This is a genomic window from Fodinicola acaciae (assembly GCF_010993745.1).
GTDB classification, from domain to species: domain Bacteria; phylum Actinomycetota; class Actinomycetes; order Mycobacteriales; family HKI-0501; genus Fodinicola; species Fodinicola acaciae.
On record NZ_WOTN01000004.1, the window covers coordinates 451,367 to 565,629 of the forward strand.

Below are 114,263 nucleotides of genomic sequence, written 5' to 3' on the forward strand. Positions count from 1 at the left end.
CAGCTATGGGACTGAGGTTGGGTCTTCGCGACACGGACCGAGGTCCGTTCAACCCGCTCACGAGTGGTCGGCCCTCCTGACGAAGGCCAAGAAGCGCCAGAACGACGAACGCCGGCCAGCCTGTGTGGAGGCTGACCGGCGGGCGTGGCGGAGGATACGAGATTCGAACTCGTGAGGGGTTGCCCCCAACACGCTTTCCAAGTCCGCATCCATGCGTTCAGCAGGGGTCGCCACCATCCGTGACCTGCGCAAACTCCTTCGGCCGCACCTCCGAGAACGGCCCTGAACGCTCACGAATGAGACCAAAACTGAGACTACGAAGACTAAAGCAAGGACCCACACCGCACGTCCACACGGCAGGGGTCCGTGGGCCGATGGTCATCAATCGAGTGTCGTCACAGGTGACGAGATGTGACCAATCAGTTGACGGCGAGAGTCATACGTGACGCTGCTCACTCGCCTACGCTCGGTGTTCGATCTGGGCAAGAGTGTGATCGCTTCGTAGGAGGATGTATGACTGCTGAGATTGCGATCATGAACCGGTCGGCGATCGCGCTGGCTGCAGACAGCGCCGTAACTGTCACGCAGGTTGGCGAAGATAAAGACGGTAATCGGATCTATCGGCAGAAAATATACTCTAATGCAAATAAGCTATTCGAGTTAGTTAAGGGCCGACCCATCGGCATAATGATCTATAATAATGCCGAATTGTTGGATGTTCCATGGGAGACGCTTATAAAGCTATTCCGCGAGGAGAACCGAGATTGCGTCGCCGACTCGGTAGATGCTTACTTTGAGCGGTTCATCAGTTTTCTCTCTAAGAACACCGACCGCTTCTTTCCCGTTGAAGCGCAGGTGGAGTACTTCGAAGCATTCATGCGGGCGTTTGTGGACCAATTTCTCAACACATTCTCTGGGCACTTACAGCACATGGCGACTGAGAGAAGCATCCGACTAACGAAAGGGATCAAGCGACAGACAATCGAAAGTTTGCTCGACAGACTCCTTGTCGGGTGGCAAAAAGTGAAGCGAGCTCCCTGGTCTCGGGATTTGCCAGCGGCCGAATTGAATGAGATACGACGAGCCATCCTTGAGTTGATGCCAGATGAAGCCGAAGGATTCCTTCTCCTGGCGAAACACAAGAGACAGCTGCGTGACGCGGCAACCCTTGCCCTTCTTTGTGCGACTGATCCGCCGTCGTGGACCGGTCTGGTGGTGGCCGGATTCGGCCAAGGTGAGCCGTATCCCAGCCTCTGTCACATGAAAATTAGTGGGGTCGTCGGCAATCGCTTGATGATCCTCGGTCAACTCAAACGAAGTGTTGATTCAGAGTCTGGCGCAATGATTATGCCGTTCGCGCAAAGCGCTGAAGCTCAATTATTCCTAACCGGCGTTGACCCCGAGGTTGCGGACGCAATTGGCAGCTTCTGGAGTGAGGTAACAACCAAATTGCCGCATGCAATCTCCAAGATCGTAAGTGACACTGGAGCCTCGTTGACGGACGCTCAGGAGGAGGCTGTGAACGAGGCGTTGGAAACGTTCGGTGGCGCTATCTGGGACAGCTTTGCTGAGTACATGAACCGCTTCCACGAGGATACGAGAATTTCTCCAATATCAGCCGGCGCTCGTTTCATGGCGAAGAGCGATCTTGCTGAGCTGTCCGAAGCACTAGTCAATCTCGCTACGCTCCGTGCTCGCGTCTCGATCGATAGGTCTGAGACGGTCGGCGGCGCTACCGACGTTGCCGTCATATCTCCAGGTGACGGCTTCGTGTGGATCAAACGCAAGCACTACTTTGATCTGTCGTTAAATCCCTTTTGGGCTGTTCGACACGGCGTGGAACATGTACCATGCCCGCAGGACTCTCGGGGAGGTTACTAACGATGGGAACGTTCACGTCATCGCTTCCCTTGCCTGGAGGTAGCAGGCAGGGCGCAACCTCCAACGAAGCAGGCAGAGCGCGCAAAGCCGCAGCTGATGCTGTAAAGCAGGCGTTGGCGAAGGTTGCGAACTCGCAGGCGCGTCGTGAGAAGGCCTCCAGCTCGAAATAGGCGGCATGGGTCTTAATCAGCCACAGCGCTGGTTGGTCTTCCCGTCGGCAGGCGTAGCCCTAGCGGGCCGGGTCGTCAGGGTCAATCGTGGGGTGTCGGTTGACCCTGACGACCCGGCCCGCTTGCCTGTGGTGCCGGCGGGAAGACCAACCAGTGCCACGTACCGCAGGATGCGTCGAGGGCTTCTCGGAGGCGCCAGGGGGTTCGGGGGCCGGCGAGGACCCCCGAGTACGTACGGCGCGGCTGGACGGTCGGCAGCTCGGCCTGGTGCTCGTCGTGCTGAGTGCTTCTGGTGCGGAGCGGGCGTGGCTCCGGTCGTCCGGCACGGCCGCCGTCCGAGGACGGCGCCCCAGCGCCGCCCGCAGCGGCGGTGCGGCGGGCCGGGCGCGCCGGAGGCGCGCCTTGATCCAATAAAGAGCAATTCAGCAGCGGCAGCAGTCGAGGCTTGGCATCTGAGTGCATCGTCCTGTCGGACTGCATCGCTAACATCGGGTAGAGATAACGGTGCACCAGGCTATGAAAGTCAGGCGACAATGATCCAGCGAAGCCAGAGGTGGCGCTGCGCGTTCTGCGGTCAAGCGGGGAAGGCGAGCAGAGAGCACGTACTTGCCCAATGGCTACATGAACACATTGGCCCGCTTCCGGGGCCACGAGCAACGGAAGTCCTAGGAATCGACTTTGACGAGCAAGAGGGCGCTTATGTGGAGAGGCGTCGGCAACGATACGACTCGCAAAGCACGCTGCTCCATCAGGTTACGCGGAAGGTCTGCTCGACGTGCAACAACGGGTGGATGAGCAGCTTGGAAGCAGCATCTCGCCCGGTCATGCTGGCGCTTATGGACTCGACGCGGGCCGCCACCCCGGTTGCGATCACAGCGGATGACGCTGCGACATTAGCGCGCTGGACGACAAAGACGGCCATGACCAGCGAACTGGCAAGCCTACGCGACGAGAAGAACGAGGAGCCGTGGATCTCCGCTGATCTTCGTGAGGCGCTGATGACTGCATCGTCACCACTCGCGAATTCCCGGGTTTGGTTGGCGACCTACGCTCCGGGTGAGGTTTGCAAGCTAATGCAATCTGTAGTCACGTACGATCCGATTCAAGGCGGCGGTCAGCGTCAAGCATTTGCCAGCTGCCTGATGCTTAATGGCGTGGCTTTTCTTACCTACATTTTTCGCCCTGGCGATCGATTCAATCCGCTTCCACCTCTACAGCGCTTCCACGGACTGTTGCTATGGCCGACACTAACACCAGTTGAGTACCCTCCGTTACCTTGCAAGGAAAGTGAGTTGTTTAATGCGATCACCAACTGGTCACCTTGGTTGAGCATATATAATAAGCAGCAGCTTGCACCGCCCACTAATACTTCAACTGGCGAAATGAAGCGGCAGGGTCATTCGACATAACCTTGAATGTCGACCGTTACACCCGAGGTGTCGACAATTAAACGACGAACATGCAATCTTCCAGCATCGGGATATCGGAGAGTCATTCCGCGTGAGGCAATGTGATAGCCGTTGGGAGTCGTTCGCCAACGCATGAGTCCCAGCTCGCCATGACGGTCGGCAACCATCCAATGTTTGTCACTAAATTTAACCAACAATTGGTCGCCGACATCGATTGTGGCTATTCGTGGAGATCGGGTACCTCTCGCAGCAAATCCGTGCATCGGCAATCTGCCTGAAGCGTAGAGTTCGTCGACATAAGGGCCCGCAAGACCAACGACGAGGTAGCCGTTGGCCCGACGGGTGAGGACTGGGTGTCGCGTTGCGGGCCCTTCGTTCATCACACCTTCCCAACGTCCAGCGGGAGTCGGATATCTAGTCAAGCTGATGAAGCGCGCGGCTCCACGGGAATGAATCTAGGCGCGCTGCTCCGACTCCAGGTTCGTGTGGCTCCCATTCACCAGGGCCGAAAAGGACTCGGACGCCTTCGGCGCGGAGTTCCTCGATGGCGTGGCGGAAGGGGCGGCGGTTGGCCAAAGCTGAGTTGACGAATGGGAGTATGACGGTTGGTGTGCCTCGGCCGATGTTTTCTGAGAGTAGGTCGAGTGCGTAGGTGTCGGCGGTGCCGTGGGCGAGTTTGTTGATGGTGTTGTATGAGGCTGGCGCGACGATGATGGCGTCGGGAACTGGCCTCCCGGAACTGCGGCGTTCGGCGGCTGGGCGGTGGCCGGTGCGGACGGGGTTGCCGGTCTGCTTTTCAAGAGCTTCGACGTCGATGAAGCCGGCGCCGGCTGGTGTGGCGATGATGTGCACGTCCCAGCCATCGTCTTGTGCGAGTGTGACGAGGGTGCCGACTCGGTTGGCGGGGCCGGCGCCGCAGACGAAGATCCAGAGCACGCGGGATGGGTTGGTCACTACGCGGCTCCGATTCGGGTAGCCAGCTGGTGTACGTGGGGACGCAGGCTGAGTGGTGCGGATGACTCGATCCGTTGCACCAGGGCATGCACGGACGGACGGCCGCGTAGTTCCTCGGGTGCGATGGCCTCGGCGTGCTGTACGGCCTGGAAGGCGGGCTCGTGCTTGCCCCACTGGTTGAATCCGGCGGCCACGTCGAGGTAGAACGTGGCTCTGCGCTCGACCTGGGCTATCGCGGTGTCGTCTACCTGGCGGGCGGTAGAGATCGCGGTGCCGGCGTCTCCGAGTTCGACGGCGAGGTTCACCCGGTGCAGCAGGACGTTTGTGGGGCCGAAGGCGGTCCATGCGTGGTTGCCGTCGTGGCCGAGCAGCGTTGCCGCGCGGTCTGCTTCGCCGACTAGCTCTAGCGCTGTGTCTCGGTCGTTTGCGCGCGCTGCGGCGACTGCGCCGCGCAAGAGCAATGATCCGTACACGGACAACGACGAGTCGTTGCCGATGTCCAAGTGGTCTTGGAAGCTCTCCCCGAATCGGTTGACAAAGGCGCTGGCTTCACGACGGTTGCCGCCACCCATGAGCGCGTGCGCGAAAATCCGCGCGCTAGCGCCGAGCGTGACGGGGTTCTCGCTTGCTTTTGCGGCGCTCATGCTGCGGTCAGCGGCGACCGCGGCGAGGCCGTCGTTGCCGACTTTCAGGAGTATGCCGGCGATGACGTGGTATGCGTCGGAGATCGCGGCGTGAAGGCGTGACTTCAGCAGTCCATCGGATGCGGTGGCGGCGATCTGGAGGGCAGGGACTAGGCCGGAGAGAGCTGCTGCGGCGTCATTGTAGCGGCTTGCCTGGTAGAGCTGGCGGACTTTTCCGCTGGTACGCAGCAAAGCAGCTGGGTCGAGGTTGTCTCCGGTCGGGGCGGATAGAGGGAAGGGCAGCAGAAGGTCGGTGAGGGATCTTGAGGCGGTGCTTGCGGCCGCGGCGAGGGTCGACGCTCCTGCCAGGCTGAGGAAGTCTCGCCTGCGCATGGGATCGTCCGCTCCCTTGTCGGCCGCATCGAGAACCTGATCCCACGAAGGTAGTCCGCGGTCGAGGTCGGAGCTATCGCCTTGGGACGTGGCGCTGACCGCTGCTGGCGTACGCGGGGCAAGGCCCATCTGTTGCCGCGCGGCATCGGGCATACCGAGGCCATCAGCGACGCGCTCCAGCACGAGGATGCTTTCGACCTTGTGTTGGCCGCGCATGAACTCGCTGACGCGGCCCTGTTTGAAGTCGACGGCGGTGCCGATCTGCGTCTGCGTGATCTGGTGGTACTGGCGCAGCAGCCGGAACAGGTGGCCGAGATCGCGGGCGCGGAGAGCGGCGCAGACCTGCGGTCGGTCCCAGAACGTCGCGGGAAGCTTGATCAGGTCGTGTGCCGGCACGTGCCTACAAACCTCCCCGCTGACCGTCTGAGCTGCGGAAACCGTCTCCGCGATGATTCTAGGCCAGCGATCGATCACTGTCGGCGTTCGGCGTATCTCAGCAACGGATATCTCATCGTGGGGTGCCCGCTGACCTGATTGGTCGACAAGCTCTGTTGCATGGCCGGAACAGGGGAAACGCAGACCTGCCAGTCCTGCGAGGGGCGCGGCTGGCTGGTGGTGGCGAGTCGGCGTAATTGGGACGGCGGCGAGTACGGCCGGCGGCTTCACCGTCGCGCTTGCCTGGACTGCGGCGGGAACGGCACCGCCGCCGTACGAGGCGTCCTCTACGTGTGGGACCGCGCCGGATAGGTCTGCGGCCGCTGAGCTGGCACCGGGACGGTCCGTGCCGAGATTCCTAACGATCCCCATCGTCCTCGGTTCCCCGTCCCGGTGCCTTTCACGTTTTCGCGCTTTTGGCGGCAGAGGGAGCCGTGTTGATGAAACTCTGGGCGGCTCGGAAGCTGCCGAAACTCAACGAGGAAGCCATCGCAGAGTCCTTGGACGTCTGCCCTGTTGACGTCCAGGACGAGCTGATGTAGGAGCTGGCCGCGCGCATTTGCGACGACCACCGCCGCATCTCTGATTACTGCCTGATCTGTGAGCAGGACTGGCCGTGTTCTGCCTTCATTCTCGGAGTCGAAGGGCTGGAAGGCTCGTTCGAGCACGGCGGGTGGCGGCTGAGGCTGCGGAACTGGCGCCGCCGCGTCTTCTGGCCAAGCCGGCCGTGGAGGCAGGGAGCATGAGCGGCAAGCGCCGATGGTTCGGCCGGTCCACCGAGAAACCCACCCTGGTGCCGACCACGGTACCGGCAACCGTGGACATCTCCGGCCGACCGGACGTGTTCGCGATCATCCGCGAAGCCGACCCTTCCGGCGTGTCCGGACTGGGCATCGTCGGCTGGGGTGTGATGTTCCCTGACGCCAAGGCCGTACTGCGATGGACCGGCCAGACGACCGGCGTGCAGCAGGTTTCGGTCTATGACTCGATCTTCGACATCGAAACCGTCCACGGTCACGATGGAGCCACTAAGATCGTCTTCTTTCCCCAGCCGCCGTCCGCACTCGGCGGCGACGCCGGCCCGACCGTGACGGGTGACGCTGCGACCGCAAAAATTTGCGATCACCGCACCTCAACGGCTAACCTCTCGACAAGTCGAGTAGATGTCTCCTCGTAGGTGGGTGGGTAGGGTGCCTCTGGATGTGGCTCCGCCTCGGTATGTCGTGATCGTGAACACGATCCAGCAGCGCGTCGAGGACGGCACCTACCCGCCCGGCTCCATGCTTCCCAGTGAAGCCCAGCTCAGCGACGAGTTCTCCGTCTCCCGCGTGACCGTGGTACGCGCGCTGTCCATCCTGGCTCAGGACGGCTGGGTCGAGGCGCAGCATGGACGCGGACGGATCGTACGCGGTCGCCCCCGACCGAAAGTCGAGGCGCTGCCCGGCTACGTCTCGGACGCGCTTGACGGCAACGAGTCCGGCACCACCGCCGGCATTGCCGTGTTGGAAACCCGCCGCGTGCAGTGCCCTCAACGGATCGCGTCCGCGCTCCAAGTCCCAGCCGGTACGCCGACCGTGGCCCGGCGACGGCTCGTGACGGTCGCCGAAGTCGGAGCCGTTGAGCTGTCCACGGTGTACATCACTGTGGAAAACGCCGGGCGTACCGACCTGGAATCCTCCGCGCCGCTCTCCGGCGGAGTCCTCGATCATTTGCGGCAGCGCAAAGAAATCTCGTTCGGGCAAGCCACTGAGATCGTGTCTGCACGGGCGGCTACGGCCGACGAGGCACGCACTCTGGAGATCGAGCGCCGTTCACCCGTACTGACCGCGCTCGTGATCGCCTACGACCGCTCCAACGCGCCCGTGGTCGCCATCGACAGCGTCTACGCGCCGACGCGCCAGGAACTCGAAAGCACATATCTGCTGCCCTGACTGGCGGAATGTACCGCTTGCGCTTCTCGATCCCTCCATGCACTTGACAAGTCGAGTTGTTCACATGCTAAAGTCAACTCGACAACACAAGTTGTCGTCCAGACGTACGACCTGGAGGAATCATGGCGGTTCAGAACAGGCACCGGTTCAGCGAGGCTCAGGCCGTGGTGTTTGAGCGGGGGCTTCTGCTCTGCGGGGAGGTCGAGGCGGACACCGAGTTTCAGTCGCGGGATGAGCGGGCGGCGGGTCGTCCGGTGCGGCAGCGGGTGGACGAGGTGACTGGCAAGCGGCAGTGGAAGGGCATCTTCATCGACCAGTCCGCCGGCAAGGCCAAGAATCACTCGATCGAGATCACCTTCCTGGCGGACGTGCAGCCGGTCCCGGCCAGCAACGGGGAAACGGTGCTGGGGATGCGGCCGGTGGAGCTGGAGGGCTTGCAGGTCTCGCCCCGGCTGGTCGGTCAGGGTGAGTACAAGGGCATTGGCTGGGCATACTTCGCGACCGGGTTCAAGCAGCCGGCGACCAGTGCGGCCAAGACGGCCGGCAAGGCGTCCGCCGACACGGCTGGAGCGCGGTCGTGACTGGCGGGAGTGTCGACCTAGTCGAGGTGAACCGGGCCGCCATGGTTGATGCGGTGGTCGATGTGGTGACGACCACCTGTGACCTGACCGTGGTGAGCGCGCGGGTGGTGCACGGCTCGGACGTGGCGGATATGGCGCGGTCCAAGGAGGCTTGTGAGCTGCTTGTGCGGGCTACACACAGGCTCGCGATGCTGCTCTATCCCGGTTCTTTCGGCATTCCGACAGACGATGGAAACGCCTTCTGGGAGCGGTTGCGTAACGCCGCCCTGGATAGGGGCTCGTTCCTCTCGGAAAAGCAGCCAGTGGGAGTGCGTACGTCGACGGCGGCGGCGTCATGACCAACGGCCGCAGAAAAAACGACCTCGATCACACCGTCGTGGCGATGGCCGTGGTGGAGATGGTGGCCTGCACGCGGGCGGTGGGCCAGGCGTGGCGGGTCAACGTGCACGGCATGTCCAGTGACGCTCGCGGCCGGCTGCTGCACAACGCCGCCAACATCGAGGCAAAGCAGGCGCACGCGTTGGCAGAGCTGCTGTTTCCGGGACTGCGGGAGTACGAAACCAAAGCCGCGCTCCGGACCGCGCTGCTGACCCGCGTACGGACGCCGGTCGAGCAGGACATCCCGTCCGTCCACCCAGTGATGAGTCACCAGCCCGGTTGATGGCTGGTGCGCGAGGACGGGGCCGGGTCAGTTTGACGGCCGGTCCGGTCCCGGTCCTCGCACACGGTGCAACCACACAACATCGCCTCCGCACGAGGTGAGAAAGCGAGTGTCTGGCATGGGTAAGGGTAAACGGGGACCGGCACGGGGTAGCCGGTGCGGTCGCTGCGGCGCGATGGTGACTGGCCTGGACAAAGGGGCGGCGTGCCAGTCCTGCGCCGATCAGCTGACCTTTGAGGCGTTGGGCCGTACCCGGGGAAAGTTCGTCTCGGTCGGCTGGCCGACTGCCCGCACTCACGGCGGTGCCCTGTGATTGGGCCGCGCGGGGCCAAGCAGACGACCGGCTTGGTGGTCGTTCCCGAAGACCAAGTACGCGGCAAGTGGGCTGTCCCGCTGGCCATCCTGCGGGCTCTGGGCCGACTGGTGCGGTGGGTGGTCATGCATCCGGTGGACGTGGCCGCGCTGCTCGGGTTGGGGTGGTTGTGGGTCCAGCACAGCTGGCAGGCCCCGGTGATCGCGGTCGGCCTCGTCGGCCTGGCGCTCACCGGGTGGGCGGTCTGGAAACCAGCTTTGTTTCACCGGTTCGCGTTGTGGCCGGTGATCTCGCGGTTTCGGCACATGTGGAAATACCAGATCCGCTGGCGGCCCGCGATGACCCTGTGCAAGCTGGACGCGACCTACGACCGGCAGCAATACCTGCCAAAGCTGGTGTGGGTAGCCGCGAATCGGTGGGTCGACAAGGTCACCGTTCGCATGTTGATGGGCCAAAAACCCGGCCACTACACGTACAAGGCTGAAGAACTGGCACGGACGTTCGGTGTCCGTGAGTGCCGGATCTCCTCGGCCCCGCCGATCGCGCCGGACCGTACCGGGCGGTTCGCGTGGCTGCTGCGGCTGCTCGACCGGGTCCGGTACCGGGATCATCCTGACCGCGTCGTGCTGACGTTGATCAAGCGGGACCGGCTGGCCAGAACCGTTATGCCGCTGCACATTCCACGCGTGCCGAACCTGCGGGCACTGCCGGTCGCGGTACGTGAGGACGGCGCGCTTTACACGCTTCGGCTGGCCGGGTCGCACGTGCTGGTCGCCGGCGCCACCGGATCAGGCAAAGGCTCAGTGATCTGGTCAGTCATCCGCTCCCTGGCCGGCGCGGTGCATGACGGGTGGGTTCAGCTGTGGGTCATCGACCCCAAAGGCGGCATGGAACTGGCCTTTGGCCGGTCGCTGTTTCACCGGTTCTGCTACGGCGAGGACGACACGGCCGACCCTGACCGTAAACGCTCGTATGAGATCGCCTACGCCGAGTTTCTGGAAGATCTCGTGGTCGAGATGCAAGGCAGGCAAGCGAAACTACGCGGGGTCGCGCGGGATCACACGCCGAGCAAGGACAGCCCGGCGATTGTCGTGATCATCGATGAGCTGGCCTCGCTGACCGCGTACGTCATCGATCGCGAGGCCAAGAAACGCATCGCGGCCGCATTGGCGCTGCTGGCATCCCAAGGCCGCGCGGTCGGCATCGACCTGCTGGCCGCGTTGCAGGACCCGCGCAAAGAGGTGCTGCCGTTCCGGGACCTGTTCCCGACCCGCATCGCGCTGCGACTGGTCGAAGACGGCCAGGTCGACCTGGTGCTCGGCGACGGCGCCAGGGACCGCGGCGCGTACGCCGACCTCATCGACGCCACCGGACAAGAAGGCGTCGCCTACGTCGTGCTGGACGGCATGCCCGAACCAGTACGGCTGCGGTTCGGGTGGATCACCGATGACGAGATTCACCGCGTCGCGGCCTGGTACGCACCCGGCCGGCGCAACACGTACGCGGAGCTGGCAGCGATGGACGGCGACCACGCGGGACCTGGCGTCATCGACTCCACCACGGTCGAGTTCCCTCGGCCGGAGTTCGGGGACGCTGGCGAATGACAGAGGACTCGGGGAATCCTTCTATGACAACGAAGTCTGACCCTCATGACCGGAACCTGTCCCGCATAGAACGGGCCAGAATGCCGCTAGCCAAAGAAGTGTTGGAATCCGTCGCGCTGCAATTCGGCGTGTGCGTACGACCGATGGCCATGCGGCGCATAGACACCACCACCGGCACCACAGAAATTATCCCGGTGCCGTGTGGCGCCCGGCTGGCCAGCAAATGCGAGCCGTGCGCCAAACGGGCTAAGGCTCTGCGGCTGGCACAGTGCCGCGAGGGTTGGCACCTAGCCGACGAACCGCCGCTGGAGTCCGACGACCCGACCGAATTGCAGCAGCAGCTGGCGACGGCCCGTGCTGACGCGCAGAGCCATCGTGACGAGTTGGCCGGGCAGCTTGGGGCCGATCACCCCGAGGTCGCGGAGCTGGACGTCCAGCTGGCCGAGGTCGACGAGCAACTGCGGCAGGCTGGCGTACGCGGCACCCTGACCGACAAACCGGCACGCCGGACTCGCTCGACCAAACGGCGCCAGGATGCCGCCGAGCTGCCTCGGCTGCCCGTCGACAAACGCACGGTTGGCCGGACCTACACGGCGAACGACGGCACGGTCTGGCGTCCGTCGATGTTCATCACGCTGACCTGTGACTCGTACGGCCGGGTCGGTCCGGATGGTGCGCCGGTTGATCCGTCCAGCTACGACTACCGGCGTGCCGCTCGGGATGCCATCCATTTCCCGAAGCTGGTTGACCGGTTCTGGCAGAACCTTCGCCGCGCGGTCGGCTGGGACGTGCAGTACTTCGCCTCTCTGGAACCACAACGCCGGCTGGCGCCGCACCTGCACGCGGCAATTCGCGGGACCATTCCGCGGACTGCCATCAAGCAAGTTGCAGCTGCCACGTATCACCAGGTGTGGTGGCCGGCCTGCGACGAACCGCGTTACCTGCCGGGGCATCTCCCGGTTTGGGACGGCGAGCTGGCCGCGTACGTCGACCCCGACAACGGCGACCAGCTCACGACCTGGGATCAGGCGCTCGATGACATCGGTGAGGATGACGAGCCGGCGCACGTCGTACGGTTCGGCGCGCAGGTCGACGCCAAAGGAGTCGAGGCCGGCACCGAACGGGCCAACCTGCTCATCGGCTACCTGGGCAAATACCTGACAAAGCAGCTGGACGAGTGCCACGAAGCGATCACCGACCGACAGAAAGCGCACCTCGACCGGTACGCGGACGCGCTCCGCTTCGAGCCGTGCTCGCCGACCTGCGCCAACTGGCTCATGTACGGCGTACAACCGAAAAACAGCCGGCCCGGGCTGGCTCCCGGACACTGCAAAGGCCGCGCACACAAAAGGGCCACGCTCGGGTTCGGTGGCCGGCGCGTACTGCTCTCGCGCAAGTGGTCCGGCAAGACACTCACTGACACCCGCAACGACCGGCGCCGCTGGGTGCTCGGCATGATCCAGAAACTCCAACAGCACGGCGGCGACCAGGCGCACGTCGAGGTTTCGGCAACCGAGAACCCCGACCGGTACGCCTGGGAACGACTGTCCACATCGGACACCGATGCCATCGGCCGTAGGCAGCTGCTCATGCACGCCATCGCCGACCGGCAACGATGGCGCCGCGAGCTCGACCAGGCGCAGGCACTCGCGGCCGGACAGCCGGAGGTGGCGGCATGACCACCGACAAGCTTTCGGCAGTAGATGGCGGCTCGACGCCTGGACTGCTGCTGACCGTGGAAGAAGCGGCGAAGCGGCTGCGGATTGGCCGGACGCTGATGTACGCGCTCATCCGGTCGGGAGAGGTGGAGTCCATCCCGGTTGGTCGGCTGCGCCGGATTCCGGCTGAGTGCCTGGACGAGTACGTCAAGCGCGCTCGCGCGGCCAACCGCTCGAAGAATTCTGCGGCATAGGGGGAGCCCATGAAGCGGAACGCAAACGGTGAATCGACCGTATATGAAGGAAAAGACGGCCGGTGGCACGGACGAGTGACTGTCGGTGTGAGGGATGACGGAAGCGCCGACCGGCGTCATGTCAGTCGGAAGACGGAAAAGGCGGTCCGTGCTGCCGTCCGCAAGTTGGAGAGCGATCGCGATTCCGGCAAGGTCAAGAAGGCCGGCAGGACTCCGACCGTGGAGAAATGGCTGCTGCACTGGCTGGAGAACATCGCTGCGCTGTCGGTCAAGTCGTCCAGCTACGAGGCGTATCGCGTCGCTGTGCATGTCCACCTGGTCCCCGGCATCGGTAAGCACCGGTTGGACAAGTTGGAGCCGGATCACCTGGAGCGCTTCTACGCGAAGATGATCAGGTCAGGTAGCAAACCGGGTACGGCTCATCAGGCTCACCGCACTATCCGGACAGCGCTCGGCCAAGCTGTCCGGCGCGGCTACATCACGAGCAACCCTGCGGCAATCGCCACGCCGCCCCGGCTGACTGAAGAAGAGGTGGACCCGTACTCGGTCGCTGAGGTGCAGCGCATTCTCGCTGCGGCGGCCAACCATCGGAACAGTGCACGGTGGGCTGTCGCTCTGGCGCTGGGGCTCCGGCAGGGCGAGGTGCTGGGGCTGAAGTGGACGGATGTAGATCTCGGCAACGGCACGATGGTCATCCGGCGGTCTCGCGTACGACCGAAGTACGAGCACGGTTGCGGCGGTGACTGCGGCCGGAAGCCTGGCTACTGCAAGCAGAAGCGACAGATCCGACCGGACACTGACGACACGAAGTCACGGGCTGGTCGACGTACGGTCGGTCTGCCTGGCGAGCTGGTGACGCTGCTCCAGAAGCATCGGGACGAGCAGGACCAGGAGCGCGAGAACTCTCGGCAGTTGTGGACTGACGGCGGCTGGGTCTTCGCGACGCGGACCGGCGGGCCGCTCAACCCGAACACCGACTATCGCGAGTGGAAGCACCTCATCCACGAGGCCGGCGTACGGGATGCGCGGCTGCATGACGCTCGCCACACGGCGGCTACAGCGTTGCTGATCCTCGGCGTGCCGGAGCGGGCTGTCATGGATCTGATGGGCTGGTCCAGTACGTCCATGGCCAAGCGCTACCAGCATGTCACCGGACAGATCCGCCAGGACATCGCGGCGCAGCTCAACGGTCTGATCTGGCAGACGAAGAAGGCGAAGAAGAAGGCCGGCAAGAAGAAGGCCAAGAAGCGCAAGGCCGACGACAAATGAGACCAAAACTGAGACCAGAACGACGAACGCCGGTCAGCCCGTACGAAGGCTGGCCGGCGTTTGGCCTGGTGAGGCGTGGCGGAGGATACGAGATTCGAACTCGTGAGGGGTTGCCCCCAACACGCTTTCCAAGCGTGCGCCCTAGGCCTCTAGGCGAATCCTCCGTCGGACATCCTACCGACCGTGGTGAGCGGCGGCCGAGGCGGGCAGTGTCGGAGGCGCGAGGTAAGCTGATGACCAGCCCCTCGTGCGGCGTGCATCCTGTGAACTCCCCCAGGGCCGGAAGGCAGCAAGGGTAAGCGGGCTCTGGCGGGTGCGCGGGGGGCCCTTACGTTCAGCCGACCCGACAGGCAAGAGGGAGGCGGCGTTCAGTGGCGAACCTCGCGCTCTACCGGAAGTATCGTCCGCGCACCTTCGCCGAGGTGGTCGGACAGGAGCACGTCACCGGACCGCTCATCCAGGCGCTGACCAACAACCGGCTCAACCACGCATACCTGTTCAGCGGCCCCCGCGGCTGCGGCAAGACCTCCTCCGCGCGCATCCTGGCTCGCTCGCTCAACTGCGCGAAGGGGCCGACGCCGACCCCGTGCGGCGAGTGCGAGTCGTGTGTGGCGCTGGCGCCAAACGGGCCCGGCAGCCTCGATGTGATCGAGATCGACGCGGCCAGCCACAACGGTGTCGAAGACGCCCGTGACCTGCGCGAGCGCGCGTTCTTCGCGCCGGTGTCCAGCCGCTTCAAGGTGTACGTGATCGACGAGGCGCACATGGTCACCACGGCGGCGTTCAACGCGCTGCTGAAGCTGGTGGAGGAGCCGCCGGAGTTCGTGAAGTTCGTCTTCGCGACCACCGAGCCGGACAAGGTGCTGCCGACGATCCGCTCGCGTACGCACCACTATCCGTTCCGCCTCATCCCGCCGCAGCAGCTGCGCGACCTGCTGGAGGAGATCTGCAACAACGAAGGCGTCAAGATCGAGCCGACGGTGTTGCCGCTGGTCGTACGGGCAGGCGGCGGCTCGGCGCGTGACTCGTTGTCGGTGCTCGACCAGCTGCTGGCCGGTGCCGGCGAGGACGGTGTCACGTACGCGCGCGCCATCTCGCTGCTCGGAGTCACCGACGCCGCGCTGCTCGACGACGTGTGCGACGCGCTGGCCGCGGCCGACGGCGCCGGTGTGTTCAACGCGATCAACAAGGTCGTCGAGGCCGGTCACGACCCTCGCCGGTTTGCCTCTGACCTGCTCGAACGCCTCCGTGACCTGGTCGTGCTGGAGCGCGTGCCGGACGCCGGCGCCAGTGGTCTCATCGACGTGCCGGCCGACCAGTTGGAGCGGATGACCGGCCAGGCCAAGCGGCTCGGACCGGCCTCGCTGTCCCGGATGGCCGACATCGTGCACGACGGTCTGGTGCAGATGCGGGGTACGACCTCGCCGCGGCTGGTGCTTGAGCTGCTGTGCGCGCGCATGCTGCTGCCAGCCGCCGAGGAGAGCCACAGCGCGCTGATGCAGCGCCTCGAGCGGATGGAGCGGCGGTTCGAGATCGGCGGCATGCCGGCTCCGTCTTCGGTGGCCCCGTCTTCGGTGGCTCCGGCGCCGGCACCAGCGCCTCAACCGGTCGCGCAGCCAGCACCGGCTCCAGCTCCAACACCAGCTCCAACACCGGCGCCGCAGCCAGCAACAGCTCCGCAAGCGCCCCCGCCCCCGGCTCAGCCGGCCGCTCCGACGCCGGCACCGAGTGGCGGCGGCATGGACACCACGGCCGTACGGCAGATCTGGCCGCAGGTGATGGAGCGAGTGAAAGGCGTACGCCGCGCGCACTGGTCGGCGCTGATGGACTCGACGCCGACCGCGATCGAAGGCAACACGCTCGTCGTCACAGTCAAAAACCAGGGCAACGCCGCCTGGCTGAGCAAGGACGAGGCGGTCCAGGCGGTCGCCGGCATCCTCAACGACCTGCTCGGCGTGCGCTGGACGCTGAAATACGTCACGGGTCGCCCGCCGGGCGGTGGCGGCGCGGGTCCGGCACGCGGTTCGCAGCCACCGCCACCTCCTCCACCGCCGGCACCGACGCCAGCACCGGTGGAAGCCGCTAAGGACGAGTGGCCGGACGTACGCGCGGTCCCTGGCGCCGACGCGCCGCCCCCGCCGCCGGCACCGGAAAAACCGAAGATCGTCGACATGGAGCCGCCACCGGATCCGTACGACGAGCCCTATCCCGACGAGTACGACTCGGTCGACGTGCCTGGCGAGCGCGTCGACGTGATGAGCAGCGCGATCCAGGCGATCCAGGCGCTCGGCGCGACCGAAATCAAAGAAGGCTAGGCTGACGCAAAAGTCAGCAGCGAGGAGAATGCCGTGAGGCCCGGTGGCCAGCCCAACATGCAGCAGATGCTCAAGCAGGCGCAGAAGATGCAGCGCCAGCTGGAGGAGGCGCAGGCCGAGCTCGCGGCCGCCGAGGTGACCGGCTCGGCCGGCGGCGGCATGGTGACCGCCACGGTGACCGGCTCCGGTGAGCTGACCGCGCTGGCCATCGACCCCAAGGTCGTCGACCCCGACGACGTCGAGACCCTCGCCGACCTGGTGATCGCCGCCGTACGCTCCGCGTCCGACGAGGCGAAGAAGCTGGCCGAGCAGAAGATGGGACCGGTCACCGGTGGCCTCGGTGGGCTCGCCGGCGGCCTGGGTCTCTAGCCGACCGTGTACGAGGGTACTCTCGCCGACCTGATCGACGAGCTCGGCCGGTTGCCTGGCATCGGGCCGAAAAGCGCGCAGCGCATCGCCTTTCACATCCTGTCCGCCGACCCGGCCGACGTGACCCGGCTGGCGCAGGTGCTCACCAAGGTCAAGGAGCTCGTGCGCTTCTGCACGATCTGCTTCAACGTCGCCGAGCAGGAGCAGTGCAAGATCTGCCGCGACGCGCGTCGCTCCGACGAGGTGCTGTGTGTCGTCGAGGAGCCAAAAGACGTGATCGCGATCGAGCGTACGCGCGAGTTCCGCGGCAAATACCACGTGCTCGGCGGCGCGATCAACCCGCTGGAAGGCGTCGGCCCTGACGACCTGCGGATCCGCGAGCTGATGCAGCGGCTCGGGTCGGGACTGATCCGCGAGATCATCCTCGCCACCGACCCCAACACCGAAGGCGAAGCGACCGCGACCTACCTCGCGCTGATGATCAAACCGATGGGCCTGACGGTCACCAGGTTGGCCAGCGGGTTGCCGGTCGGTGGCGATCTGGAATACGCCGACGAGGTGACGCTCGGCCGCGCGTTCGAAGGCCGCCGCGCGCTCGACGTGTAGGAATTCCGTACGCCAGAACGTAAATGTCACCGCCATCACAAACATGGGACGTTTGTTAACGCGTTGCGGGGGTAGTGGCGAGACTTAGGTGTGCGCGCTTCCGCAGACCCCTCCTTAGCCAGCCCGGCCAAGCCGGGACGTCCCACTCTCACTCTCGCCTGGCCGATGTGGCTGCTCGGCGTCAGCGTCTACGCCGTGGCGGTTTTCCAACGCGGCAGCCTCGGCGTCGCCGGTCTGGCGGCCGCGTCGCATTTCCACGCCGGACCCGCGGCGTTGTCGATGTTCACGATCGTGCAGCTGCTCGTCTACGCGATGATGCAGGTGCCGGTCGGGCTGCTCGCCGACCGCGTCGGGCCGCGCCGAATGCTCGCCACCGGGCTGGTGCTGATGGCGATCGGCCAGCTCGGCGTGGCGCTCACCGACAGCCTGCCGACCGCCGTCGCGGCGCGCGTACTCGTCGGCGCCGGCGACGCGATGAGCTTCGTGTCGATCCTGCGGCTGATCGCGGCCTGGTTTCCGCCGCATCGCTGCGCCTTGCTGACGCAGCTCACGTCTTTGGCAGGCCTGGTGGGAAATCTGGCGTCTGTGTTGCCGATGGCCGCGCTGCTCCAGGCATCCGGTTGGACCACGACTTTTGTTGTGAACGCTGGCGTCGCGCTCGTGCTGTTGGTGCCGGTCGGCTTCCTGTTGCGCGATCGTCCGGGCGGTGGTCGCACCGCGAAGCCGATCCACACCGCGTCCGTACGCCGCCAACTCGCCGAGGCCTGGGCTCAGCCGGGGACCCGGCTGGGGACCTGGACGCACACCTGCACGATGTTCTCGTCATGCGTTTTCGGTCTGCTGTGGGGATTTCCGTATCTGGTCAAAGGCGTCGGCCTGCCCACCGCCACCGCCGGCATCCTGCTGACCGAACTGGTCGTCACCGGCGCGGTTTTCGCGCAGGTCTTCGGAATCGTCGCGTCGCGCTGGCCGGCGATCCGGCATCGGCTCGCACTGACCGTCGTCGTCGCGATCATGGTGTCGTGGACCGTCGTACTGGCGTGGCCGCACCCGCCGGTCTGGCTGCTGGCCGCGCACATCCTGGTCATCAGCGCCGGCGGCCCGGCGTCGATGCTCGGCTTCGAGCACGCGCGCGAAGCGAATCCGCCACAGCGAGCGGGCACGGCGTCCGGCCTGGTGAACATCGGTGGCTTCACCGCGTCGGTGATCGGCATGCTGCTGATCGGTGTCACGCTGCAGGTCTTCGCCGGCCTCGGCGCTGCCGCGTACGCCCTGGCGTTTTCCTTGCAGTTCGTGCTGTTCGCGGTCGGGTTGGCGCAGATGGTCCGCTACGGCCGGATGGTCGCGCGGCGAGAGCGCATCCCACTCAGAACCCGCCGCGGCTGAGTACACGCCGGCGAGAATCCCGCTCGCTCTTGAAGTGCAGACGCCGCTGCCCTGGCTTGCCTCGGCCATGTGGCCGGGCTGCGGCCACGCCATGCCCGGAGGCGGACATGGCGGAAGTGTGCAATGTCGTATATGCGCCAGTGAGCGGCATTGCCGCCAGGTATCGGGTGCTTCAGAGTGAGCAGCGGCAATCGGTGCCGACTCCGGAGGTCAGGTTGAGCGATCCGAGAAAACGTTTTCACGGTAGACCGGTCACACGTCGTACGGTCTTGAGAGCCGGCGTGGCGCTTGGAGCGGCAGCGGGCGCCGGCATCCCGGCGGCGGCTGGTGCGCAGCAGAACGGTACGCCGCTGTGCGACAACGTCGACGACTCGGCGTGGCGGCAGAGCCTGGGCTCCAGCGACCTGTGCATCCCATATCACCGCGAGCACGACAACAGCTGGGGATACATCTGGGGTGACTCGTTTCGCGACCTGCAGCAGTTTGGCGACTACATCGGCTCGCCGGTGATGCTGTGCCAGGACACCTTCGACGCCTCCGGCGGATCACCGATCTCGTTCACCTGGGCCATGCCGAGCGGCGGCCGCTGCGAGCAGCTTTTCAACTACACGCACAATGCCGACAACGGACACGGCTTCGAGGTGAGCCGGATCCCCAATGACTGCATCGAATTCGGCGGTCGTACGTATCTGCAATACACCTCGGTCGCGGTGTGGCAGCCGCCGGCCGGCTATGACGGATCGCTGATGAGCGGTGTCGCCTATTCCGACGACTACGGCGTGACCTGGCAGGACTATCCCTACCACTGGGCCGGCGACACGCAGGGCACCAACCAGTCGATGTATGGCATGTGGTCGTTCGCCGGCATCGACCCGGACGGCTGGCTCTACATCTTTTCCAAGCGGTGGAACGGATCGCACAACAACACCGCGGACGGCGGCGCGATCCAGCTGTTCCGCATCCAGCCGGACGAGTTCCGCGCCGGCAACTTCGGAGCGCAGCAAAACTGGGCGTACGTCGGCGGATCCTGGCAGTGGACCACGTCCGCGCCGCCGTCGCCGATCCTGCAGGGCAACAACATCGGCGAGTTTTCGGTGAAGCGCATCGGAAACACCTATTGCATGTCGTATTTCGACGTCAACGAGTATGCGATCTGCACGCGTACGGCGCCGCGGCCGGACCGCGAGTGGACGGCACCGAAAATCCAGATCGTCGGCGACAACACCGTCCCCGGCCACTGGGGCAAACCGCAGCGGCGTTTCCTTTACGGCGGCTACATCCACCCCGGCAGCGCGAGCGCCAGCTCGCTCACCATCATCGTGTCGCAGTGGGGCGACCGGGTCGGCCCCGGCGTGGACATCCACGACCCGCCCTACTGGGCCGTGCAGTATGACGGCATCGTGCCGTAGCTATGACTTTCGTTGCTGTGGCAGGTCTCCGTCCGGAAACGCGACCGGCTTGGGGTCGACCGGCTCCAGCGACGCACCGGTCGTACGCGGCGGTTTCTGGTCAGCGGGCGGCGCCGGCTCCGGCGCCGCCCTTTCCAGAAAACGCAGCAGTTCCACCGGAAACGGCAACACCAGAGTGGAGTTTTTCTCGGCGGCAACCTCGACGACCGTCTCCAGCAACCGCAGCTGCAGCGCGGCCGGCGTCTCGGACATCACCTTCGCGGCGTCGGAAAGCTTGGCGGAGGCCTGATATTCGCCGTCCGCGGTGATGATCCGCGCCCGCCGTTCGCGTTCGGCCTCGGCCTGCCGCGACATCGACCGCTTCATCGACTCCGGCAGCGCCACGTCCTTGATCTCGACCCGATCGATGTTGACACCCCAGGCCAGCGCCGGGTTGTCGATCATCAGCTGCAGGCCCTCGTTGAGTTTTTCCCGGTTGGACAGCAGATCGTCCAGCTCGCTCTTGCCGATGATCGACCGCAGCGAGGTCTGCGCGACCTGCAGCACCGCGAACCTGTAGTCCTGCACGTTGATCGCGGCACGCACCGGATCGACGACGTTGAAATAGACGACCGCGTCCACGCGTACGGTCACGTTGTCGCGCGTGATGCCTTCCTGCGCCGGCACCGGCATGGTGATGATCTGCATGTTGACCTTCTGCATGCGATCGACCACCGGCACGATCAACGCGAGCCCCGGACCGCGGATGTGTTGTCGCACCTTGCCAAACCGGTAGATCAGGCCGCGTTCGTACTGCTTGACGATCCGCGCGCCGGACGCGGCGCCGAGCACGACCACCGCGCCGATCCCGATCAGTGCCTCGATGATCATCTTCGCCTCCTAGCGAAGCGACTCAGCCTGATCGTACGCCGGAAATCACCTCCACCACGACCTGCGACGAGCGCCCGGCTCCGGCCCACGCACCAGCGGATGACCAGCCGCCTCCCAGGCTTTCGTGCCACCGTCCAGCGACAACGCACTCCGGCCGGCCAGGTCCAGCAGCCGCGCGGCACGCCAGGAGCGGTTACCCATCGAGCAGACGGTGATCAGCTGGCCGGCCGGCAACTCCCTGGCGCGTACGGCCAACTCGTCGATCGGCACGTAGAGCGCGCCAGGAATGTGGCCGTGCGCGTATTCGTCCGGCGTACGCACGTCCAGGAACGTGTCGCCGGCCTGCCACACCGCGTGTGCCACCGACACGTCGACTCGCTCGGCCACCGGTCCAGGTTATCGTTTGACGGTGATCATCCACCTGCTCCCGCTGTCCGCCTTCCGCGACCAGGACGGTCCGATCACCGCGGAATCCCTGCGGACACAGGGATTCGTGCACTGTTCCCCGGACGAGCCGACGATGCTCAAGGTCGCCAACGCCTTCTATGCCGGCGCGACCGAGCAGATGGTGGCCCTGGTGCTGGATCCGGAGCGCATCACCGCGGACGTGCGCTGGGAAGCGCCGGACCATCCCGACGCCGCGGCCGCGGAGTTTCCGCACGTGTACGGGCCGATCGACCGCGAGGCGATCGTGGAGATCCGTTACGCACGAAGGGATGTCACCAACGCGTACGTCTCGCTCGACCTGCGCCCGCCGAGCGCCGAGGCGCTGGATCTGTTGCCTCACCCCGAGGGCGGCTGGTTCGGCGAGACCTGGCGGACCGCGCACACGTACGTGCCGGACGGCTATCCGGGTGAGCGGTCGACCGCGACCGGCATCTACTACCTGCTGCGCCCTGGCGAGTTTTCCGCGTGGCACAAGGTGCGTTCCGACGAGCTCTGGCTCTGGCACGGCGGCCTGCCGCTGAGGCTCACGCTCAACGCCGACAAACCGGTGGCCGGTGACGTGCGCATCCTCGGTGGCGACCTCGCCGCCGGCCAGCGGCCGCAGCTGCTCGTGCCGGCCGGACACTGGCAAACCGCCGAGCCGATCGGATCCGGCGGTGAGGTCCTGGTCAGCTGTGTGGTCTCGCCGGGTTTCGACTTCGCCGACTTCTCCGTGCCAAACGATGACAGTCCGTGAGAGGTCACCAGCGGTAAACTGACCTCTGTGTCAGTCGTCATCGAGCCATCGACCAACCGGGACCTGATCCTCGGTTGGGGTGCGGTGATCGGTGGCTTCAGCCGCACCAGCCAGCAGTTGATGGCGCAGCTCACCGACGAGCTCGGCTATCCGGCCGGCTGGTTCGAGATCCTGATGCGGCTGCTGTGGACCGGCGACGAGCGCGGCATCCCGATGACGACGCTCGCTCGCGAGGTGTCACTGACCAGCGGCGGCTTCACCAAGATCGCCGACCGGATGGTGGACGCCGGCCTGATGACGCGGACGACCTGTGCCAGCGACCGCCGCAAGACGTACGCGCAGCTGACGCCGACCGGCCGCGAGGTCGCCGAGCGCGCCGAGCGGGTGCACGCCGAGGGTCTGAAGCAGTACGTCGTCGACGTGCTCGGCACGGAGGATACGGCGACTTTGGTCCGTATTATGGGGATCCTGCGCGACACGCACGGCTGCTAACTGGTCCGTCCTGTTCCGGACGGACACCCTTGACCATGTCATAGGTCACAAGTAGGTTCCTGAGAAATCGATTTCACGGGAGCCGCCATGACCTCCACCGAGTCCAGCTCGTCGGTCAGCCGCCGAGCCTTCCTCAGCCTGAGCGCTCTCGGCGTCGGCGTGATGTCGCTGCCGGAGCAGGCAGCCGCAGCGCTCGGCATCAGCCCGCAGAACCTGGTCGAAGTGCCGGCCGACAAGCAGCTGACCGAGGCGTTCGTCGCGTCGCTGACACAGCGCGGTGCGCCGACGACGGTCTCCGACCCGGCGGCGCTGGCCAAGATCGGGATGCCGGTGAGCGGCGTCTGCACCGGACAGGTCTACCTCGCCGGCGACGGCCGGCTGTGGCTTTGGGACGTGGACAGCCAGCCGGGCTTCCGGCCTGGTGGCGCGGACGGCAGCGGACCGCATTACGCGCATCCGCTGTCGGCATGGAGCCCGTTCCGCAACGGTTTCGCCGTACGCGTCGACCAGAAAATCCGCGCGCTGGACGCGACCGGTTTTCGCAATGTCTCCTTCGTCGGCCAATATCCCATTGGCCGCACCGAATATCGCGACGACGACAGTCCGCTGACGGTCAGCCTTGAGGCGCTGTCGCCGTTTGTCCCGACGAACGCCAAAGATTCCACCATTCCGGCGACGTATGTGACATACACGCTGAAAAACACCAGCCACCGCGCCGTCACCGCCAGCCTGCTCGGCTGGATCGACTCGCCGGTCGCACTCGCCGCGCGTACGGCTCAGGGCGTCGTGCTGACCAGCGCGAGCTTCGCCACCGGCAAGGCGCGCGGCGTCGAGTTTTCCGGCCGTGGCGCCGAAGACGGCGGCACCCGCGAGGACATCGTCTTCGAGGACTGGGAACGCGACACGTACGCGCCATGGACCGTCGAGGGCACCGCCTTTGGCGACGGCCCGGTCACCGAAGAGGAATGTCCGCCGTACTTCCGCCGCTATGGCTCGCTGCACATAACCGGCACGAAGTTCGTGACCTCGCATCTTTTCCGCGGTGCCAACGGAGACATCGACCTCGCGGACCGCCCGCACGGCAAGCTGACCAGTCCGACCTTCACGGTTTCCCGGCGATACGTGCACATCGCCGTCGGCGGTGGCCACTGGCCCGGCGAAACCTGTGTCAACGTCGTGATCGACGGCAAGACGGTCGCCAGCTTCGCCGGCACCGACCAGGAGCCGCTGACCGTACGCAGTGCGGACCTGAAGAAACTGCAGGGAAAGACCGGCTACATCGAGATCGTGGACAACCGGTCCGGCGGCTGGGCCCACATCAACTGCGACCAGATCCTGTTCAGCGACAAGCCGCACGTGCCGTACGAGCAGCTGCCGGACGCCGGCACCTTCGCGCTGGCCGCGCTGGACCCGTCGGCCAAGGTCGTCCCGTCGATCGCCGACGCGACCACGATCGACGCGATCTTCGCCGGCAAACCCGGACCGTCCGAAGTGGACGGTGGGGAGGCGACCATCACCTCGTCGGTCGGTGTGGACGTGCGGCTGCGGCCCGGCCAGTCCAAGACGGTGACCTTCGCGCTTTCGTGGTTTTTCCCACGCCCGAGCACCAACTACCAGGGCCTGGACTCCTTCCCGCAACTTCGTAAGCAATACAAGAACACGTTCAGCTCCGCCCGGAGTGTGATCACGCACGCCAGCGCCAACGCGGCACGGCTGTCGGCGCAGACCCGCGACTGGGTGAAGACCTGGTATGACGACTCGACGCTGCCGCACTGGTTCCTGGAGCGTACGTTGGCGCCGGCCTCGACGCTGGCGACGCTGACCTGTCAGCAGTTCGACACCGGCCGTTTCTACGCGGACGAGGGAATCTACTGCTGCGGCGGCACCTGCCAGCACGTCTGGACGTACGCGCACAGCGTCGGACGGCTCTTTCCGGAGCTGGAAAGATCGGCGCGAGAGCTCGGAGACCTCAGCCACGGCTACAACGAGCAGACCGGCCAGATGGGCTTCCGGCAGGAACAGTGGCTGGACTTCGCCGCCGACGGCCAGCCGGGCACCATCCTGCGGATCTATCGCGAGCACCAGATGTCCGAGGACAGCGCGTTCCTGCGCCGCGTGTGGCCGAAAACCAAGAAGTCGATCCAGTTCATGATCGGCCAGGACGGCGACCAGCCGGACGGTGTTTTCGAAGGCCGGCAACCCAACACCGACGACCAGGACTGGTTTGGCAAGATCCCGTGGATCACCGGCCTCTACGTGGCGATGCTGCGGGCCGGCGCGGCGATGGCCACCGAGATGGCCGACCCCGCTTTCGCCGCCACCTGCAAGGCAATCGCCGACCAGGGGACCAAACATCTGGACAGCGACATGTGGAGCGACGAGTACGGCTATTTCTACTCGCCGCGCGATCCGGCGCATCCGGGCAACCTCAACACCAACCGGGCCTGCTACATCGACCAGCTGCACGGACAGACGTACGCGCTGCAACTCGGCCTGCCGCGGGTCTTCGAGAAGGACAAGACCGACACCGCGCTGAAGAACATCTTCAAGTACAACTTCCTGCCCGACCCGGCGACCTGGGTGAAAACCCATGGACTGTACGGAACCCCGCGGGTCTACAGCACGCCCGGCGAGGCCGGCACGCTGATGGGGACGTGGCCATTCGGCAACACCGAGGTCGGCGGCCTGGTCGGCTATCTCGACGAGGTGTGGACCGGCCAGGAATACCAGTTCGCGGCCAACCTGATCGGCGAAGGCCACGTGACCGAGGGTTTGACGGTCACGCGTGCGATCTATGACCGCTATGCGGCGGCGAAACGCAACCCGTACAACGAAGTCGAGTGTTCCGACCACTACGCGCGCGCGATGAGCAGCCACGCGGTTTATCTCGCCGCCTGCGGCTACAGCTATCACGGGCCGGCCGGAAAGCTCGGTTTCGCACCGAAAATCTCGCCCGAGCGATTCTCCGCGGCATTCACCGTGGCCGCCGGATGGGGTCTCTATCGGCAAAACCGCAGCCGGCATGAACAAACCGCGCGGCTCGAATTGCGTTATGGCCGGCTGACGTTGCGGTCGTTCGCGACCGAGCTGCCGGCCAACTGCCGGTCGGTGGCGGTCACGATGTTCCGGCACGGCCGGCACCTGCGTACGGTGGTCGGCGAGCTGGCCGCCGAAGGTGGACAGACGGTCGTCCGTTTCCGTGAGCCCGTACAAATGGTCGCCGGGGACGAACTGACCATCATTTACCTGTTCAAGTAAGGGTCCTCTCGCGGACCGCCCCGATGATCGGCGATACTTCGCGCAACAGGCGGATCGATCGTCGGGGCGGAAAAGCGTATGAACGAGGGCACGGGACGGCGTCAGCAACACCGGCAGGAGATGCTGGCGGAGATCGTCGCGACGACCCGCGACATCGTCGTGGCCGACGGTCCCGGCGCGGTCACCATCGCCGCGGTGGCCGGCCGGATCGGCGTGACGCCGCCCGCGCTCTATCGCTATGCCGACGGTCGCGAGGGCCTGCTCGGCCTGGCCCGCGAGGCGGTCGCCGAGGAGCTGACCAACGAGCTGCTGAAGGCGCAGGAGTCGGCCGGTGACTCGCCGGCCGAGCAGGTCGTCGCGGTGTGCCGGCAGCTGCGTGACTGGGCCCTGCGGCACCGCGCCGAGTTTGGTCTGCTGTTCGGCATGTTGACGGCGCTGCCGAGCGACCAGCACTCGGCGGCCATGCGGCTGGCGCGGATCTTCGAGGAGGGCGTGCTGCGCCAGTTTGCCGCGCGGCCGTTCCCGGTGCCGGCCGACGAGGATCTGCCGGAGCGCCTGCGGACCGGCCTGTCGGCCTATCGCGAGCGGCTGCTCGTACGCGCGTCCGAGGCCGGCATCCCGCTGACCTCGCTGTCCGTGGCCGCGACCGCCGCGCTGCTGGACTACTGGACGCGTGTCTACGGGCTGATCTCGATGGAGGTCTACGGACAGCTCGCGCACGCCGTCCACGACGGCGCGCCGCTGCTGGACGCCGTGCTGGCGCAGCTGACCGGCTCCGACTAGGACGCCGCGAGGCCTCTTGCTTTCAACGCAACCTGGATTACCGTTAACGTAACTAGTGCGACGGGTTGCGGAGGTGGCGGATGAAGATCGGCGACTACCTGCTGTCCGAGTTGGCCGGACGGGGCGTACGGCATCTGTTCGGCGTGCCGGGCGACTACAGCCTGCCCTTCCTCGACCAGGTGCTGGCGCACCCGGACGTCGAGTGGGTCGGCAACTGCAACGAGCTCAACGCCGGCTATGCCGCCGACGGTTACGCACGGATCGCCGGCCTCGCGGCCATCTCGCTCACCTACGGGGTCGGCGAGCTGTCCGCGATCAACGCGGTGGCCGGCGCGTACGCCGAGCGCGTGCCGGTCGTGGTGCTCGGCAGCCTGCCGGCGCGCCGCGCGCTGGACGCCGGCCGTGTCGTCCATCACGGTCTCGGCGACGCCGACTGGCGGCGGGTCATCCGCGCGTATGGCGAGGTCACCGCGGCGCAGACGGTGCTCACGCCGGACAACGCGGTCGTGGAGCTGACGCGCGCGTTGGACATCGCGGTGACCGAGCGGCGTCCGGTCTACGTCGGCCTGCCGGCGGACGTACCGACCGTCGAGCTGCCGACCGCGGCGCCGGCGCTTGCCGAGATCCATGGCCTGACCTCGGCGCCTGGTGAGCTGGCCGCCTTCGCGAGCGCCGCCGAGCGGCTGGTGAAGGCCGCCAAGCGGCCGGTCGTCCTGGTCGGCCACGAGCTGGCACGGCTCGGCCTGGCGGCCGAGATCGAGCGGCTCGCTACTGGCCTGCCGGTGGCGATGACCGCGATCGGAAAGGGACAGATCGACGAGCAGGCGGTCGACTGGATCGGCACCTATCTCGGTCCGGCCAGTCCGGACGGCGTACGCGAGACGGTCGAGCAGTCCGACTGCGTGCTGGCGCTCGGCACGATCTTCTCCGACACCGAGACGGCCGGTTTCTCGGCCGCTCTGCCGGAGTCGGCGATGATCGTCGTGCGGCCGGAAAACGCGACCGTCGCTGGAAAACCGTTTGGGCCGGTGGCCGCGGCGGATGCGCTGCACGCGCTCGCCGAGCTGCTCGGCACGCGCGATTCGGCCGTACGGCCAACGAAAACGCGGGTCTACGAGGACGGTCCGCTGACCCAGAATCCACTGTGGACAGAGGTCACCGCGTCGATCCGGCCCGGCGACATCGTGGTGCTGGACCAGGGAACCGCGTCGTTCGGCATGCTCGACTATCGGATGCCGAGCGGCGTCAGCTACCTCGCGGGCACGCTGTGGGGGTCGATCGGCTATTCGCTGCCGGCTGCGCTCGGTGCCGCGGTCGCGGCGCCCGACCGGCGCGTGGTGCTGCTGATCGGCGACGGATCGCTGCAGCTCACAGCGCAGGAGCTGAGCACCATCGCGCGCGTCGGCGCCAATGTGACGATCGTGTTGGTCAACAACAACGGCTACACGATCGAGCGCGCGATCAACGGCCCGCACGCCGTCTACAACGACATCAACCATTGGGACCACGCGGCACTCGTACGCGCGTTGTGCGGACCTGACGTGCCGATGACTCCGGTGCGTACGATCGGCGAGCTGCGGTCGGCGCTGGACGGCGATGGCTTCCGCGTCATCGAGGCGCACACGCAGCCGCTCGACCTGCCGACCCGGCTGGACGTTTTCGTGTCGGCGGTGAAGGCGGCGCAGGGTTAGGGCCTGTCTCCATGTTCCGGGGGATGAGAGTCGAGATCCAAACGTCGTCTGCCGGTGCGGCGGAGCCACCCGGCTATCGCCCCGCGGAATATGAAGACAGGCCCTCGGGCATGCTTCGTGGTTATGACGTCCGACCGGCCGCGTACGCGTAGCCCCATCTCGAAGGCGCTCGCCGTCTGCCTCGCGGTGGCCGACAGCACCGAGCCGCTGCGGCTGTCTGATCTGGCGCAACGCACCGGCATGCTGCCGCCGACCGCGCTGCGTACAGTCGCCGAGTTGGTCGACGCCGGCTGGGTCGCACGGGACAGCTCGGACCGCTATTTGCTCGGCCCGGCGCTGCTCAAGCTCGCGCGATCGCCGCTGCACGCGACCTCGCTGGCCGCGATGTCGCGCGTCGCACTGCGCTGGCTGGCCGACCGCCTCGGCCTGATGGCCAACCTGCAGGTGCTGGAAAACTTCGACGTGCGGATCGTCGCCGAGGTGCGGTCGGTGCGCTATGAGCGGCTGGTCGACCGCGAAGGCGAGCGGTGGCCCGGACACCGTACGGTCGCCGGCGTCGTTTTGTTGTCGCAGCTGGTCGAACCGGAGCGGCGACGCTATCTCACCACGTTGGCCGCGGCCGAGTCTGCGGAGGCCTCGGCCGAGCTCGCCGAGGTGTTGAGCGTCGTACGCGCCGACCGTGTCTATTCCAACGACACCTTCGATCCGCTGTTGGCCGCGATCGCCTGTCCGATCGTGACGCCGGACGAGGCCTGCCATGGTGCGTTGAGCATTGTCGGCGTACGCGCCGAAATGGCGGATCCGGATCTGCGCGACCGGTCGGTCGACCTGCTGCGCGCGGCCTGCTCGGCTTTGGCGACCGCGATCGCCGAGCCAGGCACCTCAGTCGCCGCGCTGCTCAGCTAGTGTCCCGAGTCCCGACGACGCAATCGGGTGCTGGCCTAGCGATCAGTGAGCGGCAGGTAGACCGTGTTGCCGGCGGCGGCGAACTCGGCGGATTTCTCGGTCATGCCGGCGGTGAGAGCCTCGTCGGTGGTCAGGCCGTGCTCCTCGGCATAGCGCCGCACGTCCTGGGTGATCTTCATGGCGCAGAACTTCGGACCACACATCGAGCAGAAATGCGCGGTCTTCGCCGGCTCGGCCGGCAGGGTCTCGTCGTGGAACTCGCGCGCGGTGTCCGGGTCGAGCGCCAGGTTGAACTGGTCGATCCAGCGGAATTCGAAGCGTGCCCGGGAAAGTGCGTCGTCGCGCTCCTGCGCACGCGGATGGCCTTTCGCGAGATCGGCCGCGTGAGCCGCGATCTTGTATGTGATCACGCCGGTTTTCACGTCGTCGCGGTTTGGCAGGCCAAGATGTTCCTTCGGTGTCACGTAACACAACATCGCGGTGCCGGCCCGCGCGATCATCGCCGCACCGATCGCTGAGGTGATGTGGTCATATGCCGGCGCGATGTCGGTGGCCAGCGGACCGAGCGTGTAGAACGGCGCCTCGCCGCACCATTCCTCTTCCAGCCGTACGTTTTCGGCGATCTTGTGCATCGGCACATGGCCGGGCCCCTCGATCATCACCTGCACGTCACGAGCGCGCGCGATCGCGGTCAGCTCACCGAGCGTGCGCAGCTCGGCAAACTGGGCCTCGTCGTTGGCATCCGCGATCGACCCCGGCCGCAGTCCGTCGCCGAGCGAGAAAGTCACGTCGTATGCACGGAGAATGTCGCACAGCTCCGCGAAATGCGTGTAGAGGAAGCTCTCGCGGTGATGCGCCAGGCACCACGCCGCCATGATGGAGCCGCCACGCGACACGATGCCGGTCACGCGGCGCGCGGTCAACGGGACATAGCGAAGCAGCACGCCGGCGTGGACCGTCATGTAGTCGACGCCCTGCTCGCACTGCTCGACGACGGTGTCGCGATAGACGTCCCAGCTCAGCTTGGTCGGATCACCGCCGACTTTTTCCAGCGCCTGATAAATCGGCACCGTGCCGATCGGCACCGGCGAATTGCGCAGGATCCATTCGCGCGTCTCGTGAATGCGTTTTCCGGTCGACAGGTCCATCACCGTGTCGGCGCCCCACCGGATGGCCCACACCATCTTGTCGACCTCCTCGGCGACCGACGAGGTCACCGCCGAGTTGCCGAGATTGGCGTTGATCTTCACCAGAAACTTCTTACCGATCACCATCGGCTCGGTCTCCGGATGCCGCCGGTTGGCCGGAATCACCGCACGGCCGGCGGCGACCTCGGCGCGTACGAACTCCGGATCGGCGCCTTCGCGCAACGCGCAGAACCGCATTTCCTCAGTGATGACACCGGCTTTGGCGAAGCCGAGCTGGGTGTTGGCCAACCGGCCGGCGATCCAGTCCGAACGCCGGCTCGACAGTCCATTGTGGACGTTGATGGTCGCGGATTCGTCCGTGTATGGTCCGGACGTGTCGTAGAGATCGACATGCTCGCCGTTGGTCAGGTCGACTCTGCGCACCGGCACGCGCAGCCCGTCAGGGTCGAGATATTCCTTGTGTGAGCCCACAATCGGGCCAACGGTCACGTCCATCGACAGATCCTTCCTACGCCGGCATTACCCGGTCAGGTTCCGGCGGTCGGTGGCACCGGACCGGCGTCCAGCCACCCTCTCAGCCCGCTTCGGCGCGAGCTCCCGCGTGTTGTTCAGTCGTTTGTCGCCAACACGCTAACCGGCCGGCCCCGACATGATCAAGGCCGCCCGGCGAGGTTTTTTCTCAGGCCGCGTGCGCGAGCTCGCGCGCGTATGGCAGTTCCCGCAGCTGCGGCCGCACGGACTCGTAGACCTTTTCATAGCGAGAAATCGTCGTCTCGATGCCGTGCTGCGCGACCAACTCGCGGCCGGCGGCCCCCATCCGGCCGGCCAGCTCCGGATCGTCGAGCAACTTGCGCAGGCAGGCGGCCAGCTCGGAAACGTCGCCTGGCGTGAACAGCGAGCCAGTGCGGCCCGGCCGTACGAGGTGAGGCAGCGCCATCGCGTCAGCCGCGACCACCGGCTTGCCGGCGGCCATCGCCTCCATCGTCACCAGGCTCTGCAGCTCCGCGGTGCTCGGCATGCAGAAGACATCGCATCGGGCGTACGCGGCGGTCAGCTCGGAATCGCTGACGAAACCATGGAAAACCACCCGGTCGGCGATGTGCAGCCGGCCGGCGAGTGCCTGCCACGAGTCGCGGCAGGCGCCGTCGCCGACGACCTCGAGGCGTACGCCCGGCAGCTCCACCAGCGCGTGCAGGATGTCCGGCACACGCTTCTCCTCATCCAGCCGGCCAACGAAAAGCACCGTCGGCGGATGGTCTTTGGGCGCCTCGCCTTGATAACGCGCCGCGTCGATGCCGCAGGAGATCGGCGTGACCGGCAGCGCCAGGCCGTGGTCGGTCAACAACTCGGCCGCGCGCGGCGTCGGCGTGGTGACGACATCTGCCTTGTCCAGAAAGCGAACCAGGTCGCGCCAGGCCAGCCTGCTCAGCGCAGACCGCGTCCAGCCCGGCATCCGCGTGTAGCCAAACGCGTTGTCTGGCACGAAATGATTGGTCGCCACCAGTGGAATGTCCTTGCGGCGGGCGATTTTCGCCAGGATGCGGCCCATCGCGAAATGCGCCTGGATGTGCACGACATCCGGCCTGAGCTCGTCGACGAGCTCGCCGATCGGTCCGGACACCTGCCACGGCAGGCAGGTCGTCAGGGTCGGATGAAACGGCGTGAGGTGAGCGGGGAAGCGGTGCACGGTCACGCCGGGCAGCCGCGGCATCGGCTGGCCGGTCTGGACCGTCTCCGGACAGACGACGTGCACGTCGTGACCGCGCGCGGCAAGACCGACCGCCAGCCGCGCACCGAAGTTGGCGGCACCGTTGATGTCCGGCGGAAAGGTGTCGGCGCCGATCAGAATGCGGCGCTGCTCACCGGTTGTCACGTCAGCCTCCTGTGCGGATGAAGTTGTTTTTTCGGTACGTGCGAGCAAAACGACACCGATGACGGCGATCAGCGCGCCGACGCCTTCGAGTGCGAGGACGCCCGGCGTCGGAGCCGGCGCCTCGCCGAGCAGGGCGGCGCCGAGGCCGATCGACACCAGCGGGTCGAAAACCGTCACCGTGGCGATGACCAGCTCGGCCGGACCGCTGGAATATGCCTGCTGCACCAGATATGACCCGACGACGACCGCCAGCAGCATGCCACCGGCCGTCCCGACCAGCGGCAGAATTCGTTGCGAACCAAAGAACTCCTGCATCCCGCCACGAGCCAGTGTCGACACCAGGCCGAGCGCCATACCGCCGCCGATCGCCGATGCCAGGCTGCGGACGACACCTGTCGTACGCGCGACGACCACGACGGCAGCCGCGACGGCGAGCCCGACGACGAGCAGCGCGATGCCTTCGGCATATCGGACCGGCTCTCCACCGGTCGGCTGTTGTGCCGCGACCACAACGAAAAGTCCGACGCCAGCGGCGACCGCCACGACGCCGGCGACCGTGGTCCGCCGTGCCTTCGTGCGGTCGGCGCGAGCGTTCATCGCGGTGGTCAACGCCGGCGCCATCGCACCAATTGGCTGTACGACCGCCAAAGGCGCGAGCGCCAGTGCGACCAGGTGCAGGCCGGTGCCGGTGCCGAGCATCGCGCCACCGGTCAGCCACCGACGATTTCGCAGCAATGCCGGCACTTTCATGCCGGTCGCACGTACGCCTTGATGCTGCAGCCGCGCGGCGACGGCGAGAAAAAGTGCGCCAGCAGCGGCCAACGCGATCGCGAGCCAGGTCATCGGGCCACGTCCACAGTGGACACCTTGCGGACTTTCCGGCCGGCGATCACGATCCCGGCCGCGATCATCGCCAGCAGGCCGAAGTCGACGACGAGCACGATCCGCTCGACGAAGCCACTGAGCAGGACCGCGCCGAACTTCTCCGGGAAGATCGCCGGCAGGTGGATGGCGACCAGTACGAGCACGCCGAACGACGCGGCAGCGCAGGTCCAGCGGATCCAGTTGCCGAGCCGGCGCAGCGGCTCGTGTGAGCACAGGGCGGTCGCGATGCCGAGGCCGGCCATCGGCAGTGCCACGAACGCGATGACGGCCAGATAGCGGTGAATGTTGCCGACCACGCTCATCTGGCCGAGCACGATGCGGTCGGTCGGAAAGGTCGGCAGCAGCGCCAGTCCGGCGCACCACACGCCCATCAGCGCGTACGACAGCCGGTGCGCTCGCAGCGGCGAATATCGCATGCCGACCAGCAACGCCGCCGAGCCGAGCGCGGTCATCACGACGGCGAAGCCGAACAGACCGCCGACACCCGGAACGTACACGTAGTCGCTGACGGTGTCGCGGATCGGATTGAGCGACGGCGGCGCGACGGCGTGCAGATATCCGACTGACACGAACGCCAGCAGGAAGGCGACCAGACCGGCGGCGACCGGCCACACCGGACTGGCGGTGCGCCTGTCCACCACCCACGGACGACTGACTTCGCTGCTGACGGCCATGAAAAGATCCTGGCCGGACAGGCACCCCGGTGTCGTGATCCGTTGGTCGGGACCTGACCCTATACATCGTGTGTAGGGGTCTATGCCTCAGGTATTAAGGCGCAACCCCTAGGGGGCGCCTCAGGGATTAGAGCCGGTGTAGATCCGTTCGACTTCCCAGTCCTTTTTGGCCTGCACATGTACGTCCCAGAATGCCTCGGCGATGCGCTCCGGCGCGAACTCCGCCGAGCTGCCGATCACACCTTTGATGGTCACCGTGGCGGCGTGGATGCCTTCGTCCGCGACCTCGACGGCGAGAGCTCGCAGCAGCGAGCGCTGCGCGGCCTTGCCAGCGGACAGGGCAGCGCCGTCGACCCACGGGTTGAGCGCGACGCCACTGCCGGTCAGCAGGATCGTGCCGGACCGGCGCTTGCGCATCCCGGGCAGCACCTGCTGGACGGTGTCGAGGAAACCGCCGGCGTTGGAGGCGAGGCTGGCCAGCAGCCGTACGGAGTCCAATGTAGACGGACGTCCCGGCTCCACCGCGGCGACGTTGTAGACCAGCACCTGCGGCACGCCGAGCTGCTCGGTCAGCTTGTCCAGCGCCGACCGGATCGAGCCGGAATAAGACGCGTCGCCGACCGCGGTCGTCGCCTCGACGCCGGCCTCGGCGAGCTGGCCGGCGAGCCGCTCCAGCGTCGGCTGCTGGCGCGCCACCAGGCCGACCCGCAGGCCACCCGCGGCGAACCGCTTGGCCAGCGCGTATCCCATGCCGCCACCGGCGCCGACGATGACGATCGACTGGTCTGCCATGCCTGCAGCTTAGGGACCATTTGGCAGGATGGCGTTGTGGAGGGTGGCATCGACATCGCGTACGTCCGCGAGCACAGTGGCACGCTGAGCCGGCTGATCGAGCACCAGCGGATCCGGATGACGCCGGTGCCTGGCGGCGACATCTGCGTGGCGCAGCGGCTGACGCTCGACGACGGCTCGGACCTTTTCGCGAAAACGCTGGACAAAGCGCCGGCCGGCCTGTTCGAGGCGGAGGCCGCCGGCCTGCGGTGGCTCGCGGCGGCTGATGCCGTGCCGGTGCCGGAGGTGATCGGCTATGCCGACGACCTGCTCGTACTGGAGTGGATCGCTCCCGGCGCGCCGACCGCCGACGGCATGGCCGAGTTTGGCCGGCGGCTGGCTCGGCTGCACGCGGCCGGTGCCGACGGCTTCGGCGCGCCGTGGCCCGGGTTCGTCGGCTCGCTGCCGGTGAGCAACGAGCCGGCGCCGGACTGGCCGGCGTTCTATGCCGAGCGGCGTGTACGACCGACGCTGCGGCTGGCCGTCGACCACGGCCGGATCTCGCCGTCTGATGCCGCCGCCGTGGACCAACTGCTCGACAGACTGGACACCGTCGCCGGACCGGCCGAGCCGCCGGCGCGCGTCCACGGCGACCTCTGGTCCGGCAATGTCCACTGTGGACACGACGGCGTGGCGTACCTGATCGACCCGGCGGCGCACGGCGGCCACCGCGAGACCGACCTGGCCATGCTGGCGCTTTTTGGCTTGCCACACCTGGAAACGGTGCTCAGCGCGTACGCACAGGAGCGGCCGCTCGCCGACGGATGGCGTGAGCGCGTGGCGCTGCACCAGGTTCATCCGCTGGTCGTGCACGCGGCGCTTTTCGGGGGTGGGTACGGTGCACGGGCCGGAGAAAACGCGCGCCGGTACTTGTGACGCCACGAAATGACGGAGGCTGACCAGATGGCCGAGACGGCCCGGAAGAACCTGGCGGACATCCTGGACCCGGGCTGGGCCAAGGCGCTGGATCCGGTGGCCGACCGGATCACCGCGATGGGGGACTTCCTGCGCGCCGAGATCGCCGCCGGTCGTCAGTATCTGCCGGCCGGCCAGCACGTGCTGCGCGCTTTCACGCAGCCGTTCGACGACGTACGCGTGCTGATCGTCGGCCAGGACCCCTATCCGACGCCGGGTCACGCGATCGGCCTGAGCTTCTCGGTGGCGCCGGACGTGCGGCCGATTCCGCGGTCGCTGCAGAACATCTATCGCGAGTATGTCGAGGATCTCGGCTTTCCGATGCCGTCCAACGGTGACCTGTCGCCGTGGGCCGATCACGGCATCCTGCTGCTCAACCGGTCGTTGACCGTCTCGCCCGGCCAACCGGGGTCGCATCGCGGCAAGGGGTGGGAAGAGGTCACCGAGCAGGCGATCCGTGCGCTGGCGGCGCGTGGCAAGCCGATGGTGGCGATCCTGTGGGGCCGCGACGCGCGCAACCTGCGGCCGCTGATGCCTGGCGTGCCGTGCATCGAGTCGGCGCATCCGTCGCCGATGTCGGCCGACCGCGGCTTCTTCGGCTCACGGCCGTTCTCGCGCGCGAATGAGCTGCTGGTTGGCCAGGGTGGCGAGCCCGTCGACTGGCGCCTGCCGTAGGGTCCGCGCCTGCGAGTCCGATTGTCATCCTGTTGCCCAATTTACCAGCGGGTAACAGTCAACAAGGTGGCAATCGGACGCGGTTTGGCGTGTCCGATTGGGACCGTGGCGGACATCTGCGCAGGTCAGCGGCCGGGGCGGGTGACCTTGGTGAAGGCTGGCCGCAGGGGTGCGAGCGTACGGTGGCGGAGCGCGCCGAGCCACAGGCCGGTGCCGTAGGCCAGGTCGTCCAGCCGCCGCGCCGCCACGTAACGGACCGGGTCGAGGGGCGGACGGTCGCGATACCAGGAGACCAGGCCCTCGCCGAGCGCGACGGCGACCGCGACGCGGCGAGCGCGGCGCGAGACCAGCGAGGCGGCCAGGGTGATCGGCCAGGCGTGCCGCGTCAGCAGCGAGGCCACCTGCCAGCCGCTGGCCAGCGTGCCGTGGAAGACCAGCTGCCGAGACGTACGGTCCACGTCCTCCAGCGCCGGCACGTCGACCCGCAACCGCCGCGCCAGCCGCCGCGCCGCGACGGCGGTGATGCCGAGGCCGGCGAGCGTCCCCGGCCAGCCGGTCAAGGCCAGGCCCCACGCGGAGGCCGACCACCGGTCCATCACGAGCGGCGCGACGGCGTCACCGTGTCGCAAGGCGAGCGGCGCCGCGCCGGTACCGTAGAACGCGCGCGTACGCATCCATTCCAACAACCGCGTCCGATGCTCGTGCTCGACCTGCGACCGCGGCTCGTAACGTACGGTCCAGCCTGCCTCCACCAGCCGCCACACCAGGTCGACGTCCTCGGCCACTCGCATGCCTTCGTCGAAACCGTCGCCGACCGCCGACCGGCGGACGAGCAGCGCCGCGCTCGGCACGTATGACACGCGGCTGCGCGGCTGGACGGACGCTTCGGCCGGTCCACGGTCCAGCGAGCTGGCAAACTTTTCGTAGCGACCGATCCACGACGACGGCTCACCGAGCGACACGATCCGCGGCGCCACGACGGCGACCAACGGGTCGGCGAAATGGTCGAGCAGCGGCTGCAGCCAACCGGCGACCGGCGCACAGTCGGAGTCGAGGAACGCCACCAATCGCGTTTCCGCGACTCGCAAACCGGCGTTGCGGGCGGCCGACGGACCATATGGCATCGGATGCCGCAGCAGCCGCGCGCCATACGTGCGTGCGATGCGCGCGATCGCCAACTGGTCGCGCGAACCGTCGTCCACAACGACCAAAGACGGCGTGGGGGAGACCGTCTCGACGACTTGGCGAAGCAGTCGCTCGAGGCCGGCTGGCCGGTCTTTCACCGGTACGACAACGGTGATCAGCTCTGGCGCGGCTGGGGTTGGTCGCGGATGCGCGACTCCGGACGCCAGCAGCCGCCTCGCCAACGCCGCCGAGGTCTGGTCGCCTACCACCACCGACCCGTCGACCAGCAGGTCAGCGGCTTTCGGCGACAGCGTCAGGATGCGAAACGGCGCACCACCCATCAGCACGCGGCCGCGCTGTTGCACACCGGTGTCCAGCCCTACGGCGAAGCCCACCGGCAGGCTGGTGGCCTCCGGCAGGCTCATCCGACGAAGCCGCCATCGACGTTGAGCACGCTGCCGGTGACCGCGGAGGCGGCCGGCGAGCACAGCCAGGCCACCGCGGCGGCGATCTCGGCAGGTTCGAGGATGCGGTCGGTGAGTTGGTGCTGTGCGAACTCGTCCACGGAACCAAGGTGATACAACGCGGCCGTCGCCGCCAGCATGTCGGTGCGCGTCGATCCCGGCGCGACCGCGCTGGCGAGCACTCCGCTGCCGCGCAGGTCGGCCGCCAAGCCACGGATCAGACCGACGACCGCGTGTTTCGCCGAGCAGTAGGTGGCCAGGTGCCACAGTCCGCGTTCGCTCGCCGCCGACGCGACCGCCACAAACCTGCCAGTGCGCGGCGTTGGCCGCTCCAGCATCGCCGGCACCGCCGCACGAGCGAGATTGTGCACGCCGCGTACGCCGACATCGAAAAGCGCGTCGTATGAGTCGTCCGGCAGCTCCCACAACGGCACACCGCCGGCGATCACCGCCGCCGCCGCGACCGCCGCGTCGACGCCACCGTATTTCCGGACAGCGCTCGCGACAAGGTCCTTCATCGCGCCGGCATCGCGTACGTCGGCGACCACCGGCAGGACGGCGTCACCGTATGGCTCGGCGACCGCCTCGAGATCGTCCCGAGAGGCCAGCCGATAAGGCAGGGCCGCGTTGTCCGCGCAGATGTCGGACGCCACGACGAGCCAGCCGGCGCCGGCCAGCTGATCGACGACAGCTGCTCCGATCCCGCGCGCGGCGCCGGTGACGACCGCGACGCGCGCGCTCACACCAACCGTCCGCGCTCGTCCGGAGTCCACCGGCGTACGGCCTCCACCAGCCCGGTCGCCATCTCGTCCAGCAGCAGCTCGCCTTCGGCCGCGCTCGCTCCGGTCGGATCGCCGAGCACACCGTTGGGGCTCAGCGCGCGTACGCCGTGAGTGCGCAGCGCGGGCATCAGCTCGGCCAGCGGCTGGGTGTTGCCCGGCTCGGCGCCGGCGCGTACGACGGCCGGGTCGACGTGCAGCATCAGCGAGGTCTCGGTGCGGCCGGCATGCGCGTCACCGGTCCGGGTGACACACGGCCACCAGGCCGCGTCGCGGCCTTCGTATCGCAGCAGCTGCACCGCACCGACCAGCGCACCGATGTTGCCGCCATGGGCGTTGACGAGCAGCAACCGGTCGGCCCAGCGGCAGGCGGAGCGTCCGTATTCGACCAGCATCGCGCGCAGCGTCGCGGTGCCGATCGAGATCGTGCCGGGGAAATCCTCGTGCTCACCGCTCGCGCCATAGCCGACCGGCGGCGCCAACAGGCCGCGGATTTCCTCGGCGGCGGCGTCGGCGACCGCGGCGGCGACTCGCGTGTCGGTGTCCAGTGGCAGGTGCGGGCCGTGTTGCTCCAGCGACCCGACCGGTACGAGCAACAGGTCAGGCCGGTCGATCTCCGTCCACCGCAACGACCGCAGCCTCAACGTCACCCCTTCGGTCACCCGCTCGCCGCATCGAGAACCTTGACGCTATGTAGCGCGACCACCCCGACGCAACCCACCATCCGAACGGGACGTCGCGAGCAGCCAGTCGGCGATGTCCGCGACGACCGTGCCGTCGACGTGCTGCGGACGCTCGTAGTCGGCCACCGAGGATTGGCCTTCGCCAAAGAAAAACATGTGGTCGGCGGCGTCGTACGCGCGCAGAGTCACGTCCGTGCGGCCGCCGAGACCGGCACGCCAACCGGCCAGGTCGTGCTCGGCGGTCACCTGGAAGTCGCGGCCACCCTGCAGGATCAGCATCGGCTTGCCGACAGCGGCGGCGGTGGCCACCGGGTCGTACGCGCGCATGTCGAGCCAGTAAGACGCGGAGAAACCGAAGAGCAGCTGGTCGAGCGGCGTGTCCGCGGACAGGTCCGGCGCGTCGACCACGGCGGCCTGCCGCTCGATCGTCGCCACCGCCGCGTCCATTGCCGGACCGGGACTGGCGGCCGCGAGGTGGCGCGCCACGCGCACGGCGTTCCAGGTCATCGGCTTGGTGTCGCCGGCCATCACCACCAGGCCGGCGACCGACGGCTCGGCCGCCGCCACGCGCGGCGCGATCTTGCCACCCATGCTGTGGCCGAGCACGAAAATCCGGCTCGGATCGACGATCGGCTCGGCCCGCAGGAGGCGGATCGCGGCGACCGCCGCGGGCACGTACTCGTCGGTCGCGGTGAACCCCGGCCGGCTGGCGGCCGCGCCGTCGACGTAGGTGATCTTGTCGAAACGTACGACCGCGACGCCGCGGCTCGCCAACCCCCAGGCGATGTCCTTCAGCGGCCGGTTGGGGCCGGTGGTCTCATCGCGGTCGAAGGGGCCGCCGCCGCTGAGCAGCACGACGGCCGGCGCGCGGTCTGCGTCAGTCGGCAGCGTCAACGTGCCCGGCAACCCGTCGACGGTGATGTCTCGCTCGACGAACCGACGCTCATCCGCGTACGACGGTGGCGTCCACGGCATCGCGGCCGACGCGATCCGAAGGCCATGGATGTGGTCATCGCCATCGATCGACATGACCACCGAGAGGCCGCCGCGCTCGCAGGTCACCGGGACGGTCAGCCGCGTCAGGCCGTTCGCCGCCGGCGCGCTCGTCGGCCGGCCGATCGCGGAGACCGCGCCGAGCCGATCCAGCTCGGTGGTCCACGCCGTACGCAACACCTCGGCGGAGACGAGCGCGCGCAGCGGCGGCTCGAACATCTCGACTACGTCCTCGTATCGGCCATCGCGCACCAGCGCGAGGACTTCGACAGCTCTATGGTCAGAATTCATCGCCAACCTTTCTCTTATTTTGCGAACGGTAACACATGATGAGATCGTTGGGCGGTGAACACGATGGGGCTGATTGGTCATCCGGTCCGGCTGCGGATCGTGCACGCCATGCGCGCAGGCCAGGTGATGACGACCGCGCAACTGTGCGAGCGGCTGCCGGACGTGTCGAAGGCGATGGTCTATCGGCACATTGATCTGCTGGTCAGTGGGGGCGTGCTGGAGGTGGCCGACGAGCAGCGGGTACGTGGTGCGGTCGAGCGGCACTTCCGGCTGCGGCAGGAGAAAGCGGTCATCGAGCAGGAGAAGCTGACCGCCGACGACTATCGGCAGGGGTTCGCCGTGGTGATGGCGGTGCTGGCCGCCGAGTTCGACGCGTATCTGCAGCGCCAAGGCGCCGATCCGGTCGCCGACCTGGTGGGCATCCGGCAGCACTCGGTGTGGCTGAGCCGCGAGGAACTGCTCGGCCTGATCGACGATCTGCGCGCCGCCATCGTGCCGCGGCTTGCCAACGAACCGACCACCAACCGGAGGCAGTTTCTGCTCAGTCCGATCTTTTTTCCGGTCGATAGCCGAGATGACTGAGCAGCGACCGGAGATAGTCGCGCATGCCATCGGCCGGCAGCGGGTCCGGTGTGATCACCAGCCGATAGAAGACCGCACCGCCGACAAGGTCCTGGAAGACCTGCGGATCGGTGTCCGGCGGCAGCTGGCCGGCGTCGCGCTCGCGCTCGATGATCTTCGCGAAGACCGCGCGGCGCGGCTCGACGTACGCGTCCCAGTAAGTGCGGAAGAGCGTCGGGTTGTCCGGCAGCGAGCCGACCAGGCGCGCCAGCAGCTGCCTGGCGTGGATCTGCGACAACGCGTTGGACCAGAAGTCGAGCATCTCCTCGATCGACAGCGCGCCGATGTCGCCCAGCCGCGGCTCGGTGGTGAGCCGAGCCGCCTCGACCGCCTTGATCAGCAGCTCGTCCTTGTTGGCAAACCGCCGGTAGACGGTCAGCCGCGCGACGCCGGCGCGCTTGGCCACCTGCTCGATGCTCGTGCCGTCCGGGCCGCGCTCGATCAGCAGCTCCAGCGCCGCGCGCAGGATCGCGACGTCGTTTTCCGGATCGCGCGGCCGGCCACCGGCGTTGCGTGCGGTCATCGCAACCGCAGGCGGCTGGTCAGCCAGTCGCGCAGGTCGGTCACCGAGGTGCCGCGCCAGGCCACGTGACCGTCCGGGCGTACCAGGATCGCGTCGGTGAGACCTGCCCTCGCCGGCTGTGCCGCGACGACGTCGCCGAGCGCTTCCTCGGCCACCTGGCGGAGGTGGTCGGCGCCGTTGAGCATGACCCAGTGACCGCCGGCCACGATCCGCTGCAGTGTCGTGCCGCCGGCACAGGCGATGTCTGGCACGCGGTCGCCGGCCGCCGGCTTGCGGCCGGCGCGATCCGCGAGGGGACCACCGCGATAGGTGATGGTCAGTCCGGACGTACGCAGGAACAACGCCTTGCGGAAGGCACGCAGCTGGACCAGCGGCACGATCACCATGCGCAGCAGCGCGGTCAGCGGCGTGCCACCGACGAGCAGTTTCGTCGCCGCCGTCGTGCCACCGAGGACGGCCTGCGCGACCGGCCGGCGCTCCGCCTCGTACGTGTCCAGGAGTGACTGCGCGGCGCGGCCGGACTCGACCAGCGCCAGCTTCCAGGCCAGGTTTTCCGCGTCGCCGATGCCGGTGTTCATGCCCTGGCCGCCGGTGGGGCTGTGCAGGTGCGCGGCGTCGCCAGCCAGGAAGACGCGGCCAAACCGGTAGTGGTCGACCAGCCGCTCCTGGACCCGGAAGATCGAGGCCCACTGGATCGACCGGAGGCTCTCCGGCGGCAGGTCCATGCGATCCTTCGCGAACTCCGTGACGACCTCGCGGGCCGTCGCGTACGCGTCGTCGGACGGACCGTCGAGCCGCGTGAAGAACCGCCAGAAACCGCCTGGCAGTGGGAAAACGCCGACCTCACGACCGTCGCCGGCCCAGGCCGTCGACCCCGAACGCGGCAGCGGCCAGTCGGCGCGTACGTCCGTCAGGAGGACGTCCTGGAGCAGCGGGTTGCCCGGGAAGTTGACACCGGTGAGCTTGCGTACGGCCGAATGGCCACCGTCGCAACCGACCAGCCAGTCGGACCGCAGCTCGACCTTCTCGCCGTTGACCTCCACGGTCGCGGTGACTGCACCGGCGTCCTGCTCGTAGCCGACCAGCCGCGTCCCCCACTCGACCTTCGCGTTGAGCTCGGCCAACCGGTCGCGCAGCTGACCTTCGACCTCGGCCTGCGAGATCACCAGCGTCGCGCGCTGTCCCGGCGCCACCTCCTCGCCGACCGGCACGCGGATCGTCGTACCACCGGCATGCAGCGTGATGTCCTGCACCGGCAACGCGCGCTCGGGCAGGTCGCCGAGCGCCTTGACACGTGTGAGCACCTCCGCGCCGCGCGGCTGCAACCCGAGCGCCCGCGACGTGGTCGCCGGCCCCGCCGCCGCATCGATGACCCGCACCCGGATGCCGCGCTGCGCGAGCGCACACGCCATGGTCAACCCGGTCGGCCCACCACCAACCACCAGAACCTGCGAGTCCATGAGTCCCCTCGGTTAGTAAACAGTGCTGTTCTGTTTATAAACCGGGATCCCGCGCTGGACAAGGTGAGCCGAGCCACTTACCTGCTACAGCCCGAAACTGTCGTACCCAGATGCCAATGTTTGCCCCCACCCACTTCGGGCGGGGGGTGGGTTGAGAGGCTTTTCTTACATAAGGAATGGTCGCGATGCACGCATGGTGGCCATGCGTGCGGCCGGCCGGGTCGCGGCGGATGCAGGCGAGGGGGTACGGACGCGGGCGTCGCGACGCTGAGCGGTCAGCGGATGGTGTTGCCGGCGTCGACCTTGAGCTCGGTGCCGGTGACATAGCGCGCGGCGTCGGAAGCCAGATACGCGACGGCGGCGGACACGTCCGAGATCTCGACCACCTCGACGTCGAGCGCGTTGACGAAGATCGGACCGGTGTGCGGATGCTTGTCGATCAGCGACTGCAGCGTCGCGAAGCCGGCGGACATGCCGGTCTCGACGCCGGCCGGATGGATGGTGTTGACCCGGATGTGGTGCTCGGCCCATTCGTTGGCCAGCGATCGCGCGAGGCCGACGATGCCGGATTTCGCCGCGACGTACGGCGCGAGGAACGGTTGGCCTTTCAGCCCGGCGGTCGAGCTGATGATGATCACCGAGCCGCCACCACCGGCGATGAGATGCGGCGCGGCGGCGACGCAGGTGTTCCACACGCCGGTCAGGTTGATGTCGATGACGTCGCGCCAGATCTCCGGCGTGACCTGGTCCCATTCCCACGCGCCGCCGATGCCGGCGTTGGCGACCACGATGTCCAGCCGGCCGAGCAGCCCGGCCGCGTCAGCCAAAGCCGCGCCGTCGCGTACGTCCGCGACGACCGGCACGCAGCGACGGCCGAGAGCCTCCACGGCGCGTACGGTCTGGTCCAGATCTTCCTTGCCAGCCAACGGATATCCCATGCTGGCGACCGGCGCGCAGATGTCGACCGCGATGATGTCGACGCCTTCGGACGCCAGTGTCACCGCGTGACCGCGGCCCTGACCGCGGGCCGCACCGGTGATGAGCGCGACCTTCGCCATCAGACCGGACTCTCGTCGCACCAGGTGTCCGGTGGCCGGCGACCGATGCTCACCGGTACGACCCGGTGCGAGTGGTCGCCACTCGGCCGCGGCTTGGCGTCCACAGTGGACAGTGCCAGCTCGCCGTAACCCCGCACGCACTCCGGATCGGGCCCGTCCAAGGGAAGTCCGGTGAAAAACTTCGCCGCCATGCAGCCACCGCGGCACGCGTCGAAATGTTGGCATTTCGTGCACGCACCGCCGGTCTGCGGCCGCCGCAGGTCGGCGAACAGCTCGGATTCCTTCCACACCACCGGAAAACCGCCAGGAGAGCGTACGTTGCCGGCCAGAAATGCGTCGTGAATGGCAAACGGGCAGGCATAGACGTCGCCGACCGGGTCGATCAGGCACACAACCCGCCCGGCGCCGCACAAATTCAAGCCCGGCAACGCTTCGCCGAAGGCCGAGAGGTGAAAGAAGGAGTCGCCGGTGAGTACGCCTTCACCGTTTGCCACCAGCCAGTCGTAAATCTCGCGCTGCTGACCGGCGGTCGGATGCAGCTGGTCCCAGACGTCCGCGCCACGGCCGGACGGCCGCAACCTGGTGATCCGCAGCTGCGCGCCGTATGTGTCGGCCAGCGCCTTGAAAGCATCCAGCTGCGGCACGTTTTCTCGCGTCATCACAACGGAAATCTTGAAGTTGGCCATGCCGGCGTGGGCAAGATTGCGCATCGCCGTCAGCGCCATCTCGTACGATCCGCGGCCGCGCACGGCGTCGTTGACCTCGGCGGTCGCGCCGTCCATCGAGATCTGTACGTCGAGATAGTCGTTGCCGGCCAGCCGTTTGGCCACCGCTGGCGAGATCTTCACGCCGTTGGTGGAAAACTTCACGCCGACGTGGTGATCGACGGCATAGTCGACCAGGTCGAAGAAATCCGGCCGTACGGTCGGCTCGCCGCCGCCGATGTTGACATAGAAGACCTGCATCCGCTCCAGGTCGTCGACGATCGCCCGGCACTCGGCCGTGGTCAGCTCGCGCGGATCGCGCCGGCCGGACGCGGAAAGGCAGTGCACGCAGGAAAGGTTGCAGGCGTAGGTGAGCTCCCAGGTCAGGCAGATCGGTGCGGCCAGGCCGTGTTGGAAGTGCTCCGCCAGCGCGGTCATCGGACCTCCGGTTCGCGGGGCCGGATCATGTCCGTACGCGCCAGCGCGGCCAGCGCCTTCGCGTACGTCGGCAGCTTCGCGTCGCCGACGCCGGCAGCCGCGCACGCCGACCGCGCGGACGGATGGTCGGCGAGCGTACGCACGACGGTCACCACGGTCTGGTTTTTCAGGAACGACAGCTTGCGGTTGCCGAAGTGATAGAGCATCGCGCCGAAAGGCTCCGGCCGCATCGACACCTGCCGGTGCAGCGTCCAGGCCCGGTCCAGGTCGAACACCGGACTAGTAGACGCCGCACATGCCGTCGATGGAGATCTCCTCGACCAGCACCTCTTCGACTTCCTCGGGCTGCTCGGCGACCTCAGCCTGTTCCGCCTCAAGCACCTCGCTGGCCATAGCGTCCTCCTGAGAAGTCGGCGATCACCTGACGCTAAACACCACACCGGCCGGCACACAAGCCCTGCTCTCCAACCGGACAGGGCACGGCTAGATCAGGCCGAGCTTGCTGGCTGCGTAAACGGCCTCCGCGCGCCGCGACACATCGAGCTTGCGCATCACGTTGGACACGTGAAACTTCACCGTTGTCTCGGAGATGAAGAGTTTCTTCCCGATGTCCACATTGGACATTCCGTGCGCCAGCAGCCGGAGCACCTCCAGCTCGCGCTCGGTGAGGCTCCGGCCGCGGTCCTCGCCACCGCCGGAGTGCAGCGACTTCACCACCACGGCGGCGGCATGCGCGTCGAAGGCGCTCTCGCCACGGTGCACGGCACGCACCGAGCTGACCAGCTCTGTCGGATCGACGTCCTTGACGACGTAGCCCTTGGCGCCGGCCTGGATCGACGCGACGACCAGCCGCTCGTCGATGAACGTGGTCAGCACGAGTACGCCGATGTCCGGATGCGCGGCGACGATGTGCCGGCACAGCGACAAGCCCTCGGAGTCGCTGCCGGTGGACAGCTTCAGGTCGAGCAGCACGATGTCCGGCTCGGTCTTGTTGATCAGCGCGAGCGCTTCCGGTGCGCTGGCCGCCTCGGCGACGATCGTCAGCCCCGGCTCGCGCTCGAGCATCGACCGCAGTCCCTGCCGGACGATCGCGTGGTCGTCCACCAGAGCGATCCGGATCTGGTCACTCATCGGTCCTCCCTGGTACGTCGACCTGCACGCGTACGCCCCCCATCCGGGCCCGGCTGAAGCGCAGCACGCCACCGAGCTCGGCCACCCGGTTGGCGATGTTGGCCAGGCCGCGGTGATAGCCGTCGCCGGCACCATCGGTCTGCTGCCGCACCACTCGCCGGAGCACCTCCGGACTGCCCTTGCCATCGTCGGAGACAGTCAGCCGTACGCCGTCGGGCCGGTAGACGAGCCGCACGATCGCGCGGCTGGCGTCGGCGTGTACGACGGTGTTGAACACACATTCGCTGGCGATCCGGAAAAGCGAGCCCTCGACCGCCGTCGGCAGCGCGGCCGGCCGGCCTTCCACCCTGACTTTCACGTCGACGCCCGCACCGCTGTGCAGCTGCTCCAGCCGCATCAGCATGCCCGGCAGGTCGCGGTCGGCGTCTTCCTCACCGGCTGACAGGGCGCCGATCGCCGACCGCAGCTGCTCGACAGCCGTCTGGCTGAGCTGCTTGGCGCGGTCCAGCTGAGCGCGTACGGGTGAGTCGGCCGGCACCTCGGAGCGGCACCACTCGACCGCCATCCCGGCCGAGAGCACGTGCTGTGCCACGCGGTCATGCAGCTCCCGTGCAAGCCAGCGGCGCTCCTCGTCGATCGCGCGCTGCTGCTTGGCGGCGAGCAGGTTGTCCTGAGCCTCGCGCAGCTCGCGGTTGCCACGGGCCAGCTCGGCGGTCTGTCGGGCGGCCTCGCGATAGAGCCGCTCCGTACGCCGCCGCAGCGCCTCGCTGTGCGACAGCAGGTCGGCGGCCCGCAGCGATACGACCGTCTGGTTGGCCAGCACCGACAGCACGGCCAGGTCCGTACGGTCGACCAGCTCGCGTCCACCGTTGATCCAGGCGGCCAGAGCACCCTGCACGTGGTCGTCGAGGACCATCGGGACGAGTACGGCGATCTGGTCGCCGCCTTCGACCACCGGGCGCAGCTGGTCGCCGTGGCGCAGCAGCTGCCAGAGCCGGTCGCTCTCCCGCTCCGGCAGCCGGTCGCGGTCCTCGAACAGCCGACCGGCCGGGTCTCGGCCGAGAAACCGCGGCTGCGCCTCGGGCAGCGCACGGTCGGCCAGCGCCAGCACGACCCAGGTCGCCGACAGGTGCTCGGCGGTCGCGGTCACCACGGCACGGCACAGGTCACCAGTGCCGCGACCAGTCGCCACCAACGCGCTGGAGATGGTCTCCAGCGAAGCCATCGATCGGTTCAGGTGCTCGGCCGCATAGCGGTATTCGGCGTAGAAGCTCGGCTTCGACGACCTGATCCCGGTCAGGTCGGCGATGTCCACCGACGGTGGCCCGTCCTTCGGCGGCGGGGATAACGGCACCGGCTTCAGTCCTGTCCTCACGGTCGAGCTTCACAGTGCGGCGGCGAAGATCGCCGTCACGTCACCCAACGACGCGTCGCGCGGGTTCGTGGACAGGCATACGTCGTCCAGGGTGCCGCGAGCAAGCCCCGGCAGGTCGGCTTCGCTGACACCAAGGTCGCCGAGACCGCGCGGGATGTCCAGCCGGTCGGCCATCGCGCGTACGTCGTCGGCCACCGCGTACGCGATCTCGTCGGTGTCCATGCCGAGCGTGTCGATGCCGAGCGCCTCGGCCACCGGCCGATAGCGGTCGGAGGTGGCGTTGAACCGGATGACGTGCGGCAACAGGATCGCGTTGACCACGCCGTGCGGCAGGTCGAGCGCGCCGCCGACCTGGTGCGACATCGCGTGCGTGGCGCCGAGGATCGCGTTGGTGAAGGCCAGGCCGGCACTCAGCGACGCCTGCGCCATCGCCGCACGGGACTCCTCGTCGGTCTGCGAGTTGACCATCCGCTCGAGGTTGTCGCCGGTCAGCCGTACGGCCTGCAGCGCGTGCGGGTCGGTGAGCCGGCTGGCGGCGCGGGAAACGTACGCCTCGATGCCGTGGGTCAGCGCGTCCAGGCCGGTCGCCGCGGCGAGCCACGGCGGCATGGTGGTGAGCAGCGCCGGGTCGGTGATGGAGATGTCCGGCACGAGCGCACGGCCGACCAGCACCGCCTTGCGGTTGAGAGCGGTGTCGGTGATGACGCAGAACTGTGAGACGTCCGACCCGGTGCCGGCGGTCGTCGGGATGGTCAGCAGCGGCGGGATCGGCCTGGTCACCCGGTCGAGGCCGACGTAGTCCAGGATCCGGCCGCCATTGGTCGACAGCACGGCGATCGCCTTCGCCGCGTCGATCACCGAGCCGCCGCCGAGACCGATGATCACGTCGCAGCCGGAGGCCTGGTACGCCTCGAAACCGGCGGCGATCTCATGGTCCTTGGGATTGGGAGTGAGGCCGGACCAGCGGCTGAACGGCAGGTCCACGTCACGCAGATAGCCGGCGAGCAGGTCCGGCCAGCCGGCCTCGACGACGCCGTCGTCGGTCACCACGAAGGCGCGTCTGGCGCCGAGCCGCCGCGCCGCATAGCCGGCCTCGGCCAGCGCGCCTTCGCCGAACACCAGCTCAGGCACCAAGAACTTGCACACCTGCTGGTGCTGCGTGGCCACCGATGAGGTCCGTGGTGGGGCCGTCGTACGGTCAGGCAGCCAGATGGTCACGGTGGTCCCCCAAGGATCGCCGATCACCGTTGGCGTCGATGCTATCCGTATCCGTGACCACGAGCTGTCTGAACGGTCAGTCTGAATCGATCGCGGTGGGGAATGCCTCCGCGTACGAGCGGAAACCAGGTGCGGAGGTGGCAGCGAGCAGCGCGTGCACGACAGCGCGCGTGACGCAGTCGCCGGCCGCGGCCATCAGCTGCCACAGCTCCACCGGGTCCGGCGCCGGCCGTGCGGTCGTCGACAGCGTGAAGAGCGTGTCGCCGTCGGCCATCGTGTGCACCGGGTTGATCGCTCTGGCCAGGCCGTCATGGCCGATGCCGGCGACCTTCGCGCACTGCGCCTTGGTGAGGGTGAGATCGGTGGCGATGACGCCGATCGTGGTGGCGAGCTGAGCGCGCCAGCCGGTTGGCTCCGGCAGCTCTGTCGGCGTCCTGAGCCCAAACTCGCCATCGAAGCCGAAGCGCGCGCCGTACAGCTCGCCACTCCGCGGGTCGACCGCCGAGCCGGCGGCGTTGACCACGACCAGCGCGCCGACTGTCGCACCGGATTCGAGCACCGCGCTGGCCGTGCCAACCGCACCTTTGAGGCCGCCAACCACCGCTCCGGTGCCGGCGCCGACACACCCCTGCTCGACCGTGTCTCGTGCGTTTTCGTATGCTCTGCGGCCAAAATCCGGCCCCGGCCGGTTGCGTACGTCGCCGCCGCGGCCGAGGTCGAAGATCACCGCCGCCGGCACGATCGGCACCACCGCCTCGGCGACCTGGAAGCCAGTGCCTTCGGCCTCGAGTGCGTCCATCACGCCGGCCACCGACGCCAGCCCGAAGGCGCTGCCGCCGGTCAGGACGATCGCGTGTACGCGCTCCACGACGTTGCGCGGGTCGAGCGTGTCGGTGTCCCTGGTGCCTGGCGCGCCACCGCGTACGTCCACACCGGCCACCGCGCCGACTCTGGGCGCGACGACCACGGTCGTGCCGGTCAGCCAGCCGGCGCCGACGGCGGTGTGGTGGCCGACCCGCAGGCCGGCGACGTCGGTGAGCGAGTTGGTCGGACCCGGCTGCATGACCGGAGCTTAGACACTGTCTGGTTGGTCACCAAAACCGCATCTGCGGGGCTCGCAAACCGGACTTGCCGCAGGTGAGGGGCCTGATCCTGGCCTTCTGTCGCCCGGCGGGCATCGGCCTTAAGCTCGCCAGATGACCGTCTCTGGCAGGCCCCGCCAGGCGGACGCCGGCACCGGTCTGGTCGACCGGTATGGCCGAGTCGCCACCGATCTGCGCGTGTCGCTGACCGACCGTTGCAACCTGCGCTGTGCCTACTGCATGCCGGCCGAAGGCCTGGACTGGCTGCCGAAACCGGAGCTGCTGACCGACGACGAGATCGTCCGGCTGGCCGGCATCGGCGTGACGATGCTCGGCATCCGGGAGATCCGGTTCACCGGCGGTGAGCCGCTGTTGCGCCGCGGTCTGGCCGGCATCATCGGCGCGGTCACCGCGCTGGAGCCGCGGCCAAAGACGATGCTGACAACCAATGCCATCGGCCTGGAGCGGATGGCACGCCAGCTCGCCGAGTCGGGGCTGGACCGGATCAACATCTCGCTGGACACGCTGCGGCCGGAGCGCTTCTCGCAGATCACCCGGCGGCACCGGCTCGACGACGTGCTGGCCGGCGTACACGCGGCCAATGCGGCCGGCCTGCGTCCGGTCAAGATCAACACGGTGTTGCTGCGGGACGTCAACGACGACGAGGCTCCCGAGCTGCTGGACTTCGCCGTCGAGCACGGCCTGGAGCTGCGCTTCATCGAGCAGATGCCGCTGGACGCGCAGCACGCCTGGCGGCGCGAGAACATGGTCTCCAGCGAGGAGATCCTGGCGGCGCTGAGCAAGCGCTTCACGCTGACGCCGGATCCGGCCGAGCGCGGCGGAGCGCCGGCGGAGACCTGGCTGGTCGACGGCGGGCCGGCCAAGGTCGGTGTGATCGCCTCGGTGACCAGGCCGTTCTGCGGTGCCTGTGACCGCACCCGGCTGACCGCCGACGGACAGATCCGCAACTGCCTCTTCGCGCGTACGGAGAACGACCTGCGGACCCCGCTACGATCGGGGGCCAGCGACGCCGAGATCGCCGAGCTGTGGCGCACCGCGATGTGGGGGAAGCTGCCGGGTCACGGCATCAACGACCCGACGTTCCTGCAGCCGGAGCGGCCGATGTCGGCGATCGGTGGCTGATCCGTGACTCAGCGTATCCAACGGGAGTGGTCGTGAACGTCACCGTCCGGTATTTCGCCGCCGCGCACGCGGCCGCCGGCACCGACTCCGAGCTGGTCGAGACGCCACCACAGGCCACGCTGGCGCAGCTGCTCCAGCAGCTCGCCGACCAGCACGGCGAGAAGCTGGCTGACGTGCTGGAACGCTGCTCGTTCCTGGTCGACGGGGTGGCCTCCGCGGACCGTGGCACGCTCGTACGCGCCGGCGGCACGGTCGACGTCCTTCCGCCGTTCGCCGGAGGCTGACCGGCCGTCGGCCAGGTAGCGCGCGTCCTGCACCATGGGTGACGATTCCTAGGAATGCATACATAAGCGCGCTCTTGCGGAGGTTCAACGATGAGCCAGCCAGGTGGCGGACCACCGCCCTATGGCGACCCACCCACCAGCTCACCCGGTGGCAACCCGTACGCACTGCCACCCAATGCCGGCTCACCCGGCTATCCGTACGGAAGCGGCGGCCTGTTTCCACCGCCCGAGCCGAAGAAAAAACTGTCCGGCGGTGCCATCACCGGCATCGTCATCGGCGCTGTCGTCCTGCTGCTGTTGATCGCCGGCGGTGTCGTCGGCGTCATCTACTGGATCAACTCCGGCAAGGGCTCACCGACCGCCGGCGGACCCGGCTCGGCGACGCCGGCGGCGTCCGGATCGGCCAAACCCAGCGGCTCGGCCTCGCCGTCCGGACAGCGTGACGGGGTCGCCGACATCCAGGTCGGCCAGTGCCTGCGGCAGGTCAAGGGCCTCGGCGGCCGTGACACCGCGCTGCCGGCGGCGTGCACCGAGCCCAACACGCTGCGCGTGGTCGCGCGGTTCGACGCGACGACCGACAAGGGCAAGTGCCGCACCAGCGGCCAGAAGTACGACTACACGTTCACCCACACCGACGACAAACCGGCGCAAAGCTACGTGCTCTGCTTGAAAAACCAGCCCTAATCGAGCTCGACGGTCGGCTCGTGGCGGACCGGAAAGTTCACCGAGTTGGCGATGAAGCAGATCCGGTGCGCTTCGGCGTGCAGCTCGGCGGCCTTCGCCAACATGCCCTCCTCGGTCACCGTGACCCGTGGCCGGAGGAGGACGTCGGTGAAGGCGCCACCACCGCGGCCGTCCATCCGCATGGTGCCGCTGGCACTGTCCTCGTACGCGGTGACCACGATGCCGGCCTGAGAGCAGAGCGCCAGATAGCTCAGCATGTGGCACTGCGCGAGCGCGGCCACCAGCAGCTGCTCCGGGTTCCACCGGTCGCGCTCACCGCGAAACGCTGGGTCGGCGGTGCCTTCGATGAGCCGTGGTCCGTCGGCGGAAACCTCGTGCTCACGGCCGTATCGCCGGTAGGACTCGGTGCCGTCGCCGCGGTTGCCGGTCCAGAGCACCTCGACGGCGTAGCTGTGTTCTTTCGGCATGCCGGGACACCTCCGATCTGGCGAAGGCGTCGTTGCCGCGCGGGTCACCTCCGATCCTCGCGTGCGCCAGCCGAATCCTCAACGCGAGCTAGCTTCGTCTAGTCATCTCTCGCAAATTTCCTAGACATTGCTATACGACCCTCGACGCGTACGCGACACGCCGATAGCCGCCTCTAGGCATTTCTACGGTTTCCGCTAGAGGGGCCGATACCGTCGCAGAGATGGACCCCATCCGGAATCCGTACGCACCCGGAGCCGGCCAGCGGCCGCCGGAGCTGGCCGGCCGTGACCGTGAGCTGGACCAGTTCGCGGTCGTGCTGGAACGGGTCGAGCACAGCCGTCCCGAGCGCAGCCTGGTGCTCACCGGCCTGCGCGGGGTCGGCAAGACCGTGTTGCTCAACGCGTTGCGGTCGGCGGCGCTGGACCGGCGCTGGGGGACCGGCAAGCTGGAGGCCCGGCCGGAGACCTCGCTGCGCCGGCCACTGTCGGCGGCCTTGCACGCGGCCGCGCGCGAGCTGGCGCCGCGGCATCGCGCACCGGAGCGGGTCGATGAGTTTTTGGCGGTTTTGAAGGCTTTCGCGCTGCGGTCGAATCCGGCCGACGCGAAGCTGCGCGACCGCTGGCAACCGGGCATCGACGTGCCGGCCGCGACCGGACGCGCCGACTCGGGCGACATGGAGATCGACCTGCTGGAGCTGTTCACCGATGCCGGCGCGCTGGCCGCCGATGTCGGCGCCGGGATCGCCCTGTTCATCGACGAGATGCAGGACGTGTCGGCCGTCGACGTGTCCGCGCTGTGCGCGGCCTGCCACGAGCTGTCGCAAAACGGCGCGCCACTGGTCGTCGTCGGCGCCGGCCTGCCGCACCTGCCGAGCGTGCTGTCGGCCTCCAAGTCCTACTCCGAGCGGCTGTTCCGATACGTACGCATCGACCGGCTGGACCGTACGGCCGCCGACCACGCGCTGATCGCACCGGCCAAGCGGGAGGACGCGAGCTGGACCGACGAGGCGCTGGACCAGATGTACGAGGTCTCCGGCGGCTATCCATATTTCGTGCAGGCGTACGGAAAAGCCGCCTGGGACCACGCGCCGGACTCGCCCATCCAGGCCGAGGACGTGGCGGTCGCCGCACCGGACGCGGAGGCCGAGCTCGCGGTCGGCTTCTTCGGCTCGCGTTATGAACGCGCGACGCCGGCCGAGCGCGAATATCTCCGCACGATGGCGACCGTCGGCGAGAACGCGCCGGAAGCGATCCCCACCGCGGACATCGCCGCGTCGCTCGGCCGCAAGCCGTCGAGCCTGTCGCCGGCCCGCGACGGCCTGATCAAGAAAGGCCTGATCTATTCGGCCGAGCGCGGCAGCATCGCCTTCACCGTGCCGCATTTCGGCCGCTGGCTGCGCAGCCAACGCACCGACTGACCGGCGCGAAACTGTCGGTCTCCGCTGGAAGGCTGGTTTCGGGGGGCCCGTTTTCAGCACCCCCGATGTCAATTCTCCCGGACGCCACCGACATTTTCCGGCCGGCCGAAAAGCTGCGCGCGCTCGGTCAGGAATTCCTGCTCGGCGGCGTTGTCGGTCAGCGCCAGCGCCGCCTCGTACGCCTCGACCGCCTCGGCGTCGCGGCCGAGCCGGTGCAGCAGGTCGGCCTTCGTCGCCGGCAGATAGCGATATCCGGCGAGCCGGCCGTCCTGCTCGAGTTTTTCCACCTCGACTAGGGCTTCCGCAGGCCCGGCCAGCATCGACACGGCGACCGCGCGGTTGAGCGCGACCACCGGCGACGGCCAGATCGCGAGCAGCAGATCGTAAAGCGTGACGATCTCCGACCAGTCCGTCTCGGCATAGCTCGGCGCCTGAGCATGCGACGCGGCGATCGCCGCCTGCAGTGTGAAACGGCCAGGCGCGGCGGCTTTCAGTGCGTCCACGAGCAGCTCATCGGCTTCGGCGATCAACGCCTTGTCCCACCGCGTACGGTCCTGGTCGGCCAGCCGCAGCAACCGGCCGCTGGTGTCCGTACGCGTCGCGCGGCGGGCCTGATGCACCAGCAACAGAGCCAAAAGCCCGGACGTCTCACGGTGATCAGGCAGCAGCAGGTGGAGCATCCGGGCCAGGTCCAGCGCGCGCTCGGCGAGGTCGTCGCGTACCAGGTCGGCGCCGGAGTGCGCGGTGTGGCCGGTCGAATAGAGGAGGTGGATGACGGTCAGCGCGGCGTCGAGCCGCGCCGGCAGGTCACTGGCCGACGGCACCGCGTACGGGATGCCGGCCTTGGCGATCTTCTTCTTCGCCCTGGTCAGCCGCGCGGCCATCGTCGCCTCGGCGACCAGGAACGCCCGCGCGATGTCCGGCGTCGGCACACCACAAACCAGCCGCAGCGTGAGCGCGACCTGCGCCTCGGCACTCAACGCCGGATGGCAGCAGGTGAAGACCAGCCGCAGCCGGTCGTCCGGAAACGCGTCCGGCTCCGGTGTGTCGCGGTCGACCAGCAGCGGCAGCTTGGCCTCGAACGTCTTCTGCCGGCGCAGCATGTTGAGCGCGAGCCGCCTCGCGACCGTCGTCAGCCAGGCTCCGGGCCGGGTCGGTACGCCGTCGCGCTGCCACGCGGTCAGCGCCTGGACGTACGCGTCCTGGACGGCCTCCTCGGCGGTGTCCAGGTCACGGGTCACCCGCACCGTCGCGGCGAGCACGGCGGCCCACTCGCGGCGGTGCGCGTCGGCGACCGCCTGCTCGACGATCAGGGGGTGACCTGGAAGTCGAACAGCGGCCGCACCTCGACCCCGCCGTCCATGATCGGGATCAGCTTGGCCAGCTCGATCGCGTGGTCGAGGTCGCGTGCCTCCACGATCGAGACGCCGGCCAGCGCCTCCTTGGTCTCGATGAACGGGCCGTCGGTCACCACGTCACCGCGGATCGACGTGCCGGTCCAGGTCGGCTCCAGGGCGAGGCCGCCGAGCTCCTTGCCGCCGAGCTCGGCGACCCGGCCCGGCACCTTCTCGTGCTCGGCCAGCACTTCCGGCGGGATGTCGGCCGCTCCGTTGGGAAGCTCCCGTTCGAAAATCAGGATCGCGTACTTCGGCATCAGGTCACCTTCTCCATGTCGGCATTCTTCCCGGTCATCTGGACGACACGCGAGGTGCGCCGGAATCGACACCCGGCTTCCCAGGACTCACCCTATCGAGTAGAATCGAACACATGTTCGAGACAGAGCTCGATGTCGACGCCAGCGTTGACTCCAGGATCGCGGTCAGCGTCGAGCGGATGCTGGCCGGCGCGCCGCCGGACACCGTGATCGACCCGACCCAGCTCAGCAACGACCAGCTCACCGAGCTGATCTGGGCGTGCGAATGGGTGCTGGCCAGGATCGAGGCGCGGCAGCTGGCGGTCACCGCCGAGCTGTTGCGCCGCAAGATCGCGGCCGGCGCGAGCCCCGACGAGGCACAGCAGCGCACCGCCGCACAGCTGCAGGACACGCTGCACATCTCCCGCCGTACGGCCAGATCGCTGGTCGCGACCGCGCAGGAGGTGTGCGACCAGCCGGCCGGGCGGCACACGCTGCACCAGGTGGCTAGCTGACGTCCACCGTCATCGACGGCCAGCCGGTCGCGCCGCTCGGGAACGGGTCCGCGAACTGGCTGGTCTGCGGCTCGCCGGTGCCGTCGGTCGCGCGCGCGAACAGCGTGAAGCGACCACGCGCCGGCGGGGTCCAGTCGAAGACCCATTGCCGCCACGTCTGGTTGCCCGGCACCGGCACCAGCCTGGCCGGCTGCCAGTCGTCCTTGCCCACCCGCACCTCGACCGCCGAGATGCCGCGGTTCTGGGCCCACGCGACACCGGCGACCTTGACCGGCTTGCCGGCGTCCAGCGCGGCTCCGTCGCCGGGCACGTCGATCCGGCACATCGTCTTGATCGGCGCCGGCGCGGCCCACTCCCGCTGGATCCAGTACGGCTGCGGGCCGGCGTTCACCGTGGTCAGCTCCAGGTCCACGATCCACTTGGTGCCGGACACATAGCCGTAGAGACCCGGCACGATCATCCGCACCGGAAAACCGTGCGCGGCCGGCAGCGGTACGCCGTTCATGCCGACCGCGAGCATCGCGTTCGGCGTGTTCATGATCGCCTCGGTCGGCGTGCCGCAGGTCCAGCCGTCCACCGAGCGGGTGAAGACCTGGTCGGCGCCTGGCCGTACGCCGGCCTCCCTGAGCAGGTCGGCGAGCGGCGCGCCGAGCCACCTCGCGTTGCCGACCAGGCCGCCACCGACCTCGTTGGAGACGCAGGCGAGGGTGATGTCGCGCTCGATCAGCGGCCTGGCCAGCAGCTGCGGAAAGCTGATCGTCAGCTCGCGGTCGACCATGCCGTGGATCCGCAGCTGCCAGGTGGCCGGGTTGACCTGCGGCGTGACCAGGGTGGTGTCGATCTTGTAGAAGTTGACGTTCGGCGTGGTGAACCGCGTCAGGCCGTAGATGTCCGGGTCGATGCCGGCCGGCAGCGGTGGGGCGGCGCTGGCCGGTTTCGGCAGCCTGGTGGTGGCGATCGCCTGGGTGACGTTCGTACGCGTGCCGAGCAGCTGTCCGGCACCACCGCCGACCGCCGCGACACCGAGGGTGGCGCACGCGGCGATGATGAACCGGCGGCGGTCCTCGCGAAACCGCTCCTGCTCGCGCATCCGCAGCACCTGCGAGACCTTCTCGCGGGCCCGCTCGACGTCGAAGGTCTCCGTGACCGCCAGGAGCCGGGGGACCAGCAGCCGCAGCGCGACCACTCCGACCACCGCGCCGAGCAGCGACGGCAGCATGTCCAGCTGCGCCGCGTTGGGTGCGGTCATCGCCGCGAGCGCGCCGACCACGCCGAACAGGCCGACACCGGCACAGGCGGCAGTCAGCCAACGGATCGCCAGCAGGCCGAGCAATCCAGCGAACAACCCGAGCAGGATGGTCGTGCCGGCGATGAGCGCGACCTTGTCGTAGATGTAGAAGGTCCGGATGGCCCATTCCTTCAGCCACTCCGGCACGATCCGTACGACCCCCTGACCGACCGCGGTGACCGGCGCCGTCTCCGGGCCGGTGAGCACCGCGACCAGCTGCGCGACGCCGAGCGCCGCCGCCGCGGTCAGCAACCCGGCACCGGCGGCGAGCGGACGCCGCCAGTCGGTCCACGGATTGTGCGGCGCCGCCGCGGTGTCGGCTGGCGGCTGGTCCGTACGAGTGGACACTGGACATGACCGTTCTGCGAGGTGGACGCTGCGACACCATCGTGCATGATCAACGCTCGTCCCGGCCGGCGCCGGCGGACGTATGTAATCAACTCGTTCGATTTGGCGTACGGGAAGATGGCACGGTGACCTGGACGATCCAACCTCGTGCCTGGGACGACCCGGCCGGCGCGGAGCTGCGGCGTCTGCAGCGCGTGGAGCTGGACGCGCGCTATGGCTTCGACGACCACGAGCCCGGACCGATGCCCTCGGAGGCGGACATCGCGGTGTTCCTGGTGGCCGTCGACGACTCCGGCGAAGCCATCGCATGCGGCGCGTTGCGGCCGCTGGACGAGACATCTGTCGAGGTCAAGCGCATGTATGTCGAGCCGGCGGCCCGTGGCAGCGGTGTCGCGACCGCCATCCTGCGCGCGCTGGAAGGCGCGGCGCTCGAGCGCGGCTGGCACACCGTACGGATCGAGACCGGCACCGCACAGCCAGACGCACAACGGTTCTACCAGCGCGAAGGCTACGAGAAGATCCCGCTGTTCGGCAGCTACGTGGGGTCGACGCTGTCGATCTGCTACGAGCGCAGCCTCACGCCGAGTTGACCCATTCCTCGGTGCCGTCGGCGAACACCTGTCGCTTCCACACCGGGATCTGGGCCTTGACCTCGTCGACCAGCCGCGCGCAGGCGGCGAAGGCCTCGGCGCGGTGTGCGCAGGCGACCGCGGCGACCAGCGCGGCGTCGCCGATCTTCAGCATGCCGATGCGGTGGCTCACCGCGACAGCCAGCACGTCCGGCTCGGCGGCGATGGCAGCGGCCACGTCGGCGAGCCGTTGCGCGGCCGACGGATGCGAGGTGTATTCCAGCTCGGCCACCGACCGGCCGCCGTCGTGATCGCGTACGACCCCGACAAACGAGACGACCGCGCCGGCGCGCGGACCGCCGACGGCGGACTCGTGCGCCGCCACGTCCAGCGGCTGGTCGGACACCTCCGCGATGATCACCGGCATCAGTGGTCGCCTCCGTGGATCTGGTCGACGGCGTGGGACAGGATCGGGCCGAGCACCGCCAGGCCGTCCTTGGCCGCGCCTTTCGAGCCGGCCAGGTTGACCACCAGCGTACGACCGGCGATCCCGGCCAGGCCACGGGACAGGATCGAGTGCGGCACCCGGTCGGCCGAGCGGTGCCGCAGCGCCTCGGCGATCCCCGGCACCTCGCGGTCGATGAGCGGCCGGGTCACCTCCGGCGTGTGGTCCGTCGGTGTACAACCGGTGCCGCCGGACGTCAACACCACGTCGACGCCGTCGGCGATCGCCGCGCGCAACGCGTCACCGACCGGCTCGCCGTCAGGCACGACCACCGGCTCGCCGACCTCGGCACCGAGCGACCGCAAACCCTCGACGAGCAGCGGACCTGACGTGTCGGCGTAGACGCCGGCCGCGGCACGGTTGGACGCGACGATCACGCGTGCGGTGAAGCTCATCGGTGCCACTCGCCGGTCTTGCCGCCGGTCTTGGTCTCCACCCGTACGGCGTCGATCACAGCGCGCGGGTCGACGGCCTTGATCATGTCGATCAATGTCAGGCCGGCGACCGTGACCGCGGTCAGCGCCTCCATCTCGACTCCGGTGCGGTCAGCCGTCCGTACGGTCGCGGTGATCGCGATGTCCGACTCGGCCGGCTCCACTTCCACCGTCACACCGTGGATGGCGATCGGATGGCAGAGCGGGATCAGGTCCGGAGTCCGCTTGGCGGCCATGATGCCGGCGATCCGCGCCGTCCCCAGCGCGTCACCCTTCGGCAGGCCCTCGGCGCGCACCAGAGCGACCACCTCGGCGGTGGTCCGTACGACCCCGGTCGCGGTCGCGGTGCGTGCGGTCACGTCCTTGCCGGAAACGTCGACCATCCGGGCCGCACCGGTGGCGTCGACGTGGCTCAACTCGCTCATCACCGAAAGCGTACGGCCCACCGCTGCCAGCCAGCAGGCGGTGGGCCGTACGCGCTCGGACCTTTGTCTAGTTGGAGCTATTGCGCCGCACCAGGAAGACCACCAGCACGACGATCCCGGCCACCACGATCAGGCAGCAGATGATGCCACCGCCGATCAGCCCGATGCCGCCGCCGCTGCTGCGCGACCGCGGCCGGTATTTCGCCAGGATGCCGCCGACCTCGACGGCCTCCTTCACCCCGGGCGTGGCCTGCGCCCAGGCCGCCACCGGCAACATCACCGCGAGGATCGCTCCGGTCACCGCCGCGGAGAGGCGGCCGATCCACTGTTTCATTCGACTCATGCCAGCGATAATCACACAGCCCGGCCACAGCTACATTCCGACGTCCGGCTCAAGCTGGGTAAACCTCGACCTCGGTCGCCTTCAGTGACACCCACACCACGCTGCCGGGCACGAGATCCAGCTCGGCGATCGCGGCTGCGGTCACGTCGGAGGTCGCGGCCAGCGGACCGGCCAGGTCGACGCGTACGCCGTCGGCGGTCGGCTCGAGACCGGTCACCGTGGCCTTCCACACATTGCGCGGACTGCCCTGCGGCCGTTCGCGATAGAGCGCGACGGCCGATGGCCGGAAGCACGCGAAAACCTCGCCCGTCTTCATAGTCGGCGGTTGTACGACCAGCTCCGCGCCATCGACGACGACCCGGTCGGCGGCCAGCCGGCCGCGCACCAGGTTGAGGCCGACCAGCCGCGCGACATAGTCCGTACGCGGCCGCCGGGTCACCTCGGCCGGCGATCCAGACTGCACCACCCGGCCGTCCTCGATCACCACGAGCCGGTCGGCGAGCACGATCGCGTCGAGCGGATCGTGCGTCACGACGATCGCCGGGCGGTCGAAGGACGCGAGGTGCCGGCGCAGCTCGCCGCGCACCTGCACCCGCGTACGCGCGTCGAGAGCGGCAAGCGGCTCGTCGAGCAGCAGCAGGCCTGGCTCGGTCGCCAGTGCGCGAGCCAGCGCAACACGCTGTGCCTGGCCGCCGGACAGATCGCGCGGCTTCGCATGCGCGTGCTCGCCGACGCCGACCCGGTCGAGCCAGCCGGCCGCGATCCGCCGCGCGTCCGCCTTCGGCACGCCCTGGCTGCGCGGCCCGAACGCCACGTTGTCCACCGCGCTCAGATGCGGAAAAAGCAGGTAGTCCTGGAAAACCACGCCGATCCGCCGGCGATGCGGCGGCAGCCGTACGCCGGCGTCGTCGAGCACGTCGCCGTCCAGCTCGATCCGGCCGGAGTCCAGCCGGAGCAGGCCGGCGATCGTGCGTAACGCGGTGGACTTGCCGGCGCCGTTGGGTCCGAGCAACGCCACCACCTCACCAGCCGCCGCGGTCAACTCGATGTCCAGCTGGAACGTGCCGCGGCGTACGGCGATCCGCGCCGACAGGCTCACAGCCGGCTCACCCACTGCTCGCGCAACAATCCGAGCACCAGCAAGGAAACTCCGAGGAGCACGACGGACAGCAACAAGGCGGCGTCCGGATTGGTCTCCAGCTCCAGATAGACCTGCAGCGGCATTGTCCTTGTCGTACCGGGAAAATTGCCGGCGAAGGTGATCGTCGCGCCAAACTCACCGAGCGCGCGAGCCCACGACAACACCGTGCCGGCGGCGATTCCTGGCGCCACCAAAGGCAAAGTCACCCGTAAGAACACGCGCCACGGACTCGCGCCGAGCGTGGCGGCGGCATCCTCGAAGCGGCGATCCGCCGCACGCAACGCGCCTTCGACCGACAAAACCAGGAATGGCAACGCGACGAACGACTGCGCGACGACGACCGCGGCGGAGCTGAACGGCAACGAGAATCCGGTCAGCTGGAAGAGCGGCCGGCCGAGCAGGCCCGTACGGCCGAGGACAGTGAACAGCGCGACGCCACCGACCACCGGCGGCAGCACCAGCGGCACGGTGACCAGGGCGCGTACGACGCTGCGCCCTGGCCAGCCGGGACGAGCGAGCAGCCAGGCCAGCGGCACGCCGACGACCAGGCAGATGACCGTCGACGCGGTGGCCGTCACGACGGACAACTGCAGCGCCTGCAACACCTCGGAGTTGGCCAGCAGCCGCGGCGCCTGCGTCCACGGCGCCCTGACCAGCAGGCCGACCAGCGGGAAGACCAGGAACGCGACCGCGATCGCGGCTGGCAGGAGCATCAGCCGTGGCGCGGCCGCGCCACCGTGGTCATTTCCTCGCGGGGCCAAAACCGGCGGCCTCCAGCACCTTCCGGCCGTCCGCGGACAACACGTACGCCACGAAGGCCTTGGCGGTCGCCGCGTCCTTGGACGCCTTGAGGCCGCAGATCGGATAGGTGGTCACCTTGCTCGACGACTCGGGGAAGTCGATGCCCTGCACCTTGCCCCCAGCGGCGAGCACGTCGGTCTTGTAGACCAGCGCCGCGTCCGCCTCGCCGAGCGCGACCTTCTGCAGCACCGCCTTCACGTCCGTGCCACGGTCGACCGGCTTCGGGGCGATCTTCGCGGCGTCGAAGACCTGTTTGGCGAGCGCGCCGCAGGGGACCTCCTCGGCACACAACACCGTCTTTTTCTTCGGGTCGGCAAAGTCTTTCAGGCCGGTGACGTGCGCCGGATTTCCTTTGGGCACCACGATTTGCAGGCTGTTGGTGAGAAACGGCGTCGCCGCGCCGGCGTTGTTGCCGGCCTTCACGACGGTGTTCATCGTCGAGGTGCTGGCCGCCGCGAACACGTCAGCCGGCGCACCCTGATTGATCTGCGTCGCCAGCGTCGAGGACGCGCCGAAGTTGAAGGTCACCTTGGTGCCCGCGTTGGCTTTCTCGAAGTTGGCGCCGATCTTACGGAACGACTCGGTCAACGAGGCGGCGGCGAACACGGTGATCCTGTGGCTGGCCGCGCCGCTGGACGAGGACGAGCTGGCCGGCGTACCACCACCGCAGCCAGCGAGCGCCGCGGCCAGTGCGACCGCGGCCAGCATGCGAACCTTCATGTCACCAACTCTCTGGACGTGTCGGGGACCTCGACGACCACCTGGGTCGCCTTGATTGATGCCACGGCGAGGACGCCAGGTTCCAGGCCGAGGTCCTCGACCGCCTCCCTGGACATCAGCGACACCACCCGGAACGGCCCACACTGCAGGTCGACCTGCGCCATCACACCGTCCACGATCACCCTGGTGACCAGGCCGGTGAGCGTGTTACGCGCGCTGCGCGGAGTCTGCGAGACCTCCGGGCTGTGCGCGTGCTTCTGCGCGAAGGCGGCCAGGTCGCGGCCTTCGACGACCAACCGGCCGTTTTCGGCGCGTTTGGTGGGAAAACGGCCGGCTTCGGCCCATCGGCGTACGGTGTCGTCGCTGACGCCGAGCAGGCTGGCGACTTCGGAAATCCGGAACTGCGGCACAGCGACACCATACGACCCGCAAGTGCGGCAGGATAACCGGCCGATCGATCAGGCGACGGTGGCGCCAGGCGGCAGCTCGCCGGGAAGCTCGAGGAGGGTGACCGTGCCGTCCGGCGCCAGTCCACCCATCAGCAGGCACTGGCTCTCGAAGCCGGCGATGCGCTTCGGCGGCAGGTTGACCGCGCCGACCACCGTACGGCCGAGCAGCTCTTCCTTCGGATAGTTCGTCACCTGCGCGCTCGTACGCAGCACGCCGACGTGCGGACCGAAGTCGACGGTCAGCCGCCAGGCCGGCTTGCGCGCCTTCGGAAAGTCCTCGACGTCAAGGACCCGGCCGACCCGCAGGTCGACGGAGAAGAAGGTGTCGATCGAGACCGGCGGCTTCGCCGGCAGCCGTTCCGGGTCGTACGGCAGCGTGTCCGGATCGATCTGATGTTGTGCCATGCCACCATCCTTAACGGTCGGCGCTGGTCGCTCGCCACTAGATATTGATGCCGACGAAACCCCGGCGACACGAAGCCGGCCGAGCATTGGTCACATGACCACACAGTTGAGCATCGCGCCGATGGCCGGGACCGAACCCGGATTCATGATCGGCCTGGAGCGGTTCGCGGACGGTCATGCCGTGCTGCACGCCGTGCCGGTCTCCGACAGGACCAACACCGCCGTCTGCGGTGCACGCGTACGGGTCCGCCGGCGCGGCGCGCTGGGGCTGCGGCCTCGGCTCGGCTGCCGTACGTGCGCACGCCACGCCGCCACCGTCCGACAGGCGTCCTAGACAGCCGGGAGCCCCGGCGGATCGCGTCCGCCGGGGCTCCCTCTTTTCTCAGTCAGGACAGGCGCCGTTGCCTGCCTGAGTCCTTACCCGCGGCCGAAGCGCCGCCGGGTGGCGGTGAGCAGGCCACCGCCGAGCAGAGCGAACATCGCGCCGAGACCGGCCAGCAGGCCGACCGGCGTACCGGTCACCGGCAGCGACGCGCCAGCCTGACCGCCGGTGCCACCCACGATCGGCACGACCGGCACGGTCGGCTTCGTCGGAGGCGTGGTCGGTGGGGTGGTGGGAGGCGTCGTCGGCGGAGTGGTCGGCGGAGTGGTCGAGGCGCAGCTCGCCTCAGCCTCGCCGAGCACGGCCACCGCGTTGCCGCAGGCGGTGATCGGAGCGTTGATCGGCACGCTGATGATGGTGTTGCCACCGCCACCGGGGGTCCCCGGAGCGGCCGGCACCTTCACGTCGCACTTGGCGACCGCGCGACCGAGCACCGCCACAGCGCTGCCGCAGACGGTGATCGGGGCGTTGATCGGGGCGTTCACCACGTTGCCGCCACCGACCGAACCACCGCCGTTGGTGCCGCCAGGCGTACCGGGAGCCGGCTTGGTCGAGGTCACCTTGCAGCCGGCGGCCGCGCGGCCGAGCACGGCCACCGAGTTGCCGCAGACGTTGACCGGCGCGTTCACCGGAGCGTTGACCTGGTTGCCGCCGAGCACCGAGCCGGTGCCGTCGGTACGCGGAGCGGTCGAGCCGGCCGGCGCGCCCTGGCTGACCTTGCAGCCGGCGCCGGCCGTACCGAGTGCGGCGACCGAGTTGCCGCACACGTTGACCGGCGCGTTCACCGGAGCGTTGACCTGGTTGCCTCCGCCGACCGACATGCGTCCGTCGGTGGTGGCCGCCTTCGTACCAGCGCCGCTCGCGCTGCCGACCTCACAGCCGGCGAACGCCTTGCCGAGGGCCGCGATGGCGTTGCCGCAGGCGGTGACCGGCGCGTTGATCGGCGCCTGCACCTGGTTGCCACCGAGCACCGAGCCCTTGCCGCTGGTGGTCGAGCTGGCCGACGGACCGGACTGCAGGTGCGGGCCGGAGCCGGAGCCGGAGCCGCCGCTGCCGCCGACCTCGCAGCCGGCGAACGCCTTGCCCAGCACGGCCACCGAGTTGCCGCACACGGTGATCGGAGCGTTCACCGGAGCCTGTACGGCGTTGCCGCCGCCGACCGAGTGAGCTCCGTTGGTCTTGCTGGACGCGGTCGACGCGCTGCCGGAGCCGTGGCCGGTGTCACAGCCGGAGGCGGCCAGGCCGAGCACCGCCACCGAGTTGCCGCAGACCGTGATCGGTGCGTTGACCGGCGCCTGGATGACATTGCCACCGGCCACCGAGCCGTGTCCGTCGGTCTTCGACGACGCGGTGGAACCACCGGAACCGCCTGGCACGTCGCAGCCGGAGGCGGCGAGGCCGAGGACCGCGACCGAGTTGCCGCAGATGGTGACTGGGGCGTTCACCGGCGCCTGCACGACGTTGCCGCCGAGCACCGAGCCGGTGCCGTCGGTCTTCGCGTTGGCGTTGGCTCCACCGTTGCCGCCACCGGCGCGCGTGGTGGTCGGGTGCGGCAGCGGCATCGGCTTCTGGTGACCGCCGCCGGCGAAGGCGTCGCCACCGATCGCGTTGCCGGTGATGGTGATCGGCGCGTTGACCGGCGCCTGCACGACGTTGCCGCCACCGATCGAGTGGCTGCCGTCGGTCGTGGCGTCGGCGCTGGCGCCGCCGGCACCGCCGGTGGCACCGCCGCTGTGGCTGAAGGCCTTGCCGAGCACGGCGACCGAGTTACCGGAGACGGTGACCGGGGCGTTCACCGGCGCCTGCACGACGTTGCCGCCGAGCAGGGAGCCCACGCCGCTGGTCTTACCGCCGGCCTTGGAGGCGTTGCGGTGCGGCTGCGGCTTGGCCTTGGGCAGCACGTTGTGGACGACCTGAGTCGCCTGCTGCGCGGTCGGCAGGTTGATCGCGTGGGTTATCGGGAGCGACGGCGCGGCCTTCGCGGCGGACTCGTCGGCGTGTGCCGCGGCGGCACCCATGACGACGAAGCCACCGGTCAGGATCAGGCCCTGCAGGGAGCGACGTAACCAGATGTTCACAGACCTCTCCTCTGAGATCGGGTGGTGCGGATGACAACTACTCGGCGTCGGACGTGCGCCAGGTATGGCGGTGAGATCCGCAGCGCTGCGGATCCGCCACGTCCGGGACGCGGCGATCTAGTCGGGGGAGACCGACGGTTTCGCTGAACCGTACGGACGATGTGGGGCGAGCCCGTCGGCGTCGACCCTGACAGGGATCAGATCGGCCGGCGTGAACCCGCCGGCGACAGTCGCCACGGTGGTCGGGGCCGACAGCCCCGACGCGCCCGCGCCAGTGGCGCACGGCAGTGCGTCCGGTTTTCCGGCCGGCCAGTAGGGGGCCGGCGGAAGGTGACCGGTCGCGCCGTAGGCGGCTGCCGGCGTCATGCCGTGATGCAACCGCTGTGCCTGCTGCCGCGGCTGCGCCCAGTCCGGGAACCGGTTGCCGGGGGTGAGGGCAGGAGGCGGCGTGACCGCGGACGCCGGCGGAGGCACGGCGACCACGGGAGGGCCCGGAAGCAGTCCGATGGGATGCCGGACGATCGGCAGCGGCAGCGGATCGTCGCCGCCGAGGCGGCCGCCGATCCGGGGCAGCAGGTCGACGACCGGCGCGAGCGGGGACTTCGGGCCGAGGACAGCATCGACCAGGTCGCGTACCGGCGCGGTCTCCGGTTTGTCGACCGCCGTACGGATCTGGTCGGCGAGCGTACGCGCCGGAGTGGCCGGCTGGTTGCCGGTGCCGGTCGCGGGTCGGGACTGGTGCGCCGGCCGGTCTCCGGCCAGCGCCGCGTGATGCGCCTGTGCGGCCGTCTGGATAGCCGCCACGGCCTGACTCACCGTGACCGGTCGGTCAGGCGTCAGGCCGGTGGGATTGGTGCGCGCATCGTCGACTGTGTGCGCCTGCGCCGCGGACGCTGAGGCGAACAGCCACGCGCAGACCGCGAAGAGACCGAGCAACGCCAGCCGGAGAACAAGACGGGTGGATCGCCGCATAGCGGACGCGCTCACATCGTCACCGATACGAGTGGCTCCGTTGCCGTCGATCACATTCGCCCCGATCACTGACCTGTAGTGCTCTTGGTCTCACTCCCAGTGAGCGCTGGAGGGAAGCTACCAAGTGCGTCGCGGACGCGCCAAACACGACATGAACTCTCGGGAGTGTCGCGGCGACGAATCCAGCCCACAGACTGCCAGAGATGTCCGGCTTATGCCACTTCAAAACACCGCAAACCGAGGCATTACACCGAATCGGAAATTATGCGTGAAGGTGATAAACCCATGCCGGCGGAATGTTGGCCAGCACCAGCTCGCGGTCGGTTTGGTGGCTTTCCATACGATCCGCGACGACCGCCTCGACCCGGATCATCCGGACATATTCCCGCTCTCGGCTGGTCAGCAGCTTGACCCGCCGCAACGCCGCGTACGTGAAGAACGAGAGCCGTGCCTTCGGGTCGAGTGCACCGAGCAGAATGTCCAGAATGCCGGACACGGTCTCCGCGTCGAAGTTGGTGAAGGGGAGGCCGCAGACAACCGCGTGATAGCCGGTCGGCAGCTCGATCTCCTGCACCAGGCCGGGGAGGATGCGGACCCGGTCGGCTACTCGGCGTAGCCGCGGGTCCGTACGCAGCAGGTCGGTCATCCAGGCCACGAACTTCGGGTTGGCCTCCACCAGGTCGAGCGTGTCGCCGGGCCGCATCCTGGCCGCGATCCGCCGGGTCACCGCGCCGGTGCCCGGTCCGACCTCAAGCAGCCGCCGTGGGCCGTCCGACGGAGCGCTGTGCAGATGCCGGCACAGCTCGCGGGCCAGTGCCTGGCCGCTCGGCGCGATCGCTCCGGTGGTGTGGAAGTTGCGTACGAACTCGGCGGCGAAGAGCGCCATCGCGTTGCCGCCGGACTGTCGATCGCGCCGTGTCGCTGTCATTTCTCCAACGTACCGACCCGCACACGAAAGACCGGACCCGAGCGACGCTGCTCGGGTCCGGCCTCTTTGCGTTATTCAGTTATGAGCGGGTGGTCAGCCCAGTGGCAGCTGGCCCACCGAGGGCAGCCCGCCGAGGCTGACCGGTCCGTCCTGCAGCGCCGAAGTGGCACCCGAGGCGGCGCCGGAGGCGGATCCGCCGGTCGCGTCACCCGAAGTGGCCTCCTGCAGCGTCGGCAGCTCCGGCACGTCCGGGATCAGCGGCGCGCCGCCGATGCCGGGCAAGCCCTCGGCCACCGGAGCACTGTGGCCCGGCGTCGGGTCCTGGTGCAGGAAGGTGATGCCGTCGCCGATGAACCAGTCGTGCGCGTTGTCGTCGATCTTGAAGCCCGGGAACCCGGTGTGGTTCGTGGTCGGGTCCGCGTTGACGAAGCTGGTGTCGAGGTTCTGCACACCGTTGCCGGTGAGGATCATCAGCCCATTGGCGTTGATCGGCAGCTCCCAGTTGCCGGCGAGCTTGGTGTCGTTGGAGCCGTTGCCGACGTTGACCTGGTCGGTGTTGCTGTTCTGCGAGCCGTGTCCGGTCAGCGCCGCGATCCCGGCCGCCTCGATCGGCGTACGGACGTTGTGGCCCAGCAGGGTGCTGTCCAGCCCGTAGCCCTTGTCACCGGCGTGCGCCTGCGTGACGTTGCCGTTCTGGCTGCCGTCGTCGTTGAAGACAGCCCAGCCCTGGCCGTTGATCGGCGCGTTCAGGTTGTCGGTCAGACCGAAGCTCGCGCCATTCACGGTCGGCGCGTCGACCTGGGTGACGTTGGAGTTCTGCGAACCGTTGCCACCCTCGATCGCCTGGCCGGAGCCGTTCAGCGGCACGTCCCAGTTGCCGAACGCCCGCACCACCGAGCCGAAGCCGGTCGCCGCGCCGTCCGGGGTCAGCAGGCCGCCGTCGGCGGTGTAGACCTGCGAGGTGCTGCCGTTCTGCGAGCCGTTGCCCTGCAGGCCACCCTGGCCCTGGCCGATCACCGGCGTACGCGCGTTGTCCGCGATCCGCACGACCGAGCCCGGGTTGTCCGAGGCGTCCAGCTGGCTGACGTTGGCGTTCTGCGAACCGTTGCCGGTCACGCCGCCCTGGCCCTGGCCGATCACCGGCAGGTTGACGTTGCGGAACAGCGAGATCGCCGATCCCCAGCCGTACGCCTGCATGCCGTGCAGCTGTCCGGGGCCACCGGCGTTCTGCTGCTTGACCGTGCCGTTCTGCGAGCCGTTGCCGACCACGCCGGCCTGACCAGCGCCGTTGGCGGCCAGGTTGGCGTTGTCGGCGCCGTTGATGAACGAGCCGGGCTGGTCCATCACGTCGGACTGCGTCACGTACTGGTTCTGCGCGCCGTTGGCGATGTCACCGGCCTGGCCGGCACCCGCGGCGAGCAGGTTGACGTTGCGGAACAGCTGGATGGCCGAGCCCCAGCCCCACACGTCGCCGCCGCCGGTGGTCGCACCGCCGGCCATCCGCGCCGCGCCGTTCTTGGTGGTCGCGCCGTGGCCACCCTCGTTGTGCTGCTTGACGCCACCGTTCTGGACGCCGTTGCCGACCACGCCGGCCTGGCCAGCGCCGACCCCGAGGAGGTTGGCGTTGTCCGCGCCGGTGATGAACGCACCTGGCTGGTGCTGCTCGTCGGACTGCGTGACGGTCATGTTCTGCGAACCGTTGCCGATCCCGCCGGCCTGGCCGGCGCCGTTGGCGCGCAGGTCCAGGTTGCGGAAGACCTGGCCGAAGCCGCCCCACCCGGCCGCGCCTGCCGGCCCGGTCGACCCCTCAACGGTGGAGTGGTTGGTCTGCTTCACGTCGCCGTTCTGCGACCCGTTGCCGATGATGCCGGCCTGGCCGGCGCCAACGCCGTGGATGATGGCGTTGTCGGCGACGCTGACGGTCTCGCCGGCGCCGGCGCTGTTGGTGTCGCGCTGCGTACGGTCACCGTTCTGCACACCGTTGCCGATGTCGCCGGCCTGACCCGCGCCGGAGACCTCGAAGACCAGGTTCTTCGCACCGTGGATGCTGGAACCGGCTCCGTCGCCGCCCATCGGGCCGGACCCGCTGCCGCCACCGATCGGGCCGGAGCCGCTGCCGTCGTAGGCCATCGCGTGCGTGGTGCCCTGAGTGGTGTTGCTCTGCTTGATGTCGCCGTTCTGCGCGCCGTTGGCGACGACACCGGCCTGGCCGGCGCCCGCACCTTCGACGATCGCGTTGTCGACGACCGAGACGTACGAGCCGGTGCCGCTGGTCGCGGTGTCGGACTGCCACACGTCGCCGTTCTGCGACCCGTTGCCGACCACGCCGGCCTGGCCGGCACCGTCGACCGGGATCCGCCAGTTGCGCGCACCGGTGACCACCGAGCCGTACGAGCCGGCGCCGGCGGAGTGCACGTTGTTCTGCGTGACGTTGCCGTTCTGCGCCACGTTGCCGATGTCGCCGGCCTGGCCGGACCCGGTCACCGGAGTGTTGGCGTTGTCCACGATCGTGACGACCGAGTTGGACGAGTTGGCCGCGTCGTTCTGCGTGACGTCACCGTTCTGCGTGACGTTGTGCGAGTCGAACGACATGCCGCTGCCGTTGATCGGCATGCTCACGTTGCCGCCGCCGGTCAGGATCGACCCGGTGCTGGTGTCGGCGAGGCTCTGTGACACGGCGCCGTTCTGGGTGACGTTGCCGTTGTCGACGTCCAGGCCCTGGCCGTTGAGCGGCACGTTCCAGTTGTCGATCAGCCGGAAGGTGGAGCCCTGCGTGTCGGTGGCCGCGACCTGGGTCACGTCACCGTTCTGCGCGTGGTTGCCGGTGTGGACGGCCGCGCCGTTGGCCGAGATCGGCGAGTTGACGACGCTGAACAGGCCGGAGCCGCCGCCTTCGCCCTGGGTGACGTTGCCGTTCTGCACGTCGTTGCCGGAGTCGATGGTGGCGCCGTTGAGCGCGATCGGCACGTTCCACGCGCCGAGCAGCCGGGTGCCGCCAGCGGTGGTCGGGGTCTGCTCAACAGTTCCCTGCTGGACGCCGCGACCGGAGTCGATGGCCAGCGCGGTGCCGTGGAACGGCGTGTTCCAGTTGCCCAGGATGCCGGAAGAGGGGTCCGCGCCGACGTGCGAGTCGGGGGAGAACCCGGCATCCAGGATCTCGATCTCGTGACCGGTCTGCGTCGGTACGACGACGTACCCGCTGACCAGGCCGAGCATGCCCGGCAGGCCATTGTCCATCGCATCGGCGGCGTTGGTCGCACCGGTGCCGGCGGCCAGGCCAACCGGCAGGCCACCCGTCCCCGGCTCGACCAGCGTGCCTTCGCGAGCCGGCATCGGCTTGGCCTTCGGCGTCTGCACGTAGCGGACCGCGTCGGCGAACTCCGGCGCCTTGTTGCCGATGGTGGTGATGCCACCGGTCAGCTGCTGCGGCGTCGGCGCGTGACCCAGCGCGTCCAGGCCGGCCAGGCCCGGCATCCCGCTCAGGCCAGGCAGGCCAGGCATCCCCGGGATGACCTTCGGCAGGGCGGGCAGACCCGGCAGCGAGCCCAGCGGCAGCGAGGTGGCGACCGGCGAGGCCATGGTGTGCATCGGCTTGTCGTTAGGCAGGATCCCGGTGCCGACCGGCAGCTCGGGAAGTCCACCGCTCGGCAGCGCCGGCAGGCCCTGCGTCGGCAGGCCGGTCGGCAGTGCCAGCCCGGCCATGCTCAGGCCCTGCAGGCCGGTGAGCACCGCGCTCGGGTCGGGGAGACCGCCAAGGCCGGTCGGCAGCGCCGGCAGACCGCCGGTCGGCAGTCCGTCCTTGGGCAGCGCGGCCGGCCGGTTGTCGACGAGTACGCCCTGCACCGGACGGAGCAGACCGGTGTCGGTCGGCACCACCGCGGTGCTGAGCGGCAGGTCCTCCGGACGCAGCACGCCAACCGGTCCGCGGACCGGCAGGTCCTTGGTCGGCAGCCGGTCGCTCAGGCCGGCCAGCGGGCTGGCCTGCCGCGGCGCCGGAGCGCTGATCGGCACTGGCTGGCCGGCACGGTCGATGGCGTCCTGAGCCGACTGCGGCATGTACTGCGCGTACGACGGCGCGGTGTTGCTCGGCGCGGCCTTGGTCACCGGCGCCGACTTGTGCGCGTGCTTGGCTGATGTGTGAGTGCTCGGCAGTGCTGGCGTGGCCGGCGCCTGCGGAGCGACTACGTGAACAGTGTTGCTGACCAGATCGCTGGTCTGCGCGAGCGAGCCGGTCACGTCTCCGAGCGCAGGCGCTGCCTGCTGCACGGAGGGACCGCTCGCGGTGCCGTCACTGCCGCCGACCTCGGCGGCATGTGCGGCTCCGGCGCCTACCACGACAAATCCGGCCGTCAGGATCGCCGCTTCCAGCGACCGACGTACCCACTTGTTCATGGAGTGCTGAACCCCTTCTCTCACTGTGTCTTGGACCGGAATCACTTCCGGATGCGACCCCAAGACCGGCCGCACCCACGCCAGTGCGGCGGCGACGATCGGAAGTCGCGGAGTGCGGAGAGAGGGGGTTCTAGTCGGGTGAGACCGACGGGTCGAGCGCGGCGTTGCGCACTCGCCAGGAGCCGGCCGGACGCGGCTGCGCCAAGCCGGCCGGAGCGGCCACCTCGGGCCGCTGGGCCGGCATCGCCACGACTGCCGTGCCCGCACCGGAGTGCGCGGCACCGACCGGAGCGGTGCTCGGTGCCAGGTCCGGCAGGCCGGAGCTGGCCGGCTGCGGAGCGGGCAGGGAGATCGGCGCGGTCGTACGCGGCTGCTGTGGCGCGATGGCGACCGGCAGCGCGACCCGCGGGGCGGGCTGCGCGTGATGCGTCACCACGGTGATGTGGTGCTTGGCGTGTCCGGTGTGCACCGGAATGGCCGCCTTCGCCGGCGCCAGGTCGAGAGCCGGCAGCGACGAGGTCACCAGGCCGACGGTCTCGCCGACCGGCTTGACCACCTTGCCGACGGTGGCCGTCACCGAGGTGAGCGGACGGTCGACCGCCGTGTCGTCGGCGTCCTTGAGATCGACCAGCTGGTCCAGCGCGCGCACCGGCGCGCTCGCGGTCGTACGGCTGGCGGCGTGATCGGTCAGGTCGGCGATGCTGTCGGCGTGCGCGGCACTGCTGAGCAGCGTCAACGCGAGCCAGCCGCCGATCGCGAGGCCGAGGACGATCGCCAGCCGGGTGATGGCACGCGGACACCCACCAACGAGGCCGGACCGGCCTTCGTCGAGTGCGACCACGTTGTCCACCTGACTCCCTGTACTGACGACGCGTCGCAACGTATCTCGGCGATCCACCGAATACAACTCAGATCACCGCGTGTCCGGCGTGGCGGGAGGAAGCAGACATATCGCAGCGCATGTCCGGATTGCCGGGATCACCCGGCGTGACCTGCGACGACACCGGGCGTACGGTCGCGCCGTCAGTTGGCGCGACCGAATTTGCCGGTTTTCTTCCCATCGGCGTGTCGCGAAGCCGGGTCCGATCAGCCGCCGGTGGACATGTCCACGAACCGGCTGAAGTGGCCCTGGAAGGCGACCGTGATCGTGTCGGTCGGTCCGTTACGGTGTTTGGCCACGATGAAGTCGGCCTCGCCGGCGCGCGGCGACTCCTTCTCGTAGTAGTCGTCGCGGTGCAGCAGGATCACCATGTCGGCGTCCTGCTCGATCGATCCGGACTCACGTAGATCGGACAGCTGCGGACGCTTGTCCGTACGCTGCTCGGGACCACGGTTGAGCTGCGAGACCGCCACCACCGGCACCTCCAGCTCCTTGGCCATCAGCTTGAGGCCACGGGACAGCTCGGAGACCTCCTGCTGCCGGCTCTCCACCCGCTTCGGCGAGCTCATCAGCTGCAGGTAGTCGACCAGGATGAAGCGCAGGTCGTGCCGCTGCTTGAGCCGCCGCGCCTTGGCCCGGATCTCCATCAGCGTCATGTTGGGCGAGTCGTCGATGTAGAGCGGCGCCTCGGAGATGTCACCCATCTGCCGGGCCAGCTTGGTCCAGTCGTCCTCGGACAGCTGACCGGACCGCAACGCGTGCAACGGCACCCTGGCCTCGGCCGAGAGCAGCCGCATCACGATCTCGATCTTGGACATCTCCAGCGAGAAGATGACCGAGGTCAGGTGGTTACGCACCGAGCAGGACCGCACCCAGTCCAGGCCCGCCGTCGACTTGCCCAGGCCCGGCCGGCCGGCGACGATGATCAACTGGCCGGCGTGGAAGCCGTTGGTGAGCCGGTCCAGGTCGACGAAGCCGGTCGGCACGCCGCTCATCACGTCACCGTGCGCGCCGATGGCCTCGATCTCGTCCATCGCCGGCTGCAGCAGCTCCTCGAGGATCGTGTAGTCCTCGGACGTACGCCGCTCGGTCACCTCGTAGACCGCCTGCTGCGCCAGATCCACCACGTCGTCGACGTCGCGACCGGAGCCGACCGTGCCGGAATAGCCGAGCTGCGCGATCCGCGTGCCGGCCTCGATCAGCCGGCGCAGCACCGCGCGCTCGGCCACGATCCGTGCGTAATAGCCGGCGTTGGCGGCGGTCGGCACGCTGGCGATCAGGGTGTGCAGATAGCCGACGCCGCCGACCCGCGGCAGCTCGCCGGACTCGGTCAGCGCGGCCGAGACGGTGATCGGGTCGGCCGGCTCGCCGCGGCCGTACAGGTCGAGGATCGCCTCGAAGATGATCGCGTGCGCCGGCCGGTAGAAGTCGCTGTCCCGGAGGATCTCGACCACGTCGGCGATCGCGTCCTTGCTCAGCAGCATGCCGCCGAGCACGCTCTGCTCCGCGGCGATGTCCTGCGGCGGCGTGCGGTCGAACTCCGGCACGCCGGCCAGCTGCGGCGATCCTCCCATCGGCCGATCGTCATCGGACCGTCCGGCCGGAACCGCCTGCACCGACACTTGAGCCGCTCCCTTACCCCGCTGATCCGACCACGTTGTCCACTCCTCCGGCACACAGCACCGGCGGCCGGTGATGCTCTCACACGATATCGTACATGTGTACGAACAGCATCACCTGTCGCGCGCGCACGGAGCACCACCGAAGGCAGAGCTGCCGACGTTACGGGCTGCGCCAGCCGGCGGCGAACCACCCTGTGGACGTGTCGGTGCACAGCTTGTGGATAACCAGCTACCACCCTGTGGACAGTGTGTGCGCCGGATTGTGGAAAACCTGTGAACTACTCGTCACAGACGTCGGTCTTGCTGCGGGAACGACATCCACCAGCTGGGGATAGAAGAAAGATTTCTCCGCTAGCCGAGCAGCGCGCGTAGCTCGGCCGAGCTCGCGTTGCCGCCGGTGCAGACCACCGCGACCCGCTTGCCGGCGAACTTGTCGCGTACGCCCAGCAAGCCGGCCAGCGCGGCCGCTCCGGCACCTTCGGCGAGCAGGTGCGTCGCGGACAGCATCAGCCGCTGCGCGGCGCGGATGTCCGCGTCGGACACCAGCAGGAAGTCGGCCAGCCGGCCGGCGATCAGCCGCTGCGGCAGCTCGAAACCGCGACCGGTGGCCAGGCCGTCCACGTCGGTACGGTTTGGCCGGCTGACGCACTCACCAGCCAGCCACGACGCGTACGCCGCCGGTGCGGCGGCCGACTGGACGGCAATGATCTGACAGGCGGGGGCCAGCTCGGCCGCCGCCAGCACCGCGCCGGCGGCCCCGGTGCCGCTGCCGACCGGCACGAAGATCGCGTCCAGCTCGGGCTCGGCGCGCAGGATCTCCGCGTACGCGGTGGCCACGCCGGCGATCAGCGCCGGCTCGTTGGCCGGGCTCACCAGCCGCAGGCCGTCGCGCTCGGCCAGCTCACCGGCGAGCCGCTGGGCCTCCTCCATCCGGCCGTCGGCGAGGACGACACGCGCGCCAAGTGCCTCGACCGCCGCCAGCTTGTCGGGGTTGGGGTTCGCCGGCATCACGACTGTGCAGGCGTTGCCGGCCAGCCGTGCGGCGTAGGCGATGGACAGCGCGTGGTTGCCGGTCGAGTACGTACACACGCCGCCGGACAGCTCCGCCATCAGGTTGATGCCGCCGCGCACCTTGAACGCGCCGACCGGCTGCGTGTTCTCCTGCTTGACCAGCACGTCCGCGCCGACCGCCGCGTCCAGCAGCGGATAGGACCACATCGGCGTCTGTGGCAGGTGACCGGCGATCCGGTCGGCGGCGGCGACTACGTCTGCGAAAGTCGGCATGCCTCGAGCGTCGCGGCCGCACCACCTATGCGTCCAATGCCAGATGGCCGATAAACCTATCGATACGATCGATACATGTTGGATGTGACGCGGCTGCGCGTGTTGGCGGCGGTCGCGCGGCACGGATCGGTGACCGCTGCGGCTCAGGCGCTGCACTATGGCCAGCCGTCCGTCAGCCATCACCTCGCGCGGCTCGAGGCCGAGACCGGCGCCGTGCTCACGCAGCGCGTCGGTCGTGGCATCCGGCTCACCGAGGCCGGCCGCCGGCTGGCCGAGCGCGCCGAGGAGATCCTCGGCCGGCTCGACGCGGCGGAGGCCGAGCTGGCGGAGCTGTCCGGCCTGCACTCCGGCCGGGTCCGGATGGCCGCTTTCCCGTCCGCCGCCGGCACGTTCGTGCCGCAGGCGATGGCGTCCTTTCGCCAACGCCATCCCGGCATCGAGCTGACGCTGGTCGCCGCCGAGCCGCCAGAAGCGCTGCAGCTGCTGCGCGGCGGCGAGGTCGAGATCGCCGTCGCGTTCGACCACCGGCCGATCGACGAGCCTGACCTGCGGCTCACGCCGGTCCTGACCGAGAAGATCTTCCTGGTCACGCCGGTCGACGACACCGGCTCCGAGCTGACCGCATACGCGGACGCTGAGTGGATCGCCGGCTGCGAGCGCTGCCGGCAGCACCTGGTGCGGGAGTGCACGCGGACGGGGTTCGCGCCGCGGATCGCCTACACCACCGACGACTATGTGGCCGTGCAGAACCTGGTCGCCGCTGGCCTCGGTGTCGCCACGCTGCCGGAGCTGGCGCTGCGTGCCGTGCGGCATCCAGGCGTACGAGTGTGCGAGCTGCCGGGTCAACGGCGGCAGGTGTTCGCCGCCGTCTACGGCCAGCCGCCGGACCCACCGGCGACGACGGCGGCTCTGCAGGCGCTGGCGGCCGTAGGCTGAGCGCATGTGGTGGCCGTACGTCCTGATCGGCGTTTGTGCTGTGGTGTTCTTCCTCATCGCGCTCGCTGTGGCGCGGGCCTCCGGCCGGATCCCGGCGCGGCCCGCGGCCGGGCCGATTCACCAGGTGCCGATCGGCCCGGACACGCTCGTGGAGATCAGGGCCAGCCTGGCTCGCGGCCAGAAGATCCTGGCGATCAAGCAGCTGCGCGAGGCGACCGGACTCGGCCTCGCCGACGCCAAGAGGCTCGCGGACGCGATGGAGGCCGGCCATCAGCCGCCGTCGCGTGGTGGTCAGGCGTCGGAGCGGAAACCAGACCTGGCGCGGCGCGTACGCGAGCTCCGCGCCGCCGGCCGGGACATGGAGGCCGTCCAGCTGGTCGCCGACGAAACCGGCATGGGCCTGGCCGACGCCGAGCGCTTCGTACGTTCACTCGACTAGACCGCGGCCTTCACCCTAGACAAGCGAAGGCCCGGACGCGGGATGGCGTCCGGGCCTGTCGGCGATTGCGAGCTGCTACTCGGCGACGACCTCGAGGGTGAGGGTGGTCTCGACGTCCGGGTGGATGCGCACGTGTACGTCGTGCTTGCCGGTGGCCTTGATGGCCCGGGCCAGCTCGACCTTGCGGCGGTCCAGGTCGGGGCCGCCGGCGCGGCGCACCGCGTTGACCACGTCGACCGAGGTGATCGAGCCGAACAGCCGGCCACCCTTGCCGGCGCGCGCCGCGAGCTTGACGTCCAGGCCGTCGAGCTGCGCCTTGATCTCCTGCGCGTGGCCGAGGTCGCGCACCTCGCGGATCTTGCGGGCCCGCTTGATGGTCGCGACCTGCTTCTCGCCGCCCTTGGTCCAGGCGATCGCGAGGCCGCGCGGCATCAGGTAGTTGCGGCCGTAGCCGTCCTTGACCTCGACGATGTCGCCAGGCGCACCGAGGCCGGTCACGTCGGTGGTGAGGATGAGCTTCACGTCAACCTCCCCTTACCGCGCGGTGCTGGAGTATGGCAGCAGGGCCATCTCCCGCGCGTTCTTGATCGCCTTGGCCACCTGCCGCTGCTGCTGGCTGGTCACCCCGGTGACCCGGCGTGCACGGATCTTGCCGCGGTCGGAGATGAACTTCCGCAGCAGCGCGGTGTCCTTGTAGTCGATGTAGGTGATCTTGTCCTTGTCGAGCGGGTTCGCCTTTTTCTTCGGCTTCCGCACCGGTGGCTTCGCCATGTGTTCCTCTTTCACCATGCGCCGCGCCGCCGGTGTGTCCGCCGGGCGGCGCGGGAAAATCAGCTGTCGATTAGAAAGGCGGCTCTTCGGAGTAGCCGCCACCGCCGCCGCCACCGGCCGGCGCGGCCGCCGGGGTGGCCGAGGCCCACGGGTCGTCGCTCGGGGCCGGCCGCGACTGACCGCCGCCACCGCCGGAGCCATAGCCGCCGCCGGACGAACCCGAGCGGCTGGTCTTGCTCACCTTGGTCGTCGCGTAACGCAGGGACGGGCCGATCTCGTCGACCTCGCACTCCACCACGGTCCGCTTCTCACCCTGAGCCGTCTCGTACGACCGCTGCTTGAGCCGGCCCTGCACGATCACCCGGGTGCCGCGGGACAGCGACTCCGCCACGTTCTCGGCCGCCTGCCGCCAGATCGAGCAGCGCAGGAACAGCGCGTCGCCGTCCTTCCACTCGTTGGTCTGCCGGTCGAACATCCGCGGGGTGGACGCGACGGTGAAGTTGGCCACGGCGGCCCCACTCGGGGTGAACCGCAGCTCCGGGTCCTCGGTCAGGTTGCCGACGACGGTGATAACAGTTTCGCCTGCCATGTCAGGTCCTCCTCGTGCGCGCGCTCGTCTTCGCGTCTATGCGATCTACCATCCCGCCTGTGTACGACAGTTTCGTCGAAGGCCGGGTGGTGAGTCGCGGCGGATGCGCGCGAGCGGCTAGCGGAGCTCCGGCCGGAGCACCTTGGTGCGCAGCACGGACTCGGTCAGGTTGAGCTGCCGGTCGAGCTCGGCCACCGCGTCCGGGTCGGACTGCACGTCGATGACCGCGTAGATGCCCTCGGCCTTCTTGTTGATCTCGTACGCGAGCCGACGGCGGCCCCACACGTCGACCTTCTCCACCGTGCCGCCGGCGTTGCGCACGACGGACAGGAACTGGTCGAGGGACGGGGCCACGGTGCGCTCGTCCAACTCGGGATCGAGGATGACCATGACTTCGTAATGACGCGCCAGCGTACCCACCTCCTATGGTCTCGGCGGCCACGGTCTCTCCGTGGCAGGAGGGTATGTGCGTCGATCCTCACCACACAGGTGAGCAACCAACAGAGGTTAACAGGCGGGTCCGCCGGCAGGTCAGCCGGCCTGGCCGGTCAGTGAGTGGCGACGCGCGCGAGCTTGCGGCCGCGCAGCACGGTCCGCACGGCGGCCGAACCGACGCCGGCGATCACCACGGAGGCGACCAGCACCAGCAGGGTCAGCGGACCCGGCGCGTCGCTGTTCGGCCGGCCGACCGCGGTCGGGTCGGACTGCGTGTTGCCAGGAGCCGTGCCGGCCTGCGACGGCGTGCCGGTGCCGTCGTTGACGCCGGCCGGCAGGCCCGGGTCGGCGTTCTGGTTGTGCTGGCTGTTGGGCGTGTTGGTCAGGCCCGGAGGCAGCAGCGCCGGTGGCTGGCCGTGGTTGGGGACGGCGCCGTTGGGCAGGCTTGGCGCCTGTACGCCGCCGCCGGAGGAGGATCCGCCGCCTGGCGTGCTGCTGCCGCCACCCGGCTTGCTCGGCTCCGGCGTGGGGCTGTCGCTCGGCTTGGCCTTCGGCGTGACCGTCACCGTGGACTTGGTGGTGACGTTGACCAAGCCGCTGGCCGCGTTCATCGTGTACGACTGCTGCTCGGACGACTGGCCGAAGCTGAAGGTTACGGTCTTGCCCGGCGAGATCGTCTTCTTCTGATCGCCGATGCTCACCGTGACCGGGCCATTGAGCAGGCCGCCGGCGTTGTTCTTGACGGTCAGGTCGCCGCCGGACGGGACGGTGAACGTCGGCTGGCTGAACGACAGGTCGCAGGCCACCACGATCAGGCAGCTGCCGTTGACCGTGGCGTCGGCATCGGCCGCCTGCGCGGGTGCGGCGCCGAGCAGCAGAGCGCCGGCACCGAGCAAACCGGCGGTCGCCGTTGCGACGGCGCGCCGCGTCACGAACCGGGACAGCTTGGACGACTTCTTCGTCATCGACACGCTGTTCTCTCCCATTCCGACAGACCTGCGAAAACCAACGACTGAACGTACCGGATGGTAACGGGTCCGGGAAACCGATCATGCACCGCGCACCGGCAAAAATGCTTGCCGGGCAGGAGATTTTTCGGAGTTTTCCCGACTTGTACGGTTCATCACCGGCGGCCAATCGCGTCCTTTCGGACATGGTACGCCGTCGGCCGGCCGGAGGCGGCCAGCGGCCGAGTGTCGGACCGAGCCTCTAGGCTGCCGGCATGGAACTTCCGCCTATCGGCGCGCACGTCGGCCCGGAGGACCCGCTCGGCGAAGCGGCGGCCCGGAAGGCCGACGCGGTCCAGTTCTTCCTGTCCGATCCGCAGGGCTGGAAAAAGCCCGAACCGCGCGCGGACTTCGACGCGCTGCGCGGCACGGACCTGAAGGTCTTCATCCACGCGCCATACATGATCAATCTGGCCAGCACCAACAACCGGCTGCGGATCCCGTCCAGGAGCCTGGTCGCCGACCACGCGAAGGCGGCCGCCGAGATCGGCGCCGCCGGCCTGATCGTGCACGGCGGCCACGTCACCAAGAAGGACGACCCGGCGGTCGGCGTGCAGAACTGGAAGAAGGCCTTCGAGAAGGCCGCCGAGCAGGGCGGCTATCCGCTGCCGATCCTGATCGAGAACACCGCCGGCGGCGACAACGCGATGGCCCGCCGGTTCGACCGGCTGGCGATGCTGTGGGACGCCATCGGCGAGTACGAGCCGGGTTTCTGCCTGGACACCTGCCACGCGTTCGCCGGCGGTGAGGACCTGGACGGCGTGGTCGACCGGGTGAAGGCGATCACCGGCCGGATCGACCTGGTGCACGCCAACGGCTCGAAGGACCCGTTCGACTCCGGCCGTGACCGGCACGAGAACTTCGCCGCCGGGACGATCGAGGCGCAGGCGATCGCCGCGGTCGTACGCGCCGCCGGCGCGCCGGTGATCTGCGAGACCCCTGGTGGGGTGGAGGGTCAGGCAGCCGACATCGCCTACCTGCGCGACCACCTGATCTCCGGATGAGGCTCGGCCGGCTGGGCCAGGAGTTGCTGCTGGTCAGCCTCGGCGCGCTGGTCGTCTCCGGGCTGATGAACTGGCCGGCGCTCGCCGACCCCGCGCACACCATCCCTGCCGACCTCGGTGACCCACTGCTGCAGAGCTGGCAGGTGTCGTGGGACGCGCACGCGCTGCTCACCGATCCACTGCACTTCTGGGACTCCAACACGTTCTATCCGGAGCGGTTGACCCTGGCCTATTCGGACGCGTTGGTCGGCTACACGCCGGTCGGACTGCTCGGCAGCGGCGCGGCGGCCACGCTGGTGCACTACAACATCCTGTTCTGGCTGACCTTCGCGCTTGGCTCGGTCGGCGCATACGCGCTGGCCCGCCAACTCGGCTCGCGGGTGCCCGGCGCGCTGGTCGCCGGCCTCGCCTTCGCGTACGCGCCGTGGAAGCTCGGCCAGGCCGGCCACCTGCACGTGCTGTCCAGCGGCGGCATCCCGCTCGCGCTGGCGATGCTGGCGCGGGGCTACGGCTACACGCTCCGCGGCGGCTACCAGCCGGACCGGGTCAGGCCCGGCTGGATCGTGGCCGGCTGGCTGGTCGCCGCCTGGCAGGTGATGCTCGGTTTCAGCATCGGCCTGCCGTTCGCGTACGTGCTGCTGGTCGCCTGCCTGGTCGCGGTCGTGTGGTGGCTGGTCAAGCGGCCGCCGCTGCCGAAGTCGTTGATCTTCTGCACCCTCGGTGGCGGCTTGGTCTTCGCCGCCGTCGGCGCCATGATGGCGCGGCCCTATCTGCAGGTCGCCACGCAGTATCCGCAGGCCAAGCGGTCGGTCGCCGACCTTCAGCTGTTCTCGCCACCGCCGTGGGGTTTCGTCACCGCGCCCGAGACCTCGACGTTCTGGGGTCCGGCCACCAAGTCACTCGGCAGCACGCTGACCGCGCCGGCGGAGATGGCTCTGTTTCCCGGCCTCGTGTTGATCGTCCTGGCGTTGCTCGGCGCCGGCTACAGCGTCTGGTCGGGCCGCCAACGCGCGTGGCTCGGGGTTGGCGTCCTGGTCAGCGTGGTGCTGTGCATGGGGACGACGGTCTTCGGCGGCCGGTTCACCTATCTGCCGTTGCTGGCGCTGCCGGGTTGGGACGGCCTGCGTACGCCCGGCCGGCTGATCCTGTGGACGACCCTGCTGCTCGGCCTGCTGGCGGCCGGCTTCCTCACGCACGTGCAGGACCGGTTGGAGGCGCGCGCGCCACGGCCCGGCTCCGACCTGAGCTGGCGTGCGCTGGCTCTGCTGTTGCCGGCGCTGCTGGTGCTCGGCGAAGGCGCCAACACGCTGGCTCACCCGTCGCCGGAGCCGCCCCCGGCCGCCCTGGCCAACGCGGCCAGTCCGGTGCTGGTGCTGCCGAGCGACTCCTGGTGGGACAGCCGCACGATGTGGTGGACCACCAACGGATTCCCCCAGGTGGCCAACGGCTCGTCCGGCTTCACGCCGCCCTCGACCGACGCGATCCGGAAGGTGGCGCAGAGCTTCCCGGACAGGGCCAGCGTCGCCCACCTGCGCCAGGCCGGCATCCGTACGGTGATCCTGATGCCCGACAGCACCTACGGCACGCCGTGGGAACACGCCGCCGAGAAACCCGTGAACGGCCTCGGCGTCACCCGCGAGGTCGACGGCCGGGCGGTCATCTATCAGATCGGTCGCGGCTGAAGGCTCTCGTCGTAGGCGTCCGGGTCGTCGTTGAGGACGCCGCCGTCCGGGTCGGGATGTCGTGATGTGCGTACGGCATCCCGCCACGGCTCGTAGATCTCCAACACCACCAGGCCACACAGCAACAGCACACTGGCCCAGCGCGCCACCGAAGCCAGGACGAACAGCGACTCCGGCATGGCCGTCTTGCCGTTCGAGGCGCGGATCAGCGTCTGGTAGAAGGCCAGGAAATAGCCGAACTCACTGAGCTGCCAGATCAGGAACGCACCCCACTTGGGCCGGGCCAGCACCAGCAGCGGGATCAGCCACAGCACGTACTGCTGCGACCAGACCTTGCCGGTCAGCAGGAAGCCGGCCACCACCAGAAACGCCAGCTGGGTGAGCCGCGGCGGCACCGGGGCGGTGAATATCAGTGCGGCGACGCCGATGCACCAGAGCGCGAAGAGCGCACCGGTGACCAGGTTGAGCGTGCTCACGTCGTTGGCGAGCCCGCTCAGCGGCCCGCTGCCCGGCCCGGTCAGGTTGGCCCCGACATACCAGAAGGTGCCCCAGTCGACCGCGCGCTGCGAGGAGAACCGATAGAACTGGCTCCACGCCGGCACGCCGGCGAGCACCACGACCGGCAGGTTGACCACGACCCAGGCCGTCACCGCGGCTCCGGCCGTGCTCAGGAACGGCATGATCTGCCGGCGTCTGAGGCAGAGCAGGAACAGCGGCCCGAGGATGAACAGCGGATAGAACTTGGCCGCCGCGGCCAGTCCGAGCAGCACACCGGCCCAGGCCGGATGTCGTTTCGCCCAGGCATAGAGCGCCAGCGTGCACAGCGCGATCGCCAGCATGTCCCAGTTGACGAAGGCGGTGAACACCATGGCCGGTGCGGCCGCCAGCATCGCCGCGTCGAACGGCCGGTGCTGCCGCATCCGTACGACGGCCCACACCGCGAGCACCGCGAGCACCGTCAGCAGCAGCACGTTGACCTGGTAGAAGAGCGAAAACTCCGGCACGCCGGGGACCAGCGCGGCAACCAGCCAGACCGGCAGCGCGGCGATCAGCATCATCGCGCCGGTGAGCACCGGATATTCGACATACTGCAGCGGGTCGGACGGGTCGTCGGTGCGCTTCTCGACGTACGGGATGCGGCGCTTGTCCAGGCCTTCGGCGCCGTACAAGGCGAGCACGTCGGTGTAGCAGGCCCGCGTGTACTGGTTGTTGTTGACCCAGCGGCCGTCGGCGCACGGCTCCTTCTGCAGCCACGACAGCGCGAGCACGCCGAGGGTGATGGCGAGTACGACGCGCATCGGCGTCCAGAAGCGTGCCGGGTTGCCGGCCGAGGATCCGGCGTGCCGGCCGAGCGGCCCGCCGATCAGCTGCGACAACCCTCTGACGAAGCCGTCCGTACGCGACGGAGCGTCCGTCGCCGGCTCCGGCTCGAGCTCGTCGGCGGGCACGGTCTGCGTGTCGTCACTCACGTCTTAGTTCTCCCACAGCTGGTGCCACGGACATGAAACGGCCCCTCTCGCCAGTCGCGAGAGGGGCCTTTCTCATTGCCCAGGGCCACCCGTGAAGATGCCCCCGCCTCTTGTCGGGGTGGGATGCGGATTGCCGCCGGTCCCTCCGGTGGTGCCGCCGGTGCCGCCGTCCACGTTGCCGTCCACACCACCGTCGACCCCGCCGGATGGCGATGGCGACACGCTGCCGCTCGGGTTGGGACTCGGCGCCAGGTGGCCGTTGCCGGCGGTGTCGTCACCGAGGAACTTCGGGTCGGGGAACGACTTGGACTCGTCACCCTTGAGTGCGCCGTTCATCGTGGCCTGCCAGATCAGGTACGGCAGGCCGGAACCATAGATGATCGAGCCGCTGGAGTTCTTGATCGGGCCATCGTTCTTGCTGTGGCCGATCCACACCGCGGTGGCCAGCTGCGGCGTGTAGCCACACATCCACGCGTGCGCGTTCTGGTCGGTGTTCTGGTATTGCGCGGTTCCGGTCTTACCAGCCGCCTTACGGTCGTCCAGACCACCGTGGCGCGCGGTGTCGACGACCGTCTGCATCGCGTACGTGGCATCCGCCGCCACGTCCGGGCTGAACGCCAGGTTGGTCTTCGGCGAGGCCTGGTAGACCGCGCCGCCGTCCGGCCGCTTCACGTTCTGCACGAAGTACGGCTCGGCGTGGGTGCCGTTGGCCGCGAAGGTCGCGAAGCCGTCGGCCTGGTCGAGCACCGAGATGCTGTACTGACCCAGCGCCGTGGACCGGATGTTGGGCTGGTTGAACTGGTCGATCGGGGTGTAGCGCTGGATCTGGCGGATGCCGGACTGGCCGGCGCGCTCGATGACCTTCTTCGCTCCGACCTTCGCGACCAGCGCGTAGAAGGTGGTGTTCAACGACAGCGTGGTCGCCTTGATCAGCGTGCAGTTGCCGCACGACTCGCCGTCGGAGTTCTTCACCGGCTTGGTCTCGTTGGGGAACATCTGGTTGTCCGAGCCGTTCCACACCGACTTGATGCTGATCCCCTGGCTGATCGCCTCGGCCAGCGCGTACGCCTTGAACGACGAGCCGGGTGGGTGTTCGGCCGCGGCCAGGTCGAAGCCGGTCCGGCCACCTTCGCCGCCGTAGTAGGCCTTGATCTTTCCGGTGCCGGGCTCCACCGAGGCCAGCGCGGTGGCCAGCTCCTTCGGTTGGTCGGACAGCACGTCCCGCTGCGCACGGACCGCCGCGTCCTGCGCCTTCTTGTTGATGGTCGTGACGATCTGGTAGCCGCCGGTCTCCAGCTGCTCGTTGCTGATGCCGTGTGTCTGGAGCTCCGCCTCGACACGCTTGACGATGATGCCGGACCAGCCGCTCAGGCCGGTCGAAGCGCCGTAGGACTCCTTGCGCGGCAGCGTCTTCGGATATTGCGTGGCGTCGCGCTCGGCCTTGGTGATCTTGCCCAGGTCGACGAGACCGTTCATGACGTAGTCCCAGCGCTTCTTCGCCGCCTGCGGATGCAGGCCGGGGTCGTACGCGCCGTTCGGTGACTTCACCAGGCCGGCCAGCACCGCACCCTGTGCGTAGGTCAACTGGCTGGCGTGCACGCCGAAGAACGACTGCGCGGCCGCCTCGATGCCGTACGACCCCCGGCCGAAGGCAATCGTGTTCAGGTAGAACTCCATGATCTGGTCTTTGGAGTATTTCTGGTCGGCCTTGGTGGCCAGCACGATTTCCTTGAGCTTGCGGGTGACCGTCTGCTCGCTGCTCAGATACGCGTTCTTGACGTACTGCTGCGTGATGGTCGAGCCACCCTGCACGTCGCCGCCGGTGATCGTCGACCAGACCGCGCGCAGGATGCCGGTCGGCGAGATGCCGCTGTTCTCGTAGAAGCTGTGGTCCTCGGCCGACACCATGGCGAACTGCATCTGCTTGGAGATCTTGGTGATCGGCACGTCCGTACGGTTTTCGCTGCCGATGCGCGCGAGGACGGTCTTGCCGTCGTCGTAGTAGATGGTCGAGATCTGCGCGCGGGGCACGTCCGCCGGCAGCGGCACCTGGACGGCCGCGTATCCGGCGCCGACGCCACCGAACAGCAGCAGAAGGACGACAAAGCCGGAAATCAGCGCGATCTTGCGCTTTCGGCCTTTCTTCCCCTTTTTCTTGCCACCGGCACCACTGCCGCCACGGCCGTTGCCGCCGGGACGGCCCGGCCCGTTCGGGGCACCGGGGCCAGCGGGGCCACCCGGGCTGCCATGCCGAGCGCGGTCACCGCGACCCGGCGGCGTCGCACGGCCCTGCAGGCCGGTGGAGTCGCCGCTGACCGGCCGGGCCGAGCCGACTCTGGCCGAGCCGCTCACCGGCCGCGCCGAACCGCTGGCCGAACCGACGCTGGCCGAGCCGCTCACGGGTCGGGCCGAACCGCTCACCGGGCGGGCCGAACCACGGGTCGGCGTGCCGCCGGAGGTGCCGAGGTTGCCGCTCCGGCTGCTGCTGCCGCGGACCGGCCGGTCGGCCGGTGGCGGCGGGACGCTGGCAGATCCGCCGTAGGTCGAGGACCGACGGCTCCGGGTCGGGTCGGGTGAGGACCCGTACGGGCCGCCGACGCTGGCGGATCCGCGGCTGGGCTTCGGGGAGTCCATTGCCCCACGATGCGACAGGAGGGCTCCAATCTCCAAACCGCCGGCTCGTCACCGGTCGGATCCGGCCCGCTGATGGCCGGGGGAGCTAGCCGTCTCTCCCTGCGCGGCGCACCTTTGCGCGGGTGGACTTCTCGTCCGACTGCCCGAGGCCATCCCGGCCGAGGGTGAACTTCACCACGAGATGATTCCAGAAACAGCCGCGGCAGACCTCTACAACGTACACATCGAAGCAATCATAGGTCGTCGCCAGTGTCGCCAACTCCGCGGAGGGACGTGCCTGACCTGCGGAAGTGCGCAGCTCGTCGCCGTAGATGTAGTTGACGTGCCAGAGGTTCTCGCGCCGGCAGACCGGACAGTGCGTCTCGGTCATTTCGCCGTGATATTTCGCGGCGCGCACCAAATACGGCGAAGCGTCACAGACCTCGCTGGTGCCGACACGGCCGGAGTAGACCTCGCGCAGCAGGGCACGCCGCTGCAGCGCGTAGTCGACAACCAGTCGCCGAGTCCTCACGCGAGCGAGACTACGCCGCGGATGCCGGCTTCGTCCGGTGATCAAATTCTCAGTGCCGGTAACGGTCGTACGGCCGGTGTGGCGGCGTTCCGGCAGGCAGAACTGGGTGCTGACGGTGCGAAGATGACCGATGTATCGTTTCGGCACATCGAAAGATCCCCGCACCACCACGACCGGCCTCGGAGAGGGACGCAGATGGGATCCGTACGCGTGGCGATTGTCGGTGTCGGCAACTGTGCCTCGTCGCTGGTGCAGGGGGTGCGTTTCTATCGCGAGGCGCGGCCGGACACCCGGGTGCCGGGACTCATGCACGTCGTCTTCGGCGACTATCACGTGCGGGACGTGGAGTTCGTCGCCGCTTTCGACGTGGACGCCAAGAAGGTCGGCCACGACCTGGCCGATGCGATCGTCTCCAGCGAGAACAACACGATCACGATCGCCGACGTGCCGCCGACCGGTGTGACCGTACAGCGCGGACACACCTTCGACGGACTGGGAAAGTACTACCAACAAACCATTACCGAGTCCGACGACGAACCGGTGGACATTGTCGCCGCATTGCGCAAAAGCGGCGCGGACGTGCTGGTTTCGTATCTGCCGGTCGGATCGGAGCAGGCCGACCGGTTCTACGCACAATGCGCACTGGACGCCGGTGTCGCGTTTGTCAACGCGCTGCCGGTTTTCATCGCCTCCGACCCGGAATGGGCGGCCAGGTTCACCGCGGCCGGTGTGCCGATCGTCGGCGACGACATCAAGTCACAGGTCGGCGCGACCATCACCCATCGCGTGCTGGCCAAGCTTTTCGAGGACCGCGGCGTGATCCTGGACCGTACGATGCAGCTCAACGTCGGCGGCAACATGGACTTCCTGAACATGTTGGAGCGGGAACGGCTGGAGTCCAAGAAAATCTCCAAGACCCAGTCGGTCACCTCGCAGCTGTCGCACGACCTCGGCGCCGGCAACGTCCACATTGGACCGTCGGACTACGTGCAGTGGCTGGACGACCGGAAATGGGCCTACGTGCGGCTGGAGGGCCGCGCTTTCGGTGACGTGCCACTGAATCTGGAATACAAGCTCGAGGTGTGGGACTCGCCGAACTCGGCCGGCATCATCATCGACGCCATCCGGGCCGCGAAAATCGCCAAGGACCGCGGCATCGGCGGGCCGATCCTGTCGGCCTCGAGCTATTTCATGAAATCGCCACCGGAGCAGTATTCCGACTCCGAAGCACGTGACGCGGTGGAGAAGTTCATCCGCGGCGAGATCGACCGCTAGCCGGGCATGCCGGTGCTGACCGCACCGGCGAAACGCTCGGCCAGTGCGCAGGAGTCCTTTTCCGACGACTCCGGGAAAATCGCGGTCACCACCGCGGTGCCGTACGAGGTCGGCCACTGGACCTGGCAGCCGTTGTCATAGCCGTCCAACCCCCGCCGTTCGGTCGCGTCGGACACGCCGGCGACGGATACGCTGGTGAAACCGTCCGTCGCCGGCGCGTGGTCCTGATATTCCACCGCCAGACCGGCCTTGTCCTCGGACTCCCCGTCCGGATAGGCGGTCCAACCGCACAGCCGCCAGCCGGACCCGCTGTCGGATTTCAGGTATGTCATGTCGAAATCGTCCACCGTGGAGGTGTCGGGCACGTCGCACGGTGACTTCAGGTCGGCCAGCGACGTCGACGGACTGTCGGTTGGCTCCGGTTCGTCGGTGGTCGGGGTCGACGTTGGCTCTCCGGTCGTGCGAGACGATCCAGCGGACGCGTATCGGTAGGTCACCGCCGCGGTGCCGACCACCAGGACGACGGCGAGTACGGCCAGGACGGCCACGGCGCCAATGCCGACGGCCCACCAGGTGGCGGCCCTGACCGGCGCGCCGGAGCTCGGGAGCGTCGACACGGGTGTCGCGCTCGGTGTCACCGCCAGCCGGTCGGCCACGGCGGCAGCGGCCGGACGCCGGGCCGGATCCTCGTCGAGACAGTCGGAGATCAGCTGCCGCAGCGCCGGGTCGGTGACCCCGTCCAGGCCGGCTCCGGGACCCCGGCCGGTCACGGCGAAGAAGAGCACCGCACCCAGCGCGTACATGTCGTCGGCAGCGGTCGCGCTCTGCCCTTTGCGGAGCTGCGGACTCAGGAAGCTCGTGTGGCCGGTGATGGCCGCCGCATACCTGAGCGACGCCGGGCTCGATGCCTTCTGGACAGCCGCGTCGGCCAGCACCGGCCCGCCGGCGGCGACGCGTACGGTCGACGGCGTCAGTCCTCCGTGGACAACACCAGTCCGATGCAGGTCCGCCAACGCGCCGGCCAGTGGCACGGCCCAGGCGCGTACGACCGCGGCCGGCCGCGGACCCTCGGTCGCGATCACCCTGGCGAGCGACGGTCCCGGCGGGTCGGCATCGGGTTGCGGCTGTGGCACTGGCGGAAACACGGGCGGCGGTGCCGGCTTGCCGTGCCGGATCGCGTACGCGGCCCGTCGAAGGCGGGTTTCCGCGTCCGCCGGCAGCGCGACTGCGCCTTCTCTGCGATACCAACGGGTCAGCGCGAGGTCGATCTGCAGCCGGTGCAGCCGGGCCAACCTCCGGTAGGCGTCCCAGCCGGCGCGGATGAGCGTGCGGAGCCGGATCTGCTTGCGCCTGGACGGACTGCCGAGGCTGGCCAGCTCGTCCGGGAAAACCGCACGGTCCTCGTCCTCGGCCGCCGCTTCGGCAGCCAGCTCAGCGGCCACCGTACGCGTCTCGCGGCGGTTGCCGACGATCGCCAGCGTCGCCACCAACACCAGTGCCGGGCCCTTGAAGACCAGCAGTGTCAGCGGAATGGCGACGAACAGGTACAGAGCCGGAATGTCCGGCGTCCACAGCAGGTCGAAGGCGACGGCGGTGTTCCAGATCAGGTGAGCCGTGACCGCCGCGACCAGGCCACCCAGCGTGCAGCAGATCCTGGCCGACACACTTCGCTGCTGGCTCGCCAGTCCGATGCCGGCACCGGTCAGGGCGGTGTAGCTGGCGTGACCGAGGGCCAACCCGGCGCTGAGCCGGTACCAGTACTGGTAGAGCATCGTGTCCAGGCCACCGTGCATGTATCCGAGCGCCTCGGCGGACTGAAATCCCAGGCCGACGACCGTGCCGATGACCAACCCGGCGACCATGCCGTGCAGCCGTCGCGGAAACACGGTCATGAGGATCAGGACACCGCAGCCCTTGCAGAATTCCTCCACGATCGCGGGGCTGAGGGTTCGGCCGATGATCGCGGGAAGGTCCACGACGTCGAGAACGTCCGCGAAAACGGTCTCGACCAAGAGCGCGATGCTGGTGGCGACAACGGCGCCCCACACCAACGCCAACAACACCAGCCACCAGGCCGGAGGCCGGTTGGTGCGGATCCGGCGGCAGGCCCATAGCCCGGCGGCGACGGTCGGCAGTGACAGCGCATAGCCCGCCGGCGATCCGGCCACGTCCAACAGCCACACGACTCCCAGCAACAGCACGGTGATCCCGCCACCGACCGCGGCCGCGATGGCGAGGCTGCGATAACGCGTACGCGCGTCTTTGACGACGAACTGCGAGATCCCGGCCGTGGCCAGGACGCCGATCGTCACGAGCCCGACAAGGAACAGGATCGCCACGAAGACCCGCGCGATGCCACCGCCTTTGCCGCCGGCCAGGACACCGACGCCGGCCACCACCAACGAGGTCGCCATCAGGAAAGCAACACCGGCGACCGCTGCGGCCAACCCTCGTCGGGAGTAGGCGACCGAACCACTCACGGCCACCGGCTCAGGTCTGGTGGTCATTTCTGGTTGTCACAGCGCCGCTGGATGTCGTCAACCGCGGCAACGAAATCCGGCCACCACGGCTCGCGTGTCGCCGCGTCGTCCTGCGCGATCGCCCCCCGCGTCACGGCGGCGAAGAAACGTGCCATCAACCGGTCGAACGCGGACCGGCTCACCAGGACACCATCCCACGGCATGTACAACTCGACGCCGGTGAACGGCACCTCATCGGGGTCGCGCTCGTCGGTGTCGTACGCGAACCCCGCGTCATCGAAGTCAGCGCCGGCCTGTCGGCGTACGCCCTCGAGGAAATAGCGCAACTTCGACCAGTGCTGAAGGGAAAGGAAATCTGTCACGACGGTGGCCGCCGGCGGCCCGGTCACCGCGCAGAAAAGGCGTGCCGGCCGCGTACGGACCGGCTCGCAGGCGATCGCGTCGAGGACGCTGTCCGGAAGGGAGGTCGTCATGTCAGAAGTCCACGAAGATCGTCTTGATCAGAAACTCCCTGATGTAGCCACTGCCGTCGAGTCCACCGGCGGCGCCGGTGAAGGGACCGCCGGCGGCCTCTTTCGGCATGTTCTTGCTTCTGATGGACTCGTCGGCGATGTGGTTGAACCTGTCCTGCCAGGCATCGGTGTCGGCAGCCAACCCATCGATGACCGTCTTCTGGCTTGCCAGGCCGTCTTTCAGTTGGGGTTGTCCGCTCGCGTCCACGACGAATGATCCGTCGCTGTTCCTCTTGAACAGTTTGTATTCGTACCGCACCACACCGGGCACGGACGGATGTGCCACGGTGTTCACGATCTGCCCTCGTCCGTTGAGCACGGCCTGGAACGTCGCCATGTCATGGCACCCTTTGATCTTGCCTTTCTGAATTCCGTCGTTGGTCAACAGATGACTCATGGTGTCAGCCGTGACGCCTTCGTACCTGGTGAAGAATTCGGGCCCGTAGTGCTTCAGCACGTCCCCGCCGAACTTCGCCGCCAACGATCTCAGTCTGTCCGCGCCAAGTTGTCGCAGGAGGTTCGTGACCTCGGCGCCGCTCATGTGGTCGAGCAGCGCATTCGCGGCGTCGGCACCGAGCTGTTGTACGACGACGTTGGCGCCGGCCGGCGCGAAAGCTCCGTGCTGCGGCGGGTCGAAGTTCGGCAGCTGAAGCCCGCTCAGCGCGCGAATGAGTGGTATCGCGACGGCGACTGCCAGCGCGCCACCGCCGGCGATGACGGCCACCGCCGCGATGCCGACGGCAGGCAGTGCGCCGTAGCAGGTGGTGACGTGGTCGGCGACGCCGCCGCAGTCGTCCGACAACCCGGCAAGGAAAGTCGCCGACACGAAACTCCTCTCAGCCCGGTGGTTTCCGGCTCGACTGCCTCACCAGCAGCACGATTCCGACGACGATCGCGGCTACGACGATGAGGCAGCACACCAGTCCGCCGACGATCGCCAGCCAACCGATCCAGTCGTCGTTGGCGCCTTCCGCGCTGACCAAAGTCACGTCTCCATCGGCTCGGTCGAACTCCGGACGTTAGCCGGAGCCGATGAAATTTCGATGTATTCGACGAAGGTCAGCGGCGACCCAGCTGCCGCAGCCCTTCGATGGCAAGAGTGCGGGCCCGGCGCTCGTGCCACCTGCCGGCCCCGGTGAGCGCCAGTACGCGCTCGAACTGCTGCCTCGCCGCCGTGCGGCGATCCGCTGCCAGGTGGACCGAGCCGAGCCGGACACGGGTCTCGAACTCGAGCTCGACACTGGTCTGGTCGGTGACGGCGGACAACGCGCGCTCGTGCAGCGCGGTCGCGGCATCGAGGTTGCCGAGCAGCTCCTCCGCGGACCCGAGCCGGGTGAGCAGAAAGGCCCGCAGCTGGAAGTCGCCGGTCTCCTCCGCGCGTACGACCGCGTCGCGCAGCATCGCCGCCGCTTCGGCGCATTGGCCGAGCTCGACCAGCAGGTCGCCGAGATGGCAGGCGAGCGAGCCGGACAGCCAATGGTCGGCGACCTTGTCCACCAGCGGCGCGGCCGACCTGAAGTAGTCCATCGCGGCCGGCAGGTCGCGGCTGCGATGGTGGACGACGCCGAGCTGGTACGTCGCGCTGGCGGCCAGCCAGTCGTCGTCCAGCCGGGTCGCCAACCGGACGACCTCGGCCAGGTGGACGGTCGCTGAGGCGAACTGTCCGAGGTACATCTCGGCCTCGCCGAGGCCGCGCCGCGCCCGCGCCTGGTCACGCAGGTCGTCGGTGCGGCGGCTGGTCTCCAACGCCTCCCGCAGGATCACCTGCGCGCGGTCGAAATGTCCCTGCATGCTCAGCACGTCACCGAGCGCGATCCGCAGCGAGGACGCCGCCGGACCGTCGGCAAGCGGCAACGCGGCTCCTACGACCTGGTAGAACTCCTGATAGCGGCCGCGCCGGGTCAGATAGCTGGCCAGCTCTTCGGCGAGCTGGCAGGCCTGGTCGGCGAGCCCGGCGCCGGCGGCGCCGGCAACAACGTCGACGATTTCGCCGGACGCGGCGTCAAGCCAGGCCACCGCCTCGTCCCGGTCGCTGAACACCGGTTCCGCCGGAAAGCTCGCGCGGCCACGGTCGCTGGCTTGCCGCGCGGCCGAGACGTACAGCCGGAGCACTCCGGCCAGCGCTTTCGAGGCCGGCGTCGGCTCCTCGGCGGCAAGTTGCCGCGCGTACGCCGCGACCAGGTCGTGCATCCTATAGCGGCCGGCGGCCGGTTGCTGGAGCAGGCTCGTCTCCACCAGGCTCTCGAGCAGTTGTTCGGCGCGAGCGGGCGAGCAGTCGAGCATGGCGGCCAGTGCCAGAGGATCGGCCTCGGTCGTCGGTGACACGCCGAGCACCCGGAACGCCTCGCGAGTGGCAGCCGGCAACTGGTCGTACGACAGCCGGAAACTGGTTTGGACACTGCGATCCTCGGTGGTCAGCTCGACCAGCCGGCGGTCGTCGTCGGCCAGCCGGTCGGCCAACTGCCGCGGCGTCCACGGACGGGTCTGCAGCCGCGCGCCGGCGATACGCAGGGCCAGCGGGAGCCGGCCACACAGCCGAGCCACCTCTCGGACGGCCCCGCGCTCACCGCCGGCACGTTCGGCGCCGGCGATGCCGGCGAGGAGCCGAGTGGCGTCGTCCAGGGTCAGCGGACGAAGGGTGACCCGGTCATCGACGTCCAGTCCACCGAGCAGCCGGCGGCTGGTCACCAGCGCACGGCTCTCCGGACCGGCCGGCAGCAACGGACGCACTTGCGTGGCGCTGGCCGCGTCATCGAGCACCACGAGCAGCCGCCGATCCGCCGTGGCCGACCGCCAGGCCGCGATCAGGTCATCGAGGTCCTCGGTCTCCTCCCACTGCCCATCAAGGCCCCGCAACAGCTGCCGCAATGCGCGCTGTGGCTCGAGGCCCCTCGCATGGCCACGCAGGTTGATGAACAAGCAGCCGTCCGGATAACGGTCGACCATCCGCCACGCGGCGCGTACGACCAGCGCGGTCTTGCCGACGCCGGCCATGCCCGACACCGCGACGACCCGCGCGCGGGCAGCGGTCAGCCGGGCCAGCTCGCGGTCGCGGCCGACCAGTTCGCGTACGTCGGCAGGCAGCTGGCGCGGCGCCGCGGCGGCCGGCCGCCGGCCGGGTCCGAAACCGGCGGCCAGGTCGTCGTCGCGGCACACCGCTTCGTACAGCCGGAGCAGCTCCTTGCCCGGACCGGCACCCATCTCCCGCGACAGCCGGTCACGGGTCCGCTCGTACGCTGACAACGCGTCGGCTTTCCAGCCACCAGCGTAGAAAGCGCGGATCAGCAGTGCCGCCAGCCGCTCGCTGCAGGGCTGCGCCGCGGTCAGTTCGGAGAGCTCGCCGGCCACCTGGTCATGTCGGCCCAGCCGCAGCATGCACTCGTACTTTTCCTGCCACAGAGCCATTCTGCGTTCGGTCAGCCGCTGCCGCTGGCCATCGGCGTACGGGCCGGGCAGTCCAGCCAGCGGCTCGCCTCGATAGAGCTCCAAGGCGCGCGACGCGGCGGTCGCGGCGGAGGCCAGCTCGCCGGCCTGTCGCAGCCGGACCGCCTCGCCGGCCATTTCCTCCAGCCGCGCGGTGTCCACCCGCAGCTCACCGGCAAACCGATAGCCGGCGCCGTCGGTGACGATGTGCCGGTCCACGCCGCTCGACCCCAGCACCTTTCGCAGCCGGTAGACGTATCCGGCGACATCCGGATCGCCACCCGGCGGCAGCTCCGGTCCCCACACTCCGTCGATCAGCTCACGCTTGCCGACCGTCACGCCAGGGCGGAGTGCGAGCGCGAGCAGCACGGCCTGTTGGCGGGCGCCAGCCAGCGCGACCCGGTCGTCACCGGCCCACACCTGGACCGGACCGAGCACGTCACACCGCAACATGGCTGGATTTTGGCATCACCACGCCAGTTTCAGACCAGGCGGCGATAGCCGTCGGCCGTACGCTCGACGGTCACGTGAAACGGCGTGGTCCACTCGTCGCGGCGGTGCGGCCACCAGCGTTCGATGACCACCGAGGTGACCGGTCCGATCTCCTCGGCCGGCAGTGCCAGCGGGTCGACGTAGGCGACGTCGGTGATCTCCTCCGGCACACGGGTCACCGGATCGACCGACGGATCGGTGGCCTCGGCGACGAAGAAGGCGCCGAGGCTGTTGCGTCGCCGGTGCGGGCGTACGAGCAGATAGCTGCACACCAGGACACCGGCGCTGACCGGCACGCCGGCTTCTTCGTCGACCTCGCGGGCCGCTGTCCGCTCGAGCGGCTCGCCGGGTTCCTGGCCGCCACCGGGACATTCCCATCGCTCGCCGCTGGCGCGGCACTGCCGGACCAGCAGCAGCCGGTCGCCGGCCGGCGTACGGCCACGGCGTACGACCAGGCCGCTGGCCACCATCAGGGTCCGCCACTGCGATTCGTCCACGGTGGCGCATGCTGCCATACCGGAGAGCCGCGTGTCCGATCACTCTCGCGGCGAAATCGGATGGATGCGTCGCTCGCCTACGCTGAGGCACATGCCGACCTCCGTCGCCGATCTCACCGCCGTGCTGCGGCGAGGGGATTTCCGGCGGTTGATGACCACCAGGTTCGCCACCCAGGTCGCCGACGGTGTCTTCCAGGCCAGCCTGGCCGGCTCGGTGCTGTTCAATCCCGACCGGCAGGCCGATCCACTGAAGGTGGCGCTCGGTTTCGCCGTGCTGCTGCTGCCGTACTCGCTGGTCGGCCCTTTCGCCGGTGTGCTGATCGACCGGTTTCGCCGGCGCGACATCCTGATCGTCTCGAGCCTGGTCCGTACGGTCCTGATGCCGGTGGTCGCGGTGACGGTGTGGTTCGGTGACCAGGGGATGCCGTTTTTCCTCACCGCGCTGGTCATTCTGAGCGTCAACCGGTTCATGCTGGCGGCGCTGTCGGCCGGCCTGCCGCACGTCAGCGAGCCGGACCGGCTGGTCACCGCCAACGCCGTGTCGACCACCGGCGGCACGCTTTTCTACGCGCTCGGCGGTGGTCTGGGGATCCTGCTGAACCACTTCGTCGGCAAGGGCGACCACGGCTATGCCGTCGTAGCCGCGCTGGCGCTGATCGGTTGCCTGGTGTCGGCGCTCATCGCGCGCGGTTTCGCCCCGGACCACCTCGGTCCGGACGCGCACGAGCGAGCGCGCCGCGACACGTTGTGGGGTGTGGCGAAGGGGATGGTCGCCGGACTCCGGCACGTCAGCCGCCGGCGCAGCACCGGCTATCTGCTGATGGCGATCACCGGCCATCGCGTGCTGTTTGGCGTACTGACGATCCTGACGTTGTTGTTGTGTCGCAACTATTTCCGCAGTGGTCTCGGCGGTGTGGCCATCGTCGGTGTCGCTATCGCGGCCGGCGCGTTCATCGCCGCCGTGATCACGCCGTGGGCCACCCGGCGGATGGCGCCGCGTACGTGGGTGACGCTGCTGCTGTTGGCGGCGGCGCTGGCCGAGCTGGCCGGTGGCCTGCCGTTCCATCCGGCCGGCACGGTCGCCGGCGGTCTGCTGGTCGGCCTGGCCGGTCAGGGGATCAAGATCGTCACCGACACGTCCGTGCAGGTGGAGTGCGAGGACGACTTTCGTGGCCGCGTGTTCAGCGTCTACGACACGCTGTTCAACGCCTCGATGGTCGCCGGCCTGCTGATCGGCGCGGTGGTGCTGCCGGTCACCGGCAAGTCGTATCCGGTGCTGGTCACGGTGGCGCTCGGCTATGCGGCGATCGGCGGCGGCTACAGCCTGCTGGCGGCGCACTGGCAGCGGCCGGTCACCCGGCCCGAGACCGGTTAGGCGCCATCGGACCAACCGGAGTCGCGTCGGAAATACCTGCTACAGCGCGAAACTGTCGTACCCACCTGCCACATTTGGCCCCCACCCGGTTTCGGGTGGGGGGTGGGTTCGTGCGGAAACTTACATAAGTAGAAAAGTCGATCTAGGACTCGAGCGCGGCACGGCGCTTGCGGCGACGGCGTACGACCACGAAGATCAACAGCGCCACGCCGGCGACCGCGGCGACCGGGATCAGCCGCTGGACGACCGGGCCACCGGCGGTGCCGAGCAGGTCGATCGGCTCCGCGGCCGGCTCGTCGTCGTAGTAATGCGAGTGGGTCGACGGAGCGCCGGCGGCACCGGTCGCCGGACCGGCGGAGGAGCCGGTGGCGGTCTCGGCCGCGGCGGCGTCCGGCTTGGCGGCCGGTCCGGAGTCCTCGGCGAGCCGGCTGGACAGCGACTCGACGAACTGGCCGAGCAGCTTGTCGCTCACATCCTTGATCAGCCCGCGGCCAAACTGCGCCGGCCGGCCGGTGACGTTGAGGTCGGTGACCGACTTGGCGACGGTGTTCGACCCGTCGGCGGACAGCGTGACGCTGATGGTCGCGGCGGCGGTGCCATTGCCTTTGCTGTCCTTGCCAGACGCCTTGATGACGGCTTTGTGCGCGGCCTCGTCGATCTCGACGAACTCGCCGGTGCCCTTGTACAGCAGCGAAATCGGGCCCAGCTTCACCTTGACGTTGCCGGCGAAGGACTTGCCGTCGACCTCGGTCAGCGTCGCGCCAGGCATGCACGGCGCGACCCGGGCCGGGTCGGTGAGGGCTTTCCACACCACGTCTATCGGCGCCGGTACGGCGAACTCGTGTTCCAGTTCCATGTCAGAACCTCCGCTCTTTGCTCCACCCTAGACATGACCGTGGGCCCGCGCGCAGTGCGACGGGCCCACGAGTCGTCCGGACCTAACGCGCCGCCGCGGCGGCGACGGCCCTGCCGGTCAGCACCCGGGCGAGGTGCTGCCGGTATTCGGCGTCGGCGTTGCTGTCCGACCCCGGTGAGGTGCCGTCGGCGGCATGCTCGGCGGCCGACCGGATCGCCTCGGCGGTGGCCGGCTGGCCGACCAGCGCCTGCTCGACGGCAGTGGCACGCACCGGCGTGGACGCCATGTTGGTCAGGCCGACGCGCGCTTCGGCGATGGTGTCGCCGTCGACGCGTACGGCCGCACCGACCGCCACGATCGACCAGGCCTGCGCGACCCGGTTGAACTTCTCATAGTGCGCACCCCAGCCGGTGAGCTTCGGTACGCGCACCTCGACCAGGATCTCGCCGTCGTCCAACGCGGTGGTGAAGAAGTCGACGAAGAAGTCCGCCGCCGACACCGTACGCCGGCCGTTCGGTCCGGCGATCACCATCTGGGCGTCCAATGCCAGCGCGGGCGCCAAAAGGTCGCCGGCGGGGTCGGCATGTGCCAGCGCACCACCGAAAGTGCCGCGGTGGCGCACCTGCGCGTCGGCCACCGTCGCCGTCGCGGCGCCGATCAGCCGAGCGTGCTCGGCGATCAGCGAACTGCGATCCACCTCGTAGTGCGTCGTCATCGCGCCGATCACCAGCGCGTCGCCGTCCTCGCGGATGCCACGCATTTCCTCGACTTTTCCGAGGTCGACGATCGTCGTCGGTGCGGCGAGCCGCATCCGCAGCACCGGCAGCAGGCTCTGCCCGCCGCCGAGCACCTTGGCGTCCTCGCCGGCCGCCGCCAGCGCCTGCACCGCCTCGTCCACAGTGGACGGTGCGACGTATTCGAATGCCGCCGGAATCACTGCGCGCCTCCACTCGCGTCGATCGAACCCAGGCCGCCACCGGCCTCCGAGCCAACACCACCGGCGCCTGACTGTCCACTGTGGACAGCCGACCAGACCCGCATCGGCGTCAGCGGCATCTCGATGTCGGACACGCCGAAATGGCGTACGGCGTCGAGCACCGAGTTGACCACCGCCGGCGTCGAGGCGATGGTGCCGGCCTCGCCGACTCCCTTGACTCCCAACGGATTCGTGGTCGCCGGAGTCTCGGTGCGGTCGGTGTCAAACGACGGTAGGTCGGCCGCTGACGGCACGAGATAGTCGGCCAGCGTGCCGGTCGTCAACGTGCCGTTCTCGTCGTATGCGGCGCCCTCGTACAACGCCTGCGCGATGCCCTGCGCCAGGCCGCCGTGCACCTGGCCCTCGACGATCAGCGGGTTGATGACGTTGCCGATGTCGTCGACGCAGACATACTTGCGGATCGTCACCCGGCCGGTCTCGGTGTCCACCTCGGTCGCGCAGAAATGCGTGCCGTGTGGGAAGGAGAAGTTTTCCGGGTCGAAGGTGGCGTCCGAGTCCAGCGACGGCTCCATGCCTTCGGGGAAGTTGTGCGACGTGAAGGTCGCGAACGCGACGTCCTGGATGGTGACGCCCGCATCGGTGCCACGTACGGAAAAACGCGGCGCCTTGAACTCGATGTCGTCCTCTGACGCCTCGAGCAGATGCGCGGCGACACGTTTCGCTTTGGCGACAACCTTTTCGCAGGCCTTCACCAGCGCGATGCCACCCACCGGCAGCGACCGCGAGCCGTACGTGTCCAGGCCCTTAGGCGACGACTGCGTGTCACCGTGCAAAACCTCGACATCCTCGAAGGCCACACCGAGCTGGTCGGCGGCGATCTGGCTCCACGCCGTCTCGTGGCCCTGGCCGTGCGGCGACGAACCGGTCACCACCTCGACCTTGCCGGTCGCGAGCATCCGTACGCTCGCGTGTTCCCAGCCGCCGGCACCGGCGCCGAGCGCGCCGAGCAACCGGGACGGCGCCAGGCCGCACATCTCGGTGAACGTGGAGATGCCGATGCCGAGCTGGACGGGATCGTTTTCCTCGCGACGGCGCCGCTGCTCGGCACGCAGGCCGTCGTAGTCGAACAGTTCCTTGGCCTTCGCGGTGGCCGCCTCGTAGTTACCCGAGTCGTAGGTCAGGCCGCCGGCGTTGGTGAAGGGAAACTCCTCGTGCTTGATCCAGTTCTGCTCGCGCAGCTCCAGCGGCTCACGCCCCAGCTCGACCGCGAGCTCGTCGATGATCCGCTCGACCGCGAAGGTCGCCTCCGGCCGGCCGGCGCCGCGGTAGGCGTCCGTCGGCGTCTTGTTGGTCATCACGTCCGTACAGGTGAACATGTACGCCGGGAACTTGTAGATGGCCGGGAAGATGAAGCAGCCGAACACCGGCACCGCCGGCGTGAACAGGCCGAAGTAGGCGCCCATGTCGGCGATCAGCTCGGCCTTCAGCGCCTTGAAGGTGCCGTCGCGGCCGGCCACGATCGTGATGTCCTGGATCTGGTCGCGGCCGTGGTGCCCGGACACCAGTGACTCCGAACGGGTCTCGGTCCACTTCACCGGCTTGTTCAGCCGGCGCGCCACCAGGACGGTGAGGATCTCCTCCGGCGTGAGCTGCAGCTTGCCGCCGAAACCGCCACCCACGTCCGGCGCGATCACCCGCAGCTTGCTCTCGGACAGGCCGAGGGTCACCGCCATCATCGTGCGTACGACGTGCGGCACCTGGGTCGACGACCAGACGGTCAGCTGTTCACCGGTCGGGTCGACGGCCACCGACCGCGGCTCCATGAACGCGGGGATCAGCCGCTGCTGGCGGAAGCGCCGCTTGACGATGATCTGGTCGGGGTCGTTCTCGGCGGCGGCGATGGCCTCGTCGGCGTTCGCGCCACTGCCGGCCGCGGCCGCGTCGAACGGGAAGAAGGCCCACTTGTTGCTCGCCATGTCGGCGTGCACCTTGGGTGAGCCCTCGGCGAGCGCGGCCTCCATGTCGAGAACAGGCTCTCGCGGGTCGTAGTCGACCTCGACCGCGTCGGCCGCGTCGCGAGCGGCCACGGCCGAACGCGCGACCACGATCGCCACGATCTCACCGGCGAACCGTACGGTGTCGGTCGCGATCGACACGTGCCGCGGGGGCGTGTCGTCGGCGTTGATCGGCCAGGCGCACGGCAGTGCCGACTGCTCCTCGTCCAGGTCCGCACCGGTGTAGACGGCGACCACGCCTGGCATCTGCTTGGCCGCGCTCGTGTCGATGCCGGTGATGCCGGCGCTCGCGTACGGGCTGCGGACCATCGCGATGTGCTGCATGCCGGGCAGCACGATGTTGTCGGTCCAGCGCGTACGGCCGGTGATCAGCCGCGCGTCCTCCTTGCGCGTACGCGCCTTGCCGACCTCTCCCACGACGGCGGTCATGACTGCGCTCCCGCCTCGGCCGGAGCGTCGGCCGGCTGCTCGGCCGAGCCGCGCATCTTGCCGGCGGCGTCCTGCACCGCGCGCACGATGTTCTGGTAGCCGGTGCACCGGCAGAGGTTGCCCTCCAGGCCGTGCCGTACGGCTTCCTCGGACGGGTCGGGGTTCTCCTTCAGCAGGTCGACCGACTGCATGATCATGCCCGGCGTGCAATAGCCGCACTGCAGGGCGTGGTTGTCGTGGAAGGCCTGCTGCACCGGATGCAGCTGGCCGTCCTTGGCGAGTCCTTCGATCGTGGTGACGTCGGCGCCGTCGGCCTGGACGGCGAGCACCGAGCAGGACTTGACGCTCTGACCGTTGAAGTGGACGGTGCAGGCGCCGCAGTTGCTGGTGTCGCAACCGATCACGGTCCCGGTCTTGCCGAGTTGTTCCCGCAGATAGTGCACGAGCAGCGTGCGGGGTTCGACGTCGTCGGTGTAACTGGTGCCGTCCACTGTGACGGTAATGCGCATTCCGGCCTCCAGTGCTGGCTTCGTTCCCCGCCTGCCGGACGGGTTGTCGGACACGGCCAGCCGGCCACCCGCGGACGGGTGATCCGGCTCACCTGCGAAGCCTGCTCCTGACGTACCGGTCAGACAAGTGCTGAAGATCGGCAAGCAACCGAGACTTCCGCACTTGCGCCGCGATCCCCGTCGATGTTGCCGCGCCTGCGGTGAAGAACCGGTCAGTTGGAGAGGTAGCGCGAACGTTGCAGTCAGCTGTGGATGGGGCCGCTCACGTCGGCCAGCCGGCGGCCCTGGCCACCCCACTGCAGCGCGATCATCTCGGCGGCGATGGACACCGCGGTCTCCTCCGGCGTACGCGCACCGAGGTCCAGGCCGATGGGGGAGGCGAGCCGCTCAAGCTCCTCCTCGGTCAGACCCGCCTCACGCAGCCGCTTGAGCCGATCGTCATGCGTACGCCGTGACCCCATCGCGCCGACGTAGGCGAGGTCGAGCCGGAGCGCGATCTCCAGCACGGGCACGTCGAACTTCGGGTCGTGTGTCAGCACGGCCACGACCGTGCGGTTGTCGACCCGGCCGGCCTCCGACTCCTTCCTCAGATATCGGTGCGGCCAGTCGACAATCACCTCGTCGGCGTCCGGGAAGCGCGTCTGCGTCGCGAAAATCGGACGCGCGTCGCACACCGTCACGCGATAGCCGAGAAAAGACCCGAGCCGCGCCATCGCCGACGCGAAGTCGATCGCGCCGAAGACCAGCATTCGAGGCGGTGGCTCAAAAGAGTTCACGAACACCGACATGCCTTCGCCGCGCCGCTGTCCGTCCGGACCGTACTGCAGCGAGCCGGTGCGGCCGGAGTTGAGCATGCCGCGTACGTCGTCGGTGATCGCCGCGTCGGCGCGCTCCGACCCGACGCTGCCGGCGACACGGTCCGGCCAGACCACCAGCCGGCGGCCGAGCCACTCCGGGTTGTCGTGTTTCACCACGGTCGCGACCGCCACCGGCTCCTCGGTGCGCACGGATTCGACGACCCGCTCCAGCTCCGGAAAGCCGTCGCGGTCGATCTTTTCCACGTACACGTCGAGAATCCCGCCGCAGGTCAGTCCGACCGCGAACGCGTCGTCGTCGGACACGCCATAGCGCTGCAACACCGGCCGGCCATCGTCGAGGACCTCGTTGGCCAGCTCGTAGACCGCGCCTTCCACGCAACCGCCGGAAACGCTGCCGCTGGCCGCCCCGTCGGTGCCGACCAACATCGCGGCACCGGCCGGCCGCGGCGCCGAGCGGAACGTGGACACCACCGTGCCGAGGCCGACCGACTCGCCGGCCGACCAGCGCCGATAGAGCTCGTCCAGGACGTCACGCATGGGAAACCTCCGTCCGCGCGGACAGCTGCGGATCGCGCACATGGGACCACAGCCGCCGCAGCGTCGCCAGACTGTGTCCAGCCAACAAGACGTCAACAAAGGGAAGCGCTGCGGCAATTCCCGACTGTACGGGTGCGTAGCCGGCGCGACCGGCGTGCGGGTTGACCCACAACACCGCCTTGGCCAACCGGCGCAGCCGCGCCATCTGCTCGCCGAGCAGGTCGGCCTCGCCGCGTTCCCAGCCGTCGGAGAAGACCACGACGATCGCCTGCCGCGCGATGCCGCGCTGACCCCAGCGATCCAGAAACGCGCGCAAGGTCTCGCCGAGCCGCGTGCCGCCGTGGAAGTCCGGCACCGCGCGACCGGCCGCGGCCAGCGCCTCCTCCGGATCGCGCAGCCGCAGCTGCCGGCTCACTCGGGTCAGACGCGTGCCGACGGTGAAGACCTCGGTGCTCGGGCCACGGCGTACGACCGCGTGCGCGAACCGCAGCAACGCGTCCGCGTACGGACTCATCGATCCGGAAACATCGATGAGCAGGACGACACGGCGCGGACGGTCGGCCGGACGTACGTGCCGGAGCCGCGCCGGCTCGCCACCGGTCGCCAGCATCGCGCGTACGGTCCGATGGCCGTCCAGCCGGCCGCGCCGCGCCGGCCTGGCCCGCAACGCCGTACGCCGCGGCGGGTCGAGCTTGAGCAGCGTCATCAGCTGGCGCAGGTGGTCGCGCTCGGCCACCGTCAGGTCGGCGATGTCGCGATGGTGCAACACCTCGATGTCGCTTGCGAAAACCCGCAGCTCCTCGTCGTCGGAGCTCTCCACACCTGGCTGACCGTCCGGCGGCGACACCAGCGCGGCCATCTTGCTGCGCTGCGGCTGCGGCATCACCGGCCGCTCCGAGCCACTCACGCTGATCCGCTGGCCGAACCAGGCGGTGAAAGCCGCGTCGTATCTGGCCAGGTCGTCCGGCTCGCTGCAGAGCGTCAGCCGGCCGGCCCAATAGAGCTCGACCGGCGACGACACGTCGAGTTGCTCGACGGCCGCCGCGTACGCCTGGACGCGCTGCGGGTCGCAGGCCAAGCCGGCGTGCCGGAGCGTACGAGCGAAGCCGACCAGCCCGCTGAGCGGGTCGGCCATCATGACGCCAACAACGCGGCCAACCCGGCGTTTTGCGCGCGGTCGGCGTCCTCGCGATATTTGAGCACGGCGCCGAGTGTCACCGCGGCGGTCTCCGCGTCCAGCTCGGTCTTGCCCAGCGCCAGCAACGCCTCGGCCCAGTCGAGCGACTCGGCCACGCCCGGCGGCTTGAGCAGCTCCATCTCGCGCAGCCGGCGCACGGCCATCGCGACCTGCTCGGCCAGCCGGCCACCGATGCCGGGAAGGCGGCTGCGCAGGATCGCCACCTCGCGGCCCAGGTCGGGATGCTCCAGCCAGTGGTAGAGGCAGCGTCGCTTGAGCGCGTCATGCACCTCACGCGTGCGGTTGGAGGTGAGGACGGCCAGCGGCGGCGCCTCCGCGCGGATCTCGCCGAGCTCGGGCACGCTCACCGCGTGCTCGGACAGCACCTCCAGGAGAAAGGCCTCGAACTCGTCGTCTGCGCGGTCCACCTCGTCGACCAGCAGCACACACGGCGACTCCTGCAGGGCCCGCAGCAGCGGCCGCGCCAGCAGGAAGCGCTCCGTATATAGAGAGGCCTCGGCGGCGTCCGCGTCGAGCTTGCCGTCGGACGCGGCTTCCAGCGCGCGCAGGTGGAGCAGCTGGCGCGGGAAATCCCAGTCGTACAACGCCTGGCTCGCGTCGATGCCTTCGTGGCACTGCAGCCGGATCAGCGGCACGTCCAGGACCTGCGCGAGCGCCTGCGCCAGCGACGTCTTGCCGGTGCCTGGCTCACCCTCGCAGAACAGCGGACGGTGCATCCGCAGCGCGAGAAAGCCGGCGGTCGCGATGCCGTCGTCGGCCAGATAGCCGGTCTTCTCCAGCGCCGCGGCCAGCTCGGCCGGCGTGGTCGGCCGGCTCGGCAGCTGGTCCCAAGAGGCAGTCATGCCTTCGAGCCTACGGCGCGGACCACGGACCCACCGCTGTCCGAGCGGCCGGGACTTCGCCTGGCCGCCGCAAGGTGGCAATCGGACAGACGGCGCCTACAGGCCCTGGTCGGCGGCCCAGCGGCGCAGCTCGGCCTCGGCGTCCTCGCGGGACAGCGGTCCGCGCTCCAGCCGCAGGTCCTTCAGGTGCTTCCAGGCCTTGCCGACGACCGGCCCCGGCGGGACGCCGAGCAGCTCCATGATCGCGTTGCCGTCGAGGTCCGGCCGTACGCGGTCGAGGTCTTCCTGCGCCTTCAGCACGGCGATGCGCTCCTCGAGCGAGTCATAGTCACGCGCCAGCCGCTCGGCCTTGCGACGGTTGCGCGTGGTGCAGTCGGAGCGGACCAGCTTGTGCAGCCGAGGCAGCAGGTCTGCGGCGTCGGTGACATAGCGGCGTACGGCCGAGTCCGTCCACTCGCCGCGGCCGAAGCCGTGGAAACGAAGGTGCAGGAACACCAGCTGCGCGACCTGTTCGGTGATCTCCTTGGAAAACCGCAGCGCGCGCAGCCGCTTGCGGACCATCTTGGCGCCGACCACCTCGTGGTGGTGGAAGGAGACCTTGCCGCCTTCCTCGGTGCGCCGGGTGGCCGGCTTGCCGATGTCGTGCAGCAGCGCCGCGAGCCGCAGCACCAGGTCGGGGCCGTCGTTCTCCAGGTCGATGGCCTGCTTCAACACGGTCAGGCTGTGCTCGTAGACGTCCTTGTGCTGCGCGTGCTCGTCGATCTCCATCCGCATGCCGGGCAGCTCCGGCAGCACCCGGTCGGCCAGGCCGGTGTCGACCATCAGCCGCAGGCCGGCCACCGGGTCGGCACCCATCAGCAGCTTGACCAGCTCCTCGCGGACCCGCTCGGCGGTGATCCGGTCGATCTCCGGCGCCAGCCGCTCGATCGACTCGACCACCTCCGGCGCGGCGGTGAACCGCAGCTGCGCCACGAAACGTGCCGCGCGCAGCATCCGGAGCGGGTCGTCCATGAACGAGTCGTCCGCGGCGCCGGGCGTACGCAACCGCTTGGCCGCGAGGTCGGCGAGGCCGTCGTACGGGTCGGTGAACTCGTGCCGCGGCACGCTCACCGCCATCGCGTTCACCGCGAAGTCACGGCGCGCCAAGTCGCCGTCGAGCGTCGTCCCGTAGGTCACCTTCGGGTTGCGCGAGCGGCGGTCGTACGCCTCGCTGCGGAAGGTGGTGATCTCCAGCTGGAGGCCGCGCTTGGCCAGCCCGACCGTGCCGAAGTCGATGCCGGTTGTCCAGACCGCCTCGGCCCAGCCGTCGATCAGCTTCAGCACCTGCTCGGGATGCGCGTCGGTGCAGAAGTCGAGGTCATGTCCCAGCCGGCCGAGCAACGCGTCGCGCACCGAGCCACCCACCAGGTGCAACTGGTGGCCGGCGGCGGCGAACCGTTCGCCTATCTCGTCGGCGACCGGCGACACGCGGAGCAGCTCGGCGACCGCGAGTTCCTGTGCGCGAGTGAGGCGGCGATCGTGAGCGGTGGAGTCGGGGAGAGACACGACCGGCCAGTTTACCGAGTGGAGGTCCGCGGCTTGACGGCCGGCGTCCTGCCGGTGTCGCGATATCGTGCAGGGATGACCACCCGCGAACGTACGACCGGCCCCGCAGCGCCTGCCGCGCTGCCGGAGGCGCCGGCGGCGTCCGCGCCTCTCCAGCCCGATGCCGGGACCACTCCTGTCGACACCGCCGGCCAGAGTCCGGCCGGCGGTGTCGACAGGAGTGGTCGGCGCAGGTCCCGCCGGGGACGCCGGCGGCGCGGTTCGCGCGGCGGCCGCCAGCGGCAGCAGACGACCGACCAGGTGGCTGGCCAGGTCACGCAGCCGGCCGCCGCCGAGCCATCCGCGCGTACGGAGGCGTCGGACCAGCCGGAAGGACCGTCCGCGAAACCGCGACGCCGGCGGCGTGGCGGCAAACGGCACCGTAAGAACAAGGCCGACCAGTCCACCGCCGACCCGCCGGCGGTCGCGGAGCAGCCGGCAACACAGCCAGCAGAGACACCGGCGCGCAGCCGGCGCAGCCGCCGCGGACGCGGTGGCCAGCAGCAGGTCAACGCCAAGAAGCCAGTGGGCCGCCGGCGCCGGCTGGTACGCGTCGACGAGACCTCGGCCGGCGGCCTGATCCTGGACGGTGACAGTGTCGAGGCGCGCGCCGCGCTGATCGGTAAGCTGGACCGGCGCGGGCGCCTGGTGTGGTCCCTTCCCAAGGGACACGTCGAGGCCGGCGAGACGTACGAGCAGACAGCGGCGCGAGAAGTCCACGAGGAGACCGGCATCATCGGCTTCGTGCAACACGCTCTTGGCACCGTGGACTACTGGTTCGTCGCCGACGGCCGGCGGATCCACAAGACGGTGCACCACTTCCTGCTGCGTGCGACCGGTGGCGAGCTGTCCGACGCCGACCGCGAGGTGACCGAGGTGGCCTGGGTGCCGCTGGCCGAGCTGGACGACCGGCTGGCCTATCCGGACGAGCGCCGGCTGGCCGCCAAGGCGCACAAGCTGCTGAGCTCCGGCTGATCGCCGCGTATGCGACACAGCGCTCCTGACGACGCCGACGAGTTCCCCCCGGGTCGCGCGCCGGACGACACCGGACGGTGGCGCCGCCGCCGTACGCCGGACGGGCCGGCCAGCCATCGGGCGGTCGGCACCGCCAAGGTCGGCAAGGCGGTCGGCGCGGTCTACCAGTCGTCCTGGGTCCAGGCCGGCGAGTACGCGACGGCCGGTGACGTGCACGCCGTGCCGGTGGTCTCGATCGTGGAGATCCCGCAGGGTGTCTCCGGCGGCCTCGACCAGACCGGCCTGCTCGACCTCGGTGGCCCGATCCCGGCCGTCGAGGAGCCGGTCGAGGCCAAACCGTCCGAAGAGGCCGGCGTCGCCAAGAACTCGGCGGTCATGGCGCTGGGCACCATCGCCTCCCGGATCGCCGGCCTGCTCCGCCAGACCATCCTCACCGCGGCCATTGGCTCCGGCCTGGTCAGCAACGCGTACACGCAGGCCAACAACCTGCCCAACCAGGTCTACGAGCTGTTGATCGGTGGCGTGCTGGCCAGCGTCGTCGTGCCGATGCTGGTGAAGGCGCAGAAGACCGACAGCGACCGCGGCGAGGCCTTCATCCAGCGGTTGCTCACCATCACCGTGTCGATCGGCACGCTGGTGACCGTGCTGGCCGTGTTGGCCGCACCGCTGTTGACGAAAGTCGTCAACGACGAGCCGAAGACCGCGCCGCTGACCACGGCCTTCGCGTATCTGATCCTGGTCGAGATCGTCTTCTACGCGATCGCCGCGGTGCTCGGCGCGATCCTGAACAGCCGGGGAAAGTTCGCCGCGACCGCGTGGGTCCCTGTGCTCAACAGTCTCATCGTCATCGCCACCGCTGCCGTGTTCTTCGTGATGAACGGCAGCAAGACGCTGACGCTTGAAAACATCACAACGCCGCAGATCGTGGTGCTCGGGGTCGGCACGACGCTTGGCATCGCCGTGCAGGCGATCGCGTTGTGGTTTCCGTTGCGCAAGCTCGGCTTCAAGTGGAAGTGGCGGTGGGACTGGCGCGGCACCGGTCTCGGCGAGGCCCGGTCGCTGGCCAGCTGGCTGCTGGTCTACGTGGCCTGCAGCCAGATCGGCCTGACCGTCGTCCAGCGCGTCGCAAGCCACACCAGTGGTGTCGTGGACGGTGGTCCGACGGTCTACAACAACGCGTTCATGCTCTTCCAGCTGCCACACGGCATCGTCGCGGTCAGCGTGATCACCGCGCTGCTGCCGCGGATGAGCCGCGCGGCCGTGGAAGGCCGGCTGCGGTCGATCGCCGACGACCTGGCACTCGGCACCCGGCTGTCGTCCACGCTGCTGCTGCCGGCCACCGGCATCATGTTCTTCCTCGGCTCGTCGCTCGGTCCGCTGCTGTTCCGCTATGGCCAGACCAGCGACGACCAGGCGCTGCTCACCGGCCAGGTGTTCGCCTTCGCCGGCCTGGGTCTGCTGCCGTACGCGATCAGTCAGATGCAGACCTTCGTCTTCTACGCGATGCGCGACGCCAAGACGGCCGCCTTCGTCAACATCGCCGCTGTCGCGATCCGAGTGGCCGGCGCGCTGGCCGTCCAGTTCTTCGTGGACGCGCACTTCGCGCTGCAGGCGCTGATGATCGTCAACGCCGTCTCGTACTTCGTCGGCATGATCATCGGCGGCATGGTGCTGCGCGGCAAGCTCGGCCGGCTGCACCTCGGCGCGACGCTGTCCACGATCGTGCGGGTGGCGATCGCGAGCCTGCCGGCGATGCTGATCGCGATGCTCATCCAGACCTGGATCAGCCACTTCTTCCCGGTCGGCCGGCTCGGCAACGGCCTGTCGCTGTTCCTCGGCCTGACCATCGGCGGCGGCATCTACGTCGGCCTCGCGCTGCTGTTCCGCGTACGCGAGGTGCAGGACGTGTTCGGCCAGATCCGCAGGCGGCTCATCCGGCGCTGATCGCCGATTCGTGCCACTTCTCGCCCGAGCCGTCGAGAGACCCCGCTGGCCAGCCATAACGTCACAGCCATGGCTGCCAACCTCGGAGGCCCGCGCCATCCCGGACCGCCTCGCCGGCCGGTTCCGCCGCCGTACGGTCACATCCCGCACCAGCGGCGACCGGCGCCGCCGTACTATCCGCGGCCTTACTATCCACATCCACCGCGACCGCCACAGCCACGCCGCGGAATCGGCCGTACGTTGCTGTGGACAACTCTGTGGATAACCGGCCTCGCCGCGGCACTCGTCGGCGGCTACTTCGGCACGCTGCTCCTACTCAGCTGATCCCGGTCAGCGGCGCCGGCTGACGCCGAAGAGCGACCGCATGATCTCTCGGCCGGCCGTCGACGCCGCGGCACGCATCATGCTCTTCACCGCCGGCGACCCGAGGATGTCGGTCACCATCCCCATCGCGTCGGCGCCCTTCCCTTGTGGTGGCGTCGGCGCCGGAGTGGGAGCCGGCGACGGACCCTGCTCGGCCTGCTGGGTGGCCGCACCCTGCGCGTTCTTGGCCATCAGCTTCTCGTACGCCGACTCCCGGTCGATCGCCTGGCCGTACTTGGCCTGCAGCGGCGACCCGGAAACCGTCGCGTCCAGCACGGACGCCTCGGCCGGACCCATGAACGACCGCGGCGCCGGCAACCGCGTCCAAGCGACCGGCGTCGGCGCGCCGCGCTCGGACAGCACGGTCACGACCGCCTCACCGATGCCGAGGCCGGTCAGCACCTCCTCGAGGTCGTACGACGACTTCGGGAAGGTCGACACGGTGGCCTTCAACGCCTTCGCGTCCTCCGGCGTGTACGCGCGCAGAGCGTGCTGCACGCGGTTGCCGAGCTGCGCCAGCACGTCGGACGGCACGTCTTTCGGCGTCTGCGTGACGAAGAAGATGCCGACGCCCTTCGACCGGATCAGCCGTACGGTCTGGGTGATCGAGGTCAGGAAGTCCTTCGACGCGTCCTTGAACAGCAGGTGCGCCTCGTCGAAGAAGAAGACCAGCTTCGGCTTGTCGGCGTCGCCGACCTCCGGCAGGTCGGCGAACAGGTCGGCCAGGAACCACATCAGGAAGGTGGAGAACAGCGCCGGTTTGTCCTGGATCGCGGCCAGCTCCAGCACGCTCACCACGCCGCGACCGTCCGGCGCCGTACGCAGGAAGTCGTGCGTGTCGAACTCCGGCTCGCCGAAGAACTCCTCGGCGCCGGAGTCGGCGAAGCTGATCAGCTCGCGCAGGATCACGCCGGCGGTCGCCTTGCTCAGGCCGCCGAGCGCGGCCAGCTGCTCGGCGCCTTCGGCCGAGGTGAGGAACTGGATGACCGCGCGAAGGTCCTTGAGGTCCAGCAGCGGCAGGCCGTTCTGGTCCGCGAAGTGGAAGACCAGGCCCAGCGAGGACTCCTGCACGTCGTTGAGGCCGAGCACCTTGGCCAGCAGCGTCGGACCGAACGAGGTGACGGTCGCGCGCACCGGTACGCCTTTGCCGTGACCGCCGAGCGCCAGGAACTCGGCCGGACAGCCGGTCGCGACCCACTGCTGACCGACCTCACCGGCACGCGCCTTGCTCTTCTCGGACTCGGCGCCGGGGGCCACGATGCCGGACAGGTCACCCTTCACGTCGGCCAGGAACACCGGCACGCCGTTGGCGGACAGCTGCTCGGCCATCATCTGCAGGGTCTTGGTCTTGCCAGTGCCGGTCGCCCCGGCCACCAGGCCGTGCCGGTTGACCATCGACAGCGGGATGCGCACCTTCGCGTCCGGAACGACGGCACCGCCGTCACCGACCAGCGCACCGAGCTCGATCGCGGCGCCGGCGAACGCGTACCCCTGCTTCACCTTCTCCGCAACGTCGTTCTCCGCCATCAGCGCGTCCCCCTAAGCCCGAAGCATGAAAGTCGGACGGAGCCTATCCAGCCGCGCGTCATTCGGCAGCACCGCGCGCATATTCGTGATTCGGCGGTCAAATGTGAGGCACGCCACGGTGGAATCGTGTTCGCAAATCAGACACAGAGAGCCGACATATTAGGACAAAAGAAATCGGCGCGACACGGCGGGGTTGTAACAGTTCTCACTCCGCCTGCGAATACGATCACGATGACCCAAGATGCTTGGGGCACAGGTGAGCAACCCGCTCACCCGCCTGGAGCGACGGCACGCCGAGTCCTGTCCCCGCCCTCCAGGTGCAGGTACGAGCATTGGATGAGTCGGACAGGAGCGGGGGAACCACGTGTTTCCCGGATTTCCGGCCGGCTAAACGTTCCGGTCGAGAAATCCTTGGGGTGAAGCCACTCCCGAGTGGCCGGGGCCGCCTTCCCTCCCGAACCCGACAGCTCACCTCGCAGGCGTGCCGGAAGGACCGCTTTTGCATACGGTGCGCACACACCGCCGTAGTCTCCCGCGTCCGCTGAAGAACAAGTGGCTCACCGCAACGCTCGGTGTGGCCGGTGCCGGCATCATCGCGGCCGGCGTTCTCGCGGCCCCCACCGTCTTCGCGGCCGAGTCGCTCAAGGTGACGCTGGCCCGCTACAACAGCCCGCAGTCGATCCCGCCGGGCGGCACCGCCTACCTGCGCGGCACCGTCAAGACCCCGCAGGGCCAGCCGGCCGGCAACGTGCCGGTGACCATCTCCCGGTTGGACGGCAAGGGCCACTACGCCTCGTTCGGCAGCTCGCGGACCGACAGCAACGGCGTGGTCACCTTCACGCTGCGGCCCGGCAGCTCGAACTACTACGCGATCTCGGCGAGCGGCGCCACCATCGGTGGCGGCTGCACGCAGCAGCCCGCCGGCCAGTCCGCCCAGCAGCCGGCCCAGCAGGGTGGCGCGCAGAAGACCGGCGACAGCAAGCTGCCGGAGCGCAAGCCGGCCGCCGACTCCTCCAGCCAGCCGGCCGACGCCACCGCTGACCCGAGCTCCGACCCGAGTTCCTCGCCGAGCGACACCACGCCGAGCTCGGAGGCGCCGACCAAGTGCGCCGACGGCACCGCATACGCCGGCGGCATGTCCAGCGGCGTGCCGATCTACGTGCAGAACAAGGGCCAGCAGGTCGTGCAGATGGCCTACCAGTACCGAGGCAAGCCATACCGCTACGGCGCCGCCGGCCCGAACTCGTTCGACTGCTCCGGTTACACACTGTTCATCTACGGCAAGTTCGGCAAGCGGCTGCCGCACAGCGCGACCTCACAGTCGCACTACGGCACCGCGGTGAGCCGCAGCCAGATGAAGCCGGGTGACCTGATGCTGTTCGGCAAGCCGGGCTCGTACTACCACGCGGCGATCTACGCCGGCGGCAACGAGATGTGGGACGCCTCTACCTACGGCAAGCCGACCGCGAAGCACAAGATCTGGAGCAACAACTACGTGGTGCGACGCATCGTCACGTAGTGACCGCGGATGGTTGCCAGAAAATTGCTGGCAACCATCCGACACCCTGCGGCGTCTCAACATGGGGCACGATCCATTTTTTGGATCGTGCCCCTGTTACGTACGGTCGGGGACGTCCGAAGAACAGACGTGCAGGGAATGAAACCGTGTCAAGACGAGCGAGTGCTGGCGGCGAGGTGCGATCATGGGTCCCGGAACAGTTGACCCGGCTCGCACGCG

The 114,263-nt window shown here is 68.6% G+C and carries 108 protein-coding genes, 2 tRNA genes, 1 other RNA gene, 1 pseudogene and 1 riboswitch; of the genes and pseudogenes, 45 read left to right on the forward strand and 67 right to left on the reverse strand.

From position 1 onward, the window contains the following. Positions 1-145: 145 nt before the first annotated feature. Positions 146-260 (reverse strand) — tRNA-Phe (locus tag GNX95_RS37545). Positions 261-513: 253 nt separating this feature from the next. On the opposite strand from GNX95_RS37545, the gene GNX95_RS37550 reads away from it, so the two are divergent. Together GNX95_RS37550 and GNX95_RS37555 are read left to right on the forward strand one after the other, a co-directional pair. Next, positions 514-1,881, forward strand: a complete 1,368-nt coding sequence (locus tag GNX95_RS37550) for a hypothetical protein (RefSeq protein WP_163512545.1) — start codon at positions 514-516, stop codon at positions 1,879-1,881. 961 nt (positions 1,882-2,842) lie between these two features. Then, entirely contained in the window at positions 2,843-3,460 is a 618-nt protein-coding gene (locus GNX95_RS37555; RefSeq protein WP_163512546.1) for a hypothetical protein, read from the forward strand. 414 nt (positions 3,461-3,874) lie between these two features. Here the strand turns inward: GNX95_RS37555 and GNX95_RS42815 are convergent, their stop codons facing one another. Together GNX95_RS42815 and GNX95_RS42820 are read right to left on the reverse strand one after the other, a co-directional pair. Beyond that, a complete protein-coding gene (locus tag GNX95_RS42815) occupies positions 3,875-4,414 on the reverse strand; it encodes a flavoprotein (RefSeq protein ID WP_222854245.1) in 540 nt (179 codons plus the stop codon). Beyond that, a complete protein-coding gene (locus GNX95_RS42820; protein ID WP_163512547.1) occupies positions 4,414-5,826 on the reverse strand; it encodes a helix-turn-helix transcriptional regulator in 1,413 nt (470 codons plus the stop codon). The genes GNX95_RS42815 and GNX95_RS42820 overlap by 1 nt, the downstream gene beginning before the upstream one ends. 159 nt (positions 5,827-5,985) lie before the next feature. Here GNX95_RS42820 and GNX95_RS37570 point away from each other — a divergent pair, with 159 nt between their 5' ends. The 10 genes from GNX95_RS37570 to GNX95_RS37615 all read left to right on the forward strand — a co-directional run bounded on the left by GNX95_RS37570 (position 5,986) and on the right by GNX95_RS37615 (position 14,136). Beyond that, on the forward strand, positions 5,986-6,177 hold the full coding sequence (locus GNX95_RS37570; RefSeq protein WP_163512548.1) for a hypothetical protein: 192 nt from the start codon (positions 5,986-5,988) through the stop codon (positions 6,175-6,177). Positions 6,178-6,607: 430 nt separating this feature from the next. Beyond that, complete coding sequence (locus GNX95_RS42285; protein WP_187369759.1) at positions 6,608-7,042, forward strand: hypothetical protein; 435 nt, start codon at positions 6,608-6,610, stop codon at positions 7,040-7,042. 52 nt (positions 7,043-7,094) lie between these two features. After that, a complete protein-coding gene (locus GNX95_RS37580; RefSeq protein WP_163512549.1) occupies positions 7,095-7,796 on the forward strand; it encodes a GntR family transcriptional regulator in 702 nt (233 codons plus the stop codon). Between the two features lie 122 nt (positions 7,797-7,918). After that, the gene (locus tag GNX95_RS37585) at positions 7,919-8,377 is read left to right on the forward strand and encodes a hypothetical protein (protein ID WP_163512550.1); all 459 of its coding nucleotides are present in this window, start codon (positions 7,919-7,921) and stop codon (positions 8,375-8,377) included. 41 nt (positions 8,378-8,418) lie between these two features. After that, a complete protein-coding gene (locus tag GNX95_RS37590; protein ID WP_163512551.1) occupies positions 8,419-8,715 on the forward strand; it encodes a hypothetical protein in 297 nt (98 codons plus the stop codon). Beyond that, a complete protein-coding gene (locus GNX95_RS37595; protein WP_163512552.1) occupies positions 8,712-9,038 on the forward strand; it encodes a hypothetical protein in 327 nt (108 codons plus the stop codon). Before GNX95_RS37590 ends, GNX95_RS37595 begins: the two co-directional genes overlap by 4 nt. 348 nt (positions 9,039-9,386) lie before the next feature. Further along, positions 9,387-10,955, forward strand: coding sequence for an FtsK/SpoIIIE domain-containing protein (locus GNX95_RS37600; protein ID WP_163512553.1), 1,569 nt, complete (start codon positions 9,387-9,389; stop codon positions 10,953-10,955). Positions 10,956-11,035: 80 nt separating this feature from the next. Then, positions 11,036-12,634 carry a replication initiator gene (locus GNX95_RS37605; RefSeq protein WP_246281906.1) on the forward strand — a complete coding sequence of 533 codons (1,599 nt, stop codon included), beginning with the start codon at positions 11,036-11,038 and terminating at the stop codon, positions 12,632-12,634. Further along, positions 12,631-12,867: a helix-turn-helix domain-containing protein gene (locus GNX95_RS37610; protein ID WP_163512555.1), complete on the forward strand. Its 237-nt coding sequence runs from the start codon at positions 12,631-12,633 to the stop codon at positions 12,865-12,867. The genes GNX95_RS37605 and GNX95_RS37610 overlap by 4 nt, the downstream gene beginning before the upstream one ends. Positions 12,868-13,032: 165 nt before the next feature. After that, a complete protein-coding gene (locus GNX95_RS37615; RefSeq protein WP_222854247.1) occupies positions 13,033-14,136 on the forward strand; it encodes a tyrosine-type recombinase/integrase in 1,104 nt (367 codons plus the stop codon). A gap of 76 nt (positions 14,137-14,212) precedes the next feature. On the opposite strand, the gene GNX95_RS37620 is transcribed toward GNX95_RS37615, so the two are convergent. Further along, positions 14,213-14,300 (reverse strand) — tRNA-Ser (locus GNX95_RS37620). Between the two features lie 73 nt (positions 14,301-14,373). Here GNX95_RS37620 and ffs point away from each other — a divergent pair. From ffs to GNX95_RS37650, 6 genes are all read left to right on the forward strand, one after another. Continuing rightward, an RNA gene (gene ffs, locus GNX95_RS37625) (signal recognition particle sRNA small type) lies at positions 14,374-14,468 on the forward strand. 39 nt (positions 14,469-14,507) lie between these two features. Further along, the gene (locus GNX95_RS37630; RefSeq protein ID WP_163512557.1) at positions 14,508-16,451 is read left to right on the forward strand and encodes a DNA polymerase III subunit gamma and tau; all 1,944 of its coding nucleotides are present in this window, start codon (positions 14,508-14,510) and stop codon (positions 16,449-16,451) included. 33 nt (positions 16,452-16,484) lie between these two features. Then, on the forward strand, positions 16,485-16,820 hold the full coding sequence (locus GNX95_RS37635; RefSeq protein ID WP_163512558.1) for a YbaB/EbfC family nucleoid-associated protein: 336 nt from the start codon (positions 16,485-16,487) through the stop codon (positions 16,818-16,820). A 6-nt stretch (positions 16,821-16,826) separates the two neighbouring features. Then, positions 16,827-17,426: a recombination mediator RecR gene (gene recR / locus GNX95_RS37640; RefSeq protein WP_163512559.1), complete on the forward strand. Its 600-nt coding sequence runs from the start codon at positions 16,827-16,829 to the stop codon at positions 17,424-17,426. Between the two features lie 165 nt (positions 17,427-17,591). Beyond that, the gene (locus tag GNX95_RS37645; RefSeq protein WP_163512560.1) at positions 17,592-18,812 is read left to right on the forward strand and encodes an MFS transporter; all 1,221 of its coding nucleotides are present in this window, start codon (positions 17,592-17,594) and stop codon (positions 18,810-18,812) included. Between the two features lie 281 nt (positions 18,813-19,093). After that, on the forward strand, positions 19,094-20,221 hold the full coding sequence (locus GNX95_RS37650; RefSeq protein WP_246281907.1) for a DUF4185 domain-containing protein: 1,128 nt from the start codon (positions 19,094-19,096) through the stop codon (positions 20,219-20,221). Here GNX95_RS37650 and GNX95_RS37655 read toward each other — a convergent pair whose 3' ends face one another. Then, positions 20,222-21,091, reverse strand: coding sequence for a slipin family protein (locus tag GNX95_RS37655; RefSeq protein ID WP_163512562.1), 870 nt, complete (start codon positions 21,089-21,091; stop codon positions 20,222-20,224). A 45-nt stretch (positions 21,092-21,136) separates the two neighbouring features. Next, positions 21,137-21,478, reverse strand: a complete 342-nt coding sequence (locus GNX95_RS37660) for a rhodanese-like domain-containing protein (protein ID WP_222854248.1) — start codon at positions 21,476-21,478, stop codon at positions 21,137-21,139. Here GNX95_RS37660 and GNX95_RS43640 point away from each other — a divergent pair. From GNX95_RS43640 to GNX95_RS37690, 7 genes and pseudogenes are all read left to right on the forward strand, one after another. Continuing rightward, positions 21,378-21,776, forward strand: a pseudogene (locus GNX95_RS43640) (DUF952 domain-containing protein); the annotation flags it as partial. The gene GNX95_RS37660 and the pseudogene GNX95_RS43640 sit on opposite strands and share 101 nt — an antisense overlap. A gap of 60 nt (positions 21,777-21,836) precedes the next feature. Beyond that, the gene (locus GNX95_RS37665; RefSeq protein ID WP_246281951.1) at positions 21,837-22,274 is read left to right on the forward strand and encodes a cupin domain-containing protein; all 438 of its coding nucleotides are present in this window, start codon (positions 21,837-21,839) and stop codon (positions 22,272-22,274) included. 27 nt (positions 22,275-22,301) lie between these two features. Then, entirely contained in the window at positions 22,302-22,766 is a 465-nt protein-coding gene (locus GNX95_RS37670) for a MarR family winged helix-turn-helix transcriptional regulator (protein WP_163512565.1), read from the forward strand. An 87-nt stretch (positions 22,767-22,853) separates the two neighbouring features. Next, the gene (locus tag GNX95_RS37675) at positions 22,854-26,024 is read left to right on the forward strand and encodes a GH116 family glycosyl hydrolase (RefSeq protein ID WP_163512566.1); all 3,171 of its coding nucleotides are present in this window, start codon (positions 22,854-22,856) and stop codon (positions 26,022-26,024) included. Positions 26,025-26,102: 78 nt separating this feature from the next. Next, entirely contained in the window at positions 26,103-26,807 is a 705-nt protein-coding gene (locus GNX95_RS37680) for a TetR/AcrR family transcriptional regulator (RefSeq protein WP_163512567.1), read from the forward strand. Positions 26,808-26,887: 80 nt separating this feature from the next. Then, positions 26,888-28,498 (forward strand): alpha-keto acid decarboxylase family protein, encoded by a 1,611-nt coding sequence (locus tag GNX95_RS37685; protein WP_163512568.1) that lies wholly within the window; start codon positions 26,888-26,890, stop codon positions 28,496-28,498. A 123-nt stretch (positions 28,499-28,621) separates the two neighbouring features. After that, a complete protein-coding gene (locus GNX95_RS37690; protein ID WP_163512569.1) occupies positions 28,622-29,404 on the forward strand; it encodes an IclR family transcriptional regulator in 783 nt (260 codons plus the stop codon). 35 nt (positions 29,405-29,439) lie between these two features. Here GNX95_RS37690 and thiC read toward each other — a convergent pair whose 3' ends face one another. The 4 genes from thiC to GNX95_RS37710 all read right to left on the reverse strand — a co-directional run bounded on the left by thiC (position 29,440) and on the right by GNX95_RS37710 (position 34,776). Further along, the gene (thiC, locus tag GNX95_RS37695) at positions 29,440-31,047 is read right to left on the reverse strand and encodes a phosphomethylpyrimidine synthase ThiC (protein WP_163512570.1); all 1,608 of its coding nucleotides are present in this window, start codon (positions 31,045-31,047) and stop codon (positions 29,440-29,442) included. A 184-nt stretch (positions 31,048-31,231) separates the two neighbouring features. After that, a complete protein-coding gene (locus GNX95_RS37700; protein WP_163512571.1) occupies positions 31,232-33,268 on the reverse strand; it encodes a glycosyltransferase in 2,037 nt (678 codons plus the stop codon). Beyond that, a complete protein-coding gene (locus GNX95_RS37705; RefSeq protein WP_163512572.1) occupies positions 33,265-33,984 on the reverse strand; it encodes a DUF998 domain-containing protein in 720 nt (239 codons plus the stop codon). The genes GNX95_RS37700 and GNX95_RS37705 overlap by 4 nt, the downstream gene beginning before the upstream one ends. A 120-nt stretch (positions 33,985-34,104) precedes the next feature. Beyond that, on the reverse strand, positions 34,105-34,776 hold the full coding sequence (locus GNX95_RS37710) for an SDR family NAD(P)-dependent oxidoreductase (RefSeq protein ID WP_163512573.1): 672 nt from the start codon (positions 34,774-34,776) through the stop codon (positions 34,105-34,107). Between the two features lie 36 nt (positions 34,777-34,812). Between GNX95_RS37710 and GNX95_RS37715 the strand changes: the two genes are divergently transcribed. Together GNX95_RS37715 and GNX95_RS37720 are read left to right on the forward strand one after the other, a co-directional pair. Then, a complete protein-coding gene (locus GNX95_RS37715) occupies positions 34,813-35,691 on the forward strand; it encodes a fructosamine kinase family protein (RefSeq protein WP_246281908.1) in 879 nt (292 codons plus the stop codon). Positions 35,692-35,718: 27 nt separating this feature from the next. Next, a complete protein-coding gene (locus GNX95_RS37720; RefSeq protein WP_163512574.1) occupies positions 35,719-36,405 on the forward strand; it encodes a uracil-DNA glycosylase in 687 nt (228 codons plus the stop codon). Positions 36,406-36,530: 125 nt separating this feature from the next. On the opposite strand, the gene mftF is transcribed toward GNX95_RS37720, so the two are convergent. From mftF to GNX95_RS37740, 4 genes are read right to left on the reverse strand one after another with little or no spacing between them, the layout of a single operon-like run. Then, complete coding sequence (gene mftF, locus GNX95_RS37725; RefSeq protein ID WP_163512575.1) at positions 36,531-37,955, reverse strand: mycofactocin biosynthesis glycosyltransferase MftF; 1,425 nt, start codon at positions 37,953-37,955, stop codon at positions 36,531-36,533. Continuing rightward, complete coding sequence (locus GNX95_RS37730; protein ID WP_163512576.1) at positions 37,952-38,737, reverse strand: mycofactocin-coupled SDR family oxidoreductase; 786 nt, start codon at positions 38,735-38,737, stop codon at positions 37,952-37,954. Before GNX95_RS37730 ends, mftF begins: the two co-directional genes overlap by 4 nt. After that, complete coding sequence (gene mftE / locus GNX95_RS37735; protein WP_222854249.1) at positions 38,734-39,435, reverse strand: mycofactocin biosynthesis peptidyl-dipeptidase MftE; 702 nt, start codon at positions 39,433-39,435, stop codon at positions 38,734-38,736. The genes GNX95_RS37730 and mftE overlap by 4 nt, the downstream gene beginning before the upstream one ends. A gap of 27 nt (positions 39,436-39,462) precedes the next feature. Next, entirely contained in the window at positions 39,463-40,740 is a 1,278-nt protein-coding gene (locus GNX95_RS37740) for an alpha/beta hydrolase (protein ID WP_163512577.1), read from the reverse strand. 63 nt (positions 40,741-40,803) lie between these two features. Between GNX95_RS37740 and GNX95_RS37745 the strand changes: the two genes are divergently transcribed. Further along, entirely contained in the window at positions 40,804-41,322 is a 519-nt protein-coding gene (locus GNX95_RS37745) for a helix-turn-helix domain-containing protein (protein ID WP_246281909.1), read from the forward strand. Here GNX95_RS37745 and GNX95_RS37750 read toward each other — a convergent pair. The 10 genes from GNX95_RS37750 to GNX95_RS37795 form a co-directional block, all read right to left on the reverse strand. After that, a complete protein-coding gene (locus GNX95_RS37750; RefSeq protein ID WP_163512579.1) occupies positions 41,282-41,884 on the reverse strand; it encodes a TetR/AcrR family transcriptional regulator in 603 nt (200 codons plus the stop codon). The two genes, GNX95_RS37745 and GNX95_RS37750, sit on opposite strands and share 41 nt — an antisense overlap. After that, positions 41,881-43,344, reverse strand: coding sequence for an FAD-dependent oxidoreductase (locus GNX95_RS37755; protein ID WP_163512580.1), 1,464 nt, complete (start codon positions 43,342-43,344; stop codon positions 41,881-41,883). Before GNX95_RS37755 ends, GNX95_RS37750 begins: the two co-directional genes overlap by 4 nt. A 275-nt stretch (positions 43,345-43,619) precedes the next feature. Then, positions 43,620-44,402 (reverse strand): mycofactocin-coupled SDR family oxidoreductase, encoded by a 783-nt coding sequence (locus GNX95_RS37760; protein WP_163512581.1) that lies wholly within the window; start codon positions 44,400-44,402, stop codon positions 43,620-43,622. Then, positions 44,402-45,544, reverse strand: coding sequence for a mycofactocin radical SAM maturase (gene mftC, locus GNX95_RS37765; protein ID WP_163512582.1), 1,143 nt, complete (start codon positions 45,542-45,544; stop codon positions 44,402-44,404). Before mftC ends, GNX95_RS37760 begins: the two co-directional genes overlap by 1 nt. Continuing rightward, positions 45,541-45,819: a mycofactocin biosynthesis chaperone MftB gene (gene mftB / locus GNX95_RS37770; RefSeq protein WP_281357002.1), complete on the reverse strand. Its 279-nt coding sequence runs from the start codon at positions 45,817-45,819 to the stop codon at positions 45,541-45,543. The genes mftC and mftB overlap by 4 nt, the downstream gene beginning before the upstream one ends. 4 nt (positions 45,820-45,823) lie before the next feature. Further along, entirely contained in the window at positions 45,824-45,937 is a 114-nt protein-coding gene (gene mftA, locus GNX95_RS37775; RefSeq protein WP_163512583.1) for a mycofactocin precursor MftA, read from the reverse strand. Between the two features lie 90 nt (positions 45,938-46,027). Further along, positions 46,028-46,675 (reverse strand): MadR family response regulator transcription factor, encoded by a 648-nt coding sequence (locus GNX95_RS37780; RefSeq protein ID WP_163512584.1) that lies wholly within the window; start codon positions 46,673-46,675, stop codon positions 46,028-46,030. Further along, positions 46,668-48,050, reverse strand: a complete 1,383-nt coding sequence (locus tag GNX95_RS37785; protein WP_163512585.1) for a sensor histidine kinase — start codon at positions 48,048-48,050, stop codon at positions 46,668-46,670. Before GNX95_RS37785 ends, GNX95_RS37780 begins: the two co-directional genes overlap by 8 nt. A 9-nt stretch (positions 48,051-48,059) precedes the next feature. Continuing rightward, entirely contained in the window at positions 48,060-49,217 is a 1,158-nt protein-coding gene (locus GNX95_RS37790) for an iron-containing alcohol dehydrogenase (RefSeq protein WP_246281910.1), read from the reverse strand. Between the two features lie 127 nt (positions 49,218-49,344). Then, positions 49,345-50,331 carry a P1 family peptidase gene (locus GNX95_RS37795; RefSeq protein WP_163512586.1) on the reverse strand — a complete coding sequence of 329 codons (987 nt, stop codon included), beginning with the start codon at positions 50,329-50,331 and terminating at the stop codon, positions 49,345-49,347. 133 nt (positions 50,332-50,464) lie between these two features. Here GNX95_RS37795 and moaA point away from each other — a divergent pair, with 133 nt between their 5' ends. The 3 genes from moaA (at position 50,465) to GNX95_RS37810 (ending at position 52,461) form a co-directional block, all read left to right on the forward strand. Next, positions 50,465-51,493 carry a GTP 3',8-cyclase MoaA gene (moaA, locus tag GNX95_RS37800; RefSeq protein ID WP_163512587.1) on the forward strand — a complete coding sequence of 343 codons (1,029 nt, stop codon included), beginning with the start codon at positions 50,465-50,467 and terminating at the stop codon, positions 51,491-51,493. A 26-nt stretch (positions 51,494-51,519) separates the two neighbouring features. Beyond that, entirely contained in the window at positions 51,520-51,777 is a 258-nt protein-coding gene (locus tag GNX95_RS37805; RefSeq protein ID WP_163512588.1) for a MoaD/ThiS family protein, read from the forward strand. A gap of 90 nt (positions 51,778-51,867) precedes the next feature. Continuing rightward, positions 51,868-52,461: an LppU/SCO3897 family protein gene (locus GNX95_RS37810; RefSeq protein ID WP_163512589.1), complete on the forward strand. Its 594-nt coding sequence runs from the start codon at positions 51,868-51,870 to the stop codon at positions 52,459-52,461. On the opposite strand, the gene GNX95_RS37815 is transcribed toward GNX95_RS37810, so the two are convergent. Further along, positions 52,458-52,928 (reverse strand): OsmC family protein, encoded by a 471-nt coding sequence (locus GNX95_RS37815; RefSeq protein WP_163512590.1) that lies wholly within the window; start codon positions 52,926-52,928, stop codon positions 52,458-52,460. The two genes, GNX95_RS37810 and GNX95_RS37815, sit on opposite strands and share 4 nt — an antisense overlap. Before the next feature lie 221 nt (positions 52,929-53,149). Between GNX95_RS37815 and GNX95_RS37820 the strand changes: the two genes are divergently transcribed. Further along, the gene (locus tag GNX95_RS37820; protein ID WP_163512591.1) at positions 53,150-54,346 is read left to right on the forward strand and encodes an ATP-binding protein; all 1,197 of its coding nucleotides are present in this window, start codon (positions 53,150-53,152) and stop codon (positions 54,344-54,346) included. A gap of 68 nt (positions 54,347-54,414) precedes the next feature. Here GNX95_RS37820 and GNX95_RS37825 read toward each other — a convergent pair whose 3' ends face one another. Next, the gene (locus GNX95_RS37825) at positions 54,415-55,656 is read right to left on the reverse strand and encodes an RNA polymerase sigma factor (protein ID WP_425483954.1); all 1,242 of its coding nucleotides are present in this window, start codon (positions 55,654-55,656) and stop codon (positions 54,415-54,417) included. Then, positions 55,656-56,000, reverse strand: a complete 345-nt coding sequence (locus GNX95_RS37830) for a YciI family protein (protein ID WP_163512593.1) — start codon at positions 55,998-56,000, stop codon at positions 55,656-55,658. Before GNX95_RS37830 ends, GNX95_RS37825 begins: the two co-directional genes overlap by 1 nt. A 113-nt stretch (positions 56,001-56,113) precedes the next feature. On the opposite strand from GNX95_RS37830, the gene GNX95_RS37835 reads away from it, so the two are divergent. Beyond that, positions 56,114-56,494: a hypothetical protein gene (locus tag GNX95_RS37835; RefSeq protein ID WP_163512594.1), complete on the forward strand. Its 381-nt coding sequence runs from the start codon at positions 56,114-56,116 to the stop codon at positions 56,492-56,494. On the opposite strand, the gene GNX95_RS37840 is transcribed toward GNX95_RS37835, so the two are convergent. Beyond that, the gene (locus tag GNX95_RS37840) at positions 56,487-58,130 is read right to left on the reverse strand and encodes a molybdopterin-dependent oxidoreductase (protein WP_163512595.1); all 1,644 of its coding nucleotides are present in this window, start codon (positions 58,128-58,130) and stop codon (positions 56,487-56,489) included. The two genes, GNX95_RS37835 and GNX95_RS37840, sit on opposite strands and share 8 nt — an antisense overlap. Positions 58,131-58,255: 125 nt before the next feature. Between GNX95_RS37840 and GNX95_RS37845 the strand changes: the two genes are divergently transcribed. Further along, entirely contained in the window at positions 58,256-58,720 is a 465-nt protein-coding gene (locus GNX95_RS37845; RefSeq protein ID WP_246281911.1) for a GNAT family N-acetyltransferase, read from the forward strand. Here the strand turns inward: GNX95_RS37845 and GNX95_RS37850 are convergent. From GNX95_RS37850 to GNX95_RS37890, 9 genes are all read right to left on the reverse strand, one after another. Beyond that, positions 58,707-59,126, reverse strand: a complete 420-nt coding sequence (locus GNX95_RS37850; RefSeq protein WP_163512597.1) for a molybdenum cofactor biosynthesis protein MoaE — start codon at positions 59,124-59,126, stop codon at positions 58,707-58,709. The two genes, GNX95_RS37845 and GNX95_RS37850, sit on opposite strands and share 14 nt — an antisense overlap. Continuing rightward, positions 59,126-59,599, reverse strand: coding sequence for a MogA/MoaB family molybdenum cofactor biosynthesis protein (locus GNX95_RS37855; RefSeq protein WP_163512598.1), 474 nt, complete (start codon positions 59,597-59,599; stop codon positions 59,126-59,128). The genes GNX95_RS37850 and GNX95_RS37855 overlap by 1 nt, the downstream gene beginning before the upstream one ends. After that, a complete protein-coding gene (gene moaC, locus GNX95_RS37860) occupies positions 59,596-60,063 on the reverse strand; it encodes a cyclic pyranopterin monophosphate synthase MoaC (protein WP_163512599.1) in 468 nt (155 codons plus the stop codon). The genes GNX95_RS37855 and moaC overlap by 4 nt, the downstream gene beginning before the upstream one ends. 67 nt (positions 60,064-60,130) lie before the next feature. Beyond that, positions 60,131-60,406 (reverse strand): hypothetical protein, encoded by a 276-nt coding sequence (locus GNX95_RS37865; protein WP_163512600.1) that lies wholly within the window; start codon positions 60,404-60,406, stop codon positions 60,131-60,133. A 49-nt stretch (positions 60,407-60,455) separates the two neighbouring features. After that, positions 60,456-61,505 carry a sulfate/molybdate ABC transporter ATP-binding protein gene (locus GNX95_RS37870; protein ID WP_163512601.1) on the reverse strand — a complete coding sequence of 350 codons (1,050 nt, stop codon included), beginning with the start codon at positions 61,503-61,505 and terminating at the stop codon, positions 60,456-60,458. Beyond that, positions 61,502-62,260, reverse strand: coding sequence for an ABC transporter permease (locus tag GNX95_RS37875; protein ID WP_163512602.1), 759 nt, complete (start codon positions 62,258-62,260; stop codon positions 61,502-61,504). The genes GNX95_RS37870 and GNX95_RS37875 overlap by 4 nt, the downstream gene beginning before the upstream one ends. Positions 62,261-62,288: 28 nt before the next feature. Continuing rightward, on the reverse strand, positions 62,289-63,068 hold the full coding sequence (gene modA, locus GNX95_RS37880; RefSeq protein WP_163512603.1) for a molybdate ABC transporter substrate-binding protein: 780 nt from the start codon (positions 63,066-63,068) through the stop codon (positions 62,289-62,291). Further along, positions 63,065-63,478: a TOBE domain-containing protein gene (locus GNX95_RS37885; protein WP_163512604.1), complete on the reverse strand. Its 414-nt coding sequence runs from the start codon at positions 63,476-63,478 to the stop codon at positions 63,065-63,067. The genes modA and GNX95_RS37885 overlap by 4 nt, the downstream gene beginning before the upstream one ends. A gap of 48 nt (positions 63,479-63,526) precedes the next feature. Then, positions 63,527-63,922 carry a tRNA-binding protein gene (locus tag GNX95_RS37890; RefSeq protein ID WP_163512605.1) on the reverse strand — a complete coding sequence of 132 codons (396 nt, stop codon included), beginning with the start codon at positions 63,920-63,922 and terminating at the stop codon, positions 63,527-63,529. Between the two features lie 94 nt (positions 63,923-64,016). On the opposite strand from GNX95_RS37890, the gene GNX95_RS37895 reads away from it, so the two are divergent. Continuing rightward, entirely contained in the window at positions 64,017-64,256 is a 240-nt protein-coding gene (locus GNX95_RS37895) for a hypothetical protein (RefSeq protein ID WP_163512606.1), read from the forward strand. Between the two features lie 83 nt (positions 64,257-64,339). Here the strand turns inward: GNX95_RS37895 and GNX95_RS37900 are convergent, their stop codons facing one another. From GNX95_RS37900 to GNX95_RS37930, 7 genes are all read right to left on the reverse strand, one after another. Continuing rightward, positions 64,340-66,382 carry a chaplin family protein gene (locus GNX95_RS37900; RefSeq protein ID WP_163512607.1) on the reverse strand — a complete coding sequence of 681 codons (2,043 nt, stop codon included), beginning with the start codon at positions 66,380-66,382 and terminating at the stop codon, positions 64,340-64,342. Between the two features lie 117 nt (positions 66,383-66,499). Continuing rightward, the gene (locus tag GNX95_RS37905; protein WP_163512608.1) at positions 66,500-67,369 is read right to left on the reverse strand and encodes a hypothetical protein; all 870 of its coding nucleotides are present in this window, start codon (positions 67,367-67,369) and stop codon (positions 66,500-66,502) included. 247 nt (positions 67,370-67,616) lie between these two features. Beyond that, on the reverse strand, positions 67,617-68,282 hold the full coding sequence (locus GNX95_RS37910) for a class I SAM-dependent methyltransferase (RefSeq protein ID WP_163512609.1): 666 nt from the start codon (positions 68,280-68,282) through the stop codon (positions 67,617-67,619). Positions 68,283-68,375: 93 nt separating this feature from the next. Next, positions 68,376-72,674, reverse strand: a complete 4,299-nt coding sequence (locus tag GNX95_RS37915; RefSeq protein WP_163512610.1) for a beta strand repeat-containing protein — start codon at positions 72,672-72,674, stop codon at positions 68,376-68,378. 130 nt (positions 72,675-72,804) lie between these two features. Next, entirely contained in the window at positions 72,805-73,524 is a 720-nt protein-coding gene (locus tag GNX95_RS37920; RefSeq protein WP_163512611.1) for a hypothetical protein, read from the reverse strand. A gap of 236 nt (positions 73,525-73,760) precedes the next feature. Then, positions 73,761-75,128, reverse strand: coding sequence for a replicative DNA helicase (gene dnaB, locus GNX95_RS37925; RefSeq protein ID WP_163512612.1), 1,368 nt, complete (start codon positions 75,126-75,128; stop codon positions 73,761-73,763). A 399-nt stretch (positions 75,129-75,527) separates the two neighbouring features. Continuing rightward, entirely contained in the window at positions 75,528-76,460 is a 933-nt protein-coding gene (locus GNX95_RS37930) for a threonine ammonia-lyase (protein ID WP_163512613.1), read from the reverse strand. Positions 76,461-76,535: 75 nt separating this feature from the next. On the opposite strand from GNX95_RS37930, the gene GNX95_RS37935 reads away from it, so the two are divergent. Both GNX95_RS37935 and GNX95_RS37940 read left to right on the forward strand, forming a co-directional pair. Next, positions 76,536-77,396 (forward strand): LysR family transcriptional regulator, encoded by an 861-nt coding sequence (locus tag GNX95_RS37935; protein ID WP_163512614.1) that lies wholly within the window; start codon positions 76,536-76,538, stop codon positions 77,394-77,396. A gap of 4 nt (positions 77,397-77,400) precedes the next feature. Next, on the forward strand, positions 77,401-77,835 hold the full coding sequence (locus GNX95_RS37940; RefSeq protein WP_163512615.1) for a 50S ribosomal protein L7/L12: 435 nt from the start codon (positions 77,401-77,403) through the stop codon (positions 77,833-77,835). 75 nt (positions 77,836-77,910) lie between these two features. Here the strand turns inward: GNX95_RS37940 and rplI are convergent, their stop codons facing one another. From rplI to GNX95_RS37965, 5 genes are all read right to left on the reverse strand, one after another. Next, positions 77,911-78,357: a 50S ribosomal protein L9 gene (gene rplI / locus GNX95_RS37945; RefSeq protein WP_163512616.1), complete on the reverse strand. Its 447-nt coding sequence runs from the start codon at positions 78,355-78,357 to the stop codon at positions 77,911-77,913. Between the two features lie 12 nt (positions 78,358-78,369). Continuing rightward, complete coding sequence (gene rpsR / locus GNX95_RS37950; protein WP_163512617.1) at positions 78,370-78,606, reverse strand: 30S ribosomal protein S18; 237 nt, start codon at positions 78,604-78,606, stop codon at positions 78,370-78,372. 70 nt (positions 78,607-78,676) lie between these two features. After that, positions 78,677-79,195 carry a single-stranded DNA-binding protein gene (locus GNX95_RS37955; protein ID WP_163512618.1) on the reverse strand — a complete coding sequence of 173 codons (519 nt, stop codon included), beginning with the start codon at positions 79,193-79,195 and terminating at the stop codon, positions 78,677-78,679. A gap of 117 nt (positions 79,196-79,312) precedes the next feature. After that, complete coding sequence (rpsF, locus tag GNX95_RS37960; protein ID WP_281357018.1) at positions 79,313-79,606, reverse strand: 30S ribosomal protein S6; 294 nt, start codon at positions 79,604-79,606, stop codon at positions 79,313-79,315. Positions 79,607-79,743: 137 nt separating this feature from the next. Then, on the reverse strand, positions 79,744-80,616 hold the full coding sequence (locus tag GNX95_RS37965) for a hypothetical protein (protein ID WP_163512619.1): 873 nt from the start codon (positions 80,614-80,616) through the stop codon (positions 79,744-79,746). A 236-nt stretch (positions 80,617-80,852) separates the two neighbouring features. Here GNX95_RS37965 and GNX95_RS37970 point away from each other — a divergent pair, with 236 nt between their 5' ends. Beyond that, positions 80,853-81,641 carry a deoxyribonuclease IV gene (locus GNX95_RS37970; RefSeq protein ID WP_163512620.1) on the forward strand — a complete coding sequence of 263 codons (789 nt, stop codon included), beginning with the start codon at positions 80,853-80,855 and terminating at the stop codon, positions 81,639-81,641. After that, positions 81,638-83,323 carry a hypothetical protein gene (locus GNX95_RS37975; protein ID WP_163512621.1) on the forward strand — a complete coding sequence of 562 codons (1,686 nt, stop codon included), beginning with the start codon at positions 81,638-81,640 and terminating at the stop codon, positions 83,321-83,323. Before GNX95_RS37970 ends, GNX95_RS37975 begins: the two co-directional genes overlap by 4 nt. Here the strand turns inward: GNX95_RS37975 and GNX95_RS37980 are convergent. The 3 genes from GNX95_RS37980 to GNX95_RS37990 all read right to left on the reverse strand — a co-directional run bounded on the left by GNX95_RS37980 (position 83,305) and on the right by GNX95_RS37990 (position 87,937). Then, positions 83,305-84,792 (reverse strand): glycosyltransferase family 87 protein, encoded by a 1,488-nt coding sequence (locus GNX95_RS37980; RefSeq protein WP_222854250.1) that lies wholly within the window; start codon positions 84,790-84,792, stop codon positions 83,305-83,307. The two genes, GNX95_RS37975 and GNX95_RS37980, sit on opposite strands and share 19 nt — an antisense overlap. Positions 84,793-84,864: 72 nt before the next feature. Beyond that, positions 84,865-87,426, reverse strand: coding sequence for a transglycosylase domain-containing protein (locus GNX95_RS37985; RefSeq protein WP_163512622.1), 2,562 nt, complete (start codon positions 87,424-87,426; stop codon positions 84,865-84,867). Between the two features lie 85 nt (positions 87,427-87,511). Then, on the reverse strand, positions 87,512-87,937 hold the full coding sequence (locus tag GNX95_RS37990) for a DUF5318 family protein (protein ID WP_163512623.1): 426 nt from the start codon (positions 87,935-87,937) through the stop codon (positions 87,512-87,514). Between the two features lie 195 nt (positions 87,938-88,132). On the opposite strand from GNX95_RS37990, the gene GNX95_RS37995 reads away from it, so the two are divergent. Further along, positions 88,133-89,212 (forward strand): inositol-3-phosphate synthase, encoded by a 1,080-nt coding sequence (locus tag GNX95_RS37995; protein WP_163512624.1) that lies wholly within the window; start codon positions 88,133-88,135, stop codon positions 89,210-89,212. On the opposite strand, the gene GNX95_RS38000 is transcribed toward GNX95_RS37995, so the two are convergent. From GNX95_RS38000 to GNX95_RS38025, 6 genes are all read right to left on the reverse strand, one after another. After that, positions 89,209-91,626, reverse strand: a complete 2,418-nt coding sequence (locus tag GNX95_RS38000; RefSeq protein ID WP_163512625.1) for a PrsW family glutamic-type intramembrane protease — start codon at positions 91,624-91,626, stop codon at positions 89,209-89,211. The genes GNX95_RS37995 and GNX95_RS38000 overlap by 4 nt on opposite strands. A gap of 89 nt (positions 91,627-91,715) precedes the next feature. Beyond that, entirely contained in the window at positions 91,716-92,165 is a 450-nt protein-coding gene (locus tag GNX95_RS38005) for a hypothetical protein (protein ID WP_163512626.1), read from the reverse strand. 1 nt (position 92,166) lies between these two features. Further along, positions 92,167-93,030, reverse strand: a complete 864-nt coding sequence (locus tag GNX95_RS38010) for a hypothetical protein (protein ID WP_163512627.1) — start codon at positions 93,028-93,030, stop codon at positions 92,167-92,169. A gap of 10 nt (positions 93,031-93,040) precedes the next feature. Further along, a complete protein-coding gene (locus GNX95_RS38015; RefSeq protein WP_163512628.1) occupies positions 93,041-93,193 on the reverse strand; it encodes a hypothetical protein in 153 nt (50 codons plus the stop codon). A 70-nt stretch (positions 93,194-93,263) separates the two neighbouring features. Continuing rightward, complete coding sequence (locus GNX95_RS38020) at positions 93,264-96,080, reverse strand: AfsR/SARP family transcriptional regulator (RefSeq protein ID WP_163512629.1); 2,817 nt, start codon at positions 96,078-96,080, stop codon at positions 93,264-93,266. Positions 96,081-96,109: 29 nt separating this feature from the next. Beyond that, positions 96,110-96,616 carry an NUDIX hydrolase gene (locus GNX95_RS38025; RefSeq protein WP_222854251.1) on the reverse strand — a complete coding sequence of 169 codons (507 nt, stop codon included), beginning with the start codon at positions 96,614-96,616 and terminating at the stop codon, positions 96,110-96,112. A gap of 91 nt (positions 96,617-96,707) precedes the next feature. Here GNX95_RS38025 and GNX95_RS38030 point away from each other — a divergent pair, with 91 nt between their 5' ends. Beyond that, positions 96,708-97,991: an MFS transporter gene (locus GNX95_RS38030; RefSeq protein WP_163512630.1), complete on the forward strand. Its 1,284-nt coding sequence runs from the start codon at positions 96,708-96,710 to the stop codon at positions 97,989-97,991. A gap of 142 nt (positions 97,992-98,133) precedes the next feature. On the opposite strand, the gene GNX95_RS38035 is transcribed toward GNX95_RS38030, so the two are convergent. From GNX95_RS38035 to GNX95_RS38070, 8 genes are all read right to left on the reverse strand, one after another. Beyond that, positions 98,134-98,847: an SRPBCC family protein gene (locus GNX95_RS38035; protein ID WP_163512631.1), complete on the reverse strand. Its 714-nt coding sequence runs from the start codon at positions 98,845-98,847 to the stop codon at positions 98,134-98,136. An 82-nt stretch (positions 98,848-98,929) separates the two neighbouring features. Next, positions 98,930-99,784, reverse strand: a complete 855-nt coding sequence (locus tag GNX95_RS38040) for an FAD binding domain-containing protein (RefSeq protein WP_163512632.1) — start codon at positions 99,782-99,784, stop codon at positions 98,930-98,932. Next, positions 99,781-102,228, reverse strand: coding sequence for a xanthine dehydrogenase family protein molybdopterin-binding subunit (locus GNX95_RS38045; RefSeq protein WP_163512633.1), 2,448 nt, complete (start codon positions 102,226-102,228; stop codon positions 99,781-99,783). The genes GNX95_RS38040 and GNX95_RS38045 overlap by 4 nt, the downstream gene beginning before the upstream one ends. Then, on the reverse strand, positions 102,225-102,737 hold the full coding sequence (locus GNX95_RS38050; protein WP_163512634.1) for a (2Fe-2S)-binding protein: 513 nt from the start codon (positions 102,735-102,737) through the stop codon (positions 102,225-102,227). Before GNX95_RS38050 ends, GNX95_RS38045 begins: the two co-directional genes overlap by 4 nt. A 242-nt stretch (positions 102,738-102,979) precedes the next feature. Further along, positions 102,980-104,092, reverse strand: coding sequence for an XdhC family protein (locus GNX95_RS38055; RefSeq protein ID WP_163512635.1), 1,113 nt, complete (start codon positions 104,090-104,092; stop codon positions 102,980-102,982). Continuing rightward, a complete protein-coding gene (locus tag GNX95_RS38060; RefSeq protein WP_163513795.1) occupies positions 104,085-105,227 on the reverse strand; it encodes a vWA domain-containing protein in 1,143 nt (380 codons plus the stop codon). The genes GNX95_RS38055 and GNX95_RS38060 overlap by 8 nt, the downstream gene beginning before the upstream one ends. Next, complete coding sequence (locus GNX95_RS38065; RefSeq protein ID WP_163512636.1) at positions 105,227-106,132, reverse strand: AAA family ATPase; 906 nt, start codon at positions 106,130-106,132, stop codon at positions 105,227-105,229. Before GNX95_RS38065 ends, GNX95_RS38060 begins: the two co-directional genes overlap by 1 nt. Before the next feature lie 96 nt (positions 106,133-106,228). Further along, positions 106,229-107,677, reverse strand: a complete 1,449-nt coding sequence (locus GNX95_RS38070; protein WP_163512637.1) for a CCA tRNA nucleotidyltransferase — start codon at positions 107,675-107,677, stop codon at positions 106,229-106,231. A gap of 75 nt (positions 107,678-107,752) precedes the next feature. On the opposite strand from GNX95_RS38070, the gene GNX95_RS38075 reads away from it, so the two are divergent. From GNX95_RS38075 to GNX95_RS38085, 3 genes are all read left to right on the forward strand, one after another. Next, positions 107,753-108,691, forward strand: coding sequence for an NUDIX hydrolase (locus GNX95_RS38075; protein WP_163512638.1), 939 nt, complete (start codon positions 107,753-107,755; stop codon positions 108,689-108,691). Positions 108,692-108,700: 9 nt separating this feature from the next. After that, the gene (gene murJ, locus GNX95_RS38080; protein WP_163512639.1) at positions 108,701-110,635 is read left to right on the forward strand and encodes a murein biosynthesis integral membrane protein MurJ; all 1,935 of its coding nucleotides are present in this window, start codon (positions 108,701-108,703) and stop codon (positions 110,633-110,635) included. Positions 110,636-110,704: 69 nt separating this feature from the next. Further along, on the forward strand, positions 110,705-110,959 hold the full coding sequence (locus GNX95_RS38085) for a hypothetical protein (protein ID WP_163512640.1): 255 nt from the start codon (positions 110,705-110,707) through the stop codon (positions 110,957-110,959). 6 nt (positions 110,960-110,965) lie between these two features. Here the strand turns inward: GNX95_RS38085 and GNX95_RS38090 are convergent, their stop codons facing one another. After that, complete coding sequence (locus GNX95_RS38090; protein ID WP_163512641.1) at positions 110,966-112,525, reverse strand: helicase HerA-like domain-containing protein; 1,560 nt, start codon at positions 112,523-112,525, stop codon at positions 110,966-110,968. Positions 112,526-112,849: 324 nt separating this feature from the next. Then, a riboswitch (cyclic di-AMP (ydaO/yuaA leader) is annotated at positions 112,850-113,021 on the forward strand. A 12-nt stretch (positions 113,022-113,033) separates the two neighbouring features. Here GNX95_RS38090 and GNX95_RS38095 point away from each other — a divergent pair. Next, positions 113,034-114,044, forward strand: a complete 1,011-nt coding sequence (locus GNX95_RS38095; protein ID WP_163512642.1) for an NlpC/P60 family protein — start codon at positions 113,034-113,036, stop codon at positions 114,042-114,044. Positions 114,045-114,263: the final 219 nt, after the last annotated feature.

Excerpts from the sequence above, each read along its gene's own strand:
- GNX95_RS37550 (WP_163512545.1), top strand. The coding sequence starts at position 514 with ATGACTGCTGAGATTGCGATCATGAACCGGTCGGCGATCGCGCTGGCT.
- GNX95_RS37555 (WP_163512546.1), top strand. The coding sequence starts at position 2,843 with ATGAGCAGCTTGGAAGCAGCATCTCGCCCGGTCATGCTGGCGCTTATG.
- GNX95_RS37570 (WP_163512548.1), top strand. The coding sequence starts at position 5,986 with ATGGCCGGAACAGGGGAAACGCAGACCTGCCAGTCCTGCGAGGGGCGC.
- GNX95_RS42285 (WP_187369759.1), top strand. The coding sequence starts at position 6,608 with ATGAGCGGCAAGCGCCGATGGTTCGGCCGGTCCACCGAGAAACCCACC.
- GNX95_RS37585 (WP_163512550.1), top strand. The coding sequence starts at position 7,919 with ATGGCGGTTCAGAACAGGCACCGGTTCAGCGAGGCTCAGGCCGTGGTG.
- GNX95_RS37590 (WP_163512551.1), top strand. The coding sequence starts at position 8,419 with ATGGTTGATGCGGTGGTCGATGTGGTGACGACCACCTGTGACCTGACC.
- GNX95_RS37595 (WP_163512552.1), top strand. The coding sequence starts at position 8,712 with ATGACCAACGGCCGCAGAAAAAACGACCTCGATCACACCGTCGTGGCG.
- GNX95_RS37605 (WP_246281906.1), top strand. The coding sequence starts at position 11,036 with ATGCCGCTAGCCAAAGAAGTGTTGGAATCCGTCGCGCTGCAATTCGGC.
- GNX95_RS37610 (WP_163512555.1), top strand. The coding sequence starts at position 12,631 with ATGACCACCGACAAGCTTTCGGCAGTAGATGGCGGCTCGACGCCTGGA.
- GNX95_RS37645 (WP_163512560.1), top strand. The coding sequence starts at position 17,592 with ATGTGGCTGCTCGGCGTCAGCGTCTACGCCGTGGCGGTTTTCCAACGC.
- GNX95_RS37655 (WP_163512562.1), bottom strand. The coding sequence starts at position 21,091 with ATGATCATCGAGGCACTGATCGGGATCGGCGCGGTGGTCGTGCTCGGC.
- GNX95_RS37675 (WP_163512566.1), top strand. The coding sequence starts at position 22,854 with ATGACCTCCACCGAGTCCAGCTCGTCGGTCAGCCGCCGAGCCTTCCTC.
- GNX95_RS37680 (WP_163512567.1), top strand. The coding sequence starts at position 26,103 with ATGAACGAGGGCACGGGACGGCGTCAGCAACACCGGCAGGAGATGCTG.
- GNX95_RS37685 (WP_163512568.1), top strand. The coding sequence starts at position 26,888 with ATGAAGATCGGCGACTACCTGCTGTCCGAGTTGGCCGGACGGGGCGTA.
- GNX95_RS37690 (WP_163512569.1), top strand. The coding sequence starts at position 28,622 with ATGACGTCCGACCGGCCGCGTACGCGTAGCCCCATCTCGAAGGCGCTC.
- thiC (WP_163512570.1), bottom strand. The coding sequence starts at position 31,047 with ATGGACGTGACCGTTGGCCCGATTGTGGGCTCACACAAGGAATATCTC.
- GNX95_RS37700 (WP_163512571.1), bottom strand. The coding sequence starts at position 33,268 with ATGACCTGGCTCGCGATCGCGTTGGCCGCTGCTGGCGCACTTTTTCTC.
- GNX95_RS37705 (WP_163512572.1), bottom strand. The coding sequence starts at position 33,984 with ATGGCCGTCAGCAGCGAAGTCAGTCGTCCGTGGGTGGTGGACAGGCGC.
- GNX95_RS37710 (WP_163512573.1), bottom strand. The coding sequence starts at position 34,776 with ATGGCAGACCAGTCGATCGTCATCGTCGGCGCCGGTGGCGGCATGGGA.
- GNX95_RS37720 (WP_163512574.1), top strand. The coding sequence starts at position 35,719 with ATGGCCGAGACGGCCCGGAAGAACCTGGCGGACATCCTGGACCCGGGC.
- mftF (WP_163512575.1), bottom strand. The coding sequence starts at position 37,955 with ATGAGCCTGCCGGAGGCCACCAGCCTGCCGGTGGGCTTCGCCGTAGGG.
- GNX95_RS37740 (WP_163512577.1), bottom strand. The coding sequence starts at position 40,740 with ATGAATTCTGACCATAGAGCTGTCGAAGTCCTCGCGCTGGTGCGCGAT.
- GNX95_RS37745 (WP_246281909.1), top strand. The coding sequence starts at position 40,804 with ATGGGGCTGATTGGTCATCCGGTCCGGCTGCGGATCGTGCACGCCATG.
- GNX95_RS37750 (WP_163512579.1), bottom strand. The coding sequence starts at position 41,884 with ATGACCGCACGCAACGCCGGTGGCCGGCCGCGCGATCCGGAAAACGAC.
- GNX95_RS37755 (WP_163512580.1), bottom strand. The coding sequence starts at position 43,344 with ATGGACTCGCAGGTTCTGGTGGTTGGTGGTGGGCCGACCGGGTTGACC.
- GNX95_RS37760 (WP_163512581.1), bottom strand. The coding sequence starts at position 44,402 with ATGGCGAAGGTCGCGCTCATCACCGGTGCGGCCCGCGGTCAGGGCCGC.
- mftC (WP_163512582.1), bottom strand. The coding sequence starts at position 45,544 with ATGACCGCGCTGGCGGAGCACTTCCAACACGGCCTGGCCGCACCGATC.
- mftA (WP_163512583.1), bottom strand. The coding sequence starts at position 45,937 with ATGGCCAGCGAGGTGCTTGAGGCGGAACAGGCTGAGGTCGCCGAGCAG.
- GNX95_RS37780 (WP_163512584.1), bottom strand. The coding sequence starts at position 46,675 with ATGAGTGACCAGATCCGGATCGCTCTGGTGGACGACCACGCGATCGTC.
- GNX95_RS37795 (WP_163512586.1), bottom strand. The coding sequence starts at position 50,331 with ATGCAGCCGGGTCCGACCAACTCGCTCACCGACGTCGCCGGCCTGCGG.
- moaA (WP_163512587.1), top strand. The coding sequence starts at position 50,465 with ATGACCGTCTCTGGCAGGCCCCGCCAGGCGGACGCCGGCACCGGTCTG.
- GNX95_RS37810 (WP_163512589.1), top strand. The coding sequence starts at position 51,868 with ATGAGCCAGCCAGGTGGCGGACCACCGCCCTATGGCGACCCACCCACC.
- GNX95_RS37815 (WP_163512590.1), bottom strand. The coding sequence starts at position 52,928 with ATGCCGAAAGAACACAGCTACGCCGTCGAGGTGCTCTGGACCGGCAAC.
- GNX95_RS37820 (WP_163512591.1), top strand. The coding sequence starts at position 53,150 with ATGGACCCCATCCGGAATCCGTACGCACCCGGAGCCGGCCAGCGGCCG.
- GNX95_RS37830 (WP_163512593.1), bottom strand. The coding sequence starts at position 56,000 with ATGCCGAAGTACGCGATCCTGATTTTCGAACGGGAGCTTCCCAACGGA.
- GNX95_RS37835 (WP_163512594.1), top strand. The coding sequence starts at position 56,114 with ATGTTCGAGACAGAGCTCGATGTCGACGCCAGCGTTGACTCCAGGATC.
- GNX95_RS37850 (WP_163512597.1), bottom strand. The coding sequence starts at position 59,126 with ATGCCGGTGATCATCGCGGAGGTGTCCGACCAGCCGCTGGACGTGGCG.
- GNX95_RS37855 (WP_163512598.1), bottom strand. The coding sequence starts at position 59,599 with ATGAGCTTCACCGCACGCGTGATCGTCGCGTCCAACCGTGCCGCGGCC.
- moaC (WP_163512599.1), bottom strand. The coding sequence starts at position 60,063 with ATGAGCGAGTTGAGCCACGTCGACGCCACCGGTGCGGCCCGGATGGTC.
- GNX95_RS37865 (WP_163512600.1), bottom strand. The coding sequence starts at position 60,406 with ATGAGTCGAATGAAACAGTGGATCGGCCGCCTCTCCGCGGCGGTGACC.
- GNX95_RS37875 (WP_163512602.1), bottom strand. The coding sequence starts at position 62,260 with ATGCTCCTGCCAGCCGCGATCGCGGTCGCGTTCCTGGTCTTCCCGCTG.
- modA (WP_163512603.1), bottom strand. The coding sequence starts at position 63,068 with ATGAAGGTTCGCATGCTGGCCGCGGTCGCACTGGCCGCGGCGCTCGCT.
- GNX95_RS37890 (WP_163512605.1), bottom strand. The coding sequence starts at position 63,922 with ATGGCACAACATCAGATCGATCCGGACACGCTGCCGTACGACCCGGAA.
- GNX95_RS37895 (WP_163512606.1), top strand. The coding sequence starts at position 64,017 with ATGACCACACAGTTGAGCATCGCGCCGATGGCCGGGACCGAACCCGGA.
- GNX95_RS37910 (WP_163512609.1), bottom strand. The coding sequence starts at position 68,282 with ATGACAGCGACACGGCGCGATCGACAGTCCGGCGGCAACGCGATGGCG.
- GNX95_RS37915 (WP_163512610.1), bottom strand. The coding sequence starts at position 72,674 with ATGAACAAGTGGGTACGTCGGTCGCTGGAAGCGGCGATCCTGACGGCC.
- dnaB (WP_163512612.1), bottom strand. The coding sequence starts at position 75,128 with ATGGGAGGATCGCCGCAGCTGGCCGGCGTGCCGGAGTTCGACCGCACG.
- GNX95_RS37930 (WP_163512613.1), bottom strand. The coding sequence starts at position 76,460 with ATGCCGACTTTCGCAGACGTAGTCGCCGCCGCCGACCGGATCGCCGGT.
- GNX95_RS37935 (WP_163512614.1), top strand. The coding sequence starts at position 76,536 with ATGTTGGATGTGACGCGGCTGCGCGTGTTGGCGGCGGTCGCGCGGCAC.
- GNX95_RS37940 (WP_163512615.1), top strand. The coding sequence starts at position 77,401 with ATGTGGTGGCCGTACGTCCTGATCGGCGTTTGTGCTGTGGTGTTCTTC.
- rpsR (WP_163512617.1), bottom strand. The coding sequence starts at position 78,606 with ATGGCGAAGCCACCGGTGCGGAAGCCGAAGAAAAAGGCGAACCCGCTC.
- GNX95_RS37955 (WP_163512618.1), bottom strand. The coding sequence starts at position 79,195 with ATGGCAGGCGAAACTGTTATCACCGTCGTCGGCAACCTGACCGAGGAC.
- GNX95_RS37965 (WP_163512619.1), bottom strand. The coding sequence starts at position 80,616 with ATGGGAGAGAACAGCGTGTCGATGACGAAGAAGTCGTCCAAGCTGTCC.
- GNX95_RS37970 (WP_163512620.1), top strand. The coding sequence starts at position 80,853 with ATGGAACTTCCGCCTATCGGCGCGCACGTCGGCCCGGAGGACCCGCTC.
- GNX95_RS37975 (WP_163512621.1), top strand. The coding sequence starts at position 81,638 with ATGAGGCTCGGCCGGCTGGGCCAGGAGTTGCTGCTGGTCAGCCTCGGC.
- GNX95_RS37985 (WP_163512622.1), bottom strand. The coding sequence starts at position 87,426 with ATGGACTCCCCGAAGCCCAGCCGCGGATCCGCCAGCGTCGGCGGCCCG.
- GNX95_RS37995 (WP_163512624.1), top strand. The coding sequence starts at position 88,133 with ATGGGATCCGTACGCGTGGCGATTGTCGGTGTCGGCAACTGTGCCTCG.
- GNX95_RS38000 (WP_163512625.1), bottom strand. The coding sequence starts at position 91,626 with ATGGCGACCTCGTTGGTGGTGGCCGGCGTCGGTGTCCTGGCCGGCGGC.
- GNX95_RS38005 (WP_163512626.1), bottom strand. The coding sequence starts at position 92,165 with ATGACGACCTCCCTTCCGGACAGCGTCCTCGACGCGATCGCCTGCGAG.
- GNX95_RS38020 (WP_163512629.1), bottom strand. The coding sequence starts at position 96,080 with ATGTTGCGGTGTGACGTGCTCGGTCCGGTCCAGGTGTGGGCCGGTGAC.
- GNX95_RS38030 (WP_163512630.1), top strand. The coding sequence starts at position 96,708 with ATGCCGACCTCCGTCGCCGATCTCACCGCCGTGCTGCGGCGAGGGGAT.
- GNX95_RS38035 (WP_163512631.1), bottom strand. The coding sequence starts at position 98,847 with ATGGAACTGGAACACGAGTTCGCCGTACCGGCGCCGATAGACGTGGTG.
- GNX95_RS38045 (WP_163512633.1), bottom strand. The coding sequence starts at position 102,228 with ATGACCGCCGTCGTGGGAGAGGTCGGCAAGGCGCGTACGCGCAAGGAG.
- GNX95_RS38050 (WP_163512634.1), bottom strand. The coding sequence starts at position 102,737 with ATGCGCATTACCGTCACAGTGGACGGCACCAGTTACACCGACGACGTC.
- GNX95_RS38055 (WP_163512635.1), bottom strand. The coding sequence starts at position 104,092 with ATGCGTGACGTCCTGGACGAGCTCTATCGGCGCTGGTCGGCCGGCGAG.
- GNX95_RS38060 (WP_163513795.1), bottom strand. The coding sequence starts at position 105,227 with ATGGCCGACCCGCTCAGCGGGCTGGTCGGCTTCGCTCGTACGCTCCGG.
- GNX95_RS38065 (WP_163512636.1), bottom strand. The coding sequence starts at position 106,132 with ATGACTGCCTCTTGGGACCAGCTGCCGAGCCGGCCGACCACGCCGGCC.
- GNX95_RS38075 (WP_163512638.1), top strand. The coding sequence starts at position 107,753 with ATGACCACCCGCGAACGTACGACCGGCCCCGCAGCGCCTGCCGCGCTG.
- murJ (WP_163512639.1), top strand. The coding sequence starts at position 108,701 with ATGCGACACAGCGCTCCTGACGACGCCGACGAGTTCCCCCCGGGTCGC.
- GNX95_RS38085 (WP_163512640.1), top strand. The coding sequence starts at position 110,705 with ATGGCTGCCAACCTCGGAGGCCCGCGCCATCCCGGACCGCCTCGCCGG.
- GNX95_RS38090 (WP_163512641.1), bottom strand. The coding sequence starts at position 112,525 with ATGGCGGAGAACGACGTTGCGGAGAAGGTGAAGCAGGGGTACGCGTTC.